The sequence below is a fragment of the Collinsella sp. MSK.8.10 genome (assembly GCF_019041915.1).
Classification (GTDB): domain Bacteria; phylum Actinomycetota; class Coriobacteriia; order Coriobacteriales; family Coriobacteriaceae; genus Collinsella.
Genome location: NZ_JAHPYF010000003.1, coordinates 1 through 115,343, shown reverse-complemented (window position 1 = coordinate 115,343; position 115,343 = coordinate 1). Strand labels below are relative to the sequence as shown.

Annotated in this window: 103 protein-coding genes, 2 tRNA genes and 1 riboswitch (1 of these 106 running past the window's edge); of the genes, 35 read left to right on the top strand and 70 right to left on the bottom strand. The window is 59.3% G+C overall.

Going from position 1 to position 115,343, the window contains the following annotated elements; all coding sequences use genetic code 11:
- The 13 genes from mraY to arcA form a co-directional block, all read right to left on the bottom strand.
- A protein-coding gene (mraY, locus tag KTF55_RS04870; RefSeq protein ID WP_006234262.1) for a phospho-N-acetylmuramoyl-pentapeptide-transferase crosses the window boundary here: on the bottom strand, positions 1–827 show its 5' portion. Its footprint begins 193 nt before the window's first position; only the first 827 of its 1,020 coding nucleotides appear in the window; the start codon lies at positions 825–827; its stop codon lies off the left edge, out of view.
- A 3-nt stretch (positions 828–830) separates the two neighbouring features.
- Positions 831–2,255: a UDP-N-acetylmuramoyl-tripeptide--D-alanyl-D-alanine ligase gene (gene murF, locus KTF55_RS04865; protein ID WP_117786676.1), complete on the bottom strand. Its 1,425-nt coding sequence runs from the start codon at positions 2,253–2,255 to the stop codon at positions 831–833.
- A gap of 127 nt (positions 2,256–2,382) precedes the next feature.
- Positions 2,383–4,083: a peptidoglycan D,D-transpeptidase FtsI family protein gene (locus tag KTF55_RS04860; protein ID WP_367303216.1), complete on the bottom strand. Its 1,701-nt coding sequence runs from the start codon at positions 4,081–4,083 to the stop codon at positions 2,383–2,385.
- A 182-nt stretch (positions 4,084–4,265) separates the two neighbouring features.
- Positions 4,266–4,736: a hypothetical protein gene (locus KTF55_RS04855; protein WP_217107760.1), complete on the bottom strand. Its 471-nt coding sequence runs from the start codon at positions 4,734–4,736 to the stop codon at positions 4,266–4,268.
- Between the two features lie 90 nt (positions 4,737–4,826).
- Positions 4,827–5,792 carry a 16S rRNA (cytosine(1402)-N(4))-methyltransferase RsmH gene (rsmH, locus tag KTF55_RS04850; protein WP_217107759.1) on the bottom strand — a complete coding sequence of 322 codons (966 nt, stop codon included), beginning with the start codon at positions 5,790–5,792 and terminating at the stop codon, positions 4,827–4,829.
- A 20-nt stretch (positions 5,793–5,812) separates the two neighbouring features.
- Positions 5,813–6,247, bottom strand: coding sequence for a division/cell wall cluster transcriptional repressor MraZ (locus KTF55_RS04845; RefSeq protein ID WP_006234269.1), 435 nt, complete (start codon positions 6,245–6,247; stop codon positions 5,813–5,815).
- A 462-nt stretch (positions 6,248–6,709) separates the two neighbouring features.
- On the bottom strand, positions 6,710–7,651 hold the full coding sequence (gene xerD, locus KTF55_RS04840; protein ID WP_217107758.1) for a site-specific tyrosine recombinase XerD: 942 nt from the start codon (positions 7,649–7,651) through the stop codon (positions 6,710–6,712).
- Between the two features lie 2 nt (positions 7,652–7,653).
- Positions 7,654–9,315: a CTP synthase gene (locus tag KTF55_RS04835; RefSeq protein WP_006234274.1), complete on the bottom strand. Its 1,662-nt coding sequence runs from the start codon at positions 9,313–9,315 to the stop codon at positions 7,654–7,656.
- A gap of 178 nt (positions 9,316–9,493) precedes the next feature.
- Complete coding sequence (locus KTF55_RS04830; RefSeq protein WP_217107757.1) at positions 9,494–9,832, bottom strand: hypothetical protein; 339 nt, start codon at positions 9,830–9,832, stop codon at positions 9,494–9,496.
- 256 nt (positions 9,833–10,088) lie between these two features.
- On the bottom strand, positions 10,089–11,570 hold the full coding sequence (locus tag KTF55_RS04825) for a DUF1846 domain-containing protein (protein WP_006234276.1): 1,482 nt from the start codon (positions 11,568–11,570) through the stop codon (positions 10,089–10,091).
- A 530-nt stretch (positions 11,571–12,100) separates the two neighbouring features.
- Positions 12,101–13,588: a YfcC family protein gene (locus tag KTF55_RS04820; RefSeq protein ID WP_371734663.1), complete on the bottom strand. Its 1,488-nt coding sequence runs from the start codon at positions 13,586–13,588 to the stop codon at positions 12,101–12,103.
- Positions 13,589–13,726: 138 nt separating this feature from the next.
- Complete coding sequence (gene argF / locus KTF55_RS04815) at positions 13,727–14,722, bottom strand: ornithine carbamoyltransferase (protein WP_006234279.1); 996 nt, start codon at positions 14,720–14,722, stop codon at positions 13,727–13,729.
- 105 nt (positions 14,723–14,827) lie between these two features.
- Positions 14,828–16,069 (bottom strand): arginine deiminase, encoded by a 1,242-nt coding sequence (arcA, locus tag KTF55_RS04810; RefSeq protein ID WP_217107755.1) that lies wholly within the window; start codon positions 16,067–16,069, stop codon positions 14,828–14,830.
- 556 nt (positions 16,070–16,625) lie between these two features.
- On the opposite strand from arcA, the gene ppk1 reads away from it, so the two are divergent.
- The 5 genes from ppk1 to KTF55_RS04785 all read left to right on the top strand — a co-directional run bounded on the left by ppk1 (position 16,626) and on the right by KTF55_RS04785 (position 22,785).
- Positions 16,626–19,028 (top strand): polyphosphate kinase 1, encoded by a 2,403-nt coding sequence (gene ppk1 / locus KTF55_RS04805; protein ID WP_226790565.1) that lies wholly within the window; start codon positions 16,626–16,628, stop codon positions 19,026–19,028.
- 98 nt (positions 19,029–19,126) lie between these two features.
- The gene (gene rlmD, locus KTF55_RS04800) at positions 19,127–20,455 is read left to right on the top strand and encodes a 23S rRNA (uracil(1939)-C(5))-methyltransferase RlmD (protein WP_217107753.1); all 1,329 of its coding nucleotides are present in this window, start codon (positions 19,127–19,129) and stop codon (positions 20,453–20,455) included.
- Positions 20,456–20,562: 107 nt separating this feature from the next.
- Positions 20,563–21,105, top strand: coding sequence for a DJ-1 family glyoxalase III (locus KTF55_RS04795; RefSeq protein ID WP_217107752.1), 543 nt, complete (start codon positions 20,563–20,565; stop codon positions 21,103–21,105).
- Positions 21,102–21,683 (top strand): nucleoside triphosphate pyrophosphatase, encoded by a 582-nt coding sequence (locus KTF55_RS04790; RefSeq protein ID WP_217107751.1) that lies wholly within the window; start codon positions 21,102–21,104, stop codon positions 21,681–21,683. Before KTF55_RS04795 ends, KTF55_RS04790 begins: the two co-directional genes overlap by 4 nt.
- 100 nt (positions 21,684–21,783) lie before the next feature.
- Complete coding sequence (locus KTF55_RS04785) at positions 21,784–22,785, top strand: P1 family peptidase (RefSeq protein WP_217107750.1); 1,002 nt, start codon at positions 21,784–21,786, stop codon at positions 22,783–22,785.
- Between the two features lie 255 nt (positions 22,786–23,040).
- On the opposite strand, the gene KTF55_RS04780 is transcribed toward KTF55_RS04785, so the two are convergent.
- Entirely contained in the window at positions 23,041–24,072 is a 1,032-nt protein-coding gene (locus KTF55_RS04780) for a glycosyltransferase family 2 protein (protein WP_217107749.1), read from the bottom strand.
- Positions 24,065–25,267, bottom strand: coding sequence for a UDP-galactopyranose mutase (glf, locus tag KTF55_RS04775; protein ID WP_217107748.1), 1,203 nt, complete (start codon positions 25,265–25,267; stop codon positions 24,065–24,067). Before glf ends, KTF55_RS04780 begins: the two co-directional genes overlap by 8 nt.
- 231 nt (positions 25,268–25,498) lie before the next feature.
- Here glf and pta point away from each other — a divergent pair, with 231 nt between their 5' ends.
- Positions 25,499–26,479, top strand: a complete 981-nt coding sequence (gene pta, locus KTF55_RS04770; protein WP_006234296.1) for a phosphate acetyltransferase — start codon at positions 25,499–25,501, stop codon at positions 26,477–26,479.
- A 550-nt stretch (positions 26,480–27,029) separates the two neighbouring features.
- Here the strand turns inward: pta and KTF55_RS04765 are convergent.
- The 9 genes from KTF55_RS04765 to rnd form a co-directional block, all read right to left on the bottom strand.
- Positions 27,030–28,208, bottom strand: a complete 1,179-nt coding sequence (locus tag KTF55_RS04765) for an acetate/propionate family kinase (RefSeq protein ID WP_217107747.1) — start codon at positions 28,206–28,208, stop codon at positions 27,030–27,032.
- A gap of 164 nt (positions 28,209–28,372) precedes the next feature.
- Positions 28,373–29,551, bottom strand: coding sequence for an acetate/propionate family kinase (locus KTF55_RS04760; protein WP_117770119.1), 1,179 nt, complete (start codon positions 29,549–29,551; stop codon positions 28,373–28,375).
- Between the two features lie 120 nt (positions 29,552–29,671).
- Positions 29,672–30,832 carry an MFS transporter gene (locus KTF55_RS04755; RefSeq protein ID WP_217107746.1) on the bottom strand — a complete coding sequence of 387 codons (1,161 nt, stop codon included), beginning with the start codon at positions 30,830–30,832 and terminating at the stop codon, positions 29,672–29,674.
- A 119-nt stretch (positions 30,833–30,951) separates the two neighbouring features.
- Positions 30,952–31,842 (bottom strand): LysR family transcriptional regulator, encoded by an 891-nt coding sequence (locus tag KTF55_RS04750; RefSeq protein ID WP_117759020.1) that lies wholly within the window; start codon positions 31,840–31,842, stop codon positions 30,952–30,954.
- 41 nt (positions 31,843–31,883) lie between these two features.
- Positions 31,884–32,219 carry a histidine triad nucleotide-binding protein gene (locus tag KTF55_RS04745; protein ID WP_035137921.1) on the bottom strand — a complete coding sequence of 112 codons (336 nt, stop codon included), beginning with the start codon at positions 32,217–32,219 and terminating at the stop codon, positions 31,884–31,886.
- A gap of 49 nt (positions 32,220–32,268) precedes the next feature.
- Positions 32,269–32,535, bottom strand: a complete 267-nt coding sequence (gene xseB, locus KTF55_RS04740) for an exodeoxyribonuclease VII small subunit (protein WP_006234311.1) — start codon at positions 32,533–32,535, stop codon at positions 32,269–32,271.
- Positions 32,536–32,577: 42 nt separating this feature from the next.
- Positions 32,578–34,029: an exodeoxyribonuclease VII large subunit gene (gene xseA, locus KTF55_RS04735; RefSeq protein WP_369831645.1), complete on the bottom strand. Its 1,452-nt coding sequence runs from the start codon at positions 34,027–34,029 to the stop codon at positions 32,578–32,580.
- Between the two features lie 115 nt (positions 34,030–34,144).
- Positions 34,145–34,849 (bottom strand): zinc metallopeptidase, encoded by a 705-nt coding sequence (locus KTF55_RS04730; RefSeq protein WP_117759022.1) that lies wholly within the window; start codon positions 34,847–34,849, stop codon positions 34,145–34,147.
- A 124-nt stretch (positions 34,850–34,973) separates the two neighbouring features.
- Positions 34,974–36,107, bottom strand: a complete 1,134-nt coding sequence (rnd, locus tag KTF55_RS04725; RefSeq protein WP_006234315.1) for a ribonuclease D — start codon at positions 36,105–36,107, stop codon at positions 34,974–34,976.
- Between the two features lie 98 nt (positions 36,108–36,205).
- Here rnd and KTF55_RS04720 point away from each other — a divergent pair, with 98 nt between their 5' ends.
- From KTF55_RS04720 to KTF55_RS04700, 5 genes are all read left to right on the top strand, one after another.
- A complete protein-coding gene (locus tag KTF55_RS04720; RefSeq protein ID WP_117759024.1) occupies positions 36,206–37,123 on the top strand; it encodes a diacylglycerol kinase family protein in 918 nt (305 codons plus the stop codon).
- 408 nt (positions 37,124–37,531) lie between these two features.
- Entirely contained in the window at positions 37,532–39,526 is a 1,995-nt protein-coding gene (locus KTF55_RS04715) for a C69 family dipeptidase (protein ID WP_217107745.1), read from the top strand.
- 400 nt (positions 39,527–39,926) lie between these two features.
- The gene (locus KTF55_RS04710; RefSeq protein ID WP_117759028.1) at positions 39,927–40,499 is read left to right on the top strand and encodes a hypothetical protein; all 573 of its coding nucleotides are present in this window, start codon (positions 39,927–39,929) and stop codon (positions 40,497–40,499) included.
- A gap of 106 nt (positions 40,500–40,605) precedes the next feature.
- Positions 40,606–42,357 carry an ABC transporter ATP-binding protein gene (locus KTF55_RS04705; protein WP_117759030.1) on the top strand — a complete coding sequence of 584 codons (1,752 nt, stop codon included), beginning with the start codon at positions 40,606–40,608 and terminating at the stop codon, positions 42,355–42,357.
- On the top strand, positions 42,350–43,096 hold the full coding sequence (locus KTF55_RS04700; protein WP_022094111.1) for an energy-coupling factor transporter transmembrane protein EcfT: 747 nt from the start codon (positions 42,350–42,352) through the stop codon (positions 43,094–43,096). Before KTF55_RS04705 ends, KTF55_RS04700 begins: the two co-directional genes overlap by 8 nt.
- Before the next feature lie 125 nt (positions 43,097–43,221).
- Here the strand turns inward: KTF55_RS04700 and KTF55_RS04695 are convergent, their stop codons facing one another.
- Both KTF55_RS04695 and KTF55_RS04690 read right to left on the bottom strand, forming a co-directional pair.
- The gene (locus KTF55_RS04695) at positions 43,222–43,968 is read right to left on the bottom strand and encodes an aspartate/glutamate racemase family protein (protein WP_040358337.1); all 747 of its coding nucleotides are present in this window, start codon (positions 43,966–43,968) and stop codon (positions 43,222–43,224) included.
- Between the two features lie 84 nt (positions 43,969–44,052).
- Entirely contained in the window at positions 44,053–45,309 is a 1,257-nt protein-coding gene (locus KTF55_RS04690) for an ATP-grasp domain-containing protein (protein ID WP_217107744.1), read from the bottom strand.
- A 220-nt stretch (positions 45,310–45,529) separates the two neighbouring features.
- Here KTF55_RS04690 and KTF55_RS04685 point away from each other — a divergent pair, with 220 nt between their 5' ends.
- The gene (locus KTF55_RS04685; protein WP_217107743.1) at positions 45,530–46,162 is read left to right on the top strand and encodes an MOSC domain-containing protein; all 633 of its coding nucleotides are present in this window, start codon (positions 45,530–45,532) and stop codon (positions 46,160–46,162) included.
- 234 nt (positions 46,163–46,396) lie between these two features.
- Positions 46,397–47,530: a glucosaminidase domain-containing protein gene (locus tag KTF55_RS04680; protein WP_217107742.1), complete on the top strand. Its 1,134-nt coding sequence runs from the start codon at positions 46,397–46,399 to the stop codon at positions 47,528–47,530.
- A 37-nt stretch (positions 47,531–47,567) separates the two neighbouring features.
- On the opposite strand, the gene KTF55_RS04675 is transcribed toward KTF55_RS04680, so the two are convergent.
- The 5 genes from KTF55_RS04675 to KTF55_RS04655 form a co-directional block, all read right to left on the bottom strand.
- Positions 47,568–48,947, bottom strand: coding sequence for a protein kinase (locus tag KTF55_RS04675; RefSeq protein WP_217107741.1), 1,380 nt, complete (start codon positions 48,945–48,947; stop codon positions 47,568–47,570).
- A gap of 98 nt (positions 48,948–49,045) precedes the next feature.
- A complete protein-coding gene (locus KTF55_RS04670; RefSeq protein ID WP_217107740.1) occupies positions 49,046–49,468 on the bottom strand; it encodes an XRE family transcriptional regulator in 423 nt (140 codons plus the stop codon).
- 32 nt (positions 49,469–49,500) lie between these two features.
- The gene (locus tag KTF55_RS04665; protein ID WP_217107739.1) at positions 49,501–49,944 is read right to left on the bottom strand and encodes an FxLYD domain-containing protein; all 444 of its coding nucleotides are present in this window, start codon (positions 49,942–49,944) and stop codon (positions 49,501–49,503) included.
- A gap of 163 nt (positions 49,945–50,107) precedes the next feature.
- Positions 50,108–50,428, bottom strand: a complete 321-nt coding sequence (locus tag KTF55_RS04660) for a hypothetical protein (protein WP_217107738.1) — start codon at positions 50,426–50,428, stop codon at positions 50,108–50,110.
- A gap of 2 nt (positions 50,429–50,430) precedes the next feature.
- Complete coding sequence (locus tag KTF55_RS04655; protein WP_226790569.1) at positions 50,431–51,618, bottom strand: N-acetyldiaminopimelate deacetylase; 1,188 nt, start codon at positions 51,616–51,618, stop codon at positions 50,431–50,433.
- Positions 51,619–51,762: 144 nt separating this feature from the next.
- Positions 51,763–51,931: riboswitch (Lysine riboswitch) on the top strand.
- Positions 51,932–51,996: 65 nt separating this feature from the next.
- Between KTF55_RS04655 and dapA the strand changes: the two genes are divergently transcribed.
- From dapA to dapD, 3 genes are read left to right on the top strand one after another with little or no spacing between them, the layout of a single operon-like run.
- Positions 51,997–54,306, top strand: coding sequence for a 4-hydroxy-tetrahydrodipicolinate synthase (gene dapA, locus KTF55_RS09960; protein WP_226790571.1), 2,310 nt, complete (start codon positions 51,997–51,999; stop codon positions 54,304–54,306).
- Positions 54,299–55,039 (top strand): 4-hydroxy-tetrahydrodipicolinate reductase, encoded by a 741-nt coding sequence (gene dapB, locus KTF55_RS04640; RefSeq protein ID WP_172544914.1) that lies wholly within the window; start codon positions 54,299–54,301, stop codon positions 55,037–55,039. The genes dapA and dapB overlap by 8 nt, the downstream gene beginning before the upstream one ends.
- A gap of 39 nt (positions 55,040–55,078) precedes the next feature.
- Positions 55,079–55,798 (top strand): 2,3,4,5-tetrahydropyridine-2,6-dicarboxylate N-acetyltransferase, encoded by a 720-nt coding sequence (gene dapD, locus KTF55_RS04635; RefSeq protein ID WP_217107736.1) that lies wholly within the window; start codon positions 55,079–55,081, stop codon positions 55,796–55,798.
- Positions 55,799–55,895: 97 nt separating this feature from the next.
- Here the strand turns inward: dapD and KTF55_RS04630 are convergent, their stop codons facing one another.
- From KTF55_RS04630 to KTF55_RS04610, 5 genes are all read right to left on the bottom strand, one after another.
- Positions 55,896–56,900 carry a nucleoid-associated protein gene (locus tag KTF55_RS04630; protein WP_022094136.1) on the bottom strand — a complete coding sequence of 335 codons (1,005 nt, stop codon included), beginning with the start codon at positions 56,898–56,900 and terminating at the stop codon, positions 55,896–55,898.
- A gap of 111 nt (positions 56,901–57,011) precedes the next feature.
- Entirely contained in the window at positions 57,012–58,172 is a 1,161-nt protein-coding gene (locus tag KTF55_RS04625) for a DUF2974 domain-containing protein (RefSeq protein ID WP_006234342.1), read from the bottom strand.
- A gap of 127 nt (positions 58,173–58,299) precedes the next feature.
- Positions 58,300–59,250 (bottom strand): L-lactate dehydrogenase, encoded by a 951-nt coding sequence (locus KTF55_RS04620; RefSeq protein WP_022094138.1) that lies wholly within the window; start codon positions 59,248–59,250, stop codon positions 58,300–58,302.
- Positions 59,251–59,451: 201 nt separating this feature from the next.
- Complete coding sequence (locus KTF55_RS04615) at positions 59,452–60,615, bottom strand: pyridoxal phosphate-dependent aminotransferase (protein ID WP_006234344.1); 1,164 nt, start codon at positions 60,613–60,615, stop codon at positions 59,452–59,454.
- A 118-nt stretch (positions 60,616–60,733) separates the two neighbouring features.
- The gene (locus KTF55_RS04610) at positions 60,734–62,713 is read right to left on the bottom strand and encodes an NAD(+) synthase (protein ID WP_217107735.1); all 1,980 of its coding nucleotides are present in this window, start codon (positions 62,711–62,713) and stop codon (positions 60,734–60,736) included.
- A gap of 203 nt (positions 62,714–62,916) precedes the next feature.
- On the opposite strand from KTF55_RS04610, the gene KTF55_RS04605 reads away from it, so the two are divergent.
- Positions 62,917–63,870: a hypothetical protein gene (locus KTF55_RS04605; protein ID WP_217107734.1), complete on the top strand. Its 954-nt coding sequence runs from the start codon at positions 62,917–62,919 to the stop codon at positions 63,868–63,870.
- 140 nt (positions 63,871–64,010) lie between these two features.
- On the top strand, positions 64,011–65,318 hold the full coding sequence (locus KTF55_RS04600) for a hypothetical protein (protein ID WP_217107733.1): 1,308 nt from the start codon (positions 64,011–64,013) through the stop codon (positions 65,316–65,318).
- A 221-nt stretch (positions 65,319–65,539) separates the two neighbouring features.
- Here the strand turns inward: KTF55_RS04600 and ettA are convergent, their stop codons facing one another.
- From ettA to KTF55_RS04585, 3 genes are all read right to left on the bottom strand, one after another.
- The gene (gene ettA / locus KTF55_RS04595) at positions 65,540–67,219 is read right to left on the bottom strand and encodes an energy-dependent translational throttle protein EttA (protein WP_217107732.1); all 1,680 of its coding nucleotides are present in this window, start codon (positions 67,217–67,219) and stop codon (positions 65,540–65,542) included.
- A 184-nt stretch (positions 67,220–67,403) separates the two neighbouring features.
- Positions 67,404–68,108, bottom strand: a complete 705-nt coding sequence (locus tag KTF55_RS04590) for an SdpI family protein (RefSeq protein ID WP_138339799.1) — start codon at positions 68,106–68,108, stop codon at positions 67,404–67,406.
- On the bottom strand, positions 68,101–68,379 hold the full coding sequence (locus KTF55_RS04585; RefSeq protein WP_022094448.1) for an autorepressor SdpR family transcription factor: 279 nt from the start codon (positions 68,377–68,379) through the stop codon (positions 68,101–68,103). The genes KTF55_RS04590 and KTF55_RS04585 overlap by 8 nt, the downstream gene beginning before the upstream one ends.
- A gap of 179 nt (positions 68,380–68,558) precedes the next feature.
- Between KTF55_RS04585 and KTF55_RS04580 the strand changes: the two genes are divergently transcribed.
- Entirely contained in the window at positions 68,559–69,356 is a 798-nt protein-coding gene (locus KTF55_RS04580) for a ThiF family adenylyltransferase (protein ID WP_138339800.1), read from the top strand.
- A gap of 14 nt (positions 69,357–69,370) precedes the next feature.
- The gene (locus tag KTF55_RS04575) at positions 69,371–70,153 is read left to right on the top strand and encodes a TatD family hydrolase (protein WP_138339801.1); all 783 of its coding nucleotides are present in this window, start codon (positions 69,371–69,373) and stop codon (positions 70,151–70,153) included.
- Between the two features lie 279 nt (positions 70,154–70,432).
- Here KTF55_RS04575 and KTF55_RS04570 read toward each other — a convergent pair whose 3' ends face one another.
- The 8 genes from KTF55_RS04570 to KTF55_RS04535 all read right to left on the bottom strand — a co-directional run bounded on the left by KTF55_RS04570 (position 70,433) and on the right by KTF55_RS04535 (position 78,929).
- The gene (locus tag KTF55_RS04570) at positions 70,433–71,296 is read right to left on the bottom strand and encodes a PfkB family carbohydrate kinase (protein WP_148332760.1); all 864 of its coding nucleotides are present in this window, start codon (positions 71,294–71,296) and stop codon (positions 70,433–70,435) included.
- Between the two features lie 14 nt (positions 71,297–71,310).
- Positions 71,311–72,279 carry an SIS domain-containing protein gene (locus tag KTF55_RS04565; protein WP_217107731.1) on the bottom strand — a complete coding sequence of 323 codons (969 nt, stop codon included), beginning with the start codon at positions 72,277–72,279 and terminating at the stop codon, positions 71,311–71,313.
- Positions 72,280–72,341: 62 nt separating this feature from the next.
- A complete protein-coding gene (locus KTF55_RS04560) occupies positions 72,342–73,193 on the bottom strand; it encodes a sugar phosphate isomerase/epimerase (protein ID WP_196032668.1) in 852 nt (283 codons plus the stop codon).
- 1 nt (position 73,194) lies between these two features.
- A complete protein-coding gene (locus KTF55_RS04555; RefSeq protein WP_196032665.1) occupies positions 73,195–74,778 on the bottom strand; it encodes an amidohydrolase in 1,584 nt (527 codons plus the stop codon).
- A gap of 9 nt (positions 74,779–74,787) precedes the next feature.
- Positions 74,788–76,251 carry a YfcC family protein gene (locus KTF55_RS04550; RefSeq protein WP_217107730.1) on the bottom strand — a complete coding sequence of 488 codons (1,464 nt, stop codon included), beginning with the start codon at positions 76,249–76,251 and terminating at the stop codon, positions 74,788–74,790.
- Between the two features lie 218 nt (positions 76,252–76,469).
- A complete protein-coding gene (locus KTF55_RS04545; RefSeq protein WP_035138851.1) occupies positions 76,470–77,213 on the bottom strand; it encodes a GntR family transcriptional regulator in 744 nt (247 codons plus the stop codon).
- Between the two features lie 150 nt (positions 77,214–77,363).
- Entirely contained in the window at positions 77,364–78,023 is a 660-nt protein-coding gene (locus KTF55_RS04540; protein ID WP_328291069.1) for an HAD family phosphatase, read from the bottom strand.
- 63 nt (positions 78,024–78,086) lie between these two features.
- Complete coding sequence (locus KTF55_RS04535; RefSeq protein ID WP_196032656.1) at positions 78,087–78,929, bottom strand: Cof-type HAD-IIB family hydrolase; 843 nt, start codon at positions 78,927–78,929, stop codon at positions 78,087–78,089.
- 333 nt (positions 78,930–79,262) lie between these two features.
- On the opposite strand from KTF55_RS04535, the gene KTF55_RS04530 reads away from it, so the two are divergent.
- From KTF55_RS04530 to KTF55_RS04520, 3 genes are all read left to right on the top strand, one after another.
- Positions 79,263–80,309: a hypothetical protein gene (locus tag KTF55_RS04530; RefSeq protein WP_217108532.1), complete on the top strand. Its 1,047-nt coding sequence runs from the start codon at positions 79,263–79,265 to the stop codon at positions 80,307–80,309.
- Between the two features lie 63 nt (positions 80,310–80,372).
- On the top strand, positions 80,373–80,990 hold the full coding sequence (locus KTF55_RS04525; protein WP_022094432.1) for an ATP-dependent Clp protease proteolytic subunit: 618 nt from the start codon (positions 80,373–80,375) through the stop codon (positions 80,988–80,990).
- The gene (locus KTF55_RS04520; protein WP_196032650.1) at positions 80,983–82,287 is read left to right on the top strand and encodes a VirD4-like conjugal transfer protein, CD1115 family; all 1,305 of its coding nucleotides are present in this window, start codon (positions 80,983–80,985) and stop codon (positions 82,285–82,287) included. The genes KTF55_RS04525 and KTF55_RS04520 overlap by 8 nt, the downstream gene beginning before the upstream one ends.
- 141 nt (positions 82,288–82,428) lie before the next feature.
- Here the strand turns inward: KTF55_RS04520 and pgi are convergent, their stop codons facing one another.
- The gene (pgi, locus tag KTF55_RS04515; RefSeq protein ID WP_217107728.1) at positions 82,429–84,123 is read right to left on the bottom strand and encodes a glucose-6-phosphate isomerase; all 1,695 of its coding nucleotides are present in this window, start codon (positions 84,121–84,123) and stop codon (positions 82,429–82,431) included.
- Positions 84,124–84,322: 199 nt separating this feature from the next.
- Positions 84,323–84,847 carry an iron-containing alcohol dehydrogenase gene (locus tag KTF55_RS04510; RefSeq protein ID WP_217108531.1) on the bottom strand — a complete coding sequence of 175 codons (525 nt, stop codon included), beginning with the start codon at positions 84,845–84,847 and terminating at the stop codon, positions 84,323–84,325.
- A 170-nt stretch (positions 84,848–85,017) separates the two neighbouring features.
- On the opposite strand from KTF55_RS04510, the gene KTF55_RS04505 reads away from it, so the two are divergent.
- Both KTF55_RS04505 and KTF55_RS04500 read left to right on the top strand, forming a co-directional pair.
- The gene (locus tag KTF55_RS04505) at positions 85,018–86,589 is read left to right on the top strand and encodes a DNA repair protein (protein WP_217107726.1); all 1,572 of its coding nucleotides are present in this window, start codon (positions 85,018–85,020) and stop codon (positions 86,587–86,589) included.
- Entirely contained in the window at positions 86,582–87,007 is a 426-nt protein-coding gene (locus tag KTF55_RS04500; RefSeq protein ID WP_226790579.1) for a hypothetical protein, read from the top strand. Before KTF55_RS04505 ends, KTF55_RS04500 begins: the two co-directional genes overlap by 8 nt.
- A 26-nt stretch (positions 87,008–87,033) precedes the next feature.
- Here the strand turns inward: KTF55_RS04500 and KTF55_RS04495 are convergent, their stop codons facing one another.
- Entirely contained in the window at positions 87,034–87,417 is a 384-nt protein-coding gene (locus KTF55_RS04495) for a heavy-metal-associated domain-containing protein (protein WP_117766094.1), read from the bottom strand.
- A 173-nt stretch (positions 87,418–87,590) separates the two neighbouring features.
- Here KTF55_RS04495 and KTF55_RS04490 point away from each other — a divergent pair, with 173 nt between their 5' ends.
- Both KTF55_RS04490 and KTF55_RS04485 read left to right on the top strand, forming a co-directional pair.
- Positions 87,591–88,295: a DUF3793 family protein gene (locus KTF55_RS04490; protein ID WP_217107725.1), complete on the top strand. Its 705-nt coding sequence runs from the start codon at positions 87,591–87,593 to the stop codon at positions 88,293–88,295.
- 46 nt (positions 88,296–88,341) lie between these two features.
- Positions 88,342–88,761: a flavodoxin gene (locus KTF55_RS04485; protein ID WP_148332746.1), complete on the top strand. Its 420-nt coding sequence runs from the start codon at positions 88,342–88,344 to the stop codon at positions 88,759–88,761.
- 115 nt (positions 88,762–88,876) lie between these two features.
- On the opposite strand, the gene KTF55_RS04480 is transcribed toward KTF55_RS04485, so the two are convergent.
- The 6 genes from KTF55_RS04480 to KTF55_RS04455 all read right to left on the bottom strand — a co-directional run bounded on the left by KTF55_RS04480 (position 88,877) and on the right by KTF55_RS04455 (position 95,462).
- Positions 88,877–89,629: an amino acid ABC transporter ATP-binding protein gene (locus KTF55_RS04480; protein ID WP_117770154.1), complete on the bottom strand. Its 753-nt coding sequence runs from the start codon at positions 89,627–89,629 to the stop codon at positions 88,877–88,879.
- Between the two features lie 12 nt (positions 89,630–89,641).
- The gene (locus KTF55_RS04475) at positions 89,642–91,003 is read right to left on the bottom strand and encodes an ABC transporter permease subunit (protein WP_226790581.1); all 1,362 of its coding nucleotides are present in this window, start codon (positions 91,001–91,003) and stop codon (positions 89,642–89,644) included.
- 117 nt (positions 91,004–91,120) lie between these two features.
- On the bottom strand, positions 91,121–91,981 hold the full coding sequence (locus KTF55_RS04470) for an ABC transporter substrate-binding protein (protein WP_099431468.1): 861 nt from the start codon (positions 91,979–91,981) through the stop codon (positions 91,121–91,123).
- Positions 91,982–92,128: 147 nt separating this feature from the next.
- The gene (locus tag KTF55_RS04465) at positions 92,129–92,995 is read right to left on the bottom strand and encodes a deoxyribonuclease IV (protein ID WP_117848784.1); all 867 of its coding nucleotides are present in this window, start codon (positions 92,993–92,995) and stop codon (positions 92,129–92,131) included.
- A 166-nt stretch (positions 92,996–93,161) separates the two neighbouring features.
- Positions 93,162–94,181: a Gfo/Idh/MocA family protein gene (locus KTF55_RS04460; protein ID WP_226790583.1), complete on the bottom strand. Its 1,020-nt coding sequence runs from the start codon at positions 94,179–94,181 to the stop codon at positions 93,162–93,164.
- Between the two features lie 90 nt (positions 94,182–94,271).
- On the bottom strand, positions 94,272–95,462 hold the full coding sequence (locus tag KTF55_RS04455; RefSeq protein ID WP_117848780.1) for an aldo/keto reductase: 1,191 nt from the start codon (positions 95,460–95,462) through the stop codon (positions 94,272–94,274).
- Positions 95,463–95,942: 480 nt separating this feature from the next.
- On the opposite strand from KTF55_RS04455, the gene KTF55_RS04450 reads away from it, so the two are divergent.
- Complete coding sequence (locus tag KTF55_RS04450; protein ID WP_226790585.1) at positions 95,943–96,857, top strand: ketopantoate reductase family protein; 915 nt, start codon at positions 95,943–95,945, stop codon at positions 96,855–96,857.
- A 109-nt stretch (positions 96,858–96,966) separates the two neighbouring features.
- On the opposite strand, the gene KTF55_RS04445 is transcribed toward KTF55_RS04450, so the two are convergent.
- The 3 genes from KTF55_RS04445 to KTF55_RS04435 form a co-directional block, all read right to left on the bottom strand.
- Positions 96,967–97,173, bottom strand: coding sequence for a hypothetical protein (locus KTF55_RS04445; protein WP_117848774.1), 207 nt, complete (start codon positions 97,171–97,173; stop codon positions 96,967–96,969).
- Between the two features lie 186 nt (positions 97,174–97,359).
- Positions 97,360–98,133, bottom strand: a complete 774-nt coding sequence (locus KTF55_RS04440; protein ID WP_117848772.1) for a hypothetical protein — start codon at positions 98,131–98,133, stop codon at positions 97,360–97,362.
- Positions 98,134–98,445: 312 nt separating this feature from the next.
- Positions 98,446–99,756 carry an O-acetylhomoserine aminocarboxypropyltransferase/cysteine synthase family protein gene (locus KTF55_RS04435; protein ID WP_217107724.1) on the bottom strand — a complete coding sequence of 437 codons (1,311 nt, stop codon included), beginning with the start codon at positions 99,754–99,756 and terminating at the stop codon, positions 98,446–98,448.
- A 273-nt stretch (positions 99,757–100,029) separates the two neighbouring features.
- On the opposite strand from KTF55_RS04435, the gene KTF55_RS04430 reads away from it, so the two are divergent.
- The 5 genes from KTF55_RS04430 (at position 100,030) to KTF55_RS04410 (ending at position 103,552) form a co-directional block, all read left to right on the top strand.
- The gene (locus KTF55_RS04430; RefSeq protein ID WP_148332745.1) at positions 100,030–100,932 is read left to right on the top strand and encodes a LysR family transcriptional regulator; all 903 of its coding nucleotides are present in this window, start codon (positions 100,030–100,032) and stop codon (positions 100,930–100,932) included.
- A 48-nt stretch (positions 100,933–100,980) separates the two neighbouring features.
- Positions 100,981–101,517, top strand: a complete 537-nt coding sequence (rnhA, locus tag KTF55_RS04425) for a ribonuclease HI (RefSeq protein WP_148332744.1) — start codon at positions 100,981–100,983, stop codon at positions 101,515–101,517.
- A gap of 73 nt (positions 101,518–101,590) precedes the next feature.
- Positions 101,591–102,697 carry a Gfo/Idh/MocA family protein gene (locus KTF55_RS04420; protein ID WP_148332743.1) on the top strand — a complete coding sequence of 369 codons (1,107 nt, stop codon included), beginning with the start codon at positions 101,591–101,593 and terminating at the stop codon, positions 102,695–102,697.
- 2 nt (positions 102,698–102,699) lie between these two features.
- Positions 102,700–103,110 (top strand): acylphosphatase, encoded by a 411-nt coding sequence (locus KTF55_RS04415; protein ID WP_217107722.1) that lies wholly within the window; start codon positions 102,700–102,702, stop codon positions 103,108–103,110.
- A 61-nt stretch (positions 103,111–103,171) separates the two neighbouring features.
- Positions 103,172–103,552, top strand: a complete 381-nt coding sequence (locus tag KTF55_RS04410; protein ID WP_217107721.1) for a Fur family transcriptional regulator — start codon at positions 103,172–103,174, stop codon at positions 103,550–103,552.
- 77 nt (positions 103,553–103,629) lie between these two features.
- On the opposite strand, the gene KTF55_RS04405 is transcribed toward KTF55_RS04410, so the two are convergent.
- From KTF55_RS04405 to KTF55_RS04395, 3 genes are all read right to left on the bottom strand, one after another.
- Positions 103,630–104,427, bottom strand: coding sequence for an HAD-IIB family hydrolase (locus tag KTF55_RS04405; RefSeq protein WP_217107720.1), 798 nt, complete (start codon positions 104,425–104,427; stop codon positions 103,630–103,632).
- Positions 104,428–104,508: 81 nt separating this feature from the next.
- Positions 104,509–105,087: an urease accessory protein UreE gene (locus KTF55_RS04400; protein WP_022094405.1), complete on the bottom strand. Its 579-nt coding sequence runs from the start codon at positions 105,085–105,087 to the stop codon at positions 104,509–104,511.
- Between the two features lie 3 nt (positions 105,088–105,090).
- Positions 105,091–105,519 carry a peptidylprolyl isomerase gene (locus KTF55_RS04395; protein ID WP_055286916.1) on the bottom strand — a complete coding sequence of 143 codons (429 nt, stop codon included), beginning with the start codon at positions 105,517–105,519 and terminating at the stop codon, positions 105,091–105,093.
- Positions 105,520–105,639: 120 nt separating this feature from the next.
- Between KTF55_RS04395 and KTF55_RS04390 the strand changes: the two genes are divergently transcribed.
- Both KTF55_RS04390 and KTF55_RS04385 read left to right on the top strand, forming a co-directional pair.
- Positions 105,640–106,653 carry a dipeptidase gene (locus KTF55_RS04390; RefSeq protein WP_117640822.1) on the top strand — a complete coding sequence of 338 codons (1,014 nt, stop codon included), beginning with the start codon at positions 105,640–105,642 and terminating at the stop codon, positions 106,651–106,653.
- A gap of 74 nt (positions 106,654–106,727) precedes the next feature.
- Complete coding sequence (locus KTF55_RS04385) at positions 106,728–107,504, top strand: M48 family metallopeptidase (protein ID WP_217107719.1); 777 nt, start codon at positions 106,728–106,730, stop codon at positions 107,502–107,504.
- Between the two features lie 6 nt (positions 107,505–107,510).
- Here KTF55_RS04385 and folB read toward each other — a convergent pair whose 3' ends face one another.
- From folB to KTF55_RS04345, 8 genes are all read right to left on the bottom strand, one after another.
- Complete coding sequence (gene folB, locus KTF55_RS04380) at positions 107,511–107,996, bottom strand: dihydroneopterin aldolase (protein WP_138112053.1); 486 nt, start codon at positions 107,994–107,996, stop codon at positions 107,511–107,513.
- A gap of 43 nt (positions 107,997–108,039) precedes the next feature.
- Entirely contained in the window at positions 108,040–108,621 is a 582-nt protein-coding gene (locus KTF55_RS04375; protein WP_022094400.1) for an HD domain-containing protein, read from the bottom strand.
- 2 nt (positions 108,622–108,623) lie between these two features.
- The gene (gene folE / locus KTF55_RS04370) at positions 108,624–109,181 is read right to left on the bottom strand and encodes a GTP cyclohydrolase I FolE (protein WP_148332740.1); all 558 of its coding nucleotides are present in this window, start codon (positions 109,179–109,181) and stop codon (positions 108,624–108,626) included.
- A gap of 66 nt (positions 109,182–109,247) precedes the next feature.
- Positions 109,248–109,829: an anaerobic ribonucleoside-triphosphate reductase activating protein gene (gene nrdG, locus KTF55_RS04365; RefSeq protein WP_022094398.1), complete on the bottom strand. Its 582-nt coding sequence runs from the start codon at positions 109,827–109,829 to the stop codon at positions 109,248–109,250.
- Positions 109,830–110,256: 427 nt separating this feature from the next.
- The gene (nrdD, locus tag KTF55_RS04360; RefSeq protein ID WP_055309732.1) at positions 110,257–112,479 is read right to left on the bottom strand and encodes an anaerobic ribonucleoside-triphosphate reductase; all 2,223 of its coding nucleotides are present in this window, start codon (positions 112,477–112,479) and stop codon (positions 110,257–110,259) included.
- 611 nt (positions 112,480–113,090) lie between these two features.
- Positions 113,091–113,165: transfer RNA gene (locus KTF55_RS04355), tRNA-Val, on the bottom strand.
- Positions 113,166–113,168: 3 nt separating this feature from the next.
- Positions 113,169–113,244: transfer RNA gene (locus KTF55_RS04350), tRNA-Gly, on the bottom strand.
- Between the two features lie 132 nt (positions 113,245–113,376).
- Positions 113,377–115,110, bottom strand: coding sequence for a glycoside hydrolase family 13 protein (locus KTF55_RS04345; protein WP_138112044.1), 1,734 nt, complete (start codon positions 115,108–115,110; stop codon positions 113,377–113,379).
- Positions 115,111–115,343: the final 233 nt, after the last annotated feature.

Here is a 115,343-nt window from a genome sequence, read left to right as displayed (position 1 = left end):
ATAAACAGGCCGCCGATGATGAGGGAGACGACCTCGGTGTTGGTCATGATGGACGTGCAGGCAAACGCGGCGCCCAGGGCAAGCGAGCCGGTATCGCCCATAAAGATGCTCGCCGGATAGCAGTTGAACCACAGAAAGCCCAAGCAGGCACCGGCACACGCGGTGCAGAAGATGGACAGGTTCACGTCTCCGTGCAAAAACGCCATGGCGGCCATGGCGAGCATGGCAATCATGGAGGTGCCGCCAGCAAGACCGTCAAGGCCATCGGTCAGGTTCACGGCATTAGAAAGACCGGCGATCATCAGCCAGCAAAAGACAATGTAGAGCCACGGGAACGAAAGGCCGCAGATGGTGGTCGAAAGAACACCGAGGTCAATCGTCAGGCCGCCGGGAAAACGAATCTCGGGGGCGACGCCGCACCAGTTGACGGCAAGTACCGTAAAGGTGACGCAGATAATGGTTAGGCCGATCATCTTGGCATGAGGCGTCAGACCGAGCGAGCGCCCATGCGTAACGGAGGTCAGGTCGTCGATCAGGCCCAGCACGCCGGTCGCCAGCGTGGCGAGGAGCACGAGCACGAGCTCGGTGGTGAGCTTGCCCATCAGCAGGCAGGTCAGCGAGATCGCGACGAGGATGACAACACCACCCATGGTGGGCGTTCCCTGCTTAACCAAATGACGCTTGGGGCCATCGGCACGAACCTGCTGGCCGATACCCTCGACCTTGAGCAGCTTGATCCACCACGGCATGAGCAGCAGCGCAATGGCGGCGGCGATGCCAAGCCCCAAAAAAGCCTGATACGTTGGATACGAGGGATTGCCGAACATGGGCTAGCACACACCTTCCACAAAGCGGTCGAGCTCAACAAAGCGGGAACCCTTGACCAGTACAACATCATGTTTTTCAAGCGCGCCGCCCATGCGGTCGAGCACCTGCTGATAATCGGAGAACACCTGGATGCGGTCCTCGTCCATGCCCATCATGCGCGCGGCATCGGCCATAAGCTGGGCCAGCTCACCACCCACGCACGCCAGCATGTCGAGCTTCTTGGCGGCGGCATAGGCGCCCACGAGCTCATGCATGCGAGGAGCCTCATCGCCCATCTCGCCCATCTCGCCCAGGATCGCCATGCGAGACCCCGTGCACGAAAGCGAGCACAGCAGATCGAGGCCAGCAGCCATGGATTCGGCACTGGCGTTATAGGAATCGTCGATGACGCGGGCACCGCTCTTGGCGCGCTTGATCTCCTGGCGGTGACCGGTGATCGTGAGGCCCCTAAAGGCAGCATCGATCTGCTCGGGCGTCACGCCCAGGCGATAGGCAACCGCGGCGGCCTTAACGGCATTAGGAACGGACTGCACGCCGGGGATGGCAAGCATGGTATCGATTGTCTCGCCCTGACCAAAATCGAGCGTAAAGACCGGACGGCCCTCGTCATCAACACGAATGTCGCGGGCACGGACCTCATCATCGTCCGAGACGCCGGCCAGCATCACGTCGATACCAGCAGGCTGGGCGAACGTATCGCGAATGAACGGCGTAAAGTCGTCCTCGCCGCCCAAAACCAGCAGCGGCAAGAAGTCGCCAGCGGCGCACATACCCTGGACAATCTCGGCCTTAGCGCGGGCGATGTTCTCGCGGCTACCCAAAATGCCGATATGAGAGGTACCAATCTTGCTCACGATGGCAAGGTTGGGATTGGCGGACTGGGACAGGCGCTCGATCTCGTGGAAATGGTTCATGCCCATCTCGAGCACCAGGACCTCGGTATCGGCCGGAGCGGAAAGCACCGTGAGCGGCATGCCGATCAGGTTATTGAAATTGCCCTTGGTGGCCCAGACACGATAGCGCTTGGCGAGCACGGCGGCGAGCACGTCCTTGGTCGTCGTCTTGCCGATGGAACCGGTAATACCAACGACCAGGCAGCCAAGCTCCAGACGGTACGTGTGCGCCAAACGCAGCAGAAACTCCTCGGGATCATCGGTCAGCAAGATGGCACAGCCCTTGTCCTGCGCCAGCGAGACCAACTCGGCCTCGGGCTCACGCGTCATCACGACGGCGCCGGCACCCGACTGGACGGCACGGGAAGCAAAATCATTGCCGTCGACGTTTTCACCGGGAAAGGCAACGAAAATCGTCCCTTCCTCGACCTGGCGCGAGTCGATAACACACCCGCGGCATACCCGATCGGCTTCTCCCGTCACGGTTCGGGCCCCTGTTGCGGCCGCGAGGTTGTTGACGGCGATCTCTATCATTGCAGCTCCCCTGTAAACCTAATAATGCTATCGGCGTATTGTATCCCAGCGCCGCGCATGCGTGGTGCAGGGCATGTGAACACCCCTCATATGGGACAACAAACCACGCCCCAAAGATTGTAACCCCCTACTTCGTGTGCGGGATACCCAGCACGTCGAGCGCGTTGGCCATAATGGACTGGAACGGCACCGCAGCGGCATCTGAGCCGCTCGGCGTTCCGTCGAGCGTGATATAGCACAGCACCTTGGGCGATTGTGCCGGTGCAAAGCCCATAAAGGACGACATGTAGTTCTCCTTGAGGTAGCCGCCGTTCTCGTCGGCTCGTTCGGCCGTACCGGTCTTACCCGCCACGTCATAGCCGTCAACCGCGCCGCCAACGCCCGTTCCCTCGGACACGACCGTCTGCATGCACGATGTCACCTGGGATGCGGCGTCCTCCGAAATCGCGCGCTCGCCTTCGCCCCAGTCCTTCTCGTCGCCTTTGCTGGACTTATAGAAGTGCGGGGTCATCATCACGCCGCCGTTGGCGATGCCGCCCACGGCACGTGCGACCTCAATCGGCGAGACAGACAGCGCCTGTCCAAAGCTCATCGATCCCAGCGTGGCGCCGTCATACTGGTCACGCTCCTTGACGATGCCCAGGCTCTCACCCGGAAAATCGACACCGGAGCTGTGACCAATGCCCCACTTGTCCACATAGGCGGCAAAGTCATCCGCACCGATCTTGCGCCCCACCAGGACAAAGCCCACGTTGGAGGAACGGCGCATCATCTCGCGCACATCCATGGTCATGGCATAGTCGCGCTTGTCGGCATCGGTGACGGTATCGTCACCCACCTTGATGCTCGCCGGCACCTCAAACGACGTACTCGATCGCACGACGCCCAAGTCGAAGCCGGCGCCCGCCACGAGCGTCTTAAAGACCGAGCCGGGCTCGTAGGCGTCGGTGACCAGGCGCAAGTTCATATCCTCGGTCTTGGCGTTTTCCAGATCGGTCTGGTCGTAAGTCGGATACGAGCAGGCTGCCAAGATCTCGCCTGTCGTAGGATCGGTGACCAGCGCCGAGCCGTTCTTGGCCTTAGTCTTCTCAACTGCCTCTGCCAGGGCATCCTCGGCCGCACGCTGGATATTGACGTCGAGCGTCGTCACGATATCAACGCCGTCGACCGCAGCCACCTTTTTATAGGCACCGCCCGCGATATAGCTGCCGTCCCTCGCGCGCTCTCGTACGAGAGAACCGTTCGTGCCGGTCAGAAGCTTGTTGTATTGCTTTTCGAGACCCGTCAAGCCGTCGTTGTCCACATTCACTACACCCAGCACCTGCGATGCCAGATTGCCGTATGGATATACGCGCTTCATGGCCTGCTCAAAAAGCACGCCGGGCAGGTTCTTCTTCTCCAGCGCCGCAGCATCGTCTTCGTCCACCTGGCGCTTGATATACACCCAGGTTCCATCGGACTCAACGAGCTTACGGCAGGTCTTTTTATCGATTCCAGTTGCCTTGACCAGCGCCGACACCGTCTTGTCAACATCCTCGACAAGCTGCGGGTTCACGGCGATGTTGCGACATTCGACCGACGACGCCAGCACGTTACCGTTGCGGTCGTAGATGGTGCCACGTTTGGCATAGAGGGTCTGCGCAAGCAGGCGGCGCGCATCGGCACGCTCGCGCAGTTTATCGGCTTCGACAATTTGATAGTCGGCAAGGCGAAAGACGCCCAAGCCCAAGCCAAGCCCAATGAAGCCCATGACGGCTTTGCGGCGAGGCAGAGGCGTGCCTGTGAGCCATTCGGTCGACGAACTCTTGCGCGACCTGGTGTTATGCACTTGAGGGCCGCCCGAGCCGCGAAGTCGCGACGCCGGGTCGTTGCCACGGGACTGCCCGGCGTTGTAAGATTGCCGACCCGTTCCTTGATAACCAGAACGTCCCCGCGACGAGGGACGTCCAGAACCGCGGCCCCCATCGGAACCGCGGCGATAGTCATTTGTCATATTCAGCTACCGTCTTGCTACTGAGCGGTCGCGGTCGCGTTGGCGCCCGCGGCTGCATCCTGCGAAAAGTCAAGTGTAACGCTCTCGCTGGGCTCCACCATGCCATAAGCGCCCGCAAGATCGCGAATGCGCGTGTCGGCGCCATAGACCGAATGCATGACCTCCAGGTCGGAGCTCTCATCGGTCGCCTTTTCGAGCGTGTTGGTAAGCTCGGCGTTGCTGTTGAGCACCTGGGCCGTAACGCCGGCGAGCGCCACGCGGGCGACGCCGATCGTCATGAAGATAGCCGCAATGATGCAAAACGTTTTAAGAACGCCCATGAAAACCGGGCTTACCGCCTGGTTTGCCTGACGGCCCGCGCCCGTGTAGACATCAAAGCGCGGCGTGCGCTGCTCACGGGGAGCAACGGGGGCCTGCGGCGTCTCACGATAGGCGGGCATGGCGTTCATATCATAGGCGAGTGCTGCGCTTGAAGTGTTGTAGCCCATGATATGCCGCCTCCCATCCCGAGTACGTTGGTAGTGTGTTTAAGCTTCGTTTATGGTGCGAGCGGGAGGTCCAATATCGCGCGCGTAACGCTACAAGCGCTCCGCCACGCGGATTTTGGCTGATCTCGCCCGAGGGTTGCGCTCAACCTCATCAGGCTGGGCAACCAAGGGTTTGCGGGTGATGACCTTGAGTATCGGCACGTTGCCGCACACGCACACCGGAATCTCCGGCGGGCACGTGCACCCCTGGCTCATCTCCTTAAAGTGGTTCTTTACGATACGGTCCTCGAGCGAGTGATACGAGATGACGCAGATACGTCCGCCCGGGTTGAGCCACCTGGTGGCGGCATCAAGCCCTCGTTCGAGCACATCGAGCTCGTGATTGACCTCGATGCGAATGGCCTGGAAACTTTTCTTGGCCGGGTGTCCGCCATGCCGACGAGCGGCAGCCGGGATACCCGCCTTGATGATCTCGACAAATTGGCCGGTGGTTTCGATCGGTTCTTGCTCGCGGCGGCGCACGATCTCGCGCGCAATCTGCGAGGCGAACTTCTCTTCTCCGTAGACGCGTAGAATCCGGGCGAGGTCGTGTTCGTTATAGGTGTTGATGACCTCAGCTGCGTTTAAGGTGTTATTACCCGGATCCATCCGCATGTCCAATGGGGCGTCCTCGTTATACGAAAAGCCCCTACCAGGGATATCGAGTTGCGGTGACGAAACGCCCAAATCGAACAGGAAGCCATCGACCCCGGGCACCTCGGCCGAGCAAAGCAGCTCGTCCAAGTCGCCGAAGTTGCCCTTCAGCAGCTGGTGCGGAACGCCGGGAACCTCGCGGTCCAGACGGGCGCCAGCGGCCTCGAGGGCCATGTCGTCCTGATCGACGCCGAGCAAAAGGCCCGTCTCCCCCACCTGCGCGGCCATCTTTACCGAATGGCCGGCACCGCCAAGGGTGCAATCGCAGACAACGGAGCCGCTCTTTAGCCGCAGCGACTCAAGCACTTCGCCGAGCATGACAGGTTCATGCCGATATTCTTGTGTCAAGATCCCACGCTCCATCCGTTACCCGTGCCTTGCCCTTACGAGAAGAAGAGGTCCAGCAGGGCCTCATCGTCATCGTCCTCATCGGCCGCGGCGCGATCCCAAACCTCAAGGTGGTCGTAGTTGCCCACAACCGTGACCTCGCGGTCGAGGTTCGCCTGCTTGCGGAGAGACTCGGAAAGACCGATACGACCGGCACTGTCCACATCCATCGACGTGGTGCGCTTGTTGATCGCCCTCATGAGCTTCTGGTCATTAATGTCACGCGGGTTAAAACCCTCGTGGCCCTCACGACCCGCGAAGAGTCCTTCGACCCACTTATCGAAGGCCTCGGCAGAGAACACGTACAGAGCATCGACATCCAGGGCTTTGAACACGCGAACGTGCTCTCCAAGCTCCTCGCGAAGAGGTGCAGGCAGGGACAGACGACCTTTTGCATCGAGATTGCGCTCGTATGCACCAGTCATTCCCATGTGCGCCCTCCCCTCGGTTACTCAGATGGCACGTACGCGGGGAACCACCCCGCCTGTCGACGTCATTAATAATATGGGGAACCGCCCCATTTTTCAACACCTTTCCCCACCCCTTCCCCCACCCCGCCCCACTACTCCACCCACCATATATTGCAAAACACCCCCAAGCATATGTTCGAAAACACAATATGTTGTGTTTACAGCAACAGCGGGATGCCACCTGTAGAACCACGCCCGCGAACCTCAACCTTCAAGTTGACCTTGAGGCGATTTTTACGTCCCTTTACACGCCGTTCACATCGCCCCCAAACTCCCCCGCCCACGGTACACACGGCCCACCACCGCGTCGGTGTCTGGCGAAAAATGGGACGGGCCCCAGATTGCCCATGCGCGCAAAAGTGCGTCTCGGCAATCTGGGGCCCGTCCCATTTAATATTTATAAATATGCAGGTCAGCGAGGTGCTAGCGATGTGCTAGCGGATGCGCCGCCAGATAGACCTCGGTCAGTTGCGTTCGGTCGACATGCGTGTAGACCTGCGTGGTCGATATATCGGCATGTCCCAAGATCTCCTGTAGCACACGGAGGTCTGCGCCGCCCGCAAGCATATGGGTGGCAAAGGAGTGACGCAGCGTGTGGGGATGGAGTCCCACCAGCCCCACCTGACGCCCATACCGCTCGCATATCGCATGCACGGCCTGGCGCGACAGGCGACGTCCGTTCTTATTTAAAAAGACCGCCGAGGTCTCGGTTCCGCGGGCATGGGCCGCCAAGCGAGAACGCCCCTCAGTTACATAGAGCGTCAGAGCTCGCGCCGCGCTTCCCACCAGCGGGGACAGGCGTTCCTTTGAGCCCTTACCGCGAACGAGTACAAAGCCATCGTCGATATGGATATCGCCCATATCGAGCCCAACCAGCTCACTCACACGCAAACCGCATCCGTAGAGCACTTCCAAGATGGCATGGTCGCGCAGTCCCATCTCGCCCTCGGGGAAGTCTTGATCGAGCAGCGCCGAGACATCCTCCACCGATAGATACTCCGGCAAACGCTCAGCCTTTTTAGGCAGGCGCAACGCCGCCGTCGGGTTTTGGGCCACGGCCCCATCGCGCACCAAAAAGGCATGCAGGCCCTTCACGGCAGCAAGCGCGCGCTCCACCGAGGCGTCGGAATAGCCTCCGTCGCGGCGATCGGCGACAAAGCCCTCCACGACCTGACGGGTCACCTCTTCAAAAGACACAATACCCGCCCGCTCCAGATAGGCGCAGTACGTCGTCAGGTCACGACGATAGGCCACAATCGTGTTGCGCGCCAAGCCCCGCTCGACCGCGAGATAATCGAGATACTCCCCCGCCGCCACGGCGAGCGACGAGGGAGTAGCTTCGGTATGTTCCTTATTCGCCGGCACCCTTAGTCCGTAGCGAGGTTCATGGGCGTCACCTGCAGACGGTCGACGCCCTCGTGCTGGCCGATCGAGGCGCGCACGAACTCGCGGAACAGCGGCTGCGGGTTGGTCGGGCGGCTCTTGAACTCGGGATGAGCCTGGGTTGCCACATACCACGGATGCACGTCGCGCGGCAGCTCGACCATCTCGACCAAGCGCTCGTCAGGCGACAGACCCGAGATAACCAAACCGGCGTCCTCGAGCTGGTCACGGAAGGCGTTGTTGAACTCAAAGCGGTGACGGTGACGCTCGTAGACGAGTTCCTCGCCATATGCCTCGCGAGCAAGAGTATCGGCGGCGAGCTTGCACGGATAGGCGCCCAGGCGCATGGTGCCGCCCTTCTCGGTCACGTCCTCCTGCGAGCTCATCAGATCGATGACACTATACGGGCCATCCGGATCGAACTCAGAGGAGCTGGCGCCGGCAAGGCCAACGACATTGCGGGCGAACTCGCACACGGCGACCTGCATACCCAGGCAAATGCCCAGATACGGAATCTTGTGCTCACGGGCAAACTCGGCCGCGAGGATCTTACCCTCCAGGGCGCGCTTGCCAAAGCCGCCGGGGACCAGGATGCCCGAGGCGTCGCCCAGAACCTCGGAGACATTCTGCTCGTCAAGACTCTCGCCGTCGACCAGCTGGACGTCCACATGGCGATCGTAGAAGACGCCCGCATGGTGCAGGGCCTCGATAACCGACAGGTACGCATCGGGCAGCTGCGTATACTTACCCACGACGGCGATCTTCACCTTGTCGGCGTGATGGTTGGCGTGATTCTGTTTGCGCAGGAACTCGTTCCACTCGCTCATGTCGCGCTCACGCGGATCCAGACCCAGGCGCTCGCAAATGCGCAGGTCAAAGTCCTGCTCGGCAAGCAGCTGCGGAACATCGTAAATGCTCGCGCAGTCCTCGTTGGTAAAGACGCAATCGGTGTCGACGTCGCAGAAGCTTGCGATCTTTCCGCGGATAGCGTCATCGATATGGTGGTCGGAGCGCAGCACGATGATATCGGGCTGGATGCCAAAGCTGCGGAGCTCCTTGACGGAATGCTGCGTGGGCTTGGTCTTAACCTCGTGGGCGGCGGCGATATAGGGAACGAGCGACACGTGGATGTAGCAGACGTTCTCGGGGCCGGCCTCCTTACGGTACTGGCGGATGGCCTCGACAAACGGCTGCGACTCGATGTCGCCGATCGTGCCGCCCAGCTCGGTGATGACTACATCGGAGCCGGTCTGCTCCTCGATGCGGCGGAACTTGTCCTTAATGGCATTGGTGACGTGAGGAATCACCTGCACGGTACCGCCCAAAAAGTCGCCGCGACGCTCGCGGGCGATTAGGCTTTTGTAGATGGCACCGGTCGTAAAGTTGGAATCGCGGGTCAGGTTCTCATCAATAAAGCGCTCGTAATGACCCAGGTCCAGGTCGGACTCGTAACCGTCCTCGGTAACGAAGACCTCACCATGCTGGAAGGGGCTCATGGTACCGGGGTCGACGTTCAGATACGGGTCGGCCTTCTGCATCGTTACTTTGTAGCCACGCGACTTGAGCAGACGGCCCAGCGAGGCCGCGGTGATACCCTTGCCCAGGGACGAAACCACGCCACCGGTTACGAACACATGCTTGGTCATATTGAGTTACCTGCGCTTCCCGTAGAAGTTGTTTATCCACATCTTACGGGTCTTCATTGTAATACTCGCACCGCGAACCGTTCGCAATTTTTCTCGCGTGCGATTGCATTTCTCAATCTTGAAACAAAACGCCGCCCGGTTTCCCAGGCGGCGTCGCTATGGCAAGGATTACATGATGCTATCGATCAGCAACCTCGTCTTCGAGCATTTCTTGAACGAGCATGCCGGTACGGACGCCCTCAAGATACCACTTGCCACGTTCGGTGAGGCAAATGCCATTTGCAAGCTGACCGCCGTCGTCGCTATAACGCGAGACGACATCAATCATGCCTTCGGAATCCAAGCGATCGATTGCGGCGCGGGCACGATACGGCGAAACCCCCACGCGCTCGGCAAGCGTTTTGCGCGAGAAACCATACGGCCCGCCATTGTCTTCGGTTTGCTGGTCGATCTCCATCAACACCAGCACCTCGACACGCTTCATATCGTTGACACTCGCACGGCCCTTGCCCGCCATAGCAGCCTCCTCAAACCGAGCACGAGCATCTAACGCGCCGTGCGCGACCGACACACCTCACGATGGCAGGTAATATCCATCATGCGGCATCCCGCTAAGGATGAAACAGTTACGGTTATTGTATACCGCTCAAATTGTTTCTAGGCAGGTAAACGGCTATTTTTCGCCGAAATAGGCGCTTTATTGATCAAAAAGCCGTACCGGGCGCTAACCCGATACGGCCAAAATGCAATGCAATTACCGCGGTGCTTCAAACTTAGCGATGGAAGAAACCGCGGCGCTCGAACTTGGGCTCGCAGCACACGTTGATACCCAGTTTGCGCAGTACCGTCTCGTCCGTCGGCGAGATGATCACGCTAAAGAAGGCATCGCAACCGCGCAGCTGCTCCAGGCCCGAAAGGACGCGAGCGGCCGTCTCACTCGTGGCCGAGGTGATCGACAACGCCATAAGCGTCTCGTCGGTGTGGAGGCGCGGGTTTTTGCTGCCCAGGAAATGCGTCTTGAGCTTGCTGATGGGCTCGATCGCCTCATCGCTAATGACCTCGAGCTCAAGGTCGACGCCCGAGACATGCTTGAGGGCGTTCATAATGAGCGAACTTGCGGCGCCCAGGCGCGTAGAGGTCTTACCGGTCACCACGGAACCATCGGGCATGACCATGGCACCCACGGGACCGCCCGTGAGCTGCTCCCTGGTGAGGGCCGCCGAGCGCGCCGGCGAGTAGTTCTTATCGATGCCGGCTTTCTTCATAATAATCTTGAGACGGTCGACTTGCTCATCGCCCACGCCGGTACGGCGCACATTTTCGACCGCGGTAAAGTAGCGGCGGACGATCTCCATCTTGGAAGCGTCGCGGCAGGCATCGTCATCGGTGATGGCAAAGCCGACCATATTGACGCCCATGTCCGTAGGGCTCTGGTAGGGGCTCTTGCCCAGGATCTTTTCCATCAGGGCACGGACTACCGGGAAGGCCTCGACGTCGCGGTTGTAGTTGACCGTGGTCTTGTTGTAGGCCTCAAGGTGGAACGAGTCGATGATGTTGGCATCGTCGAGGTCTGCCGTGGCGGCCTCGTAGGCAATGTTGACCGGATGCGTAAGGGGCAGATTCCAAACCGGGAAGGTCTCAAACTTGGCATAGCCGGCGGCGGTACCGTGCTTATGCTCGTGATACAGCTGCGAGAGGCAAGTGGCGAGCTTGCCCGAACCGGGGCCGGGTGCCGTCACGACGACGAGCGGACGGGTGGTCTCGACAAACTCGTTCTTGCCATAGCCGTCGTCGGACACGATCAGATCGACATCGTGCGGATACCCCTCGATGGGATAGTGCAGCTTGGCGGGAATACCGAGCGCGTTCAGGCGGTTGCGGAACACATCGGCAGCGGGCTGGCCGGCGTACTGGGTGATGACCACGGCCGCGACGGCAAAGCCGTTGCCGCGGAACAGGTCAACCAGGCGCAGCACATCCTCGTCATAGGTAATGCCAAGGTCACCGCGAGCCTTGTTTTTCTCGATGTGGTTCGCGTTGATCGCGATGATAACCTCGACATCGTCGGCGATGCTCTTGAGCATGCGGAACTTGCTGTCCGGTTCAAAACCCGGCAGCACGCGGCTCGCATGATAGTCATCAAACAGCTTGCCGCCAAACTCCAAATAGAGCTTGCCACCAAACTGCGAGATGCGCTCCTTAATATGAGCAGCCTGCAGCTCGATATACTTCGCGTTGTCGAAACCCTGGCGCATATATGGCTCCCGTCCCGTTTCCAATTAATGTTCTAGGCGATTATAACGGAGCAGACCCTCCCCAACGCCCAAGCAATCAACTGGCACCAACCAAACACGCCATCGATAAGTTGCGGTGAAATAGTTCCCGTTTAACCCCTCAAGACGGCCAAACGGGAACTATTCCACCGCAACTTCCCCTTCTTGGTTCAAACAAACCTGGCCTTTGTATCAATAATGGAAACGTCGCAGGTGGAGCATAAGCCAGCGAAAGCCCGCCAGAGCGAGCAAGGTGACGTGAAAGAGGAGGGCATAGGCCTTTTGGCCATGCCCGACGATTGAACGTCAGATTGCCGCTCTGGCGGGCTTGCAGCGTCAAGTGGTTCCGGCGTTTGGTAAAACGCCGGAACACAAGAGCGCCCCCTCCCGCGCACGGAACGGAAGGGGGCTAAAGGTAGGAGTCTACCGGTGGGTTCACCCCACCGGACAGACGATGACCAGGTGATCCTCTACAGGATCGTCAAGGTTTCCGTGGGGTACCCGTTGGGTACTTAGAGCAGCACGCAGGCGACGGTCAGGATGACGGCGCAGACGACGGAGAGAGCGACGATGAGCTTAAGGGCAAACTTGAGCCAGGTCGTCCACTCGATCTTGGCCAGGGCGAGACCGCCCATGATGGCGCCGGAGGTCGGGGTGAACAGGTTCACGACACCGATGGCGGCGGAGAAGATCATGACCATGACCTCGGGCGAGAAGCCGAGCTTAACAGCCAGCGGTCCCATGATGGGCATGGAAACGGTAGCCATACCGGAGGTCGAGGGGATCAGGAAGGACAGGCCGAAGTAGACCAGGAAGCTCATGGGAGCGAAGATCACGCCGGACAGGCCAGCCAGAGCATTGGCAGCAGCGTCGAGGACGTAGACGTCGAGGCCGGTGTTAGCCATGAGGACGGAGATACCACGAGCAAGGGCGATGACGAGAACAACGGACATCATGTCGGCAGCGCCGGTGATGAAGGTGTTGACGATCTGCTTCTCGGACAGGCCACCGATGATACCGATCAGGACGGCCATGAGGAAGAACCAGGTGGAAGCCTCGTCGAAGTACCACTGGCCAATGGGCAGGCCGGTGATCAGGGCAGACCAGCCCTGAACGACGGCGTTACCGTCGGCATCGTAGACAGCGCCAGCGTCAAAGAAGTTGGCGACGCCCTCGTTGAGGTCGGCCAGCGGGATGAAGCCGACGATCATGACGACGAAGGTGAAGGCGAAGGCGATCAGAACACCCTTCTGACGACCGGTGAGCTTGACCTCCTTGTGGACCTCGGAAGCAGCCTTGCCGTGAGCCTCTTCGGCGTCCTTGAGCTCCTGCATCGAGAGGATGGTGGAACCCTTGTCAGCCTTGACCTTCTTGGCATAGTTCATCACGAAGACGATGGACATGACGGTGGTAACAAGCCACAGGACGGCACCGAGGCCGATGATGATGGACTGGTTCACGGCAATGTCAACGCCGGTCAGGGCGTCGACGGCAGCGCCGACGGCGAACGGGTTAACCGTGGAGCCCAGGCAGCCGCAGCCAGCGCCGAGCAGGACGGTAGCGGCGCCGACCATCGGGTCGAAGCCGGCAGCCATCATGGTAGCGGCGAGCAGGGCGTAGAAGGGAACGGTCTCCTCGCACATACCATAGGTGGTACCACCGAGGGAGAAGATGAGCATCAGCACGGGAATGAGCATGATCTCGTTGCCCTTAAGCTTCTGCACCAGGACGGCGATGCCGTTGTCCAGAGCGCCGGTCTCGGTCATCATACCGAGGAAGCCGCCCAGGATCATAACGAAGAGGCAGACGGGCAGAGCGTCAGCGAAGCCCTTAATCGGGGCGGTGCAGAAATCGCTCAGACGGGCGGCAGTAACCGCGCCGCCGGACGTGCCGGAGACGATAACGGTAACAACTGCAACAATTGCCAGCAGAGCAAGAAGAATGGTGAACGATGAAGGCATACCGCGCTTTTTCTTAGCGGTCTCAGTCATAGTTCTCATCCCCCCTTCATAAATCATTTACTGATCTCGCCCGAAGCGGCTCTTCCGTGCCGTGCCTGCCGCTCGATGCGAGATTTTTACCAGATAAAGCCGCTCGGGGTGTTCAACAATACACCCCGAGCGAGATGCTAGATGCTCTTACTTGAGCGTAGCGTACATGACAGCCTTGATGGTGTGCATGCGGTTCTCGGCCTCGTCGAAGACCTTGGAAGCGGGGCTCTCGAAGACCTCGTCGGTGACCTCCTGCTCGGTGATGCCGAACTGCTCGCACTTCTCGGCGCCAATGGTGGTGTTGGTGTCGTGGAAGCTGGGCAGGCAGTGCAGGAAGATGGCACCCGGGTTGGCCATAGCCATGACCTCGGAGGTGACACGATACGGGGTGAGCTGAGCGATGCGCTCGGCCCAGACCTCGTCGGGCTCGCCCATGGAGACCCACACGTCGGTGTAGATAACGTCGGCACCGGTGACGCCGTCCTTGACGTCGGTGGTCAGCTTGATGGTGCAGCCGTTGGCCTCGGCGATGGGCTTGCAGGCCTCGATGACGTCGTCGGCGGGCATGCACTCCTCGGGGCCACAGGCCACGAAGTTCATACCGAGCTTGGAGCAGACGACCATGAGGGAGCGAGCAACATTGTTCTTGCAGTCGCCCATGAAGACGAGAGTCTTGCCCTTGATGTCGTAGTTGAAGTTCTCCTGGACGGTCAGGATGTCGGCGAGCATCTGGGTGGGGTGCCACTCGGTGGTCAGGCCGTTCCACACGGGCACGCCGGACTTAGCAGCGAGCTCCTCGACGTCGTCCTGGGCAAAGCCACGGAACTCGATGCCGTCATACATGCGGCCGAGAACGCGGGCGGTGTCCTCGATGGACTCCTTCTTGCCCATCTGCGACGAACCCGGATCGAGGTAGGTGACGCCCATGCCCAGATCCATGCCGCCGACCTCAAAGGCGCAGCGGGTACGAGTGGAGGTCTTCTGGAAGAGCAGAACGATGTTCTTGCCCTCGAGATAGCGGTGCGGAACGCCAGCGCGCTTCATGTCCTTGAAGTTCTTGGAGAGCTTGAGCAGGTACTCGATCTCCTCGGTGGTGAGGTCGAGGAGCTTGAGGAAGCTACGGCCGGAGAGGTTAACACCCATGGTTCGAATCCTTTCGAAGAAATGAATTACATAAGTATCAGTGTTGCCCGTTTGACGGGCGAAACCGGTGCGGTTGTAGGGAGACCGCACCGGAAACGGAAAGACTTAGAGGTCCTCGCGCCAGAAGGGCATGCTCATGCAGCGCGGGCCGCCGCGGCCGCGGGAGAGCTCGGCGGAGGGCACGACGAGAAGGTCCAGGCCCTCCTTGTACAGCACGTCGTTGGTGACGGTGTTGCGGGCGTAGACGCAGATCTTGCCGGGCTCGACGCACAGGGTGTTGGAGCCGTCGTTCCACTGCTCGCGGGAGGCCGCGATCGGGTCGCCGCCGCCGCAGGGGATCAGCTTGACCTGGTCGACGCCGGTGGCGTCCTCCAGGACGTGCTCGAGGGTGTCCTCGATCAGGCGGATGTTCACGTCGCCCGGGTTCTTGCCGGCGGTCAGCTCGTAGACGCGCAGGGTGCCCATGATGGCGGGGTGGATCGTGAACTTATCGACGTCGATCTGGGTGAAGACCGTGTCGAGGTGCATGAAGGCGCGCGAGACCGGGATGTCGAAGGCCAGGATGCGCTCGACCTTGGAGTCGGAGTTCCAGAAGATGTTCTGGGCCATGATGTCGATCGCGGCGGCCTGGGTGCGCTGGGAGATGCCGACGGCGAGGGTCTTCTCGTTGATGTTCAGCACGTCGCCGCCCTCGGTGTGGAACTGGCAGTCGCGGCGGAAGTACAGCGAGACGTCCTTGTAGTCGGGGTGGTACTTGAAGACGTACTTGCCGTACAGGGTCTCGCGGTTGCGGGTGACCGAGTACATGCGGTTGAGGTTGACGCCCTCGCCGACGACCGCGAACGGGTCGCGGGTGAAGTAGAGGTTGGGCATCGGGTCGATGATCAGGTCGGACTCGGACTCGGAGTTGACCAGGGAGTCGAGGGTCGTGGACGCCGTGAGGGGCATGTCGATCTCGGCCTTGGTCATGCCGGCCATGGTCTTCTTGACGAACTCGAGGTTGTCCTCGATGGAGTCCAGCTTCTCGCGGACGATCTGCGGCATGTGCTGGCCGCGGATGCCTGCCTCGGCGATGTACTGGTCGGTGAACTCGGCGCGGGCGCCGGGGACCTGGTCGAACACCTCGGCGACGAGGTTCTCGAGATAGAGGACCTCCACGCCCTGGTCCCTCAGGATCTGGGCGAAGGTGTCGTGCTCCTGCTGCGCGACCTCCAGGAACGGGACGTCGTCGAACAGGAGTCGCTCGAGCTCGTCGGGCGGCAGGTTGAGGAGCTCGTCGCCGGGACGGTGCAGGCAGACCTTCCTGAGCTTGCCGATCTCGGAACGCACGTGCAGACCTTTCGTCATGGCCTCCTACCTTTCTTTCGGGCCTTTCGGCCGAATCTCTCAGCGCCCTTCCATAGCGGACGCTGCTTGCTGACAGCACTAGTTATATCCAAATTCCACCCGCAATTCCACCTCGCCCCCGAACGGTCAACAAAGTGCGATGAACGGTATATCGCATATGATTCCCCCATAATGCACTTCAGCGTTCTAAAGTAGCTTTTCAAAGGTAAATGCTCTTTTTTCTTAAAAACCATTTGCGATTGCGTCTCTAAACTTTTGATTCAGAATTGCATAGCTAAATCGGTTTTATGTATATAAATGACGCTAGTTTACGTTTCTGCCTGTATTCGATGATATTCAGCTATCTATCATTCTTATTCATACTTACGCATCAGTTGAGTGAGGATATAGACCGCTTGCAGACGAGCGGGGCGTCAGTCCTATGACTTGTCAGCGTAAGAAGTAGGTAAAGATACCGTTCACGCGATACGTCCGTGCCAGCGGTCGACTAAATTGAGACAATAGTGATTTAGAGTTAGGCTACCGTCCTCTACGGGGACTGAACGGACAGATGCATATGTCGAGCAAAATCGAAAAGAAGCAAGCCGCTGCAAAGCTGCGCAAGCCGCCGCGCGACTTCTCGTACACGCAAAACCGAGAGCTTAGCTGGCTGCGCTTTAACAACCGCGTGCTTGACGAAGCCTTCGATGAGACCGTTCCGCTGTTCGAACGTCTAAAGTTCGTGTCGATTTTCGAGTCTAACCTCGACGAGTTTCTCATGGTGCGCGTGGGCGGCCTGTCCGATCTGGCAGAGCTCAAAAAACAGCCTGTCGACAACAAGAGCAATATGACCGCCTCCGAACAGGTCGATGCTGTCATGGCCGAGCTGCCCGGGCTCCTTACCCGCTGGGAGTCCATCTTTAAGAGCATCGAGGGCAAGCTCGACACTCTGGGCGTTCACCGCGCCCGCATCGATTCGCTTACGCCCGAGGAGCGCACCTTTGTAACCCGCTACTTCCAGGCCTACGTGTCGCCGGTTATCTCACCATTGGTCATTGACCCGCGCCACCCCTTCCCCAACCTGCGCAACGGCGCGCTCTATCTGGCTTGCGGCCTAGACGGCGTCACTGACGAGGAGAGCCTGCTGGGCCTTATCGAGATTCCTGCCTCGATGAACCGCGTGGTCGAGATCCCCTCGCCCACCGGCACCTACTCCTACATCTTGCTCGAGGACGTCATCCTCGCCTGCCTGGACAGTTGCTTTGGCTCCTACAAGCCACTCGACCGCGCGCTCATCCGAGTCACCCGCAACGCCGATATCGACCCGGACGGCGAGGGCGTCGAAGAGGAAGAGGACTACCGCCAGCACATGAAGCGCATCCTCAAGAAGCGTCTGCGCCTGCAGCCGGTGGTGCTCGCCGTATCGGGCTCACTCGAGAAGCCAACGCTCAAGACCATCCGCAAAGCGCTCGAGCTCTCGCGTCGCTCGGTGTTTACATGCGATATCCCCCTTGACCTGGGCTACGTCTTTGGCATTGAGGGCAAGATTCCCGAACACCTACGCAACGAGCTGCTCTTTACGCCGTTTAAGCCGCAGCCCAACCCCACCATCGATATGGCCCGCTCCATCCGCGAGCAGGTGTTGCAGCACGACAAGCTGCTCTTTTACCCTTACGAGGCCATGAACCCGTTCTTGGACCTGGTGCACGAAGCAGCCTACGACCCCGAGTGCATCTCGCTGCGCATCACGCTCTACCGCGTGGCCAAACAGAGCCGCCTGTGCGAGTCGCTCATCGATGCTGCCGAAAACGGCAAAGAGGTCACGGTACTCATGGAGCTCCGCGCCCGCTTTGACGAGCAGAACAACATCGAGTGGGCCGAGCGTCTGGAAGAGGCCGGCTGCACCGTTATCTACGGCTCCGAGGGCTTTAAGTGCCACTCCAAGATCTGCCAGCTCACCTATCGCGAGGGCATGGCGCTTACCCGTCTGACGCTTTTGGGCACCGGCAACTTTAACGAGAAGACGGCCAAGCTCTACAGTGACTTTATGCTCATGACCGCCCATCCCGGTATCGGCGAGGACGCCAACCTGTTCTTCCGCAACCTGTCGCTGGGCAACCTGCGCGGCGACTACCGATTCCTGGGCGTGGCGCCCGTGGGCCTCAAGCCGCTCATCATGCGCGGTCTGGACCGCGAGATTCAACGCGCCCTTGTCGGCGAGCCCGCCCGCGTGTTCTTTAAGCTCAACTCGCTTACCGACCGCGAGGTCATCGACAAGATTGCCGAGGCATCGTGTGCCGGCGTGCGCGTGGACATGATCATCCGCGGCATCTCGTGCCTCAAGCCGGGTGTTGCCGGCAAGACCGAGAACGTGCACGTTCGCTCCATCGTCGGACGCTTTCTGGAGCATGCGCGCGTCTATGCCTTTGGCGTGGACTCGGACATGATCTACCTGAGCTCGGCAGACATGATGACGCGCAACACCGAACACCGCGTGGAGATCGCCTTCCCCGTGCTCGACCCCACCTGCCGTGCCCTGGTGCACGAGTACATGGGCATGCAGCTGCGCGACAACGTGAAGGCCCGCAGCCTCACGAGCGACGGCACCTGGGTCCCCGTAGAGCGTGCAGAGGGTGAGAAACCCTTCAACTCGCAGGAAGCTCTACTGGAGCGTGCCTATCGCAACGCCGAGGCCGCGCCCGAGCCCGTCATTGAGGCGGAACCTGCCCCCGAGGCCGAGCCGCAGCCAGTAGCACCCAAGGTCCAAGAGGTCCAGGCGACCGTCATTGAGCCCGAGCCTGCACCTGCACCTCGGCCCGAGACGCAGGTCACCAAGCCCGCACCCGAGACGAGCGCCCGTCGCGATAAGCCCGCTGGCAAGACCAAGGCCATCGAGCGCCATCGCCCCGGTCGCGTGCGCATGGGCCTGGGCCTGATCGGCCTGGGTCTTAAGACGCTCATTACCGGCAAGACGAAATAGTCGTTTGTAGAAGCAGTTTGTAGAAGCGCCCCGCATTTGAGGAAAGCCTCAGATGCGGGGCGCTTTTCCCTGCTACCATGGTGCGGACAACAACGCGAATGACAGGCAGGGATATGAAGCTCACCATAGAATCGATGACGTACGGCGCCGACGGGCTGGCGCATGCCGACAACGGCAAGGCCGTATTTGTGCAGGGCGCCGTGGCGGGCGACACCGTCGAGGCCGAGATCGTGCAGGACGGTAAGTCGTTCATGCGCGCCCGCACCACCGAGGTTCTAGAGCCAAGCCCCGATCGCATTCAGCCTCCTTGCCCCTTCGTTGGCATTTGCGGCGGCTGCTCGTGGGGCAACCTCTCGCGCACGGCACAGCTTGCCGCCAAGGAACAAAACCTGCGCTCCACGCTCGAGCGCATCGGCAAGTTCGCTCCTGAGCAGGTCGATGAGTTGGTGCAGCCCATCTGCCACACCAAGGACGACTGGGGCTACCGCAATAAAATCGAGCTCGAACCGACCGTCGTCAACGGTCGCATGCGCCTTGGCATGCACGGTGTCGACCCCAGTAAAATCGTGACCGTCGATACGTGCCCGCTGTTCGATAAGCGCTTCCCGAAGGCGCTCAAATCGGTCGTCGGCGCACTCAACTATCTAAGCGGCAGCCATGACTTGGGGCTCGAACGCGTGGGCATTCGCGCATCGCGCCGCACCAAGGCACTCGAGGTCGCGCTCTGGACGCCCACAGGCTCTTTTCCGCGCTCGCAGGTCTCCCGCGTGCTGGCGGACGCCGCTCACCCCACGAGCATCGTGCGCGTGATGAGCAAGGGCGAAAAGAAGGCCCGCCGTGTCTCCAAGGTCGAAATGCTCGCCGGAGAGGGCTCATGGACCGAGAATATCGCCGAGGGTCAGATGCGCTTGTCTGCCCCGTCTTTTTTCCAGGTCAACACCAAGGGTGCCGAGATTTTGATCGATCTTGTCATGGAAGCGCTCGACCCGCAGGAAGACGAGCTTGCCGTGGACCTGTACTGCGGTGCCGGCACCTTTACCCTGCCGCTCGCCCGCCGCTGCGACTTTGTTGCCGCCGTCGAGGCCTACGGTCCGGCCGTGCGCGACCTGCGCCGTAACCTCGAGATCAACAAACTCGACAACGTCGACGTCATCGGTGGCGATGCCGTGCGCGAGTTCCCCGACCAGGATGCCGACGTCTTGGTGGTCGACCCGCCGCGCGCAGGCCTCGCCCCCGAGGCGATCGACCTTATCGCCAGCACGAGTGCTCGCGATGTCGCCTACGTGAGCTGCGACCCGGCCACCCTGGCGCGCGATCTCAAACGCTTTGTCGAAGAAGACACCTTCTCCCCCGTAAAGATCACGCCAGTCGACCTATTCCCGCAAACCTTCCACTGCGAGACCGTCGTCCACCTTAGGCGCAACTAGCCACTTAATCATTGCTCAGAAAAATCATTAGGAAATCGAGCGTGGCAAGCGGAGGTCTTCGGGGTATAAGACGGCTAATTGTATGCCGCCTTACGAAAGGAACTCTCATGCCCAGCGTTGCCGTTCTCGCCGCCGATGGCTTTGAAACGATTGAATGCCTGACCATGGTCGACGTCATGCGTCGCGGCGGCGTGCGCGCCACGCTCGTCTCGATCATGCCCACGCGTGAGGTCGTAAGCTCGCTGCAGATTCCCGTGACCTGCGATGCGCTCTTTGACGAGATCGACTTTGACGAGTACGACTGCGTCGTGCTGCCCGGCGGCCTGCCCGGTGCCACCAACCTGCGCGCCGACCAGCGCGTCTGCGACGTAGTCTGCGATTTCGCCGCGACCAAGCACGTTGCCGCCATCTGCGCCGCCCCGTTTATCCTGGGCGAGCTTGGTCTACTCGAGGGACGCCGCGCCACGTGCTTCCCCGGCTTTGAGAAGAGCTTCCCCGAGGGCACCTATACCGGCGAGAAAGTCACGCAAGACGGCAATATCATCACTGCCAGTGGCATGGCACAGTCACTCCCCTTTGCCTTGGAGCTGTTGCGCACGCTCGCCGGCGAAAAGGCCGTCGAGAAGGTCGCCGAGGGCATCCAACTATGATCTTGGCTTCGCAATCGCCGCGCCGCATAGAGCTGATGCGCGAGGCGGGCTATAACATTCGCGTAATTCCCGCAGACATCGATGAAACGCCTTTTGATGGCGAAGCTCCGCTTACGCTCGTCGAGCGCTTGGCGCGTGCTAAAGCTGCTGCCGTCGCCGCCGAGCATGCCGAGCCCAATGAGCTGACCGTCGCGGCCGATACCATCGTCACCTTCGATGGCAAGATTTTGGGTAAGCCGGCAAACGGGGACGAGGCGCGCGCCATGCTCCACGAGCTTTCGGGCCGCACGCACCAGGTGGCAACTGGCGTCTGCATCGTTAAAGCCGGCGACGCTGCAGCTCCGCATGCCGCCGAGAGTCTGTCGTTTGTCGATGTGACCGACGTGACGTTCTATGAGCTTACCGAAGAGCAGATCGAGCACTATGTCGCCTCCGGCGAACCCATGGACAAGGCCGGGGCCTACGGCATCCAGGGCACAGGCGGCCGCATGCTCGTGCACGATATTTCCGGTGACTTCTACAACGTGGTGGGCTTGCCCATCGCCCGCGTCGCACGCGCGATTCAAAAACTCTCGTAATCGCATCTGGCGCCGGGTATCCCCCAGCGCCTACAATTTTGCCGTACCGTACGGATCCCGACCGGGCATAAGGCCCGGCGGAAAACCGATAGGAGAAAATATGGACACACCGCTCGAAGCCATCGATGTTTGCAATGTCGATGGCTTTTGCTTTGGCAACTATACGGACGAGGAGGCTGGCACCGGCTGCACCGTAATCGTGGCGCCCGAGGGTGCCACCGGCGGTGTTGACGTACGCGGCGGCGCTCCCGCTTCGCGCGAGACCGACCTGCTGCGTCCCGAAAACACTGTCGATAAGGTCCACGCTGTCTGCCTTTCGGGCGGATCGGCCTTTGGCCTCGAAGCCGCAAGCGGCGTGGCCCGCGAACTCGAGAGCCGCGGCATCGGCCTTCCCGTCGGCCCCACACAGGTGCCCATCGTGTGCTCGAGCTGCATCTTCGACCTTGCCTTTGGCGACCCCACCGTGCGTCCCGACATTGAGGCCGGTATCGCTGCCGTGCGCGAGGCGCTCGACCACACCCCTGCCACGCTCGAGCAGGGCAACGTGGGCGCCGGCACCGGCGCCACTGTAGGCAAGCTCATGGGACCTGCTACCTGCATGAAGGCCGGCCTTGGAGCTGCCGCCGTGGCACTCGGCCCCGTCAAGGTGGGCGCCGTGGTCTCCGTCAACGCCTGCGGCAACGTCGTCGACCCGGCCACTGGCGAGTGGGTGGCCGGCATGCGCGCCGCAGCCGATAGCGACCAGATCGTCGACATGGAGCTCGCCGCCCTTGCCGCCGCCGGCTCCATGCAGATGCCGCTCGACCGCACCAACACCACCATCAGCTGCATCGTCACCAACGTGGAGCTCACTAAGGCCCAGGCCACCAAGGTCTCTCAGATGGCCGCGGACGCCTACGCGCACGCCATCCGCCCCACACACACCACCAACGACGGCGACACCATCTACACCCTCGCCAGCGCCAAACTGGGCGCCCAGGCAAGCGCCGCCGTTCCCCTAGACCAGCTGGGCATGCTCGCCATAAGAGCCCTGGAAACCGCCATCGTAAACGGAGCCAAAACCGCCAAAACCTCCCACGGCATCCCCGGCGCCGCGAAGTAACCAAGACCCACCGGACAACCTACTCAACAAGATCCCTTTCAGCCCAGGCCCCTGTGTACCGCGCGTCTAAGATCTTCAAATTCAGCTGCCTGACAATCAATTCTTATGGCAGAGGCCCCTTGGCCTTTAGTTTGATACAAGTTCCGCACGAGCCGGAAAGCACTTAATGTGCTTTCCGTGCGAGCAGGACTGTTCGCAGTAGCAAACTAAAGGCCAAGGGGCCCAGTCAACCTATCATCAGCGATTACTCAGCAGCTAGTTGAATTTGAAGATCTTTGAGGCAAGACGGTATAGGCCGAGTGTGGTTTTGTCTCCGGCACGACCGCGCAGGTTGGTGAAGAAGCCGACCACACCGTAGCGTGCACGACGATACATACGCTCGTCATAGGCTTTCAGATCACTCCACAACGTCTTCAGGCGCTCGTCGGCACAATCCTCGTCGGAAAGCTTAGTAAGCACCGAGCAGATTGCCATCATCATGGTGAAATAGCCCATCATGTACGAGCGCAGACGCGATGACTCGACATCGCCGTACAGATGGAACGACTCCATCATGATGCGCGTCACGCGGAACTGCTGGTCCAGACGCTTGACCATCGTGGCCTCGTTGACGCTTTGACCCTCACGGCCGATAAAGTAGCGATAGAGGTCGATATCGGCGTAGTACATGGTCTTACAACGCGGCAGCGGCACGTAGGCGTAGATGTTGTCTACATAGAACGTGTGCGGCGGCATAGGCAGATTGGACGCGCGCAGCACATCCGTGCGATAGCACAGGCTGTGCATAAGCAGATTCTGGTCCAGACGGAAATGACCAATCTGGTCCCAGGTAAAGATCTTTTTTCGCGGCAGGGCAAACTTGTAGCCAATAGCGGTGTGCGTACCCTCGTAAACCTTCTCGTACACATAGTTCGAGATAAAGAGGTCGACGCGCTGGTCGCGCTCCTCAAAACCGCGCAGGATCGAAAGCATAGTCGACAGGGCTGCGCCATCGAGCCAGTCGTCCGAGTCGACGACCTTGTAGTAGGTACCCTGCGCCTCGCGCAAGCCCGAGAGGACGGCAATGCCGTGGCCGCCGTTCTCCTGATGCACCGCGCGGATGATGCCGGGATAACGTGTCTCCCACTCGTCGGCCTTGGCTGCCGTCTCGTCCTTGGAACCGTCATCGACGATGATGATCTCGATATCGGTGGCGTAATTGCTCCCCTCCAGAATGGAGGTGATGCAATGGTCCATGTCCTTGGCGGCGTTATACGAGGGAATACCGAATGATATGACTTTATGCATGGCAGGCGATAATCTCATCCGAAAGATCGAGGGCAGAGTTGGTCACGGCATCCATATCGTAGTAACGATACTCGGCCAGACGACCCACCGGGTGGAAGTTCGTCAGGTTCTGGACGCGCTCAAGATAGCGCTCATAGAGCTCGCGGTTCTCGGGCTCCAGAATGGCGTAATAGGGCGTCTCGCCCGAGCCGGGCGTATAGGCCTTGGAATACTCCTTCATGATGGTGGTCTTGCCGGGCAGGACCTGACCAGTCATGTTCTTGAACTCGGTGATGCGCGTGTAATCCTCGCTCGTGGTGTAGTTGACGGTGCCCACGGGCTGGAACTGGTCCATATCGAGCGTCTCGAACTTCATGTCGAGCGTACGGTACGGCAGAGCGCCCAGGTCGAGGTTGAACAGCTCGTCAAGCGGACCGGTGTAGACGATCTCGCCGCCATAGACCTTACCGTCGATCTTGACGGTGGTCTCGTCGATCTCGAAGAGGTCGCGGGCGTCCACGTCGCAGAACACATCAATCAGATCGTGGTCGAGCATGCGCTCGAACAGCGCGGTATAGCCGTCCTGCGGCATGCCCTGGAAGGGAGCCTGCGGGAAGTAGCGGTCATCGTCGCCCACAAAGACGGGAACGCGGCCGGTGATCGAGGGATCGATCTGGTCGGGCGTCTGACCCCACTGCTTCATGGTGTAATGCAAAAAGACGTTCTCGTAGACGTAATCGGCGACCTCGGCAAGATCCGGGTCGTTCTTCTTGCGCAGCTCCATGATGGGCACCTTGACGTCCTTGCCAAAGGTCTCCACGAGCTTCTGATACAGCTCCTCGCCGCGCTCATCGCCAAAGGCAAGCTTGAGGCTCGCGTGGTTAAAGGGCACAGGCATAAGGGTGCCGTTGATGTTGGCGAGCACCTTGTGCTGGTAGTCCGTCCACTTGGTAAAGCGCGACAGGAAATTGTGGACGCGCTCATTAAAGGTATGGTAGATGTGCGGACCATACTCGTGGACCAGGATTCCGGCCTCATCAGCGCAGTCGTAGGCGTTACCCGCAATGTGGCTACGGCGTTCCAGAACGGCAACGCGATAGCCGATAGTCTCGGCGAGACGACGGGCACAAACGGCACCGGCATATCCAGCACCGACGACAATCATGTCGTATACGCCGGCGTTAAAGCCTTCAGGCAGGCCTGAGGTAATCTGCATCGATACTCCTTGTCAAAAGCCACGGGCTCGTTAGCTGGGCTTTTCTCGAACATTCTTCGAGACATATTTATCAGAGCGATTATAGCGCTAATGCGTCCTATAATGAGCTTGCCACACAAGGAAAGCTCAAGCACCGCGGCGTACATAATTGAAAGGTAAACCCGCTAGCAGCGGGTTTATTCGTGAACAGCCGGGCGCCTGGAGCTTAGCGAAACGCTTGTAAGGAGTAACATGAGCGATTTCCTAAACCGTATGAAGTCTGCCGCCAAGGCCGACCTTAAGACAATCGTCCTGCCCGAGGGCGAGGATCCGCGCACCATCGTCGCGGCCACCAAGATCATCGAGGAGGGCCTGGCAAAGATCGTCATCCTGGGCAACCCCGACGAGATCAACGTTCCCGGCGCTACCGTCATCGACCCGCGTAATGCCGAGAAGCACGAGGAGTACGCGCAGAAGTTTGCCGAGCTCCGCGCCAAGAAGGGCGTTACCATCGAGCAGGCTCGCGCCCAGGTGATGGATGCCACCTACTTTGGCACCATGATGGTCAAGATGGGCGACGCCGACGGCCTGGTCTCCGGCGCCTGCCACTCCACCGCCGACACCCTGCGCCCTGCGCTTCAGATCCTCAAGACCGCCCCGGGCACCAAGCTGGTCTCGGCCTTCTTCGTGATGTGCACCGACACCCCGCAGTTCGGCACCGACGGCACGCTGATCTTCGCCGACTGCGGCCTCAACATCAACCCGTCCTCCGACGAGCTCTCTGAGATCGCCATCGCCTCCGCTCACTCCTGGTCCACCTTCATGGGCAACGTTGAGCCGCACGTGGCCATGCTCTCCTACTCCACCATGGGCTCCGCCGGCGGCGAGGTCGCCAAGAAGGTCCAAGAGGCCGTGAAGTTCTGCAAGGAGAAGGCTCCCGAGCTCGCCATCGATGGCGACCTGCAGCTCGACGCCGCCATCGTTCCCACCGTCGCCCAGCTCAAGGCTCCTGGTTCCTCCGTTGCCGGTAAGGCCAACGTGCTCGTGTTCCCCGACCTCGAGGCCGGCAACATCGGCTACAAGCTGGTCCAGCGCTTCGCCGGCGCCGACGCCTACGGCCCCATCCTGCAGGGCATCGCCAAGCCGGTTAACGACCTTTCGCGCGGCTGCTCTGCCGACGACATCGTGGGTGTCGTGGCCATCACCGCCGTCCAGGCCCAGATGGCTGAGTAGCGGACATATCCCCTCGGGACCCTACAGGGTAAAGCTCTGAAAACGTCCTCGGACATGCATGAAACCCCCGCTGCGCACTTCGTGCGGCGGGGGTTTCATGCGTCCTGCGGAATATTTTCAGAGCTTTACCCTGTAGGGTCCCTGCCGCCACGTAGCAATCAGAGAATCCGGGGTGGACGGCGGCTTGGCTACGAGCTGGAGCTGAAAATCTGAATGGATGGGTGCCGTTGCTGGGAGCGCAGGCGTTGCTGATGATGATCACTTTGGAGATTGAAAGGCCGGTGGGCTTCGGCGGTTGTTGTGCCGGAAACTACATCCCAGTTTGGAGGCGGATTGTGGGATGTGGCTTCCGCTTGGGGCCTGTTTGGGAAACTTTGGGACGGAATTTTGCTTTATTGTGGGTCGCACTTTCCGCAACGTGCCTCAACCGGAAAGCGTGTCCCAGTATTTGCGCTCGAAATGGGATGGGGTTTCCGCCGTCCACCTGCTAGTAAAAAGGCCTCCGGAGCTGTTGCTCTGGAGGCCTTTCGTTTACTTGCAAATGCGCGCGTTAGTTGTTCTTGGTCAGGCGCTCGACGTCGTGGGCGATCATGTATTCCTCGTCAGTGGGGATGACCATGACCGTGACGGCGGAACCGGCGGCGCTGATGACCTGCGGGCCGTTGCCCACAGCCTCGCGGTTCTTGTTGTTGTCGATGCGTACGCCCAGCCACTCAAAGCAGTCGCAGAAGGCCTTGCGGATCGACCAATCGTTCTCGCCGATGCCGGCGGTAAAGGTGATGGTGTCCACGCCCGCCATGGAAGCGATCATGGAACCGGCCTGCTGCATGGCCTTGTATGCGAACATATCGAAGGCAAGCAGGCAGCGCTCATCGCCCTCGGAGGCGCGCGTGCGGATGTCGCGGGCGTCGTTGGAGATACCCGAAATGGCAAGCAGGCCGGACTGCTTGTTCATCATGTCGTCGACTTCCCGGTAGCTGTAACCGCCCTCGCGCTGCAGGTAGCATACGGTAGCCGGGTCAATGGAACCGCAGCGGGTACCCATCATCAGACCGTCAAGCGGCGTGAGGCCCATCGTGGTGTCGCGGCACACGCCGTCCTCGATAGCAGCAAGCGAAGCACCGTTACCCAAATGGCACGAAAGCAGACGGTGGCAGCGCGAACCCAGGATCTCCTTGGCCATCATCCACTCATAGCGGTGGCTCGTGCCGTGGGCGCCGTACTTGCGCACGTGGTACTTGTCGCACACGTCCTTGGGCAGCGCGTAGGTATAGGCGACCTCGGGCATGGTCATGTGGAACGAGGTGTCGAAGACCGCCACGTTGGGCAGCTCCGGATACTTCTCACGGCAATACTCAATCGCCGCGGCCTCGCCGTAGTTGTGCAGCGGAGCAAGCGGTGCCACCTCGAGAATCTTGGCCATGACCTCGTCGTCGACGACCGCGGAATCATCGAAGTGCCAGCCGCCCTGAACGATGCGATGCCCAATGCCATCAATCGTAAAGTCGGTCTTCTCGAGCTCCTCGAGCACACGAGCGATAGCAGAGCGATGATCGGGGAAAGGGACCTCCTCGGTCTGCTTGGCGCCACCGTTCTCGGAGTGGCCAAAGATGCCCATGTCCGAACCGATACGTTCGCAGTTGCCCTTGGCGAAAACCTCGCGGGTAACGGTATCCAAAAGCTGATATTTAAGGCTTGAGCTGCCGGCGTTGACAACAAGTACGTTCATGAGACTCCTTTGCAGTGCAATACGGTCGACGCAGACCCCTTAAGGCGGCCGCATTTTAATAAGAAGTTATCACAACTTGATAAATAGCTATCAAGCATATCGCCCAACGAGCACAAAAGAGGGGCCGAACGGCGCTCGGTCGTCCAGCCCCTCCCCTCTTGCAATTACTTGCCGTTGACGATGCGCTCGACGTCAGAAGCGATCATGAACTCCTCGTCCGTGGGAATGACGAAGATCTTGACCTTGGAATCCTTGGCAGACAGGCACCAAGCGCCGTCGCCACGCAGGGCGTTACGGGCATGGTCCATCTTGACGCCCATAAAGGCCAGACGGTCGGCAACGCCGGCGCGAACGGCCGGAGCGTGCTCACCGATGCCGGCGGTGAAGACCAGCGTGTCCATGCCGCACATGGAAGTGGCCATCTCGGCAGCCTTGGCGGCAATCTTGTAGACGAACATATCGAAGGCGAGCTGAGCCTCAGGGTCACCAGCAGCGGCGAGCTCCTCGACATTGCGGCAGTCGTTGGTCTTGCCGCCGGTCACAGCCAAAAGGCCGGACTTCTTGTTCATCATCTCGTCGACCTCGTCGAAGGTGTAGCCGCCCTCGCGCTGCAGGTAGCACACGGTAGCCGGGTCGATGGAGCCGCAGCGGGTGCCCATCATGACGCCGTCGAGCGGGGTGAGGCCCATGGTGGTGTCCATGCACTTGCCGTCCTCGATGGCGCACAGGGAGGCACCGGAGCCGATGTGGCACACGACGACCTTGCGGGCCTCGCCGTTGGTCATCTCGGCGACCTTCTTGGAGATGTAGCGGTAGCTGGTGCCGTGGGCGCCGTACTTACGGATGTGCAGCTTGTCGCAAACATCCTTGGGAAGGGCGTAAGTCTTGGCGACCTCGGGCATGTTGAAGTGGAAAGCGGTGTCGTAGACCGTAACGTTGGGCAGGTCGGGATACTGCTCCAGGCAGTACTCGATAACGTTGGCCTCGGGGTTGTTGTGCAGCGGCGCTAGCGGGGCGACCTCGCGAATCTTGGCGAGAACGTCCTCGTCGACGAGGGAGGAATCGCCAAAGTACCAACCGCCCTGAACGATGCGGTGACCGATGCCCTCGATCTTGACGCCGTTGGCCTCGAGGTCCTTCAGGACAGCCTCGATGGCGACCTTGTGGTCGGGGAACTCGATGTTCTCGGTCACCTTCTTGGAGCCGTTGGCAGCATGGGTGAAGGTACCGCCGGTAAAGCAGACGCGCTCGCAGGAGCCCTTTGCGGACACCTTGTGGGACTTGGTATCGATGACCTGATACTTAAGGGTCGAAGATCCTGCGTTGACGACCAGAACGTTCATGTGTCTCCCTACTAACAGGCGGTGTGGCGCCGCCAGGTTACATACGCTTCAATAATAAACCCAAACGCCCTCGCGCTCGGGTTTATTGCGTTGATATATAAGTTATCGGTGCCTAAATACTCATGGCCTTTGACTTGTAAGACGAAATAGCGCGGGGATATACACCAGGGAAGAAATCCCGAGCGCAACAAGCAATACGACTCGAATGCCCGCAACGCTACTCAGCACAGAGTTGAGCAGATAGAAAAGAACGGCACCCACCGCCACCATCTGGCTTTGAACCGAAATCAGTGAACAGCGCATCGATGAGTCGGCAGCATTTTGGAAAACTGAGTATTTGATTGGGGCAAACAACGAGTACGCAACTGTCTGCAGCACATAGAACACGGGCAGCAAATTAGCCGGAGTAAGGGGGATCAAAAACAAAGCTGTCAATACTAAGCGAATGATGCCGCAAATACGCGCAAAACGGCCCCTGTCGACATGAGCAATCACACTGGGCACAATAAGCCCCATGGAGGCCGAGGCAAGGAGCTGGACCGCAATGGTCACACCCGAAGCGACGGAATTCATTCCGCGGCCCGCAAGCAGCAGTGAGAAAAAGTCTTCCAGGGCGACAAAAGCAAATGCCTGAGAACAGTCCATGATGAACGCTGAACGAAGAATGCCATTACACGCAATAGCGGCACCGATCATCTTCGGGCTAATTCCACGCTCAGGTGCCCCCGCAGTGCCCCCTCTTCGCATCTCAGGAATGCAGACAACGACAACCAACGTCAACACCATTGCGATGATATCTGCCGAAAGACCAATGAGATATGCACCGACAGACGAAATGAAACCGCCCACGCAAGCGGAGATGGCATAAGAGGCATAGAAAACAAATCGCTCAACGACATTAAGTCTTACGAGCTGGTCCTGAGAGACGCTGTCAATGTAAATCGCTTCTATGGATCCGCTCAGACATGCAACGGCAAAACCTTTGAGAGCGAACGCACCGATTAAAAGCAGAGGGGAACGGACGAGAAGCAGGGCGGCGTAGTATCCAAGCATCCCCACGACGCCAACGAGACCGCTTGCCTTTCGTCCAAACCTATCAGCAATATAGCCAGTGGGAACTTCGAGGATGAACTTGCTCACTTGATATGCAATCATCATGCTAGAAATCGCCACTATCGAGAATCCGACGAATTCAAGGTAAACCGTCAGAAAATACAAAATAGTGCTGAAGTTCGACAGAAAAACGAACGTCATATAAAGCAAAACCGTACGGTTTTTCATGCTCCGCCCTCCAAGAGTCAGCAATCTAAATCGAAATCTTGGAAAAGCATGAGGGCAAAGCTGTCAGCTATGTGTTGCAGGGCGTCAACATTCACTTGACGACACGAGGCCAAATGGCCTCACGAAGCGAGATGACGCAATAGGTGAAGAAATACCGTCTGGTGTCGATCGGTCCAGGCATTTTGTCGATAGCAAAAGTAGATGGGCAAGGCTACGTCATGTGAGGCTTCAATGGAGCACTCGCTCACTTCCGATCCATCCGATGCGAGAGAAGAGCCAGAAAAACTCAATATCAATCCCCCGGCTTGAAGAAACTCAGCCTGCGCCCTGTTTCCGTATTCGACATCGCGAAAGCGGAAATTAACCAGCTGAGCTTCGGGACATTGATTGATTGCATTGAGACAGGGTGACAAATTAATGGGAACAGCGAGCCTGCCGCCCAGTAACTCACGAACGGTCATAGCACCCACAGATTGATGACCAGCTGGGCATGAAAGAACCCTGAGCTCCTTTTCACCCATATATTTTGAAGAAAGGACGCTGTCCCGTGGTTCCTCAAACGAGATAGCCGCGTCCGAAATGCCAAGTATAAGTGATTCAAAGCATGTAGCCGTTGGCTGATGCCACACATCGAGGTGAATCTGAGGGTGCGAGCTTTCAAACGAGTCATACCAGTTTTCGGCAAAAAGGCGCCCCCGCCCATGAAGGCAGGGGGCGTAAAGACGAAAGTGGCCGTCGGGCGAGACGCCGTCGTCCCTCGATTGAGCGTACTTTTTGAGATCGTCGACTTGTGCCAGGATCACGCGTGCACGACGCGCAAATTCTCTGCCCGCCGGAGACAAAACAGCCTCCCCCGCCGATCGGTTGAGCAAAACGATCTGATACTCAGATTCCAACTTTTTGATTGCCGACGAAACGGCCTGCGGACTCACATGAACGGCGCGAGCTGCTTTGCGCACGCCGCCATAGTTCGCTACCGCTTGAAGGTATTCGAGTTGAGAAAGCTGCATAGATTACTCCAAAGGCAGCCAAGTCGACGGCCTACGCGCCCTCAGATGAGGTTCTCACCCAAGTTCTTGCCGCCGAGGACGTGCATATGGAAATGCATGACGGTCTGACCGGCGTTGACGCCCTTGTTGGAGATGACGCGGAAACCGTCCTCCAAGCCCTTGGCCTTAGCGACCTCCTGGATGGCGTGAGCCATGGCGCCCATGGTCTCGGCAGGCACATTATCGGCGATATCGCTGTAGTGCTTCTTGGGAATCACGAGAGTGTGGACCGGCGCCTGGGGGTTGAGGTCGTCGAAGGCGATGACTTGATCGTCCTCGTAAACGACGGTCGAGGGGATCTCGTGGTTGGCAATTTTGCAGAAGATGCAATCACACATGGTTGGTTCCTTTCTCGCAGACCAAGGTAATTATATTTGGTCGGGGTGGTTAGAACGAGAGGTTGTCGTCCGTGTTGGCGGCCTCGCCGTCGGCGAGCACGTCGTTGCCGTCGACGTCCTTAAGGAGCACCGAGACCTTCTGCTCGGCATCGGACAAGCGAGTACGCAGGCTCTTGAGGAGCTCTACGCCGCGGGTATAGCTCTCGAGCGACTCCTCGAGCTCCATATCGCCCGACTCCAGGCTGCGGATGATGAGCTCCAACTCCTGCGAAGCCTGCTTGTACGTAAGCTGCTCGACCGGGGTTTTCTCTGCCATATCTGTTTCCTTTCCTAAAGGTTTATCGCTATGAAACGCAGCCTACTCGACCGTATCGACCGTTGCTGCCACGTTGCCGTCTGCCATGCGTACGCGAATGGCGTCGCCCGGCTTAAAGGTCTTGGCGCTCATAGCCACGCCGTCAACGCTGTACGCGATGGAATAGCCGCGGGCAAGCACCTTGAGCGGCGACAGGGCATCGAGCGAGGCTGCCGTACGGCCCAGGTCGGACGCTGGCTTGTTGAGCATCGTGCGCCCCTGATGCTCCAGGCGAGAGCTCGCGAGCGTGAGCGCATGGCGCTTGCCATCGAGCCCCGAGGTGCTTGCAACCAGACGCTCGGGCAAGCGCTCAAAGTTGGAGCGAAATGTCCCGACCGAGCGTACTATGGCGCCCGACAGGCGATCGGCGGTCAGCGCAAGCTCCGATTCGCGACGCTCGACCATAAATGTGGGGTCGTTGAGGCACGGGCGGCACGCAGCCGCATCGAGCGCATCGCCCAGGCGAGCCGTATAGGTATCCCAGGCACGGCGACCGCGCTGATCGAGCATCTCCAGGTCGACCTGGGCCGACCCAATCATCGATGCCATCGCGGCACCCAGACGCTGATGGCGCGCCTCGAGCACATCGGCCAACTCCGTCATAGCCGGCGCCACCGATTCTGCCGCCGCCGTGGGCGTGGAGGCGCGGCGGTCGCTCACCATGTCGCAAATCGAGGTATCGGGCTCATGGCCGATACCGGTCACCACGGGCACGGGACAGGCAGCCACTGCACGGGCAAGCTCCTCGTCGTTGAAGGTCATGAGGTCCTCGAAGGAGCCGCCGCCGCGCACCAGCAAGATGCAGTCGGGCGCCGGCGTGATGGCGGCGGCACGGCGCAGGCCCTCGATAAGCTCGGCCGGCGCACCCTCGCCTTGAACCTTGGCGCCCACGCAGACAAGCTCGACGAGCGGATTGCGCCGACGCAATGTACGCTTGACGTCGTCGATTACCGCACCGGAAAGCGAGGTGACGACCGCCACGCGGGAGCAGAACACCGGGATGCGGCGCTTGCGCGCTTCGTCCATCAGGCCCTCGCGGCGTAGCTTTTCGGCCAGTTGCGCCACTTGTTGACGCAGCAGACCCTCCCCCGCCAGCGAAAACGAGCGAGCGACAAAGCTCATGCGGCCTGTGGCCTTATAGAGGTTGAAGCTGCCCTTAAAGCTCACCTGCATGCCGTCACGCAGATCGAAGGTACGCTTGAGATAGGCGCCCTTCCAGATGATGCAGTCGACGGCGGCCGAGTCGTCTTTAATCTGGAAGTAGCAGTGGCCGCTTCGGGCATTGGGACCACGAAAACCCGTGACCTCACCCAAAACGCTCAGCTGCGGAATGGCGTCGAGCGCGCCGGCGGCGATCTCCACCGCTTGGCTCACGCTGAGCTCCTTGCGCTCCTGATCGTCCGAACCGTCGAACTCGGCGGAAACGGTATTGCCGGTCAGATTCCAGCCTGCCACGCAGCCTCCTTTCGTCATCGTGCACAAGGGCTTCGGCCCTGCGCAAATTCAAGTCCAACACATAGTACAGCGCCGCGGGGACACGAATCCCCGCGGCGCCCAGCGACCCAATTTGTTATCGGTTGGAGTTTCTGTTGTAGCGAGCCATAAGATAGAGCAGCTGAATAATCGAGGTGAGCGCCGCAGCCACATAGGTAAGCGCGGCGGCCGTCAGCACCTTCTTGGCACCGTTGACCTGCTTGGAGCTCATACCCGACTGCTCAATATACGCCACGGCGCGCCGACTAGCATCAATCTCGACCGGCAGCGTAACCAGTTGGAACAGCACGCTAAACGAGAAGAAGATCAGCGCGAGGGCCGTGAGCCCGGCAATGTTCATAAATAGGCCCAAGAGCAACACGATGGTCCAGGTGTTCTGGGTAAAGTTGACGACCGGCACGAGGGCGGTGCGAACCTTCATCATGGCATAACCGCTTTGACGCTGGGCGGCATGGCCCGCCTCGTGGCAGGCAACGGCAACGCTTGCGACCGACCCGCCCGAACGGTTGGCATCCGAGAGATACAGGTTGTTGTCCTGCGGGTTGTAATGATCGGTGAGCTCACCAGCGACGCCCTTGATACCCACGGCGTTGCAGCCGTTGGCGTCGAGCATGCGGCGAGCGACCGTGGCGCCCGTGTCGCCGTCCGAGCGAACCTTGGACCAGGTTTTGTACGTCGAGTTGATATAGTTCTGTGCGGCAAGACCGATCACCGTGCAGACAAGAACAACCAGCAGGTACAGCGGGTCGATGCCAAAGCCGTATCCATAGTAATAAGGCATGCGAATTCCTCCGAATCGAGTTACACGTTGGAGGCATTTTACCCACTCGCCCAGCCAACGAGACACCATCGATGTTTTGGCATTGCAGCTCTAAAACGTTTGCAGCGCTTGGCAAACCGCGTAACTACAAAAGCTCGATTTTGCCGTCCTTCACAGTGAGTCCCATGTTGCCCGAGAGCAGATCGTCCAGGCGCGAGCCCACAAGCTCAAAGCGCCAGCCTTCGCGCAAGGGGCTCTGCTCGGGATGCTCAATATAGTCGGCCAGGTCATCGCGCGAGGCAATGACCGAGGTCGCCACTCCCGAGCGTTCGGCAACCAGGCGGATAAGCGCGTACATGAGATCCGTCACGCTCTCCAGCTCCGGAGAGATCTGGCGATGCCCGCGCACCATGAGCGGCAGGCGATCGTGCGGGCAGCTTGCGCCGCGCTTGATGGCCATGAGCGCACCGTCCACGTCGCGCTCCCCCAACTGATCGGTACCGCGAATGCTACGGAACTCCTCAACGCGCACGGGATTGCGCTTGACGAGCGCAAGCAGCGTGTCGTCGGACATGACCCACTTGCGCGGGATGTTACGGCGCTCGGCGCGGTCCTCGCGCCAGGCGGCGAGCTCGCGCGCGATGCCCAGCTGGTGGCGGCTGCACGAGTTGATGCGCTTGACCTTGCGGAATGCCTCGTGACGGTCGGCGCGATAGTGCGACTCGTCAGCCAGCGGGCGTAGCTCGTCGAGCACCCAGTCCACACGGCCCAGCTCGCGCAGGCGACTCATCATCTCGGTATAGGCGACGATCAGGTACTTGACGTCATCAATCGCGTACTCAATCTGCTTATCGGTCAGCGGGCGACGCGACCAGTCGGTCAGCGACTCGGTCTTGGGCAGCGAGACGCCGCAAAACGTCTGAACAAGCGCGCCATACGAAATCTGCTGGCGCTCGCCCAAAAAGGCAGCGGCGACCTGCGTATCGAAAATCGGTCGTGGCAGCACGCCCACGGTATGGAGCATAACCTCCATATCCTGCGAGCAGGCGTGGAAGACCTTAGTCACGCTCTCGTCTGCCATAAGCTCGGCCAGCGGCGATAGGTCGTCGATCACCAGGGGATCGACCGCGACGCTCTCGGCAGGGGTGGCAATCTGAACCAAGCACAGGCGCGGATGGAACGTGCGCTCGCGCAAAAACTCGGTATCGACGGCAATCGCGTCGAACTCACGGGCGCGCTGGCAAAAGTCGAGTAGAGCCTGATGTGTGGAAATGTACATATCAACCCATCGAATAAGGTTAGGCCCGAAAAACACGGGTAGGATATCGGCATTGCCTTACAACTATACTCGGTTAGTCACAGAACGGGAACGTAAGTATGCGCTGCCTTATCATCCACAACCCGGCATCGGGCCCCAGCTCAGATGAAATCTTCGCATTCACGCACGCCCTTGCACAGGGCGGCGACGAGGTCGTGATGCGCTTTATCGGCGATGGCATGGAACCCGAGGACGCCGTGGCAGACGTGCGCGAGTTTGATCGCGTGGTCGTTTCGGGCGGTGATGGCACTGTCTCCAACGTGCTCGACCAGATGCGCGGATGCGGTGTCCCCACGCTCGTCTTCCCCTCCGGTACGGCCTGCCTGTTCTTCAACAACATCGGCAATGCCCCCGAGGCGGCGGCGCTTGCCAAGGCTTGCCGCGCCGGTCGCACGGTCAAAGTAGACATGGGCGAGCTCTTTTGGCTCGACGAAGACGGCAACGAGAAGCGCCACGGCTTTATCATCATCGCCGGCTCGGGCTTCGACGCCGAGATCATGATGAAGGCCGCCCCCACCAAAAACGACATCGGCGAGATCGCCTACTTCCTCTCTGCGCTCGCCACGCCCAACCCTACGGTAGCGCACTTTACGATTGAGCATGACGGCATTGTCGAGGAGCTCGATGGCATCTGCTGCATGGCCGGCAACACCTCGGTCATTCAAAACGACATCAACCTGTTCCCCGATTGCCGCATGAACGACGGCATGGTCGACATCGCGGTCATCGAGCCCGTAAAAACCGTCCAGCTGCTCCCGACCGTGATCACCGCCGCGCTCGACCCCGCCGGCAAGTTGCTCGGCCGTCCGCAGTTCAAGATCATCCAGACCAAGGAAGCCAAGATCACCTGCACGCCGTCGCTGGGCATGCAGTTCGATGGCGAGATCATCTCCAGCAACTCGGGCGTCTTTGGTGCCCGCGCGCTTCCGCAATGCCTCGACCTCATCGTCGACGAATTCTCACCGCTCGGAAAATAGGAGGACCCCATGAACGACAATCCCCTGATCGGCTTTATTGTCATCGTCTTGGCCATGCTCGTCGGTTACGCCATCAACGTGATTCACCGCCGAAAGAAGTAAATCTACATTGGTATGATATTCATCCAATTATCGTCTCCCCTGCCGTTTATGCATTTGCCAAACAGCAGGGGATTTTCATTTCGGGCATTCCCAGCTACTTTATTCGACTACAGTAATTACAGGGCGTCTTTATTAAAGTAAAGCTATAAACTGAGTACAATTAACCGCTCATCGCATATTTCATTACGCTTATCGAGTAAGTTTCTTTCATAGATGAATATTGTTTCCAGTTCGTTACGCTAATGGGGTGTCTTTATTGGCTGAAGCCCTCTGGCAACGGAGGGCTTTCGCACGCTGGGAGGGAAAATGAGGAAAACTCACCCCGTCAACGCGCTCAAAAAGCTTGGCATAGGCCTCGCCTTTGGAGCTGCAACCATCATGTCCATGCCGACATCTGCGCTCGCCTGCACGCAGATGTACATGGGCAAGAACCTTACGGCCGACGGTAACACGTACTATGGCCGCACCGAGGACATTGGCACTCGTTACCTCAAACACTATGGCATCGAGCCCTCTTATGGCCCTGGTCATACCTACAGCTCGAACGAGTCCGGATTCTCCTACACCTCGACCAAGACTACGTATCGTTACAGCTACGTGCGCGACCATCCTGCTGAGTGGGACGGACGCTGGGATGCCTACTCCGAGGCCGGCATCAATGAGAAGGGCGTCTCCTGCTCCGCAACACTGAGCACCTCCTACAACGACGATGCCAAGGCAGCGGATCCCACGACCGAGCATGCCCACAAAGCAAATCCCGAGGTCAAAAATACCGGCATCGGCGAGTACAGCTACGCGGGCGTCATCTTGGGCGAGAGCGCAACGGCCCGCGAGGGCGTCGAGCTTATCGGCAGTCTAATTGACGAGCAGGGCGTCTGCTCCAACGACCAGATTGTCATCGCCGACAACACCGAAACTTGGCTGTTCGCCGCGCTTTCCGGCCACCAGTGGATCGCTATGAAGCTGACCGACGACGTCGCTTCGGTCAACCCCAACATTAGTAACCTCAATTTCCAGGTCAATCTTGACGATCCTGAGAACTGCCTCCACTCTGAGGGGATCAAGACTATGCCCGAAGAGAAGGGCTTCGCCAAGTACTTTGAAGACGGACAGTTCGATGTTGCCCAGACCTACGGTGTATCTATCAACAATACGGGCATGGGCTCTTGGGCGCGTTATATCCAGGGCCGTGACTACTTTATGGCTCCGCTGACCGAGGGCACCGACTACGAGATCGTCAAGGACAAGGACAAGAATGACGTCACGCTCGGTGCCATGGTTCATGAGATGCAGCCGCTGTTCTTCCAGCCCAGCAAGTCCGACTGGAACACGTTTGAGCTGATTCGCGCCTTCGGCAACCGCGGTGAAAAAGTCCCCGGCCTTAATGCCAATACTGACGGTGTCAGCAGCATCGGTTCCGACCGCACCGCCGAGGCCAACCTCTTCCAGATTCGAAAGGGCTATGACCCCGAGGTTGCAACCATCCAGTGGGAGATGCTCTCCTGCGCCGAGTTCTCCGTCGCTATCCCGCTATACTCCGCTCTGATGACCGAAGTCAGCCCCTACTTCAGCGACCAGACCGTTGATTATGGTCACTGCAGCGAGACGGACATCGTGAACAACGAGGAGCCCGAGAACTCCATTAACTACGTCCTGATGGACATCAACTCGCTTTGCTTCGCGAACCGCGCACAATTCGCCACCAGCGTCCGCACCTACCTCGATGCGCTCCAGAACGAGCTCATCGAGCAGAACAAGGAAGTCGACACCGCCATGCTGGCCGAGACGACCACCGAGGGCCGCACTGCCCTGGCCAACAAGGCCGGCAAGGCTGCTACCGAGAACACCTACAAGAAGTGCAAGGCACTGCTCCAGGAGATGCGCGCCTATCAGAAGGCCGAAAACTTCGACCAGCCCTTCACCCCAAGCGACCTGAACACCGAGGCCAACGGCCTCAAGGTGTCCATCACCTACGCCAAGGATGCTCTTGCCACCGATCCGGTCACCCCGGATCAGCCCGGCACTCCCGAGCAGCCTGGTACTCCTGAGCAGCCCGGTACCCCCGAGCAGCCCGCTAAGCCCGAGCAGCCCGCTAAGCCCGAGCAGCCAGCCGCCAAGCCTGAGAAGCCTAGCAAGTCCGACACCACGACCACGGTAACCACTAACAAGACGAACACCAAGGGCGGCCTGCCCACCACTGGCGATCGTTTTGATGGCCGCATGGTGGCCGCATTCGCCATCGCTGGCGTTGCCGTCATCTCCGCGGGCGGTTACTTCCTCTACCGTCGCAATAAGGAGTAACGTCTTAGCTGGGCGGGCAAGGCAGCAATGGCAGCCTCGCCCGCCCAGCCCGCTCTTTTGACCGGCGGGAAACCCGCCTGAAATCTTTTCAAAAAAGATTTCCCCGCACGCACTTCGCTGTGCTATAGTGCAGCGCAACAGCAACTAGGTGCGACCGTGCCACGGTATCACGAAAGGAGCCACCAACATGAAGAACACGATGAAGTCTCTCAACAACTGGTGGTGGCGTGATGCGAATACGATCGGTCGACAGTGAGTCCCTCACGCCTGTTTTTGCGCTCTAGGTGATTGGAAGGCCTCCGGTTTCGACCGGGGGCCTTTTTCTATCTCGAGCCCGATCGCATTCGCATCACGCGCCTCCGCTTTTCTCTTGCACCCCCATTCCGAAAGGATTTTCACCATGTCTCAGAACACCACCGCCGCCCAGCCCCGCACCGTCCAGACCGCCGACCGCGGCAAACTCGACGTCCGTGCTCTCGTCCTGCTCGCCATCCTGCTCGCTGCCGGCTTCATCCTCAACTTCACCGTCGGCAAGGCCATCTCGGGCATCTCGGGCGGCATGATCAGCCCCGAGTTCATCATCTCGGCCTTCTGCCTCACCATCCTGGTCGTTCGCCCCAACATCGGCCAGGCGCTCGTCATTGGCCTCATCTCGGCTGCCGTAATCCAGATCACCACCGCTTCGCCGTTCGTCGATTTTGCCGCTGAGGGCATCGCCGCCATGCTCATGGCCGGCATCGTCAACGCCGCCGGCAAGAACGGTCAGGTCAAGCCCGCGATCGCCATTGTCGCAACCTTCCTGACCACCTTTGTCTCCGGCGTCATCTTCATGGTCATCAAGATGGCCATGCTCGGCGTGGTCGGCGAGCTCGCCGCCGCCATGTTGCCCGTCGTCGCCATGACCGCCGTCTTTAACGCCATTCTGGTCGGCGCCCTCTACTTGCCCATCCAGAAGGCCCTTAGGCTCAACTAACCCACAGTGCCCCATCGGTAAAGACTGTCCCAAACAACGAGCTCTTGGGGACGTTCTTAAACGACTGGTCATTTAAGAACGTCCCCAATGACTATGAAAGGTATCCATGGAAACGATCATCAACGTCGACGATGTCTCGTTCTCCTATGGCACGCAGACCGAGCAGGCGCTCAGCCACATCTCGCTCAGCGTGAACAAGGGAGATTTCATCGGCATCATCGGGCCCTCGGGCGCCGGCAAGTCCACGCTTGCCGCCTGCCTGTCGGGTGCCGTGCCCCACCACTACACCGGCACGTTCTTTGGGTCCGTCATGGTTGACGGCCACGACACCTGCGAGGTCTCGCTGACCGACGTGTCGCAAATCGTCGGCAGTGTGCTGCAGGATATCGACACGCAGATGGTCGCCTCGGTCGTCGAGGACGAGATGCTCTTTGGCCTCGAGAACTTTGGCGTTCCCCACGACCAGATCGAGCGGCGCGTGAGCGAAACGCTCGAGACCGTCGGCATCAGCGACCTGCGCGACCGCGAGATCGCCACCCTCTCGGGCGGACAGAAGCAAAAGGTAGCCATCGCCGCCATCCTCGCCATGCGTCCGCGCGTCTTGGTTCTCGACGAGCCCACCGCGGCACTCGACCCCGCTAGCTCCACGTTGGTCTTCGAGACGCTGCGTGAGGCAAACCGCGCACTTGGAATCACCATCGTCGTCGTTGAGCAAAAGGTCGCCCTGCTCTCGGAGTACTGCAACCGCGTGCTCGTGCTCAACCATGGCGAAATCGCGCTGCAGGGCGAGCCACACGAGGTCTTCGCGCATACCGACGAGCTCCGTGCCATCGGCGTCGACTGCCCTCGCGTCACGCGTATCTTCAATAGCCTCGAGGCCGATGGCCTGGTAAGCGGCACCCCCTGCTTGGATGTCGATGAGGCCGAGCGCCTGATTTCGGGCATCGTCGACCCCGCACACGCGGCTATCGAAGCCCAGGCGCCCGCCGGTTCCCCGCATGCACCGTCGTTGCGTCCTCATGCCAAGGACGCCGAACCCGTACTCACCTTCGACCATGTTGAGTTTGCCTATCCCAATGGCGGAGCCGCCGTACGCGACCTTAGCCTGACGCTCTATCCTGGCGAGCTCGTGGGCATCGTCGGCCAAAACGGCGCCGGCAAGACCACGCTCACCAAACTGCTCATAGGCCTGCTTAAGCCCGCCTCGGGCAGCGTGCGCGTCACGGGACTGGATACCGCAGCCGTTCCCACGAGCCGCATCGCTCGCGAGGTCGCGACCCTCTTCCAAAACCCCGACCGCCAGATCTGCAAGGACACCGTGCTCGACGAGGTCGCCTTTGGCCTGGAGCTTGGCGGCATGGACCGTGCCGAGGCTCTGCGTCGTGCCCAACTCGTCATCGACCGCTTTGGCCTGCCTGCCGATGAGGCGCCGTTCTCGCTTTCGCGTGGCCAGCGACAAATGGTGGCGCTTGCCTCCGTCGTAGTGGTTGAGCCCAAGATCGTCGTACTCGATGAGCCCACGAGCGGCCTTGATTACCGCGAGTGCATGACCGTCATGGAAACGGTGCGCACCATGGCCGAGCGCGGTTGCGCCGTTATCATGGTCTGCCACGATATGGAAGTCGTCTCGGATTTTGCCGAGCGCATTGTGGTGATGGCCGACGGTCGCATCCTCGACCGCGGCCGCACGCACGAGCTATTCTCGAACATCGAACTCATGCAGCATGCCTACGTGGAGCCTCCCCAGGTTATTGAACTCTCGCGCCGTCTGGCATCTTCCGTCTCGCCCGCTTTTGCGCAGGTGAGCGAGGTCACCGATGTCGTTCGAATTACCAAGGAGATGGTCCACCGTGGTTAACGTCATCGACTACATGCCGGGCGATACGCTGCTGCATCGCCTGAACCCCGTCGTCAAACTGGGCCTCGCCGCTGCCATCATCGTCGGCATCTTCTTGTCCGACACCTACGTAGCGCTGCTGGGCTTTTTGGCACTCACCCTTGCACTGGGTGCCTATGCCGGCGTCGTCGACCGTCTGTTCTCGCTGCTCAAGTTGCTGATTCCGCTCGCGCTTATCATGCTGGTGCTCCAGCTGGCCTTTATGCGCGATGGCAACGTGGTGTGGGGTTTTATCACCGACACGGGCCTCATCACAGGATCGAAGGCCTGCCTGCGCCTGCTGGGTGTGGCGTTACCACTCATCCTCATGCTCATGGTGACCAAGCTCAACGACCTTGCCAACGCCTGCGTCGAGGTGCTGCACGTGCCGTATCGCTATGCCTTCACCTTTACCACGGCGCTGCGCTTTGTGCCGGTGTTTGGTCAGGAGATGAATGCCATCATGGAGGCGCAGACCGCACGCGGCGTCGAGTACGACACCAAGAACCCCATCAAGAAGCTTAAGCTCATGTTGCCACTGTGCGTGCCGCTGCTCATCTCAAGCGTGGGCAAGACCGATGCCACAGCCTTGGCGGCAGAACAGCGCGGCTTCTATCTGCGTACGCGCGCCAGCTCGTACAAGCGCTACCCCATCAAGGGCCTGGACATCGCCGTGCTCATCGTCAGCATCGCCCTCATCGCCATCGGCTTCCTGTTCTAGTTCACCACCGACAGCAACCGCCCAACGCAAAAGGCCTCGGCTCGCACCAAACGAGCCGAGGCCTTTACTGTTTCACCAGATAAAACCTACCAAAATTAACCTGTCCCTTTTTGGCGGGTCGGAAGCTAGAGGCGGTAGGGGGCGCCGCTGCGGATGATGGATTCGCGCACCAGGACATCCATGGCGTCGAGGGTGATCTCGGGCATCTCTCGGTACTTTTGCAGCACCGAGAGCTCGGTGCAGGCCAGAATGACGCGGTCGCAGCCGCTACGGGCGAACTCCCACATCACGCGGTCGAACTTATCCATATCGGGCTCACGTCCGGCCTTCACATCATCGTAGATAAGCGACATCACATCGTTCTGACGTTTCTCGCTGGGATAGACGACCTCAACACCCGCAGCCTTACATTCGCGGCCGTAGACGCCCGCGCCCACGGTTCCGTCGGTGCCCATGATGCCAATCTTGTGCACCGGCTCGGCCGGCATACTCAGGTTGGGGTCGAACTCGCACTCCCCCATCACCGCACCGGCCAGAGCATAGCGCACCGACTCACGCGGCATGTGGATAATCGGCACCTTCGTAAACGACTGGATCTGATCGTAGAAGTAGTGTGACGTGTTGCAGGGAATGGCAATGTGCGCGCAGCCCAGCGACTCGAGTGCCTGGGCACACTCTTTCATGGTCGCCAGCAGCTTGGCATGCTCGCCGGTCTTAATGGCCAACGTGCGGTCGGGCATGGTCGACTTGGAGAGCACCACCATGTCGATATGTTCCTGATCGCAGGCAGCAGCCGTGTGGCGCACCACCTGGTCGTAGTAATACGACGTGGCCTCGGCGCCCATGCCGCCGATAACTCCCAGCTTTTCCATCGCCGCCTCCTTGGTGACGCTTGCGCAATTGCGCGTATCATACCCGCGCCCGCCCGATGCAAACCGGACGGGCGCCGCGCTCATCTACTTGTAATACGTCTTGAACAGCTTGAAGTGGCGCAGCTTGGTGTGCCACATGCGCAGCCAGCGGTTAAAGACAAAGTCGCCCTTCATAAACGAAGGGTCGGCGCCCTTGCCTTCCTTGTCCAGGCGATGCACCTTAGCGCGCAGCTCGGGATCCTTGACGTACTGGTCGACGACGCCCATGGGGACGACCATCCACAGGGCCTCGTCCTGAGCCGTCACAAACTCCGGCTCAAACGGGCGGTTGAACACATACTCGTCCACCACATACTTGGCAACGTTAAAGCCACTGTTAGTGACATAGTAGTTGCTGCGGCCCTGGCGCGTGTTGAAATCGAAGAACTTAAACGAGCCGTCGCGCTCGTCGTACTTAACGTCAAAGTTGGAATAGCCCACAAAGTGAAGGTCCTCGAGCAACTTGCGCACGCCGCCCATGAGCTCGTCGTTGGGCTCGGTGATGATACAGGCATGGTTGCCGACACCGTGGGGCTGATGCTCCTCGAGCAGCACATGGCCCAGGCACATCATGCGCACCTTGCCGTTGCGGTCGGAATAGCTGGTGAGCACGCGCATGTACTCATCGTTGCCGGGCACGCGGTCCTGCAAGATCAGATCGTCGGTGTAGCCGCTGGCATACGAATCGCGAATGACCTGTTCCAGCTCGGCGCGGTCGGCAATCTCATAGGCCTTCTTCTGGCCCTCGAACTCGTGCTGCCACCACATGATGCCGTCAGAAGGCTTCAGAATCATCGGGTAAGGAAAATCGATCTGGTCGAGCACTTCGGCAGGCGCCTCACCCTGGGCATTGAGCATCGCCTTGGTAAAGGTAAACGTGTGCGGATAGGGCACGCCATGCTTCTCGCACAGCTCGTAGAAGATCTCCTTCTTCTGGCACTGCTCGAGCATGCTGTAGGGCGCGTAGGGAGCGACGATGTTATCCGCCAACTCATGAGCATCCTTGGCCTGAGCCACGAGAGCGACATAGTTGTCGCCACAGCCCACAAGGACAATCGTCTTGTCGGCATGCGCTTGGGCAATGCCGTTGACGGTTTTGAGCATCACGGGCATGGTGTCGATATCCACGTTGGGCGTGTAGTCGATAATCTGGCTGCGGTACGCGGGACCCGTCTGATACTTGCCAAAGACCAGACTCTTGACCTGGTACTCCTCGTAGAAGGCGCGCGCCACCGAATAGGCGTTGATGTCGCCACCGAGCAGCACGGGAATGAACTCACGCTCTGTAAATTGCAATGCCATGGAAACTTCCTATCATGAACTGCCCACACAACGGGCGGTCTTTGCGCAACTGATTTATTCTAGCGTGCCAAGCCGCCGGCACCCAAAGCTCCACCGTATCTATGGCAATCGACGTAATCGTCCAGCACGAAGACGGCGCTCACCGTTGTATGACAATGGGCAATGAACCTACCATTATTGTAGGATTCAACATGTTGCCCGCCCCGTCGAAAGGTGCACCGTGCCCCAGGCTCATCCGATCAACAACCCCATCATTGACGCCACCAAGCGCGAACTTGCGGATCGTGCCCAGACGGCAGCTCCCCTACGCACTGCAAACGCTGCTTACAACGGGCCTGCCCGTATCGTCTCAATCAACACGTCGGAGCACAAAGGCACTCGCAAGTCGCCCGTCGCCGACGGGCACGACACCGTTATAGAGCAATTTGGCCTCGCTACCGATGCGCACGCCGGGCATTGGCACCGCCAGGTTTCCTTTTTAGCTGCAGAGTCTATCCAGACGGCGCAGGCGCGCGGGCTCGATGTGCACGAGGGCGACTTTGGCGAGAACTTCACAACCCAGGGCATCAACCTGCTCTCGCTCCCCCTGGGAACGCAGCTCAAGATTGGCAACGATGTCCTGGTCGAAATCAGTCAGATCGGCAAGGTCTGCCACACCCGCTGTGCCATCTACTATCTCGCTGGCGACTGCATCTTTCCCCACGAGGGCGTTTTTGGCGTGGTACCAAAGGGCGGAGAGGTCCATATCGGCGACGACATCCAGGTGGTCAAGCTCGGCGACGGCACTTGCTCGTTCACCCCTGCCGAGGCCCTCGAAGAGATTGAGCAGGCTCGTCAGAAAGGCACGCTGTAGTTGTAAAACCCCACGTTGAGATAGCTTTTACAGCCCAGAACTCCTCTCAAACAGGGCGCCGTAACGTTAAAGTTGAACTCTATGGTTTCTCAACAATTCATCATAACTGCAGGTCAAAGCCAAAGTCTCAAGTTCAACTTGACCCTTTGGAACCTTTAAGGTTCAAGTTGAGGTCGAAAGCAGTAGTAGAATACCGTTCGAACCATAACCTACGATTGATTGCAGAGGGACTGGATGCAGCATTCGAATCATCGCACCGCAGCGCTCATTGCGTCGAAGCCGGCTCGTATCATCACGAGCGCCGCGCTCGCCGTTGCGCTGACGGCCACGCCGATGCTCTCCCCCGTTGCGGCGTATGCCGCCTCGCAGGCAACGCAGGACCAGCTTTCCGCAGCCCAGCAGAAGATCGAAGCCGCCACGAGCGTCTACAACGACGCCCGCACCAAACTCGATGACCTGCAAAAGCAGATTGACTCCAATGAGGCGAGCATCGAGGAAATCGAGGCTAAGCTTCCCGAGCAGCAGGCCAAGGCAAGCTCTGCCATGCGCGATCTGTACAAGTATCAGAAGGGCACCAATCCCATCGTGAGCTTCCTGGTCAATGCGCAGAGCCTGGGTGAGTTCATCACGACCTGCAAATACACCAACCAGATCACGAGCTCGAGCGTCGACGAGATCGAACAGCTCAATAACATGCAAACCGAACTCGAGCAGAACAAGGCCGAGCTCCAGCAGGCCAAGTCTCAGCTTGAGGCGGAGCAGAAAAACGCCGAGGATGCGCTGGCGCAGGCCCAGCAGCTTCGCAGCGAGGCACAGGCAAAAGCCGAGCAGGAAAATGCCGCCGAGCTTGCCAAGCTTGAGGCCGATAAGGCCGCTGCCGCCGAGAAGCTCTCGGGCGAGGGCGTAAGCGGCAGCAATTCCAGCAGCCAGGCCACCAACACCAACACCACCATCGACACCACGGTGAACAACTCCAATACCGGTAGCTCCGATTACGATTCGTTCATTAATGAGTGGACGAGCCGTATCGACAATTATCTCGCCGGCTCCCCCATGGCAGGCCAGGGCTATAACTTTGCCGTCGCCGCTTGGAATACCGGTGTCGACCCCCGTTGGTCCCCCGCCATCGCCTGCATCGAGAGCACCAAGGGTGCTTATTGCGCCAATTCTTACAACGCCTGGGGCTGGAGTGCACGTGGCGGCGGTTGGCGCAGCTTTGGCAGCTGGAGCGAGGGCATCTCCGCTCACGTTGCCTATCTGGGCGCCAACTACGGCTCCACCCTTACCCCGGCAGCTGCCAAAAAGTACTGCCCGCCCACGTGGCAGGACTGGTACAACAAAGTCGCCGCTCAGATGAACCGCATCTAAGTGCAACTGCAAAGGGCCCCAATGGGGCCCTTTTCTTTTAGGTAGCGGAGGTATCGACAACGCCGGTCGCATTGGCAACCGCGACTATGACGATCATGCATAGGAGCAGCACACCCAATGCCTTGAGCCAGAGTTTCGCGAGTTTCTTGCCGCGATAGCTGTCGAGCAGTGCGAATCGCCGACGAAGACGGCGCTTATCGAGCAGCGCAAAATGCATAAGCACCATAAGGCCATCGACAAAGAAAAAATACTCGATTATGAGAAGCCACGTCGGGTAGCTTTGGTTTGCTCCGGTGGGGTGAAAGACGGCAAAGTGACTTCCGGCAAAGAACACAAGCAGCGAGAAGCAGACGAGCGTATTCCAAATGCGCCCCAGAGACTCCGGAACACGAGAGAGCAGACCGCATGCAGCGGAGGTGGCAGGCCTAGGAAGCTCTGCGGGGTTTCGGAGCCCTTGGGGCGTCAACCCCGTCTCCAAGGCCGGAGTATGGACAAGCGCAGGCGCAGGAGGCCGCACGGGGTGAATCAGGTCGTATGCCGCGCGCGTCGCCCGTCCCAACGCTTCCGCACTCGCAAAACGCTTGGCCGGGTCGAGCGCCATCGACATGCAGATGACATCGGCCAGTGGAGTGGGAATGCCACGCGCCTCGCATTGCTCGCGCATGTCAAGCCCTGGTTTAGGGTCGACTCCCGTCAAGCAGAAGAACAACAGGGCGCCGAGTGCGTAGACGTCGCTTCGCACACTCGTCTGCCCAAACCCATACTGCTCGGGCGGCGCATAGGGCCGTGTCCCAAACTTGACGGTATCGGTATCGGCGCCATCGCGCCATACGCGCGCGATCCCCAAGTCGATAATCACCAGCGATGAAAACGTCAGGCCGTCATCAGGCGTATAGTTGGCACCTGTCACGATGATATTCGACGGCTTGAGGTCGCGATGGATCACCGGCGCCGACGTCTCCCCCGCCATTGCAAAACCGGCGTGGAGCCCGCCCACGGCATCGCATAGGGCAGGATACAATTCACGCGCATAATCGGGGGTGGCTCCCAGACGGTACACCAGCGCCCTGAGCGTCTCCCCTTCGATGTATTCCATAACCACGTTGAGCTCGTCGCCCACACGACGACAATCGACGATTCTGGGCAGGTGCTCAAAACGCCTGCCTGCCCGCTGAGCGGCAAACAAACGCCCGTATGCCCCGCCGATTTGAGCCGAAGCATCGATGCGTTTACGGACAAAGGGGCCGAGCGAACCACCGCCGGTTCCTTCAAAGTACACAAGCTCGGTTGTTTCAACGGGCGAGCGCTTAAGTACACGCTCCACGCGATAGCTATCGTCACGATCGAGCGACGCCAGGTGCTCGGCAAGCGCTGCGGTCAACTCATCATCGGAATATGTTGGGGTCTGAGTATCCATAGCCTCCATCATAGCGCAGGGCGCAGACACCCCATGGCATCCGCGCCCCGTTCGTTTGCATCGCTGTTCGACAGCTCCGCCGGCTCAGATATCAGCCGCTAACTCACCGTCTCCTCGCCAAAGCGATACAGCTCCTCGTTGACCTTTTGGAGGCTGCACCCGCGATCGATGCAAAAGATGATAATCGCATCGCGGCGGTCCTTGCAGTTAAGAACGCTTACCCCGGCAGCCGTCAGCGCACGGTTGGTCTCTTTGAGCGTCAGCGCCATCGCAAAGGCAATCTGCAGCACCTTATTGCGACTCGGATGACGCGCACCGGTAAAGATCTGATAGCCAAAGGTCTCATTGAGATCGGCCATACGAACCACGCGCGAGCGCTCCAAGCCCTTTTCCTGCAGCAGCTGCTTCAGGTAGTCCGAAAGCGACGGGGCGGCAAAGTCGTGTTCTTTGATATAGCCATCGATGTTTGGCGCGTCGAGAAGCTCATTGAGCAACTCGTCAGTCAGCTTTTTATCGGGCATACGACCTCACCTCCCCCTGTGCATGCAACATGCTAGAAACCGCTCACATCCGAGCGCTCCCAACTGACGACCTGATCGGGAGACACCGTACCCAGCGCCTCGAACTTCCAGGAGCCGCCCGCCTTCAGATGATTGGTGTTTGCAAGAGCCGTTCCAACCTGGTTGCCATCGGCATCGTACAGAACATATTCAATCTGAATGTAGCTCTTTTCCTTGTCCGTGTTATTGGTCAGCGTGCCCGTGATCTTATAGGTAAACTGATTGGAAGTGTCTTCAGCCTCGTCAGCAATGGTATACGGTTCTTGCGGTTCTTTTCGCTCCTCAGCCTGCTGTGTCGTCTCGGCAGGTTTTGCCGAATCGCTCGCAGACGAATCGGTTAAGTTGTCGCCCATAGAGCCCACGGCACCGACAATAACCAGCACCACGATGATGCCTAGGACAATCTTGCCGATCGGCTTCTTTCCCTCTTTTGCCATTATTCATCCTTCCTACGATCCGGCTACCGTGCCGGCACACAGCACATCGTAGGAAGGATTGAACTTGAATTCATTAGCTGAGAGCTAAGGTTGCGGTAAACGACCAATGCAGTTATCCAAACGCCGAGCAAACGCACTTTGCGCGACCGTCTGCCAGCAGTGATCAACCCACCGTGACGGATTCCCCGGTAAAAGCACTGATCATCAACAGGACAAAGAAAACAAGGTAGCTGACACTCAGCAGGTACGCAATGATCAGAAAGACGACCCAGCCGACATTGGTTTTACCGTCGGCACGGCGTTGCTCGCGATTGCGGCAGAGCCAAATCGTCACGCCGATGGCAGTGATAAACAGCACGAGCGCCGCCGCGGCAAGCCCAGCAAGCGCAAACATCACGCCAATGCTCACAGCAATAACCGGAAGCAGCAGCAGGCCGCACCCGCACCCACCAGGACTATACACGGCAGTCTGTCGGCGCCTCATCATCACTCCAAGTCAAGCAATCGTTTGTAGACATCGAGGCCTTTGAGCAGGATTTCCTCGTCGAAGAGCATGCTATCGGTATGCAGAGCGCTTGTGGCATAGGCGGGGCAGCCATCCGAATCACTCGGGTTGTCTTGGTCCTCTGGCATACCCGTGCCCAGCAGGAAAAACACGCCCGGCAGATGGCGCTGATAGAACGCGAAATCCTCGGCGATCAGCAGCGGCTCGTCCACAAGTTGCAGCTCGGGCAAGGCAGGCGCAATGTGGGCAAACAACTCGGGGTCGTTATCGACTGGCGGATAGCCCTCGGCAAAGTCGAGATCGTACGTACAGCCCGTTGCGGTGCACGCCTCGTCGAGCGCACGGCGTACGCCCTCGCGCGCACGGTCGAACATGGCGTCCGTAAACACACGCAAGCTACCGGCAACATGGGCCTCCCCCGCCACCGCATTGCAGACGGTGCCTGCCTGCAGCAGGCCGAACTTGCCAATGCAGGGCTCATCGGCACCCAACTCGTCCATGAGCTCGCGCTCGGAAACTAAGAACTTGGCCGCTGCCAGCGCGGCATCGCGCGATTCCTCGACTGGAACGCCGTAGGTCTTGGCGATATGGATACTCGTTCCATGGATATGAATGTGCGTCTCGCTTGAGCGCGCCAGCAGCGGACCGGGGCAGCTCGCCAACGTGCCGGCGGGCAGATCGGGCCACACATGAAAGCCAAAAATGCGGTCGGCCCCATAGCGCTCGAACACACCACTCTCGCATACCGTCTTGGCACCACCGGTCGTTTCCTCGGCCGGCTGGAACACAAAGAGAACGTTGCGCCTAATGGCGCCCGGCTGTTCGCGAATCGTACGGTCAACATACGTCGCGGCGGCAAGCGCCATGGCCATGTGTCCGTCATGTCCGCAAGCGTGCATCTTGCCGGGATGGGTTGAGGCAAAGGCCGCTCCCGTCGCCTCCGCGATGGGCAGCGCATCCATATCGGCGCGAATCGCCGTGGCATGCGCGGCATCAACACCGGCGTCGAAGAAAGCACAGACGCAGCTGGGGCACGGATGGGTCACCTCGCAAGCGAGCGGTGCCAGCACGCCCTCGATATAGGCAATGGTTTGCGGAAGATCGAAATCGAGCTCCGGAATGCGATGGAGATCGCGGCGATAGCGACGGAGTTCTTGGAGCTCGGTCATAGAGGATCCCTTCGTGAGGCACATCTGTTGCAACTTATTGTGATACAGGATTGTGGCGCACATGTTTCCAGCATATCCCTGCATTTTTTAAACGTTATATACGAATACTCTTGTTTGGTAAAGTGCAACGTGATAGGGTCTTTACCACTTGATAGAGGCGCGGGCACGAAGAGCCGCGGGCGAGCCGGCAGGCTTTGACCCCGTGGGGAGGCGAAACCCGCCGAACTGGGTTTTTCGGGCACGAACAACCTGGTGGGCCTGTGGGAAACACCCACAGGACTGTCTGCAGCAATGCGGGAGCGCTATCCGGACATTGGGTCCACGCTATGCGGATTCGATGCGCAGATGGCGCCGTCTGGATAGCGAGGTTTACGGGACATGGTATTGACCCCCAACGAGGCATATGCGGCCAAGCAGCCGTTTGTGGACAAGGAGACACTCGAGCATATCGTCGAGCAGTTCCCCACGCCGTTTCATCTATACGACGAGGCGGGCATCCGCCGCAACATGCAAGAAGTGCGCGACGCCTTTGCATGGAACCCGGGCTTTAAGGAATACTTTGCCGTCAAGGCCAACCCCAACCCGGCGCTCATCTCCATTCTCAACGAATACGGCTGCGGCTGCGACTGCTCGAGCTATACCGAGCTCATGATCGCCCGCTCGCTGGGTATCACGGGACACGACATCATGTTCTCGTCCAACGATACGCCGGCTGCCGACTTTGAGCTCGCCGACAAGCTGGGTGCCATCGTCAACTTTGACGACATCAGCCACATCGAGTTCTTTGAGCGTGTTGCGGGACCCATCCCCAAAACGGTCGGCTGCCGCTTTAATCCAGGCGGCCTGTTCCAGCTCTCCAACGGCATCATGGACAACCCAGGCGACTCCAAATATGGCATGACCACCGAGCAGCTCTTCGAGGCCTTCCGCATGCTCAAAGCCAAGGGCGCCGAGGACTTTGGCATCCACGCATTCCTTGCCAGCAACACCGTCACCAACGACTACTACCCCGAGCTCGCGCATATCCTCTTTGAGCTTGCCGTACGCCTGGAGCGCGAGACCGGCGCACACGTCGCCTTCATCAATCTGTCCGGCGGCGTCGGCATCCCCTACCTGCCCGAGCAGCAGGCCAACGACATTCGCGCCATCGGCGAGGGAGTACACGCGGCATACGACGAGATCCTGGTTCCCGCCGGCATGGGCGATGTGGCCATCTGCACTGAGATGGGCCGCTTTATGATGGGCCCCTACGGCTGTCTGGTCACCAAGGCTATCCACGAGAAGCAGATCTACAAGGACTATATCGGTGTCGATGCAAGCGCCGTCGATTTGATTCGCCCTGCCATGTATGGCGCCTACCACCACATTACGGTGATGGGTCAGCCGGGCGGCGCCGACAAGGCCACGGCGCCCGTCACGAACACCTATGACATCACGGGCAATCTGTGCGAGAACAACGATAAGTTCGCCATCGACCGCGAGCTGCCGCATATCGACATGGGTGACCTGCTTGTAATCCACGATACCGGTGCGCATGGCTACTCCATGGGCTACAACTACAACGGACGTCTGCGCTCCGCCGAGGTCCTGCTGCGCCCCGATGGCGCGGCCGACCTCATCCGCCGCGCCGAGCGCCCGGGCGATTACTTTTCCACGCTCGACGTGCTGCCGTGCGGCCGAGAGCTGCTGGCCAAGTCGCGCGCCGAAAGCGCCCGCCGTCGCGCCCAAGACGAGCGCCTGGCAGTCGCAGCTCAATGGAACAAACGCATCCAGATCGCGGAGGCGAAGGAGAAGAACATGGACATCCGCAATCTCGAGGGCTCAATCGTCGCCCTGGTTACGCCGTTTAAAAAGGACGGCAGTGTCGACTTTGACGCGCTCGAGCGCCTTATCGATTTCCACTTGCAAAATGGCACCGACGCCATTCTCACCCTGGGCACCACCGGCGAGAGCGCCACGATGACCGATGACGAGGACAACTCCGTCGTCGCCGCCGTGGTCAAGCATGTTGCAGGACGCGTCCCCGTCATCGCCGGCTCAGGCTCCAACTCCACGCAGACCATGCTCACCAAGTCGCTTACTTACCAGGGCTTGGGAGCCGACGGCCTGCTGCTCATTACCCCCTACTACAACAAGTCCAACGAAGAGGGTATCTATCAGCACTTTAAGACCGTCGCCGATGCCGTTGACATCCCCTGCATCCTGTACAACATCCCCGGCCGCTGCGGCTGCGGTATCAGCGAGCGCAACGTAGAGCGCCTAGCCGCGCACCCCAACATCATGGGCATCAAGGAGGCCTCGGGCAACGTCGCCTACGCGGCCAGGATCGCCCACCTGCTGTCCGACGATTTCCGCATGTACTCGGGCGAGGATGCACTCACAGTGCCGCTCATGAGCCTGGGCGCTTCGGGCACCATCAGCGTGTGGGCCGACGTGCAGCCGCAGCTTGTACACGACATGTGCCGCGCTTATCTGGACGGCGACGTAGCGCGCGCCCGCGATATCCAGATTGCCGGCCAGCCGCTCATCAACGCCCTCTTTAGCGAGGTCAACCCCATCCCCGTCAAGGAAGCGCTCGCCCAGATGGGCATGATCGAGGCAAACTACCGTATGCCGCTGTGCCCCATGGCAGACGACACGCGAGCCGCACTTACCGATGCTCTGAAGGGAGCTGGTCTACTTGATTAAGACCGTCATTATGGGAACGGGCCGCATGGGCTCGCTCATCCGCACTACCGCCGAAGGCATTGTCGACGCCGCCGGGCAGCCCGTTTTTGATATCGTGGCCCAGATTGGCTTCGATTTGAGCGAGCTCGAGAACGCACCGGCTGCCGACGTCATCATCGACTTCTCGAACGTCGCGACCTTCGACGCCGTCGTCGCCTATGTCGAGCGCACGGGCGCGGCGTTGGTCTCAGGCACCACAGGCTACACCCCCGAGCAGATGGACCGCCTGCGTGAACTGGGCCAGAACACCCGCGTTATGCACTCGGGCAATTACTCCATCGGTATCGCAGCCCTGCGCCATCTGGTAGCGCAGGCTACACGCGAGCTGCCCGGCTTTGACTGCGAAATCGTCGAGACGCACCACAACCAAAAGGTCGACGCCCCCAGCGGCACTGCCAAGCTACTGCTCGACGCCGTCGTCGAAGCCGAGCCCGAGGCAGGCTACCACCCCGTCTATGGCCGCGAGGGCATGTGCGGAGCACGCGATCCCAAGGAAATCGGTATGCACTCGCTGCGCGGCGGCACCGTCGCCGGCGTGCACGAGGTGAGCTTCTTTGGCCAGGACGAGGAGGTCACGCTCACCCACCGCGCCACGAGCCGTCAGATCTTTGTCAACGGCGCCTTGGCAGCCGCGCAGAAGCTCGTCACCCGCGAACCCGGCTTCTATACGTTCGACAAGGTCATGTTTGCCTAACCAGGTATCAACCGAATCCACCCAAAGGAGAGATAGCAAATGAGCAACGCAGCCGAGATGGATGCACAGGAGATTATCAACTACATCGCCACCGCGCCCAAAAAGACGCCCGTCAAGCTGTACGTGCGCGAGAAGCCGGGCATGAAGGTTGCCTGGGGCGACGCACATGTCTACGGCGGCCGTCGCGGCAAGACCGTCTTTGGCGACTGGGACGAGCTCAAGACCATCCTGGACGCCAATGCCGATTCCATCGATTACTACGACGTTGAAAACGATTGCCGCAACTCCGCCGTGCCCATGCTCGACCTTAAGGGCATCAACGCCCGCATCGAGCCGGGCGCGATCATCCGCGACCGCGTCGAGATTGGCGACCGTGCCGTCATCATGATGGGCGCCATCATCAACATCGGCTCCGTTATCGGCGAGGGTTCCATGATCGATATGGGCGCCGTGCTGGGCGGTCGCGCCACCGTGGGCAAGAACTGCCACATCGGCGCCGGCACCGTGCTGGCAGGCGTTGTGGAGCCCGCCAGCGCCACGCCCGTCATCATCGAGGACGATGTCATGATCGGCGCAAACGCCGTGGTCCTGGAAGGCGTGCACGTGGGCAAGGGTGCTGTAGTTGCCGCCGGCGCCGTGTGCGTCGAGGACGTCCCCGCCGGCGCCGTCGTGGCCGGTGTCCCCGCCCGCGCCATCAAGATGCGCGACGAGAAGACCGACAGCAAGACCGGTCTCGAGGAAGGCTTACGCCGGCTCTAGAGGCGTGTCAACCTGCAAGGAAATGCAGTTCTAAGCAAAAAGGCCGAAGCTCCATTGGGGCTTCGGCCTTTGTTTTTCTGCAGCGTCCAAGCGCAGTTTATCGATTCTCAATTGACCCGATGTTCTTGAGCTCGATGGAGATGAGGCCGTTGGGCTCGTTGACAAACTCGATGTACTCAGAGTTCGAACCCATCTCGGCCGGGAAGCTGATCTCGATGCCCGTGTCGGTACGGATCTTGTGGTTGCGCACCGCCGCGCGTTCGACCTGCTTGCGCTCCACGGGCACACGCTCAGGCACCTTCTCCTCAGTCAGTGCCGCGCGCACGCTCTCCTTGATAACCGGCTCGTCCTCAAAGACCTCATCGACGATATCCCAAGGGGGCAGTTCCTCGTCATCCTCAACTTTCTCGGCAACAGCAGCCTTAACCTTGGCGAGTGCTACAGCCGTGTTGGCACCGTGCTCCTCGGCGACTTCCTCGACCACACGCGTCACGGTGTCGATGACCTCCTTGCCCGATACCCCCGTGTCGCACTGCAGCAGGCCATCGGGAATGAGCATGCGATCCTCGCCGGCAATCTTGCGCTTCTTATCCACATAGCCGATCTCCATGGTGCTTGCACGCACGATTGCATAGCTCGGCACCTTTTGCGAGGGATTCGGCAGAATGGCGTAGTGGCGCGCAATGTCGTTGCGCACCTCGCCCTCTTCGCGACCCACCTCGTGCATAAAAGCCTGCTTGGAGCCCAGCAGCATCACGGCAAACCAGCGGGCATCCTCATCGTCATCAAAGTCCGCCACAAGCACGTCAGTGGACTCGGCTTTCTCGGCCTTGGTAAGTTCGGAAGAGATGAACTCCGCAATCTGCTGAGACAGATCCACGAACTCACGCTCACCAAAGAAATAGCCCTTGAGCTCGCCGCCGAATGCGGAGTTCTCGGCAAACGTGGCACGCTTGTTATCAGCCGAGGTACGAGCGCGCCGCAGGTGCGTGGTTACGAAATTACGCACGGTACGACTTTCGATATCGAGCTCGCGCTGGCTCATGACGTTGACGGCAGAGTCAAAGTCCAGGATATGCAGAATCGCGTGATTGATTTTCATATACGGCATTCCGTTCTAGATCGATCTCGGCACGAACCAGTATAGCGGTCGATCCCGCCCCAGGCGCATCGAAGATTGGTGCATCGGGGACAGGTTGCTTTGCACCAATGGTTAGCGCAGGAGCTCGGACTGCCAAGCCTCGAGCTGTTCTGCCAAGCTCTTGCCGGCAGCGGGCATGTCGATCTGGGGACGTTTGGGCAGAAGCGCACACTTAAGAATCGCAACGATAGTCTGCGAGACAAAGCGTCGCGTATCCTTGTCAAAGCCTTGCGCAGCCTGGAGCATCACGGGCAGGCTCTCGCGCAGATTCCCAGCGATATCCGCAAACCGCTCAGCACCCGTAGCCTCAAGCACGGAGAACAACGCATCTACAAAACGCTCGCGCTCGTTAGGCGACACCGCAAGCAGCATCTCGCGAATGGAGCCATCAACGTATCGAGCACCGGCGGACAGGCGCTCACAGTACACGAAGTCGCGACCATCAACCACCCAGCTAAAGGGATTATGCTGAAGCAGGCTGAACTCGGTGCTCTCAACGATGGCATAGTCCTCCTGTGTCTCGAACATCATGCCAAAGATCGACGACCGAGGTAGCGTCTTGTCGATTCGACCGGATAGATCGGCGAAGGCGTTGCCGCTCAGAAACTCCTCGACGAAGCCCGGACCATCATGGGAATACGCCCGTTCGATTCGCTCACGGGCGACATCGGGGCACATCGCCGCACCGTACACCGCAAGGTTTCCACCCTTGGAATGACCTCCGCACAAAAGCGGCCCGTCAATCGCATCCGCCGCCTCGTCTACATAACGCGCCGCGGATTCCTGGGCCGGCACAGGACACCGGAACGCCATGTTAAAGTCCTCTTTCCAGCCCACAATCGTGCTGTCGGTCCCCCGGAAGGCAAGATAGCTAAACCCCGCCGGAAATCGGAACGTCATGGCCGCAAACTGCTCCGTTGTCTCGGCATCACTCACGCTACGATAGCCGCAAACACGAACGCCACGGTAGCGAGGGCTTGCTGCCACAGCCTCCAACAGGGCACGACTCCCCTCCGGATCCCACAGGTCGCCAATCATGTCTTGGTAGCACTCGGCGCGCAGCAGCTCGCGTACGTCTAGGCCCTGCCAGTTCGTCAGCTCCGCCATATCACCCGGCAAACGCAAATAGGACAACCACGCAAAGACCAGGCTGTCCACCGCGCAGAACGGCCGCTCCTCAAACGGATCAAACGCCGTCTGAGCATAGGTCAAAAAATTAGGCGAATCCGACATGGCCCTCCCATCAACTATGGTGCATTGGGATGGTGCATTGGGGTCAGGTTACTTTGCACCAAAAAGGCGCCCGGACCGTGTGGGCCCGGACGCCTTCATTGTAGCTTTTCGCTCTAGCGAGCTTGATTTAGCAGGAGAAATCGACGCTGTCGATGATGTCCTTGAGGGCCTTGGCGGAGACGGTGAGCTCATGCTGCTCGTCGTCGTTCAGCGGCACGGGGACGCGGCAGACAACGCCGTCGCGGCCAACGACGGTCGGCATGGAGATGGCAAGATCGGACAGGCCATACTCGCCCACCATGAGCGAAGAGACGGGCAGAACGGTCTGCTCATCGCGCATGACGGCGGTGCAGATGCGCTTGACGGCCATAGCGACGCCATAGTAGGTGGCGTGCTTCTTCTCGATGATGGTGTAGGCGGAGTTCTTGACGTCCTCGGCGATGCGCTTCTCGGCAGCCTCATGCTCCAAGTGGCCGTGAAGCTCACAGAAAGTGTTCAGCGGAACGCCGGCAACCTGAGCGCTGGACCAAGCGACAAACTCGGAGTCGCCGTGCTCGCCCATGACATAGGCCTGGACATCGCGCGGGTCAACCTCGACGTGGGCACCAAGCATCTGCTGCAGGCGGCCGGTGTCGAGCACGGTACCGGAACCGATGACGTGGCCCTCGGGCAGGCCGGACATCTTGATGGCGGCGTAGGTCAGAACATCGACCGGGTTGGAGACGATTAACAGAATGCCGTCGAAGCCGGACTTCTTAATCTCGGGAATAATGGACTTGAAGATGCTGACGTTCTTGTTGACCAGGTCCAGGCGGGTCTCACCGGGCTTCTGGGCAGCGCCAGCAGTGACGACGATCATGGCGGCGTCGGCGACATCGGAATAATCGCCGGCGTAGATCTTCATCGGCTCGGCAAACGTCATGCCGTGCGCGATATCCAGGGCCTCACCCTCGGCACGGTTCTTGTCCACGTCGATGAGGACCATCTCGGAGAACAGACCACTCTGCATCAGTGCGAACGCCGAAGACGAACCGACGAAACCGCAGCCGACAATAGCGACCTTCTTCTCGTTAACCATTAGAAACTCCCATCTCTCTCCACAAACAAGCCGCCCGGGAACGACCCGAGCGGCTTGTCGTAATCCCAATACATCCAATCGGGACTTTGATTATGCCCCTATTCGCAGCCAAAAATCGACCGTTTACCGAAATTGTTTGCAGAATTCGTAAAATAACTGCACGAAATCGGTTTCGAGCTATTGACGGGTCGAAATAGGTTTCTAATACAGGCCAGCCTCGCGAATGGCCTCGACAGCCAAAGCGATCTGATCGGGCGGCAAGACCAGTGCCATACGCACGTGCCCCTCGCCCGAAGGGCCAAAGCTCGCGCCCGGCGTCACCACAACGCCGGCCTTCTCCATAAGCTCCTCGCAAAACGCCATGGAATCGGTGCGACCACCGGGAAGCTTGGCCCACACAAACATAGAGCCATGCGCGTTGGGACGCTCCCAGCCCAGGCCCTCAAGACCGTCGCACAGGGCATCGCGGCGTTCCTGGTACTTCAGACGCTGCGCCTCGACCTCATCGCGCGGACCGTTCAGGCAGGCGATAGCAGCCTTCTGGATCGGGAAGAACATACCAAAGTCGATCTGGCCGCGCAGCTTGGCAAAGGCAGAGACCACGTCCTCGCGGCCGACCAAAAAGCCGATACGCGCACCGGTGACGTTAAACGACTTGGAGAGCGAGAAGAACTCCACGCCCACCTCGAGCGCGCCGGGATACTGCAAGAAGCTGCCACCCGGCTCACCGTCAAACACGATGTCGGAGTATGCGTTGTCATGGACGATGAGAAGGTCGTGCTCGCGGGCGAAAGCGATGATCTCCTCATAGACCTCGGGCGTGCCCACCGAGCCCACCGGGTTAGCGGGCAGCGACACGATCATATACTTGGCGCGATCGGCCACCTCGGGATCGATGCCCGCCACATAGGGCAGGTAATTATGCTCGGCGACCAGCGGATAGTACTCGAGCTTGGCATCGGCGATCTTGGCACCCGCCTCAAAGACCGGGTAGCACGGATCGGGAACCAGAATGGTGTCGCCCGGATCGAGCAGGGCCAGGCCCAAATGACCCACGCCCTCCTGCGTGCCGTTGCACGACTGCACCATGGACGGCGTAATGCCCGAAACGCCAAAGCGGCGCTCATAGTAATCGCACACGGCTTGCTTGAGTTCGGGCAGGTCGCGCAGGGCATACTTCCACATCTCGGGATCTTGGGCTGCCTGCGTGAGCGCCTCGACCACATGGTCGTACGGCTTAAAGTCGGGCGTGCCCACGCTCATGTTGTAAATGGTCTTGCCCTGAGCCTTCAGCGCGAGAAGCTTGTTGTTGAGCGAGGCGAAGACCTCCGCGCCAAAGCGGTCGAGACGCTGCGATGCCTGCATGGTGCCACCTTTCGATATAAAAAACGCGGCGCTCCGACAAGAGCGCCGCGCGATACGGGCCATCAGATTTCAAAAGTGTAACGCTTACAACCCCCGTATTGGTTCAATTTAGCCAACCTTAGTCAATTGGATTGAGGGCGTCGATCTGCGCGAGCCACAGACGTGAGCTTGCGTCACTCGGCATACGCCAATCGCCGCGCGGGCTGAGCGTCACCGAACCCACCTTGGGACCATCGGGCAGGCAGCTGCGCTTAAACTGCTGGGCAAAGAAGCGACGGTAGAACGTACGTAGCCATGTGTGGACGGTCTTGGCGTCGTAGACGCCCTCGAAGCTCTTGAGCGCCATGCGGTAGATCTTGCCCGGCTCAAAGCCAAAACGCAGCAGGTAGTAGAGGAAGTAGTCGTGCAACTCGTATGGGCCCACCAAATCCTCGGTCTTCTGCGCAATCTCGCCGTCGCCCGTGGGCGGCAGAAGCTCGGGGGACACCGGCGTATCGAGGATATCGAGCAAGACCTCGGCAATACGCCCGCCAAAGACATCGGCGGCATAGCGTACCAGATGGCGCACAAGCGTCTTGGGCACGCTCGCGTTGACGGCGTACATGCTCATGTGGTCGCCGTTATAGGTAGCCCAGCCGAGCGCCAGCTCCGACAGGTCGCCCGTGCCAATGACAAAACCGCCAGCCTGGTTGGCCAGATCCATCAGAATCTGCGTACGCTCGCGCGCCTGGCTGTTCTCGTAGGTCACGTCCTGCACGGCCGGATCATGCTCAATGTCCTTGAAGTGCTGCTCCACAGCCGCGTGGATCGAAACCTCGCGGAAGCTCACACCCAGGTCGCGAGCGAGCGACTCGGCATTCGACTTGGTACGATGCGTCGTGCCGAAGCCGGGCATGGACACGGCTGTGATACCAGTGCGCGGCAGCCCCAGTGCATCGAAGGCACGCACGGTCACAAGCAGCGCTAGCGTGGAGTCCAAGCCGCCCGAAAGGCCGATAACCGCAGCCTTGGTACCCGTGTGGGCAAGGCGGGTCTTGAGGCCCGCAGTCTGCAGATCGAGGATCGTCTCGCAGCGCTCGGCCAAGTCGCCGTGGTCGGCCGGCACAAAGGGCGCGCGCGGGAAAACGCGGTCGATATCGCAGGCATCGCGCAGGACAGGTTCTTCGGCCAGCACGCCCTCAAACGAAAACTCAACGGTCGTGGCCTCCGGCGCATCGTCCGCGCGCGTCCACGTCGTCGAGCGACGGCGCTCGGCAACCAGGCGGTCAAGGTCAACGTCGGCGATGGCCATATCGCAGGTAAGCAGTTTGGTCGCGGCGAGCTTGGAGCCGTTTTCGTAGACGAGGTTCTCGCCCGCAAAGACCATATCGGTCGTGGACTCGCCCTCGCTCGCGTCCGCATAGGCATAGGCGCAGTACAGGCGCGCGCTCTGGTTGGAAATGAGGCTGCGGCGGTAATCCGCCTTACCGATAATCTCGTCCGAAGCCGACGGATTGAGGATCACCGTCGCACCGGCAAGCGCCATCTCGGTCGAAGGGGGCGCCGGCACCCACAGGTCCTCGCAGACCTCAACGCCCAGCACCATATCCTCGGCACCTTCATCACAGCAGCGGTAGACAAGCCCCGAACCCAGCGGAACCGGACCCTGACCGGCAAACTCGACCCACACAGAATCTGCGGGCGCCGGAGCAAACCAGCGGCGCTCATAAAACTCACCGTAATTGGGCAGATACTTTTTGGCCGTGAGGCCCAAAAGCTCGCCCGCGCAGCACACGGCGGCGCAGTTGTAGATACTCTCGGCAACTGCAACGGGAAGACCGATGGTAAAGACAATCGGCAGCCCGCGGGTTTCATCGAGAATATGTGCCAGTGCGGTCTCGCAGGCATGCAGTAATGTGCGGTTATGGAACAGATCGGCCGCGGTATAGCCAGTCAGATTAAGCTCGGGCAGTACCAGCGCGCGAACGCCGCGCTCGGCAGCCTCGCGAACAGCCGCCAGCGCAACCTCGGCATTGCCCTCGACATCGGCCACGCGAATCTGCGGCGACGCCGCCGCCACACGCAAAAAGCCATCAGACTGAGAAAGGTGAAGATTCATAAGAATGCTCCCGTGCGTAGACGCTATTCAACACAATTAGCAAGCCCTATTGTAGTTCAACCACCGGGTGGAACCACATCCCACCAACTTGGTGAGCTATTGATGAGTTGATGGTATCTGTTAAATGTCACGTACGATTCACATCTGGTGGGTACCCTGATGGCTACACGAAACGAAGCAGATTTACACCGGGAGGACCCCGTATGACAACCAAGTACACCGACGCGCCGCGCACGCGCGTCATGACGCCGGCATCGCTCAACAACGGCGTGCACGAGAACCATTCCATCGGCCAGACCATGGCCATCGCGCCCAAAAAGGGCCTGTTCGACGACATTTCCATTCCCCAGATCATCGCCGGCGCCGCAGCTGCCGCCACGAGCGTGGCGCTTGCTTCAAAGATCGGCATTGCCGGCTCGGTGATTGGTGCCGCTGTGAGCTCAGTCATCACCGTTGTGTCCTCGCAGGTCTATCGCCACTTTATCTCCGCCAGCGCCGAAGCAATCAAGGGCACGCATGCCGCTGTTGACTACCCTACCGGCGCCTACGAGCCCGTTGAGCCCAATGTCGAGGAGCACCTAGGTGGCGCCGCAACCACGCAGGAGATGCGCCAGGTTGCGGGACGCGCGACCACGGCGCGCGTCGCCCCCAACAGCCTGCGCGCCAAAGCGGCGGCAGAGCGCAGCCAGACACAAAAGAAGGTCATCGTCTTCTCGATCGCCATCGCCATCGTCGCGGTCATCGCCTGCGCCGGCGCCATCCTTATCACCACTGCCGGTGAGGGTCTGGGCGAGCGTCCCGAGCCAATCCTGTCGTCGCGCACGACCGAGAGCGATGCAAATGGCAACACCCAGTCGCAAGATCAGCAGGCACAGACGGACGACACGCAAGACAGTCCTACCTCTGCCAATTCGTCCTCGAACACCCAAAACCAATCGCAGGGCACCGATTCCTCTACGGCCAACAGTGGCACGCCGTCCGGCACGACCGACTCAAGCCAAACGACTGACGGTTCACAGCCGAACACGGGAGGCCAGACGAGCGACACCACGTCGGGAACGGGCACGGCAGACAGTAACAACACCAACAGCTCGAGCGGAACCGCTTCCGGCACGGCATCTGACAACTCGAGCCAAGGCACGGCATCGGGCAACTAAGCACGTTTGCCTCTCATAGATAACCGACCTATACAACGGGCGCGAATCGAAAGCGGTTCGCGCCCGTTTGCCTTGGGCGCCGCCATGGCGAACGCCATGCGATGGTAAGATGCTTTACATGTGTAAAGAGGAGATTTGCCATGAGCAAGACAATAGTTAGGCCCACGCTTTCGCTGGGCAACCACATCTATCTGTATCGCCTGCTGCGCGACGCGATTGGGTGCGGCAAGCAAACGTTTATGACACAGGTCGAGGAGGCGCTCGCCGCTGGCGACATGACCGCTTATGACCTGGGCTTCGAGTCCACGCGCGAGCTGCTCGAGGAGCTCGACGACTGCATTAAGCTGACCGTCTTTAAAGGCGGCCGCCTGTATGCCACGGTCATCGCCAACGAGGCCTGGGATGCCGCGCTTGCCAAGGGCGAGGACAAGCCCAAGACCGCCAAGGGCGCCAAGCAGTCCTACAAAAAGAAAAAGCGCGGTGAGAAGGACCTCAAGGCCGTGCGCCCCAAGCACGTTAAGCGTCCCGAGCCCGAAGCCATGGTTGAAGCCGCGCCGGAACCCGAGCCCGAGACAGAGATCGAAGTCGCTATTGAGGTAACGGCAGAAGCCGAAACCGAAATCGCCGCCACGACCGATTCCGAAGTCATATCCGAGCAGGAAGCCACTGTGGAGCTCAACGAAGCGCCCAAGTCGACAACCGAAGAAGCCGCTGACCAACCCGAGCCGTCTGCGTTCCAAAACAGCGATGTCTTTGGCGACGAGGCCGAGGACAATCAGCCCGACGAGTCCGCTGATCAAGACGCTACCGAGTCGGCGCCGGAGCCCGAGACGCCGCAGCCCGCCATCTCGCTCACGGTCGTCTACGACCCCGAGAACGCCAATGCCGGCATCACCACCATGGCATCCACGCCCATCGAGGCAAAGTCGAGCGTCGAGAATGAGAGCTCGACGCAGGTTGAGGTTGAAACTGAAGCTGCAGACGCGCCCGTCACCGTGAAGCCCGCAGATTCCACAATCAAGCCGAAGACGACGCCAGAGCCCGCACCCGTCATCGAGTCCGTGCCCGCCGCTGCTTGCGACCAAATTCCCGCACCGGCACCGGCTTCGGTACCCGCAGCGGCCCCAACCCCCGCGCCCGCAGCGCCCACCATCCCCGAGGACTTCCCCATCGATTTCGCAACCGAGGTTTTCTGCCCCGGCCCGCTTCTGCACCAGCTGTCGACCTATCTCCCCTACGGCGCCGACACGCTCGGCATCGTCGGCGAGTACTACTGGATCGCCCGCGAGCGCGGTACCATCGAGGCCGCGCGAAACCGCGCAAGCTTCCCCCTGCGCTACACGCAGGCCGGCGAGCGTCGCGAGGTTGCCGTGCGCATCCGCCGCAACACCACTGGCGGCCTCGGTGCCGCCTGGGCCATCGACAAAGTCGAAGAGCCCGAGCAGTAACGACAAGCGGCTCAAATCCAAATCAGGATTTGAGCCGCTTTTATTAGCATTCATCGATGTTTCGTGACCAACAGCGAGCGGGCCGCAAGTGCCCCAGGTTGCCGTGAAAGAGGAGCGACGCGTACTTCGGTACGCGAGCGACGGTTTGAACGGCAAGATGGGGTGCTTGCGGCCCGCGCAGCGTCGAGTAGTTACGCGGTTGGGTAAAACCGCGTAACAAATTAGTCGCGCGTCAGCTTGCGGTGAATACGATGCGGCTGGGCTGCGTCCTCGCCCAGGCGCTCGATACGATTGGCCTGATAGGCCTCAAAGTTGCCCTCAAACCAATACCAGTTGCCCGGGTTCTCGTCGGTGCCTTCCCACGCCAGGATGTGCGTGGCAACGCGGTCCAGGAACATACGGTCGTGGCTAATGACCACCGAACAGCCCGGGAACTCGAGCAGCGCCGCCTCGAGCGAGGACAGCGTCTCGACGTCGAGGTCGTTCGTGGGCTCGTCGAGGAGCAGCAGGTTGCCGCCCTGCTTGAGCGTAAGCGCCAGGTTCAGACGGTTGCGCTCGCCACCGGAAAGTACGCCGGCGCGCTTCTGCTGGTCCTGGCCTTTAAAGCCAAAGCTCGCCACATAAGCACGGCTCGGAACCTCGGTCTCACCGACCATCATGTGGTCCAGGCCATCCGAGACGACCTCCCACAGGTTCTTATCGGGGTCGATGCCGGAACGGTTCTGATCGACATAGGAGATCTTGACGGTCTCGCCCACCTCGAGCTCGCCCGAAGTCAGCGGCTCCAGGCCCACGATGGTCTTGAACAGCGTGGTCTTGCCCACACCGTTGGGGCCGATGACACCCACGATACCGTTGCGCGGCAGGGTGAACGATAGGTCGTCGATGAGCACACGGCCATCGAACTCCTTGTGCAGGTGATGGGCCTCGAGAACCTTGTTGCCCAGACGCGGGCCCACAGGGATGCGGATGTCGGTCCAGTCGAGCTTCTGGCTTGCGCGGGCCTCGGCCTCCATCTCCTCGTAGCGAGCCAGACGAGCCTTGTTCTTGGCCTGGCGAGCCTTGGGCGAGCTGCGTACCCACTCGAGCTCGGCCTCCATGCGCTTGGCGAGCTTGGCGTCGCGGTTGCCCTGCGCCTCGATACGGGCGGCCTTGGTCTCCAGATACGTGGAGTAGTTGCCCTTGTAGGGATAAAGGTGACCGCGGTCGACCTCGCAGATCCACTCGGCAACGTTATCCAGGAAGTAGCGATCGTGTGTGACGGCAAGCACCGCGCCCTGGTAGTTGTGCAGGAAGTGCTCGAGCCACAGGATCGACTCGGCATCCAGGTGGTTCGTGGGCTCGTCGAGCAGCAGCAGGTCGGGAGCCTCGAGCAGCAGCTTGCACAGGGCCACGCGGCGGCGCTCGCCGCCGGAAAGCACGTTGACTGGCATGTCGGAATCGGGCAGCTGCAGTGCGTCCATGGCCTGGCCGAGCTTGGAATCGATATCCCAGCCGTCGGCGGCGTCGATCTCGTCCTGAAGCTTGCCCATCTCGGCCATGAGGGCGTCCATGTCGCAATCCGGGTCGCACATCTCCTCGCCGATCTTATTGAAGCGATCGACCTTGGCGATCATATCGCCAAACGCCATGCGCACGTTCTCGATGACGGTCTTGTCGTCGTCGAGCAGCGGCTCCTGCTGCAGGATGCCCACAGTGTAGCCGGGGGTGAGCCTGGCATCGCCGTTGGAGACCTCCTCGATGCCGGCCATGATCTTGAGCAGGGTCGACTTGCCCATACCGTTGGGGCCCACGACGCCGATCTTGGCACCGGGGTAGAAGCTCAGGGTCACGTCGTCAAGGATCACCTTGTCGCCATGGGCTTTACGAGCCTGATACATCTGGTAGATAAACTCTGCCATTTGCCTGTTTTATCCTTTCTACCTGCTGTTTCCCTATTCTTGTTTCGCTTTAGTGGAAACGAAATGAGAAAACCAGCTCTGAAACTTAACGAAAAAGGGGCATGGTTGCCCACACCCCCTAATACTACCTGGGAAAAGTCCCCCTTAACACACTATGAACTGCGTACGCTAGTTTTCCGCAACCTTAACGAGCGGCTCGCTGCGATTTGCGCCACAACAGATACGAGTAGACGTAGACGGCTCCAACCGAACCAAACGCCAGAACCGCAATCACCGCGGCGACGACTTCACTCGAAAGCACGCTGCCTGCCACGCCCATCACAATCAGGCCAATACCCAGCACCATAAAGCAGGCGCCGCCAAAACGCTGAGTACGGCGCCAGTTCTCGGGATCGGCAAGCGCCCAAGGCGTCTTGATACCGAGCGTATAGTTCTGCTTCACACGCGGCAAGTAGTTGCCTACGCCGATGAATAGCAAACCGACAACACCGGAAATCAGCACGTTAACCGAACCGACCGCCGGCACCACGCCCCAGACCGTAAGCTCTCCCAGCCAGCTTATGGCGCACATGAACAAGGTGAAGGCGATTACGAAGCCCTGGTAGAACTTGCCCGAGGTTCGATATGCCTCACCTTTGGGGTCGATGCGCGGCACCACGCAGAACATTGCGAGAAGCGCCAGAGGCAGCACACCGAGCGCAGAGGCCATCCAGCTAGGACCCCAACCGTCGACGGCGCCGTTCGCGCCCCAATGCGTGGGAATCTGCGCAGGCAAGCTCGGCATCACCATGAGGTGCGCTACGACATTGGCGACGCACAGAGCGATCAGCACAATCCACACACGCCGCGATACCCCCGTGGCGTGAATGCCCTTGTTTTCGTTATTCATCCTTATCACCTTCCGTGTTTGTAAAGCCCATAAACCAACCGATCAAGTCCTGCATGACGGTGGTGTTTAAGCTGTATACGATGTTTTGGCCATGGCGCTCGTCGGTCACCAACCCGGCGTTTTTGAGCGTCGCCAAGTGATGGCTCAGCGACGGCTTACTGATATCGAAATGCTCGGCAAGCTCCCCCGCCGTGCAATTGCCCTCGCGCAGCAACTCCAAAATGCGCCGTCGCGTTGGATCGGCAAGCGCCTTAAAACCCTCTCCCGGCATAAGACCTCCTTTCATCATCTCTCATGACGTGCACACTATACTCAATATTTAGATGTTTGTCTAACTATCTAACCGCATTGCTTCAAACCACATCAAAGCAAACGCCATCGCAACCTATGGGCGATTACCTATAATGGCGATAGCTAAAACACGACCTGCTTCCCCATCGGAGGATATTTATGACCGAAACCGCTGCCGCAGCCGCCATCGAGACACGCGACACCAAGCTCGAGATCATCATGGGCCGCGAGGCACTCGATAAGCTCGCCGATGCTACGGTGCTGGTGCTCGGCTGCGGAGGCGTGGGCTCCAACTGCTGCGAGGCACTCGCCCGCGGCGGCATCGGACATTTCGTCATTCTGGATAAGGACGTCATCGCGCCCAGCAATATCAATCGCCAGGCCATCGCCTTTCACAGCACCATCGGAAAGCGCAAGGTTGACGTGATGGAAGCCATGATCCACGACATCAATCCCGCCGCTGCCGTCATCAAGCGAACTGAATACTTGCTGAGCGACAACATCGATGATTTCTTCGCGAGCGTTTTGGAGCAGACGGACGGCAAGCTCGACTACGTCGTCGACGCCATCGACACCATCTCGGCCAAGCTCACCATTGCCAAATATGCTCAGGACCACGACATTCGTTTGGTTAGCTCCATGGGCGGGGCCAACAAGCTCCATCCCGAGTGCCTCCGCTTTGCCGACATCTTCGATACAGTGCGTGACCCCATGAGCCGCATTATGCGCAAAGAATGCAAGAAACGCGGAATCAAGAGCCTGCATGTACTGTTTAGCTGTGAGGAATCGGTTAAGACACAGCCCCGCGACCCTTCCAATATCCACGAGCGTACCGAGCTGGGAACCGCCAGCTTTATGCCGCCCATCATGGGTCAGATGATTGCCGGCGAGGTTATCCGCCAGATCAGTGGGCGCGGCACCGAGCGCGTGCGCGCCGATGGCCAGCGCCTGGACTAGCAGGATGCCCTGCGATGGAACCGCGATTCTTTGACACGCATTGTCACCTTGATTTGATGCTCAGCCCCGATGCTACGGCCAATGAGTCGGCGGCATTGGGTCTGGGGCTCTTTGACTGTGGCATCGACCCATGCGACTTCGAGGCAGCAAAAAAGCGGGCCAGCCGTTACCCAAACATTATCGCGGGCGTCGGCCTCCATCCCTGGTGGCTCGCCGACGGCCGCTGCGGTCCTGCCGAAGTCAATCTGCTTTGCGAAGTTGCTGCCCAAGGGCGCTACATCGGCGAGGTGGGACTCGACTTTTCCACTCGTTTTGCTGGAAGCGAGCCGCTGCAAATACAGGCACTTGACCGGCTCTGCGATACGCTCGTGCAGCATCCTCTTACCGGACGCGTGATATCAATTCATGCCGTTCGTTCGGCAGGAGCCGTACTGGACGTCCTCGAATCGCATGGACTACTCATCCCAAACCCCGACTCCCCCGTTATCATCTTCCACTGGTTTAGCGGTACTTCGGACGAACTCGTCCGCGCGCGCGATGCAGGCTGCTATTTTTCCGTCAACGAACGCATGCTCGCGACCAAGCGCGGTCGCGAATACGCACGACAGATCCCACTCGACCGCCTACTGCTCGAGACCGATTCACCAGCCGAACCAAACACAGAAACAAGCGCACAGTCGCTCATCAGATCGCTCGCATGGACCTCAGAACGTATCGCCTCACTCAAAAACTGTGGCGCAAAGCACATCGAGTCGGCAGTTTTGGCAAATTCACGCTCTGTTTTTAGCCTTCGCTGACCCCTGTGGTCAAAAAATGTCAAATATGAGTACTGTTACCGAAATGGATACATTACTTTGAGCTTTCCGACCACCAGAATGATCTACGATTGTCCATTAACTAACACTTTTACAGTCATTCCTCCTACATTTTCGCAAGTTTAAACCCCTCCAAACGCTTAAATCACGTCTGAAGGGGTCAATTATGCTGCGACTAAATTAGTCACAGTACTCATATTTGGCATTTTTTGACCACCGAGTCACAGGGAGGCACTAATGCAGCTCCCTGAGCCCGCTCGGCTATTCGGAAATCGGCGCCCCGTGGCCCCAAGAGCCTTCCATGCCGCATACGGTCGAGGCAAACCTGGCCGCGAAGTCAAGCGCCCGCTCAATAGCCTCAGAACCATCCTCACCGCGCTTGGCGGAATCGAGATAGCACATCAAAAACGAGGTGAGGAACGAGTCGCCCGCCCCCATGGTGTCCTTCATGTCCGTTACCGGTTTAGCCAGCTGGCGGTAATAACGCTCGCCGTCGTAAGCAATGCAGCCCTCGGCGCCCGCCGTAGCCGACACAAAACGCGGACCCAGGCCCTTCACCCATGCCAGACGCTCGCGAATCTCGTCCTCACTCGCGGCATCCGCCGCACTAAAGAAAGCGAAATCGACGTAGGGCGCAATCTGCTCGTAGTACTCGTCGGTGGAGTCGTCCGAAAAGTCAAAAGAGACCGTGACGCCCGCAGCCTTCAGCTTGGGCAGCTCGCGCTCGGTAAAGCAATAGTTGCCCGAATGAACCACATCGAACTGCTTCATGTACGAAAGGTCAAAGCGATCGAGGACATAACGCGCATCGCCACGGATACCGCCCTCGTTGGAGCCGAGGAAGACACGGTCACCGTCAACGACGGTCACGCGAGCCGCTCCGTTCTCGCCAATCATCTGCTCGCACTTGTCAAGCTCGATACCCTCATCCTCGAGGCTTGCAATGACATGCTCGGCAGCGGCATCATTGCCAAAAATGCCCATGTATGCGGAGCGTGCGGCACCGCATTTCTTGGCATAAACGGCGAAGTTCACCGCATTGCCGCCGGGATACATGGTGTGGATATGCTCGTAGCGATCGACGACGTTGTCGCCAAATCCGAGCGCGTTAACGTTAAATGCCATGGCCTTTGCTCCTTCTAGTACTCGACAACACCCATATAGCGACGGAAATCGGGATCGTGATCAAACACCTTGCCGCGTGCGGCACGCAGCTCGCAGTTCATGGCGTAGAACAGCACCGAGTCCAGATAGGCACGGACGCTCGCCGGCACGGCTTCCATACCGTACTCCTTGGCATCGAGCACCATCAGCGTATCGGTATGCGTCTTAAGGAACGCCAGGGCGCGCTCGTCCATAGCACGGCACTCGCTGGAGCCCATCTGCAGGAAGTAAAAAACGCCATCCTGAGTAGCCTCGAAGGGGCCGTGGAAGTACTCGGCAGAGTGGATGTAGCTGCAGTGCTGCCACTGCATCTCCATAAGAGAGCAGATAGCGAAACCGTAGGTCTGGCTAAAGTTGGGACCGCTGCCCAGAATATAGAAGAACTCGTGCTCCTGGCAAAGCTTGGCAAAGCGATCGCCCAGCTCGGCATTTACCTTCTCGCGTGCCGGGGGAAGAATCTTATCCATCTCGGCGATACCGGCATACATATCGGCAAGATCGGCGTAGCCCTCCTGCTGATCGAGCAGCTCGGCCGCAAGCGACAGCGAAATGCCAGCGGGGACCTCAGCCTGCGGCACGCCCTCGCCCCACGGGTAGACCCACGTGGTCCACTTGCCGGAGTCGATCTTGGATCCAGCGTTGTCGGTCTGGGCGATCACCGTAGCGCCGGCAGCAAGGGCAATCTCGCAGCCCTCGACGACCTCAGGGGTGTTGCCACTGTGGCTACAAGCGATGACCAGGGACTTCTCGCCCAGACGACGCGGACGCATGATATCGAACTCGCGAGCCGTATAGATATACGAAGTGAAGGTGGTTGCCTCGCGCTGCAGAAGCTCATGGGCCGGGATCAAATCGATCATGGAGCCACCGCAAGCAATCCAGTAGACGCTGTCGAACTTGCCCTTCTCGGCAATTGCCTCTTTGATCAGATCGTGTGCGTTCATATCCAGTTCCTTTCTTATTTGGCCCGCAATCAATGACGTTGGTTGCGTGGCCGATGGTTGTTTTAGTCAATCAGATATTTCTCGAATGCGGCCATGTTCTTGGCATCTGCCGCCGCCGGGTCATCGTAGTAACGACCGTCCGTGATTTCCTGGCCCAGCATGCCGTCGAAACCATGGGCGTTGAGTGTGGCGACGAAGGCGTCCATATCGTGCTTGCCATCGCCCCACACCAGATGACCATACGGATCACCGTCGATAAAGTGCATCTCGTGAATTGCCCCATCACCAAAGGCGACAAACCAGTCCTCGAGCGTCTCGCCTGCAACGCCCATCGCGGTTGTATCAACCATGGGCTGTAAGTACGGGCTCGCGACCTCGTCAATCATGCGCTTCGCATCGGAAACCGTCGTCACAAGGTTGCTCTCCTCGGGACGCAGGCTTTCCATCGTAAGCACCAAACCGTGCTCGCCGGCATACTCCGCCAGAATGGACAAGTGCTCGCGGCTGCGCTTCCAAGCTTCCTCGCGGTCCTCGTCCCAGTCGCCCCAGCCCGAGTTGACGGACATACGGTCGCACCCAAGTACCTCGGCAAGCTCAATGCCGTGCTTAAAGTACGCCAGGCTGCGCTGCTCATGCAGCGGTTTGCGTGCGCAATACTGCCAAGGATAGACAACATTCTCGGGGCACAGAGTACGATACCTAAGCCCACGGTCTGCAGCCTTTTTCGCCAGGACCTCAGCCTCAAAGTAGCCCGTGTGGTCGAGCGTCACATGCGGCTCTGCACACCACAGCTCAATGGACTCAAAGCCCAAGCGCTGCTGCACATCAAGGAAGTAATCGAGCGACCACATGATGTAGTGGATATTCATGCCCGCAATCTGCTCGCGGTGCAGCGTCGGTTTGGATTCAGACATCTTATGCCTCCTTATTTCGATCGAACACGATTTGTCCATCCGACATCGTCATATCAACCGCAAGATCGCGTGCGTCGCGATAATCGAGGTCAAACACATCCCGATCGAGCACGCAGATATCGGCAAGCTTGCCAACCTCAAGCGTACCCAGCTCGTCTTCGCGCATCAGATCGTACGCGCCCCCGGCAGTCCAAGCCCGCAAGAGCTCGACAAGCGTCAGCGTGTTGACCTCATTCACGGGCAGTCCGTCGGCGAAGAATCCGCCGCACGCGCTGTAGATTGACTCGCCCAGGCTCGGAATCAGCAGCGGCAAATCCGTTCCACAGCACACTGTGCATCCGGAATCTTCCATGCCGCGGCGATTCCAGCTGTGTAAAAGTCGCGTCTCGCCAATTTGTCGACGCATCATCGACAGGCAATCCTCGCGCCGGTCCAGCGTCAGAATCTGCGGATAGACCTCGCAAATTCCACCTAACTTGCCAAACTCGACAAGATCGGTCGGGTCAGAGTTCTCGAGATCGGTAATCGCATGGCGGCGAAGCATCCGTCCATGCTCGTCTCGAGGCAGCGAGGCATAGAGCGCCACGGTGCGACGAACGGCGCCATCGCCCTGGCAATGCAAGGAATATCGGAAGCCGTCAGCATCAATTGCACGCAGCTCGCTCTCAATCAGATCCCACTCTGGCTCCTCGACGACCGTCTTGCCGGCAGCGCCCGCATCGGCCGAGTCCTCATAGGGGTCTATCATCTCTGCAAGCCCCGCCCATACGCCGCGATCGGTCATACGGTTGAAGCCAGAAAAACGAACGAACGGTCCCCGGAAGCGCTCTCGTGCCTCGCGGGCATATGCCAGATTTGCACCGGCGCCCACCGGCTGCGACATCATAGAGACGCGAACCGTCAGCTCACCAGATTCCTCACGGCGAGCCATTTCGTCGGCAAAGCCATAGTAGTCATCAAACGCCATTTCCTTGATGGCGGTAACGCCACGCTCGTTAAGCATGCTCATGTAGTCCGAATACCCGGCACGCACCTCGGTCAGCGCAAGGAAATCACTCATCATGCGCCAGATCTTCTCGGCATAGCACGCCTGGGGTGTAAAGCCGTATCGCGCACTGGCGGCAGCATTGAGAACGCAGGTCTCCGCACCCGGTGTAAAGCAGACGACAGGGATATCGCCAAAACAATCGTCAAACACAGCTGCCGTATTTGCGTTCTCGGCATCCGATGCCAACGTTTCGGGTAGGTTGTGGCCAAAAGCCGCCGCGCAATCCGGATGATCTTCTTTCCATGCACGCAAGAGCGACACAGCCTCTTTGGCATCAGCGATGCCGGACAGATCAGACCCCAACGTCCGCAGCGCCCAACCTGTATAGAAGGTATGCACATCGATCAGGCCAGGCATGACAGTGCGGTCGCCCAGGTCAACTACATCGTCCGCCTGGGTCAAATACGAAGTTACCTCACACTTGGTGCCAACAGCCTCAATTCGATTGCCACGGACCGCTACGAAACCTTCAAACGGCAGGTCCCCCGTACCGGTAAAGACGCTCTTAGACGTCAGGACCGTCAAACGATCAGACATCACAACCACCTACACCGGAAGCATGCCAGAGATTGCCGTTACGATCAGGCCAAAGACGACCATGAAAATGAAGAACTTCCAAATGGTCTTCCACCATTGGCCAAACGAAATCCTAGCCACGGCAAGACCGGCGACCGTCATGCCCGCCACGGGGCTGATGGTGTTGATGGTCTGGTTGGCAAACTGGAGCGCGGTGACGGCCGCCTCGGGATTGAGGCCCATGAGCTCGGTCAGGGGGCCCATAACGGGCATGGTGAGAGCCGCCAGGCCAGAACTCGAGGGAACCAGCAAAGAGAGCAGACCAAGGACGACATACATAAACGTGGTGTAGACGGCGGCGGGTGCACCGGCGAGCGCGGTAGCGAGCGCCTGGAGGATGGTGTCGATGATCATGCCGCCCTCGGCGATGACCAGAATACCGCGAGCGATACCGATAACGACGGCAGCGTACGCAAAGTCGGCGAGACCCTTAACGAACTCCTCTGCGATCGTCTGCTGGTCAAGGCCGCCCAGGATACCGGCAAGCAAGCCCATGCCAAGGAACACGGCGGAAATCTGATTCATGTACCAGCCCTGGGTAACAAGACCCCAGACGATAATGCCCATACCGCAAGCAAAATCGATAAGCACGAGCTTCTGACGGATAGTGAACTCTTCCTCGATGGAGGCATCGGTCACGGAAAATTCAATACGCTTGAGCTTATCGTCCTCGTACACAATGGACGACTCGGGGTTTTTCTTGACGCGCATGGCGTAGCGCATGGCCCATGCGATACCGACGGCAGTGAAGATGACCCAAGAAACGGCACGCAGCCACAGTTGCGGATTACCCTCGATGCCAATGATGCCTTGGGCGATCAAAACATTAAACGGGTCGATGGTCGAAGCACAATATCCCAGGTTAGGACCAAGGAAGCAGATGATGAATGCCGTCATCGAGTCATAACCGATACCCATCATGATGGGAATGAAGATGGCATAGAACGGCAGGGCTTCCTCAGACATACCAAACGTAGTGCCACAAATGGACAGCAACGTCATCGTGATGGGAATGATGAGGATGTCCTTGTTCTTGAGCTTTTTAATCACACGGCTCATGCCGGCATTCAAAGCGTTGGTCTTGGTGATGATCGCGAACGATCCGCCAATCAATAAGACGAACGCAACGACGTCGGCAGCCTCTTGGATACCCTTGGTGGGCGCTTGCAGAACCGCGAAGATATCCTGACCCAGATTGATGGTCTCGCCGGTCTCGGAATCGGCGTAGTTCTTATCGACCTGCTCATAGGTTCCAGCAACGGCGACTTCACGCTCGCCCGCCGCTGTCGAAATCGTCTTGCGCTGATACTGACCAGAGGGAACGATCCAAGTCAGGACCGCAAAGACAACTATCAGCAAGAACATGATCGTATAGACATGCGGTAATTTGAACTTAAAACGTCTGTTTGTCTTCTTCGCCTTCGTATCTGACATAGATACCTCCAAAGAACTCGAGACTGCATCGCATCTCGCTTCAACGTTTGCACAATGCAAACGTTCTATGACGTCCCATAGATTACCAGCAGCTTTTTCCTTCATCAAGATAATTTCAAACTGATTGCCGCAACGCGGTTGAACGGTTGCGTTTGCGCCGTGAACGGTATGGAAACGCCCGGTGAGATGATCCACCGGGCGCTTCCATTCGCAATGTCCTAAATGTCAAAAACGTAGCGAGACCCAACGATCCGCTGACGACCGATGATAAACGGCCGCCGCTGCTCATCGAAAAAGAAGGCTTCCATATAAAACAAGGGTTCGCCAACGGGAACTGCCAACAGCCGAGCGACCTCGGGCGACGCGCACGCGATCTCGAGCGTGCACGGGTCGGTAAACGCGGGCGTGCGGCCCGTTCGGTTGCGCACGAACTCAAAAATGGATTGGTTAGATAGAGGTGCCGTTGATAGATAGGCGTTGTCCTCGTAAACGTATATGTTGTTCTCGAGCATGACGGGGACTCCATCGGCAGTACGTACACGCTCAACGCAAATCAAATCAGTTCCAACGGGAACACCAAAGAACTGCGCTTCGGTAGAATCTGCCGGCAGTATCTTTCTCGAAATGACGCACGCCCCCGGCTCCATTCCGTTAACGCGGCATGCGTCCGAAAAACTCTGGACGTCATCCTTCTGGCGAATCTTGCGCTTAAGCTTGGGGGCATTGACAAACGTGCCTTTCCCCTGCCGCTTCGTTAGATAGCCCTGCTGGACGAGCTCCTCAATAGCGCGTCGCACGGTAACGCGGCCAACTTTATAGCTCTCAGCCAATTCGAATTCGTTGGGTATCCGCGCGCCCGCCTTGTAGGCACCGGAGTTGATTTCGTTTTTAATGATATCAATAACCTGTTGGTACAGCGGTATCGCTGCTTTACCATCAGTTAGCCCTTCAGTCGGTGGCATATACCCTCTCCCAGCACAATTAAGTCTAAAACGGGCTTAAGGGCATTCAGCAAGTCCTTAAGCCCGCATTAGCATAAAGTATGCTTGCTGCCGCACCAAAATGTCGGGTATTTACTCATCAGACCCGAAAAACGCGCAACTACCGCGCTCCTAAGAAAGCGTGAGCAGCTCCGGCAGCTGGTCGATAATCTTGTCCGCGGCATCCTGGCTAAAGCCAAAGCGTTCCTCGCGCTTGGCAATGACTGTCAGGCCGGCTCGCTTGCCAGCGGTGATGCCGGGCACCGAATCCTCAACGCAGCAGCAGCGATTCGCGGGCAGCCCCAGCAGATCCAGCGCATGCAGGTAGATGTCGGGCTCGGGCTTGCTCTCCTTAAACTGCTCGCCGCTCACCACATACTCAAAGGCATCCGACAGCCCGCATGCGTTGAGCACTTCCTCGATGCTATCCATGGGAGACGAGCTGGCAAGCGCAACGCGAACGCCGCGGCGCGGCAGCTCTCGAATCGTATCCACGGCGCCCGGGTTGATCAAAGCCTGATAGTCGCGCGGACGCTTATGCGCCCACTCGTCCCAACGGGCCAACGCTTCCTCGCCAGTGAAATGCCCCTTACCGGCACGCTCAAACCAATCGACCAGCATATGCAGGAAGAACTGATGCGAGGTGCCGACCTGGCCGTTCAACTCCTCTTGAGTCAGATTAAGCCCAAGCTCCTTGGCAAACGCGGCAGTCTCGCCCAGGTAGTAATACTCGGTGTCGACAATGACGCCGTCCATGTCAAAGATAACGGCGTCGAACGGAAATGCGGACACGGCACCCTCCCTAACAAAAGGGCGCCCGCAAGCGGACGCCCGAACCATGCACTATCGGCGATTCTAACCCAGTAGCTGGTCAAGTGCCACCGCGATACCGTCTTCGTTGTTGTTGGCGGTCACCATCTGGGCCACGGCCTTGACTTCATCGACAGCGTTACCCATGGCGACGCCGGTACCAGCCCACTCGATCATGGACTTGTCGTTCTGGCCGTCGCCAAACGATACGACCTCGCTGGCATCGATGCCGAGCTTGGGCAGGGCACCCTCGAGCGCGCGGGCCTTGTCAATACCGGGCGCCGTGTACTCAAAGTACCAGTCGGCCGTAAACATGCCCGAAAGCGTCTGCTTAAAGGGCGCATACATCTCCTCGTAATGTGCCTGCAGGTAGGCCGGATCGCCCGCCGTCAGCAGCTTGTCCACGGGATAAGCATCCGCCACCTCATGAAGGCTCTCGACTTCGCGAATCTTAAGGTCGCAGGCATCGCGCTCGTATTTGACGATATTCTTCTGCGAGCCGTCCGGCAGTGTAATCATGCAGCGATACGAGTCCTCTACATGCAGGTCGCGCCCGAGCGAGATCATGGGGATCACATCATAGTTTTGCAGGTGATCAATCAGACGGTGCAGCTCGTCAGCCGGCATGGCCTGGTCAAAAAGGACCTCATCGGTCTGAGCGTCGACCACATGCGCGCCATTAAAGGCAACCAGCAGACCGTCATGGTTTTGAAGGTCGAGCTCCTGCGCCAGAGCATGTAGTCCCCATGCGGGACGGCCCGAAGCCAAAATGAGCTTAATGCCCGACTCCTGCGCCGCGAGCAGCTTTTCGCGCGTGCGCGGGCTAATCACTTTCTGGTCGTTGGTGAGCGTACCGTCAATATCCATCGCGATGGCTTTAATTGCCATATGTGCCTCCTTGCATCGTTTTTATCGCGCACTATCTTATCCGAGCCGGGGCACGTTCGCACAGCGCGCGTATGACGGTTGCAAAACCACCCCATTTGAAACAAAGGCAAAAAAGTACTTGCAAAGACGCGTTCCGACATATAAGTTGATAAAAGACCGCCGTTGCGGTTTTAAGTAGATCGAGCATATGAAGTTTGAGTTTTAGCGTGTAAGAGAAGGAAGATCGGCAAAGTACAACCCCAAACGCAATGACAACTTAATGAGGTAACTGCCACATGTGAGGCACCCAGGGCATTGCTGTCTCGATTTTGAGCACGATGCCTTCCGCCTTGCATGGGCCGTTCCATCCCGCCCCTGCAGCAACTGCCTCACGGGCTCATTGAAAACCGCATAGCACCCCAACGTCAGCACATCACCCACGGCAAGCGCATCACTCACGACAACCAGCACATCAACAAACAGCACGAACATCAACCGATTGGAGAAGCTATGACAAACCACCACGCTGAAGACGGCGATAAGAAAAGCATTCTGGATGCCCGCATTGAGCGAGCATATGCAAACGAATATGACGCCGCCTTTGCCGCCGCGACCATCAAGAACTACGCGTCGCTACCGCTCGCGACGATCTTGGCCGACCACCCTCAACTGCTGAAGCGCTGCACAAAGATCATGGGCGACCCCGACATTCGCAAGCTGACAGACCCCTATGCCCCAAAACGCGACAACGATTCGTACGTTCTTACCGTAGGCTGCCTAGCCCATATGCTTACGGCGCTCGACACGAAACTCAAGCTCGAATGGAAACCCGACGAGCGTCATGAACTCGAAAGCAAGCGGAACACCCTGCGCACCGCACTGTTCCTTCCGTTGGACGGCCTCAAGCGCTGCAACGTCGAGCTCAATACACAGGCGCGGCAAAAGCCCGGGACCACGGGGCAGAAAACTCCAAGACCCCATGTGGCCATCGTCGACCGTAACCGATATAACCGCATGACCGCGCACTTTTCCGCCGAGGGAGCAGCCATAAGGACGCTGATCGACCTGCTGTGCCTCCTGAGCATCAACGAGCTATTTGAGGGCTATCTCGCTCTTGTTCCCGCGACGGCACCCAAGTCGGTAGCAAAGATCATCGAGACCTGCAGACGCCAGTTTGAGCGTCATCGCAATGGCAGCGAGATGAACGCCAGCATCGCGCAGTACTACGCGGCTCATTACAAAAATGACGGATGTGCCCCTGTCGAGCATCAGCTGCGGCTCGCCTACACCACGCCCACCGCAACGCTCCATCGCTTTGGAGCCCTTGGCGCTTGCGAGCCGCACGAACAGGCAGCCTGCCCCACAACCGAGCTCGATCTCAGGCTCGGACGAACCCTGTAGCCCGCCAGCCCCTCCACGGGCAACAATCCTATTCCACAACACAACCAACAGAAAGGAGTCCTCATGGACACCAATCATTCCCCCATCATCAGCCCCCTCACCATGCGTGAATCCGCCCGAGGTATCACGCTCACCAGCATTTACGATGAGATGCTCGCCCGTCGCGAGCTCTCCGTCATGGGAAACATCGAAACCCCGATGGCCCACGACCTATGTCAGCAGATCCGCCTGCTCGATGCCACCGACCCCAGCCGCCCCATCACCATATTTGTCGCCAGCGCCGGCGGAAGCGTGCGATCGGGTCTTGCGATCTATGACGCCATGCGCCTCGCATCGTGCCCCATCCGCACCGTCTGCCTGGAATTCGCCGCGTCCATGGGCGCCGTGATCTTTATGGGCGGCGACGATCGCCGTATGGCGCCCCATGCAGAGCTCATGATTCACGACCCGCTGATCCCCCAGGGGGCAGGCGGCTCGGCACTTGCGCTGCAGGAAACCAGCCGGCGTCTCATGCAGACCCGCAAGACCCTCACGCAAATCCTCTCGGACCGCAGCGGCCTCACGCCCAAGCGCATCCAGTCCCTCACTGCAAAAGACACCTACCTTTCGGCCGAGCGCGCCGTCGAGCTCGGCTTTGCCCACGAAATCCTCTCGACCACCAAGGAGGTCGCCCATGTCTAACCTCGCCAGCCGCCTCGCCGCATCTGAGTCCGCATCGTCCACCATCCTCGCCAAGGATCGAACGCTTTCCTGCGACACCCGCCAAACGGGACTCAACAACAACGCACTTGTGATCGGCCCCTCGGGAGCCGGCAAGACCCGAAACGTCCTCAAGCCCAACCTGCTGCAAATGAACGCAAGCTACATCGTGCTCGACACCAAAGGCACGCTCTGTCGCGAAGTGGGACCCGTGCTGGCAGCCCACGGTTACCGCGTGCAATGTCTCAACTTCGCCGACCTCAACACCGTCCCGGCCCTTGCGCCCGGCATCGAGCGCTGCGGCTACAACCCCCTGAGGCACATTCGCCGCAAGGTGGACGGCAGGCCCAACCAGCAGGACATCCTCTCGGTAGCAAAGGCCATCTGCCCCATCGAGGACAACAACCAGCCTTTTTGGGATCATGCAGCGGCAAACCTGCTGTCGTGTCTTATCGCCTACGTCACCGAACAGCTACCCGCCGACGAGCAGACGATCAGCTCGGTCATCAAGCTGATCGAGCACCTGCAGGACGGTGCCACGAGTCGATTGTTTGACGACCTGATCACGATCGACCCCCAAAGCTATGCCCTCTCGCTATGGCGGCGCTACGCCATTACGCAAAATGCCGAGCGCATGCACGCGAGCATCGTCGGCATCCTTGCCGAAAAGGTCATGTGTCTGGGATTCGACGGTGCGGCACAGCTCTATCGTGAGTGCCATCAGGTGGACTTCGCTTCCATGGGACACACCCCCTGCGCCCTGTTTGTAACCGTGAGCGATATTGACCGCAATCTCGATCCGCTGACCGGCCTCTTTATTTCGCAGGCGTTTATGGGCCTCATTCGTGAGGCCGATAGGCAGCCCGACGGCAGCCTGCCCATGCCCGTGCGCTTTATGCTCGATGACTTCGCAAATCTGCAGATCCCCCAGATCGACAACGTGCTCTCGATTATCCGAAGCCGCAACATCTGGGCAACGCTGCTGCTGCAGTCGACCAACCAGCTCGATGCGCTCTATGGCGAGGCACGCGCACGCTCCATCATGGGCAACTGCGACACGCATCTGGTGCTGGCGTTCCAGGATCCCGAGAGTGCCCGGGTGTTTTCCGACCGCGCCGACGCGCTGCCCAGCACACTCATGGCGACGCCGATTGATTGCTCGTGGCTCTTTGTACGCGGTCGCACTCCCGAACAGGTCGAGCGCTTTAGGCTCGAAGACCATCCGCTCTACGGGGAGCTGCCCGAGGCGCAGCGAGGCCATGCGGAGGCCAAGATCTAAGCGCAGGGTTCTCGCAGCGCGCGGCGCCCCGGCGATGTTCCACAAAGGCCGTGCGCCCCGGGACCACGGCAAAGCAAAGGGGCCCGCATCCGATAGGATACGGGCCCCTGACTATAAGGCACGATGCGTTAACAGCAGCGACTACTTACGGTGAGCGCGGTAGAACTCGATGAGCGCCTGAGTCGAAGCGTCCTGCTCGGCCTTGGCGGCGTCGTCGTGGAAGGCAGGGGTAATCTGCTTGGCAAGCTGCTTGCCCAGCTCGACGCCCCACTGGTCGTAGGAGTCGATGCCCCAGACCGTGCCCTCGACAAATACGATGTGCTCGTACAGGGCGATGAGCTCGCCGAGCGCAAACGGGGTCAGCGTGTCGCCAAAGATCGAGGTCGTCGGACGGTTACCCTCAAAGCAGCGGGCCGGGACGATCTGCTCGGGCGTGCCCTCGGCACGAACCTCGTCGGCCGTCTTACCAAAGGCGAGCGCCTTGGTCTGGGCCAGGAAGTTGCCCAGGAACAGCTCGTGGACATCCTGGCCGCTGTCGGTCGCAGGGTTGGCAGTGTTGGCGAAAGCGATAAAGTCGGCCGGGACCACCACAGTGCCCTGGTGCAGCAGCTGATAGAAGGCATGCTGGCCGTTGGTGCCGGGCTCGCCCCAGAAGATCTCACCGGTATCGGAGGTCACAGCGCTGCCGTCCCAGCGGACGTGCTTGCCGTTGGACTCCATGGTGAGCTGCTGCAGGTAGGCCGGGAAGCGGTGCAGATACTGGCAGTACGGAAGCACGGCGTGGCTCTTGGAACCGAAGAAGTTGACGTACCAGACATTGAGCAGGCCCATCAGCGCGACGGCGTTGTTCTCGAGCGGGGTGTTGCAGAAGTACTCGTCGATGGCGTGGAAGCCTTCGAGGAACTGCCGGAAGCGCTCGGGGCCGAGCACGACGATCAGCGACAGGCCCACGGCGGAGTCAACGGAATAGCGGCCGCCAACCCAGTTCCAGAAACCGAAGGCGTTGGCGGGGTCGATACCGAAGGCCTCGACCTTCTCGAGTGCGGTGGAAACGGCGACGAAGTGCTTTGCCACGGCCTCGGCGTTCTGCTCATCGGAGCCGTCGATGGCGCCCTGAGCCTTGAGCTGCTCGAGCATCCAGGTCTTGACCTCGCGGGCGTTGGTGAGGGTCTCGAGCGTGGTGAAGGTCTTGGAGACGATGATTACGAGCGTGGTCTCGGGATCCAGGCCCTTGAGCTTCTCGGCCTGGTCGTTGGGGTCGATGTTGGAGATGTAGCGGCAGTCGATACCGGCGTCGGCATAGGGGCGCAGAGCCTCGTAGGCCATGACCGGGCCCAGGTCGGAGCCGCCGATGCCGATGGACACCAGATGCTCGATCTTCTTGCCGGTAACGCCCTTCCACCCACCGGAGCGCACGCGCTCGGCGAAGGCATACATGCGGTCGAGGACCTCGTGCACGTCGGCGACGACGTCCTGGCCGTCGACGATGAGCTGGCCCTTCTCGCTTGCCGGGCGGCGCAGCGCGGTGTGCAGGACAGCGCGGTCCTCGGTAGTGTTGATGTGCTCGCCAGAGAACATGGCGTCGCGGCGCTCCTCGAGCTTCACCTCGCGGGCAAGATCGCACAGCAGCTTGACGGTCTCATCGGTCACCAGGTTCTTCGACAGATCGAAGTGCAGGTCACCGGCGTCAAAGCTCAGCTTGTTCACGCGGTCGGCGTCAGCAGCGAACCAGGCCTTGAGGTCGATACCTTCGGCCTCGAGCTTCTCCTGATGAGCCTCGAGCGCCTTCCAAGCGGCAGTCGACGTAGCATCGATAGGTGCGGCAACAGTTGCCATAGAGTCCTCCTCAGCATACGGGCGCACGCCTCCATGCGCCCGGACATTCAGATGCCACTATTCTAGCGCAGGTCAAGACTACAATCAGCGAGCGTTGCCAATCGGCCCCCAAACGGCAACCGATTAAAAAGGGACAGGCTTATTTTGGCAGGTCAAACGCTTTACCAACCAAAAACAACCCGTCCTTTTATGGCAAATATTAGGCCGCGGCGCAGATGCTACCGAGCAACTCACGCAGAGGAGACCCGATGCCCTCCAGCAGTTCGGGCGCGATAATGGCAAAAACGGGAACCTCACCGATGCCCACGACAGCAGGCGCCTTGCCCTCCGAGACAATGCATCCATAAGGGACAAAACCGTCTTCGCCGGCATCGAGCGCCGCCATGCGACGCGCGAGCTCGCGCGCAAAGCCAGCAGTATCGGCATCGCCAATCGCCAGGACAAAGTCCACGCCTTCGTCGGTCGCCAGGGCCACGGCTTCGTCGATCAGCTCGTCTCCCCCGTCGCCCTCAAACGAGCCGCAGCGAAAAAGCACGCGCTCGAGCAGGGCTCGATCAAGCGAGCCAAGTGCCGCCGAGACAAGCTCATCGCGCGTATGCTTGTCACCGCCCAACACGACCAGCGCCTTGGTGCCACCGTAGTGAGCGACCAATCGTCCGCACCAGCGAGCCACGTCTCCATCCGCAACAAGGCGCGTCGGCATACCAAACCCATAATTGACCATCTTTCCCACAACCCTTCCGTGCGCATAGGCGGTATCAATCGTTAGGCTCATGCTACGAAGCGAGGTTTTCCGAGCTGTTTCGCACTCTTTAGAGCTGCGTTAAAAACCCAATCCAACCGCACGACCATACCTACCAAAACAAACCAGTCCCTTTTTGACAGGTTTTGACGATGTCCGGACGAGCGGGTATTATCGAACAGATATTCGATAAGAACATGTGTTTGATGGGAGGACGCGTGGGGCACGAGCGTCACACCTATATCTGCATCGACCTCAAGACGTTTTACGCTAGCGTCGAGTGCGTCGACCGCGGACTCAACCCGCTCACCACCAACCTGGTCGTTGCCGACGAATCGCGCGGGCGCACGACCATCTGCCTCGCCATCACACAGGCCATGAAGGACTTAGGGATTCACAATCGCTGCCGTCTGTTTGAGATTCCCGACGGCATCGACTACATCAAAGCCGCACCGCGCATGCAGCACTACATGGAAGTGTCGGCGCAAATCTACGGCATCTATCTGGAATACGTGAGCCCGCAAGACATTCACGTCTATTCAATCGACGAATGCTTTATCGACGTGACGCCCTATCTAGACCTCTACCATACCAATGCCAAAGGCTTTGCCTGCATGTTGCGCGATGAGGTCCTCGCGCGCACCGGCATCACGGCGACGGTCGGCATCGGCCCCAACCTATTCCAGGCCAAGGTAGCGCTCGATATCACCGCCAAGCACGTACTCAGCCGCATCGGCATACTCGACGACGAGACCTTTCGCAAAGAGATCTGGCCCCATCGTCCCATCACCGATATCTGGGGCATCGGCCCCGGCGTGGCAGCACGACTCGAAAAGTATGGCGTCTACGACCTGATGGGTGTCGCCGCACTCGACGAGAACCTGCTCTACGACGAGCTCGGCGTCAATGCCGAATATCTCATCGACCATGCCTTCGGGCGCGAGCCGACAACCATCGCCGATATCCAAGCCTATCGCCCGCAAGCAACTTCGACCACCACAGGACAGGTGCTCTCGAAGGGTTATGCCTACGAACAGGCCTATACCGTCTTGCGCGAGATGGTCGACAACGCCGTTTTAGACTTGGTCGATAAGCACGTGGTCTGCGACAGCATCTCGCTCTTTGTGGGCTACGCGAGCGAACGCGCCGACATACGCCGCCTCGACGCCAGCGGTACAGCGCAGTATGTGGACGGATGCGGGCACCTGCGCTCGAGCACATCGAGTATCGAACCCACCGCAACCGCCGACCCCGAGCTCGCGCCCCGTGCGCCCAAGCCCGTCCAGCGCGATGACGAACGGCGTCGCCTGGTGCGCGAAGCGCAGGCAATCGATGGCATCTTTGTGGGAGAGCATGGCGGCAAACCGCGCGGTGGCTATGCCGCACTCTTTGCGCACTCTAACGCCTCGCGAAAGCTGAGCGAGCGTACCAATTCGTTTAAGAAGATCATGGGCTATTTCGATGAGCTCTGGGCGCATACTGTCGATCCCAAACGACCGGTCAAGCGCATCAACCTGGGATTTGGCAACCTCATGCCCGAGGAATTTGCCACCATCGATCTATTCAGCGATATCGAGGCCGATGAGCGCGAGCGCGACCTGGCGCGCACCGTCCTGGCCGTGAAAGGCAAGTACGGCAAGAACGCGCTCGTCAAGGGATTAAGCTTTACCGCCGGCGCCACCGCGCGCGAACGCAACGAACAAGTTGGAGGACACCGTGCCTAAACCCAAACAACAGCCCGTGCGCCCGCCGACCGCCTTCGAGCGCTTGGCGGACCCCGAGGGCAGACGCCGCGCCGCCGACCCCAACCTCACTGCCAACGGTGCCGTGCGCGCCAACCGCGCCGCACAGTTTATGCCCTTTGCCGCCCTCACGGGATACTACGAACTCGTGCGCAAGCAGGAAATCACCGTCGAGCCAAAACGTGAGCTCGCGGAAGAAAAAGCCCTCGTACTTTCTAAAAAGCTCGAGGGTCTCAAACGTGGCGACTTGGTTCGTGTCACCTATTACGATACGTACGGCCATCGCTCCCGCACCGGCATCCTCGACGAGGCGCTCCCCGCCTTCAAGCTCCTCAAGCTCAAAGACATCGCCATCGACTTCGACGACATCCAAGACATCGAACTGCGCGGACGAGCCTAGCCAAGGAAGCGCATCCAGGGCGGCGCTTACAGCGTCATGACGTAGTAGCCCGCGTCTTTCACGGCCGTCTCGAGAACACCACGATCAACCGGCTGTTTAGAGCGCACACGTGCCGTGTGATCCGCATACGTCACCGTTGCCCACACGCCGTCCAGCGCATTGAGGGCATTGGCCACGTTCTGAGCGCAGCCGTCACAGCTCATGCCGCCGATGAGCAGCTCATCGCTATAGGGATAGTGCGATGCATCGGTATCCACCACAACAACCTTTTTGGCCTTCTTGCCGCTCGCACCATCGCTGCAGCAACTCTTCCCGTGTGTCGAAGCGGCAATGCGACGCAGTCCAAAAAACATGCCGACGGCAATGACGGCCAGCACGATGAGATTCGCAGGGTTGAGCAAGTCGCTCATGCGTTCCCCTTTCAAGTAGCACTATCTAGATACCCCCATGGGGTGTCCCCATCTTAACCCAAAATCATGTCCGTTCGGTCAATTAGTTTCCCTCTTCAAACTTTTTTGTTGACCAAGGCTTACTTTCGTGTATAAGTTTTCCTAGGCTAACAGTTAGATCCGTAAGGAGCGCCGTGACTCGAACCATAGACATCCCAACGTTTCAGGCGGCAGTCGTGCGCAACTGCTCTCCCACGCTCGCGGGCATCAAGCCGGCATCGCTCTTTACCTATCCAGGCACCTACGCCCACGGGGACGGCTCGGTCGCAACCGAAACCATCGCAGAGCGCCGAGCACGCCTGCTCAACGTTATCGCCCAGTGCAATCGCGAGCTTGACCCGTTCGGTATCCACCTGAGTGTTTTGGTCTGGCGGCCCTGCGGAGCGCTCGTGTATATGTACCGAGCCAAAAGCCTCACCACCTATTTCGCAGACCCTCGCGCCCAAACGGCGCTCGCCTCGGAAGGCTACGACACGAGAGACCTTTCGACATGCCTTGTGCATTTGGCATCACGCATCACGCTCGCGAGCAATAACGTCGCGGAATGCGCCTGTAGCCAGACTCGATGCGCACTACCCCAGCAAGCTAGCTGCAGCAACGACTGCACCTGCGAGTTTCCGCACGAAATAGGCTACTTCCTCGGATATCCCTACGACGATGTGCGCGAGTTTATCGTCCAGCGCGGCGAGAACTACAAGGTCTTTGGAGCTTGGAAGGTCTACACGAATGTCGAGCAAGCGCTTGCGATGTTTGACGCCTACCGCGCTTGCACTCAATACCTCACCTTTGTCTATCAGCAGGGCAGCAGCTTGGCGCAACTTGCCCAGGCAACCCGATAGAACATAGAAGCCGCGGCAACCTGCCGCACAACTGAAAGGACTCAACATGAGCAAGATCGCCGTCGTCTATTGGAGCGGCACGGGCAATACCGAGGCCATGGCAAATCTCGTCGCCGAAGGCGCCACGTCCGCGGGTGCCGAGGCAGAGGTCATCTCCTGCGCCGACTTCTCCGCAGACAAGGCCGAAGGCTATGACGCCATCGCCTTCGGCTGCCCCGCCATGGGCTCCGAGGAACTCGAGTACGATGAGTTCCAGCCGATGTGGGACGAGGTCAAGGAGACTCTCGGCGACAAGAGGGTCGTCCTCTTTGGCTCCTATTCGTGGGCCGAGGGCGAGTGGATGGACAACTGGAAGGCCGACGCCGACGAGGCCGGCGTCAACGTCGTGGACTCCACCATCTGCTACGACGCGCCCGACGACGAGGGCGAGACCGCTTGCAAGGCCCTCGGAGCCGAGCTCGCGTAACGAACCCAGGGCCTCCAAGAGAGCCTGCATCAAAGCGCATCCCCATCCCTACAAAAGAGCGGGGCTGGATTCAAGTCCAGCCCCGCTCTTTTGTAACGGCAGTTACATCAACCGGCTACGAGATATTGCCCAAGAACGCCTTGGTGCGCTCGCTCTTAGGATGGTCGAAGACCTCGCTCGGCGTACCCTCTTCCACAATGACGCCTCCGTCCATAAAGACGACGCGGTCGGCGACATCGCGGGCAAAGCCCATCTCGTGCGTCACGACGATCATGGTCATACCGTCGTGCGCCAGGTCACGCATGACGCCCAGGACGTCGCGCACGAGCTCAGGGTCGAGCGCCGAGGTGGCCTCGTCAAAGAGCATGACGTGCGGGTTCATCGACAGGGCGCGGGCGATGGCAACGCGCTGCTGCTGGCCGCCCGAAAGCTGACTCGGCATAAAATCGATGCGCTCGGCAAGACCGACCTTGGTCAGCTCCTCGACGGCGATCTTTTCGGCCTCTTCCTTGCTGCGCTTGAGCACCTTTTGTTGCGCAAGCATGACGTTCTTTTTGACCGACAGGTGCGGGAACAAATTGAACTGCTGGAACACCATACCCAGATGCGTACGCACCTTGTTGAGGTCGACACCCTTGGCGCACACATCCACGCCCTCAACGATAATCGAGCCACTCGTGGGATGCTCCAGACGATTGATGCAGCGAAGCATCGTCGACTTGCCCGAGCCCGAGGGGCCCAAGACCACAACGACCTCACCCTTGTGAACATCCAGATCGATATCGCGCAGGACCACGTTGTCGCCAAAGGCCTTCTGGAGGTTCTTGATACTGACGACGACCTCGTTCGAGTTATTGGTTTCGCTCATGATAGGACCTCCTTACAGACCGGCGATGTGATCGGCAGGCGTCGCGACAACCTGTCCGGCGCTCTTGGCGGGACGCTTCTTCTTGGTCTCGGCCGTGCCCAAAAGCCTCGCCTCAAGACCGCTCACCAAGCGAGCGAGCGGCAGGGTGATGACCAGATAGAACAGGGCGGCAACCACATACGGCGTGATGGAGCCCGTCGTGGCCACGATGGTACGGGCGTTCATGACGATCTCGACCACACCCACGGCCGCAAGCAGCGACGTATCCTTGTAAAGCAAGATAAACTCGCTGGTCAGCGTAGGCAAAACATTGCGGAACGTCTGCGGAATCATAACGTAGAGCAGTGTCTGGAAGGCATTCATGCCCAGAGAGCGAGCAGCCTCGTTTTGACCCTTGGGGATCGATTGAATACCGGCACGGAAGATCTCACACAGATAGGCAGACGAATTCATGGCCATGACGATGACGCCGAGCACATAGTCATCAACCTTGACGCCGGCCAACGGCAGACCGAAGAACGCGATATAGATCTGCAGGAACGCCGGCGTACCGCGAATGATATTCACGTAGATACCGGCAAGGCAGCGCAGGATGCGCGACTTGGAAATGCGCATGAGCGATAGGGCGAAACCGAAGGGAATTGCCAGCGGAAACGCCACAAGCACGATCGAGAGCGACATGAGGAAGCCCTTGAAGACGATCGGCAGGCTCTGGACCAAAATGACCGGGTTCAAGAACAGGCGCAGGAACATATTGGAGTTCCAGGCCTCGACCCACGGCTGCTCCTTAAGATCGGCCAGGAAGTTATCGAAGGCCGTCACGCCCTTGATCTCCACCGACGGAATCTTGGAGATCTTCTTGGTCAACCCGTCAGCGAGCGTATAGGTGCCGCTAAAGACCTCATCGCCGCCCTCGACGGGAAACGTCACACCATAAACCTCGACACGGAAAAAGCCGCCGGCAGGCGCCGTCTCGCCAAAGTCGATCTTGAGCGTCTGACCATCAGCCGTGCACGTGGGTTTCATGGGCGTACGATCCATGAGGTCCTCGCCCGAGAGCATCGTCAATCGCGTGTCATCGGTACCAAATGTCGTGCCGTCGACAAACGTCAAAGAAAGACCGCTCAGCTCCTCGTCGGCATCGGCCTGAACTTCCCAGGTAATGCGCGTCTCGGTGCCGCCGACCACATCGCTGCCCGAACCGGTGTTGGGTCGGGCGGTAATCTTTGCGGTCTCAAGCGCCTGGGCGGTCGTGGGCGCATATGCCCCCGCGCACACCAGCGCGAGCGCCACGGCCATGACGCAGACTAGCTTTTGGAGCAAGGCGGGCAGTGGAAAACGCTGCTCCGCGGCCCCTTTGTTCAGTCGAGACAAGGTGGCTCCTATCGTAGAAGTTGCCGGCAAAACGAGACGGAAACGCTCTCCGTCAAGAGAAGCGCAAAGGCCCTCTCCGCAAAACGGAAAGGGCCCGCGCGCAATCAAGTAGTTATTTTACTTGATGTTGTACTTAGCCATGAGGGCGTCGACGGTACCGTCGTCGGTCAGGTCCTTGATGGCCTGGTTGATGTCATCCTTGAGCTTGGTGTTGCCCTGGTTGATGGCAATGGCGTACTCCTCGCCGGTGCTAATCTGCTTGATGGTCTGGCAGGTGTTGAACTGCTCGGCGGTCAGCTGGCTGGCAACGGAGCGGTTGGTGACTACAGCGTCGCCCTTATCGGACTGCAGAGCGCTAAAGCACTCGGTAGCGTCCTTGTAGGGGACAATCTTGGCCTTGGGGAAGTTCTCCTGGGCAAAGGCCTCGGCGGTCGAGCCAGACTGGACGATGATGGTAGCGTCAGCGTTGTTGAGCTTCTCGCTGTAGTTGTCGGCCGTGATGTCGGTGTTATCGACCTTGGTCACAATAGCCTGATCGTCCATGTAGTAGGAATCAGAGAAAGTGACTTCCTTCTCACGCTCGGGCGTGTCGGTGATAGCCGCAATGGAAACGTCATACTTGGCGCCCGAAGCGACACCCGGAACCAGCGTGTCAAAGTCATTGTTGACATACTCGACATCCAGGCCCAGCTTGTCGCCGATGGCCTTGATGAGCTCAAGGTCAAAGCCCTGATAATCGCCGTTGTCATCCTTGTACTCAAACGGAGCGTACTCGGCAGAGGTGCCGACGGTCAGCGTACCATCCTTGACGAGCGCGTACTCCTTGGAGCCGTCGACCTTCTCGACCTTAGCGTCGTCAGAGCTGCTGGAACCGGCATCAGAACCAGAGGTGGCGTTGGACGAGCCGCAGCCCGTCAGTGCGAGGGCGAGCGCCATGGCACCCGTGGCGGCAAATGCGCCAAGCTTCTTGAGCTTCATAATCAGTCTCCTTCCGGTGACCTCGTTTGATTCAGAGGCCTGCAAAAACTGTTGGCTATTATGCACCTGGAATTACGAATCTGCAATGAGAAAACTGATTGAAACAAACCCATAACGTGAATGGAATACTCTACTTTGTGACAGTCATTACTGCTGCAATGACCTTAATAATCTAATTTCAGCTGCATAACCTGCAAGTTCGTTCGGAGTCTCCAAAATAAACGGCAGCGAACACAAACGGCCATTCGATACAATATTCTGCATAACCTGCATACCGCCACCAAATTCCTCGCTGCCAAGGTATCCCTTGCCGATGCACTCGTGACGATCTTTATGGGCGCCACAAGGGTTCTTCGAATCGTTGATGTGTACGGCATGCAAGCGATCGATACCCACCACGCGGTCAAACTCGTCGAGTACGCCGTCCAGATCATGGATGATGTCGTAGCCGGCATCGCTCACATGGCAGGTGTCCAAACAAACGCCCAGCTTATCGGACAGCTCTGGGCACTTGGCGGCAACGCCCTCGATAATGCACGCCAGTTCTTCAAAGCTACGGCCCACCTCGGTGCCCTTGCCTGCCATGGTCTCAAGCAATACCGTCGTCTGCTGTCCCTCAAACATCACCTGGCACAGCGTGTCGACAATCATCTGAATGCCGACGTCTGCCCCCTGTCCCACATGCGCACCGGGATGAAAATTGTAGTAGTTGCCGGGCAGCGCTTCCATGCGCTGCAGATCCTCGGCCATGGCCTCCAGGGCAAACTCGCGCGCCCGCTCCTTAGCGGAGCAGGGGTTATAGGTATACGGGGCATGAGCCACGAGCGGGCCAAAGTCGTTTTGCTCCATAAGCTCGCGCAGGGCCGCCACGTCATCCATGTCAAGGTCTTTTGCCTTGCCACCGCGCGGGTTGCGCGTAAAGAACGCAAAGGTATTGGCGCCAATGGACAACGCCGTCTCCCCCATCGCCCGATAGCCCTTCGTCGTCGAAAGATGGCACCCGATCGTCAGCATCTCCAACTCCCCCTCATCAGTTGCGGTGAAATACGGTCTATTGGTGCCTTATTTTGGCGCAAACAGACCGTATTCCACCGCAAGTTATAAAAGGGGCATCAGAGATGTGGGCCGCCAGGCACCACGGGCGCCGGCGTCATGATCCCCTACGCGTCAGCGCCAAGTCCTAGAGGGCTAGACGGATTGCATCGATGATGTGCGCGCAGCGCTGCGTGGCGGCTAGGGACATGATGGGGCTTTCGAGTTTCCCCGCCTGAATGAGCTGCGTCGCATGCTGGATTTCGCCGTAGAAATCATCGACCTCAAACGGGGCATTTATTTCGAGCGTTCGCCCGTCGGAGTACTTCACATGGGCGAGCTCGGGGCGATGGAGACGCTCGATTTCCAACGAACCCCGCTCACAGGCAATCGTTAAGCGGCTTTCATATGTTGCTTTGCCGTCGCACACCATATGAATGGGTATACCGCCGACGCTCATATGGATCTCGTCGGCCCAATCGACGCGACCGCCCGATACGTCACGCCAGCGAACTTCACGGGACGAAACCTCGCACGCGCCCGCGAGCAAATCCTCAAACCAACCAACCGCATAGCAGCCCATGTCATATAGACAGCCGCCCTGCAACGGATCAAGCAGATAGCCCGAAGGAGACTCGCCGTAATCGAGCTTTTGCACGCTTTCAATCGAGACAATACGGCCAAGCTCACCCGACGCAAGCAAGTCCTTCACGCGAGTGCGCATCGGGCAAAACCGATTCTTCATCGCCTCCATAAACAGCACGCCGCGCTCGCGAGAGATGGAGGCAATCGAGAGAGCCTCTTCCTCACTCAAAACGGCCGGCTTTTCGCACAGCACGGCCTTTCCGGCGCGCAGCGCGCGACAGGCCCAACGCGTATGCATGCCATGCGGAAGAGCCAAGTAGATTGCGTCGACATCGGGGTCGGCAATCAGCGCGCCATAAGCCGCGTCGCCGTTATTGTCGACCGAGGCATGGCCATGCGCAGCATCGATCGAAAACGCTCGGCAAAATTCCTCGACATGTGCAGGAGTGCGGCCGGCCGCAGCCACAAGCCGTGCCCCGTCCACCTCCTTGAGCGACGATGCAAATCGATGCGAAATGTGCCCGGCGCCCAAAACGCCCCAACGAACCTCACGCAAATCATCACATGAATCTCGATGACCCACGACAGCCCCCTTCAGTTGCGGTGAAATAGTTCCTGTTTGGCCCCTATTCTGCCGCAAACAGGAACTATTCCACCGCAAGTTATAAAAGGGTCATGAGGAGCGCGTTTTGCCGAAGGCCTTAAGCACCGCCGTCACGGGACCAGGCTGGAAACGTCGGCGCACATCGTCGAGACGCTCGGGAATATCGATGTGCTGCGGGCAGTGCCGCGCGCATTTGCCGCATTTGACGCAATTGCTCACCAACTTGGGCTCGCTTGTGCGCACCGCGCTCGCCGTAAAGTATTGAGACAGCCCCGTAAACCAGCTGTGCGCATAGCTTGCGTTGTAGGCGGCAAAACATCCAGGGATATTGATGCCTTTAGGGCACGGCATGCAATAGCCGCATCCCGTGCAGGGCACACGGTTCGATTTCTCAAACTCCATCAACACGCGCGCAATCGTGTCGAGCTGGTTGGCCGTCATCGAATTCGGCAACGCGAGGTCTGCCAGTGACGAATTCTCGTCCACCTGCGCGGTATCGGTCATACCCGAAAGCAACATGGTCACCTGGGGATGATTCCACACCCACGAGAGCCCCCAAGCGGCAGGCATATGCAAATGCCGATCGCATGCACCATCGAGAACAGCGCGCGCCCGCGGAGGCAATTTGCCTGCCAAGCGTCCGCCCAAAAGCGGCTCCATCACAAACACCGCGAGACCTCGCTCGGCGGCGGCCATGAGCCCCGCCGTTCCCGCCTGATATCGTTCTCCAGCGTAGTTGTACTGGATCTGGCAAAAGTCCCACTCATACGCATCGAGCATCGTAAGGAAGTCCGCCGCGCTGCCGTGGTACGAAAAGCCTATCTGACGAATACGCCCTGCAGCCTTTTGCTGCGCGATCCAGTCCTCGATGCCCAACGCCACCACACGTTCCCACTGGGCGGGCGAGGTAATGTTGTGCATGAGGTAATAGTCGATATGGTCAGTCCGTAGGCGGCGCAGTTGCTCGTCGAAGAACCGGTCGAAATCCTCCGCGCATTTGCACGAAGCATGCGGCAGCTTGGTTGCGAGCAAAACCTGGTCGCGCAAGCCCAGGCGCTCAAGCGACGCACCCACGCACGCCTCGTTGCCGGGATAGAGATAGGCCGTGTCCAGGTAGTTAATCCCCTGCTCCACCGCACGGGAAATGATGGCATCGGCTGTCTTCGCATCCGGACGTCCCGGCGCACCGGGAAACCTCATGCAGCCCAGACCCAGAGCGGATATTCGGTTACCACTTTTAGGGTCAACGCGGTATTGCACGGCCCCTCCCCTCCCATCGAAGCCCTGACAAGGCGAAACAAACCCGTCACGTCATCGAAACACATCGGAATCGCAATTGAGAACGTATCGTAACGCAGCAGAAATCGAGCCGTCACGGCACCGCTTTAACATCAGCAAAAAGCCCGATGAAAGGAGCCGGGCATCACCACGTGCGAGGACGCCTACCCCTACCCCGGCGAGCAATACATCCTCTCGGTCGACCGCCATCAGATCGAAGTCATGGACCATCTGGACGAGCTTCCCGCCACAGGCGCCGTCATCTTCTGCACCTTCCCCAAGGTCCGCGATGGCGTCGGATACCCCGCCCGCGTCTTTGCGGTCTGCCCCGCGGCATAAGCGCACAGCGCAATAGTTTCTTTTTCATAACAGCCGCCCCGCGCACCCACCAATCACCCTGGCAGCATACAATCCATCAGGCGCCCCTTACGCGGGCGCCTTTTACATGGGGAGATGATTCACATGCAGATCAACAAGGTCGCCTTTATCGGCAAGGGCGGCGTCGGCCTGCTCTACGGCAGCATGATTGCCAAGGCCCTCGGCAATGACGCCGTCGAATACGTTATGGATGACACCCGTTTTGAGCGTCACGCGAACGACGCGCTCACCGTCAACGGCAAGCCCTGCGATCTCACGTCCGTCCGTGCCAGCGAGGCGACGCCCGCCGATCTGGTCATCCTGACAGTCAAGACCACCGGTCTCGACCAAGCACTCAAGACTATGGAGCGCGTCGTGGGACCCAACACGCTCATCGCCTCGCTGTGCAACGGCATTACGAGCGAGCAAAAGATTGCCGAACGCTTTGGCTGGGAGCATACCGTTCTTGGTATCTGCCAGGGCATGGACGCCGTGTTTCTCAACGGCGCGCTCACCTTTACCAATGCGGGCGAAATCCGCTTTGGCGCGGCGGCCGGCACGAACCCCGCAACCATCACCGCAATCGACGAGCTCTATACGCGCTGCGGCATCGCCCATACCGTCGAGGACGACATCGCCCACCGCATGTGGGCCAAACTCATGCTCAACGACGGCATCAACCAGACCTGCATGGCCTACGGCGGGACCTACGGAAGCGCCACGGAGCCGGGCTCCGAGCAGCGTCGCTGCTTTGTTTCCGCCATGCGCGAAACGCTTGCGGTCGCCAACGCCGAGGGCGTTGAACTGACCGAGGCAGACCTGACGCAAATGGTGCACCTCATCGAGGGAATCGACCCCGCCGGTATGCCCTCGATGGCTCAAGACCGCATCGCAAGGCGCAAAACCGAGGTTGATGAGTTCGCGGGCACCATCTGCCGCCTCGCAGCCAAACACGATATCCAGGCACCGCAAAACGAGTGGCTCTATCGGCGCATCCGCGATATCGAGAAAAGCTGGTAGCGCCGACGCGCCGCATTCAACAGCCTTAACAGCAAAACCGCCGCAAGGGAACCTTTCCCCTGCGGCGGCCTTCATCTTCGTCTATGACCGGCGGCCGATCTCACAACAGTTAGCGTTGCGACCCCGGCACCTCGTCCTCATCGTCGCGGCAAAGAACCACGCCTGCGCTTCCCAGCAGCGTGGCCGCGATCAGCGCGCCGACCACGATAGGAGCAGCCCCGCATGTCCCCTGCATGTCCGCGACGAGCGCGGCCGTGGGACCAAGGCAGCCAAGCATCAACGCGACGGCGGCAACGGCAATATCTCGAGCATTCACAAGACCACTTCCTCCAAGAGAAAGACCTTATTTCTCAAGAACCAGTGTGCCCCGCATCCATACGCCCAGCGTACCGCCACGGTAAGGGCTCTGTTAACTCAAACGCATACATAGAACGGACGTCCTTACGTTGCCCTAAAGCTCGGTAAAGACGCCCGTCCGCCAAATATCCGTGATGCAGAAAAATTACCAACCGGTGTAGTAATCGGTGGTTCCGGCAGCGCAGCCGGAGTCATAGACCTTGCAATCACCCTTGGAGCCCGTAAAGGTCGAGCCCTGGGCCATATCGCCCGCGGCAACAACGTAATAGCCGTCGGAATCGCGCCAGAAGCCCTCAGAATCCTGAGTCCATTCGCCCGTGCGATAGTGATAAAGCACATTGCTGCTGTAATAGGTCTCGCGGCGCCCGTTGTAGTTATTGACACCCGCAGAGCGCGTCAGGCCCGATCCGTTCGCGTAGGACGCGGCAGACGCGTAAGACGGAGTGTAACCGGCGTTGTAGTACGAAGCCTGGGCGGCCTCGGCAGCCTCCGCCTCGGCGGCAGCCTCGAGCGCTTCGCGCTTGGCATCCTCAAGCGCAGCGCGCAGCTCATCGAGCTCGGTCGACTTGGCGTCGACCTCCCCCATCGTCAACAGGCTACCCGCACCGTCGATGCAACCCTGCAGCACAGCACGCTCGTCATCGGTAGCATAGTCGCCATACATATTCATAATGATCTGAGCGCGCATCTCAAGGGAATCGCGCTTGGCCTCCATCGAGGCGTTCCACTCCTGCATGGAACCATAACCATCGCCGCGATAGTCAACGGGCTGCACCAGCGTCGCCTCGGACGGCGTAGGTCCAACCGTATCGGATAGTGTTGCCGCGTGGGCATCGGTTGCACCGGCGCCCGCCAAAAGTGCCACGGTCAGAGCGGCGGAAAGGGCGGCGGCTTTCGGTTTTCGTGAATCGATCCTCATGTAGCTAGAAACCTCCGTAGTGCGTTTTTGCTGCGTTTGAGCTGCGTGTGATTCGATCGCGCTGCATAGTACCCCGAGCAAATCGCGACCTGCGGTTTTACTCAAAAGGCGCACGTCAATTGCGTAAAACTCACATCCTCTTAACAGGAGTTTTCCACATCTCGATTGCATAAAGCATGCCAAAAACCCTGTTTTTGCACCCGCTCTATGCAAAAAAGGCGCCTGTGCAACCATTGTTCGCACAGGCGCCTTGAGCAGGCATTTTATGCAGTTATACCTATCGAGTCGCAAGGGGTCCTTGCACAAGTCGCCTTACTCGTCCAGCGCGGCGAAGGCCTGCTTCAGATCCCAAATGATATCCTCGGCGTTCTCGGTACCGATGGAAAGACGGATCGTGGAGGGCGTGATGTTCTGCTCGGCGAGCTCCTCGGCAGAGAGCTGGGAGTGCGTAGTGGTAGCCGGGTGCACGACGAGCGACTTGACGTCGGCCACGTTGGCGAGCAGCGAGAAGACCTGCAGATGGTCGATGAACTTCCAAGCTGCCTCCTGGCCACCCTTAATCTCAAAGGTAAAGATCGAGGCACCGCCGTTGGGGAAGTACTTCTGATAGAGCTCGTGATCGGGGTGCTCAGACAGGCTCGGGTGGTTCACCTTGGCGACATGGCTATCACCAGCCAGGAACTCAACGACCTTCTTGGTGTTCTCGACATGACGGTCAACGCGCAGCGACAGAGTCTCGGTGCCCTGGAGCAGGATCCAAGCGTTGAACGGGCTGATGCAGGCGCCCTCGTCACGCAGCAGGATGGCGCGGACATAGGTTGCGAAGGCGGCGGGACCGGCAGCCTCGGCAAACGAGACGCCATGGTAGGAGGGGTTGGACTCGGCGATCTGCTCATACTTGCCGCTCGCCTTCCAATCGAAGTTACCGCCGTCGACGATCACACCGCCCAGCGAGGTGCCGTGGCCGCCGATGAACTTGGTTGCGGAGTGGACGACGATGTTGGCACCATGCTCCAGCGGACGGAACAGATACGGGGTGCCGAAGGTGTTGTCGACGACAACCGGTAAACCGTGCTTCTTGGCGATCTCGGAGATGGCGTCGATATTGGGGATGTCAGAATTGGGGTTGCCGAGCGTCTCGAGGTAGATGACCGTGGTGTTGTCCTTGATGGCGCCCTCGACCTCGTCCAGGTTGTGGGCATCGACGAAGGTGGTCTCGACGCCAAACTGGGAGAGCGTATGCTCCAGCAGGTTGTAGGAGCCACCGTAGATGGTCTTCTGAGCCACCACGTGGTCACCGGCCTGGGCAAGAGCCTGCAGGGTATAGGTGATGGCAGCAGCACCGGAGGCGACGGCAAGACCTGCCACACCACCCTCGAGTGCGGCGATACGGTCCTCGAAGACGCCCTGGGTGGAGTTGGTCAGACGGCCGTAGATGTTACCGGCGTCGGCAAGACCAAAGCGATCGGCGGCGTGCTGGGAGTTGCGGAACACATAGCTCGTGGTCTGGTAGATAGGCACGGCGCGGGAGTCGGATGCGGGATCGGCGCTCTCCTGGCCAACGTGAAGCTGCAGGGTATCGAAACCAAAGGTGTGCTCGGGGTTGTTGATGAACTGGCTCATGATGATCTCCTTGATCGAACAAAAGTTAATAAATTAGAGAGAAGTAAGTCGCTGTCTCCTGATCACGCCGACGGGCGCAAACAGGAGCCCGGCATTCGTCTTGGTAAGCAATTCATATGCGGGCCTCCTTTCACATCCCGGTTCCGTGTTTGGCTTAATTACCTACCGCCTTTGTGTGTTTTGAATAGTACGAGCATTGTTTCCCTCGGTCAATCACTTAAAAGCGCTAACCTGTTATCGGTTATATAGATAACACTCGAAAGGATGGCGCCGATGACCCTCCAGCAGCTTCGTTTCCTGATCGCCGTAGCAGAGTCCGGCTCAATCAATGCCGCAGCTCAGCGCCTCTATACCGCTCAGTCCAGCATCTCAAACGCCGTCAAAAGCCTGGAACAGGAGCTCCACCTGGAGATCTTTACGCGCTCCAGCCGCGGCGTCACGCTCACCAACGACGGCACCGAGCTTTTGGGCTATGCGCGCCAGGTCGTAGAGCAGGCCGATATGCTCGAGGCGCGCTACGAGGACGGCGGCACCCCGCAAGCCCGCCTCGCCATTTCCGCCCAGCACTACGCCTTTTCGGTCGAGGCCTTTGTCAACGTGGTCGAGCGCTGCCGCGACAGCAAGTTCGAGTTCATCATGCGCGAGACTACCACATCGCAGATCATCGATGACGTCCGCGCGTTTCGCAGCGACATCGGCATCCTGTATCTGGACGACTTTAACGCCCGTGTTCTGCAGAAGGCTTTTGCCGATGCGCGCGCGAGCTTCCATCCCCTATTCGACGCGACGGTCCACGTCTTCGTTAGCGAGCGCCACCCGCTTGCCCGCCGCCCGCAGCTGTCCCTTGCCGACCTCACACCCTATACGCGCTACAGCTTTGAGCAGGGAACCTCAAACTCCTTCTATTACGCCGAGGAACCTTTTAGCTATATCCCTTGCGACCGCAACATACGAATCTCGGACCGCGGAACACTTACTAACTTACTTATCACGTCGAACGGTTACACCCTGTCGACCGGTGTCCTCTCCAATGAAATGCAATGGGGTATGGCATCGATCCCGTTAGCAGACGCCCCAACGATGCACGTAGGCTATATCATGCACGACGAGCGCAAGCCCTCTCCCCTCTTGCAGCAATACCTCGACGAGCTCAACCGCATCATCCATGCCAACTAACTGTCGGAAGACGGGATAGAAATCGTAGATTGCTAGCCCCCGGCGGGCATGGCGCTACAATGGTCACTCACACGAAACGTACCCAACGAAAGGAAGCCCGTGAAGGTCATCATCTATACCGACGGCTCGGCCCGATCAAATCCGGGACGCGGCGGCTACGGCGCCGTGCTCAAATACACCAACCCCGCCGGCAAGACCTTCACCTCCGAGCTTTCGCGCGGTTACGCCAAGACCACCAACAACCGCATGGAGCTCATGGCGGTCATCGTGGCGCTCGAGGCACTTAACCGCCCCTGCGAGGTCGAGGTCCATTCCGATTCGCAGTACGTCGTTAACGCCTTCAACAAACACTGGATTGACGGCTGGAAAAAACGAGGCTGGAGGACCGCCAACAAGCAGCCTGTCAAGAACCGCGATCTGTGGGAGCGCCTGCTCACCGCAAAGAGCAAACACAAAGTGGAGTTCATCTGGGTTAAGGGCCACGCCGGCCATGAGCTCAATGAGCGCTGCGACGAGCTTGCCACCACGGCGGCCGACGGCAGCAACCTCGATATCGACGCCGGCTTTAACGAGAGCGACCTGTAACGGCGTTTTCGCACGCTTTTGTGTCCTCCCGCGCTACACTCGTCCTGTAAGCCAAACAACGCAAGGGGGACACATGTTGCGTATCGCAACCATCGGCACATCCATGATTACCGACGACTTTATCCAGGTCGTCAACGCCAACGACCAAGCCGCGTTTGTGGGCACGCTTTCACGCGACGCCAATCGCGGTACTGCCTTTACCGCCGAGCGCGGTGGTGAGCGAAACTTTACGTCACTCGATGAGCTTGCGGTAGCCGCCGACGTCGACGCCGTCTATATCGGCAGCCCTAACGCACTTCACTACGAGCAGGCCCTTGCCTGCATCGCCGGTGGCAAGCACGTCATCGTCGAGAAACCCTTCTGCGCCACCGAAGCGCAGGCGCTGGAAGTCTTCCGCGCTGCCGAGGCAGCAGGTGTCGTGGCCCTCGAAGCCATGCGTCCCCTCCACGATCCCGCCTTCCACGCCATCGAGGACGCCCTGGGCGAGATCGCCCCCATCCGCCGCGCCTCATTGCGCTTTGGCAAGTATTCCTCGCGCTACAACGAGATTCTCGCGGGACGCGCCACCAATATCTTCGACTGCAATATGGCATCGGGTTCCCTCATGGACATTGGCGTCTACGCCGTCGAGCCCATGGTCGAGATTTTCGGCATGCCCTCCGGCCTTACGAGCATGACTACTCTGCTCGACCCCACCACGCGACAGCTCACGCACGGCCCCATCGACGGCTGCGGTTCCATCCTCGCCAGCTATGGCGGAGGCCGCATCTCCGTCGAGCTCGCGCACTCCAAAATTACGAATGACCTACTGCCCTCGCAGATCGAAGGCGAGCGTGGCACTATCCAGATTGACCATCTGTCAACGCCCCGCAACGTCCGCATCGACTATCGCGGCGACGTCGTACGCGGCTCGGCGACCGAGGCGCCGCGCGAACAGGGCGACAACGGCCGCGTGCTCGACCTGCCCAAATCGAGCAACACCATGGAATACGAACTCACAGACTTTATCACCGCCATCGGCGGCATCGATAACGTCAAGGAAGAGATTTGGGAGACCCCGGCGGGACGCCACGAGCTTGGCCACTACCGCGATGTCACGCTCGTCTCACTACGCATCATGGATGCCGTGCGTCAGCAGGCCGGCATAACCTTCCCGGCCGACGCAGGCAAGCAGGCATAGCGATGGGCCTCTTCGATACGTTCTTCTCCAGCGTCACCGGCGGCAGTCGAGAGCCTCAAAAACCGTCAAACGTCGAGCTCGAGCTGCGCCGCAGGCTTACCGTGCTTGCAAGCGACGAGGCCACTCAAGACACTTCCCTGCGTTATTTCCTGCGCTGGGCGGGGCAAGTCCAAGGCGTTGGTTTTCGCTTTACCAACACCAACCTCGCGCAGGCACGCGCACTCACCGGCTGGGTGCGTAACATGGAAGACGGCTCAGTCGAGATGGAGATACAGGGAGCTCCGGCAGACATCCTATCTCATCTCGAGGCACTTCATGCCTCCTACGAGCGCATGGGAACGCGTTTTCGCCTTGTAGATGCCCAGGCCCGAGCCCCACTTGCCAATGAAGACGGTTTCAGTCCTCATTATTAGTATTGTGTGCTAAATACGGTATCATTTACCTACGACCGTTGATAGAAAAGAGGCGAGGCGCATGGCGGTGCAAAGAAGGAATACCAAGCAGCGAAAGCTGGTTCTTGACGCCGTGCGCCAAAGCTACAACCATCCCACCGCCGACGAAATCTACAACGTCGTGCGCGCGCAGGATGACAAAATCAGCCGCGGTACGGTCTACCGCAACCTCAATCTCTTGGCCGACGCCGGCGAGATCCTCTCCATCAAGACGCCGGGCGGCAGCCGCTTCGATCGCACGATCGAGCCGCACGCACATATCATCTGCACCTCATGCAGCCGCGTCATCGACGTACCGCTCCCCTTCGATGCCCAGCTCGACGCCAAAGCGTCCGAGCAAATCGGCTGGCACGTCACGTCGCACTACACCATCTTCAAGGGTCTCTGCCCCGACTGCCGGTAGATGTTTGGAACATGCCTTAAAATCCACCTTTCCGCACTTTGCAGCAAAAAGTAGATTCCTAGACATGTCCCAAATGTCTACTCAGCAAGTAGACGACGCAGCTCTTCTTCGACCGTGCGCACGTAGCGGACGCGGTCGTTAATGCCACGCATAGAGGGGTTGCAGCTCTCCATCAGATAGGGATGGCCCACGACGTTGAGCATGTCGCGATCGTTCTCATTGTCGCCAAACGCCATCATCTCATCGGGCGAAATACCCAGGGCACGACCGTAATCGGCAAGCGCGGAGCCCTTGCCCGAACCGAAACCGATAAAGTCCGTCCATTCGGTTCCCGACGTCATCACGTCAACACGGTCGCTAAAGAGGCGCTCAAAATACTCCAGGGCCGCCGGCTGATCCACCTCGGGCGTCTGGAAGGCAATCTTAATGACGTCCTCGTCGATGTCCTCGGGGCGGGCGACCACCGCCACATCGCAGTGGACCTCATAGCGCAAATGATCGACGAACGCATCGTTGCCGCTCATGGTGTAGAGGTGTCCCTCACACGAAAGGGTCACGTCGGCATGGGGATACGCAACCACGGCATTCGCGATATCCATAGCAAGGCTACGCTCCATGGAACGCTTGACAACGGCACGTCCCTCGCTCATCACCAGGGCTCCGTTTTCACATACATAGGCGAGCTCATCGGCCACCGGGGCAAACAGATAGCGCAAGCTCGCATATTGACGGCCGCTCGCCGGCATAAACACGATACCGCGACGATGCAGCTCATCGATGAGCTCAAAGGCCTCGGAACGCGGCTCGCGCTCCCCCGGATGCAGCAACGTGCCGTCCAAATCGCATGCAATCAGCTTGATTCCTTCAAGACCCATATGCTCCCCCACAGCATCTCATCAACAGAAAGGCGGACTTTGAATAGTTGTCTCTCAAAGTCCGCCTTACTTATACGCACGTTAACCGCGCGCCTTCTTTACGATCGTAAAGTCTGGTGCCATACTCACAACGGCATCCGCCGCACTCGACGCAAAGCGCCGGTCCGAATCGAGTTCACGGGTAACCGTCGAGAGCCGAACGCCCTCGACGCCCCGGAGCATGCGGCCCAAAACAGGCTGCACCGGCGTATACATGCGCACGGTATACTCGTCCGAATCGCCTCGAAAAAGCGGCGCATGCATATTGCCGATCTCCCAGCACGCATGCGCGAGCGCAATCGGGTCCATGCGGTCAACTTCGACCAAATAAACCTCGGCGCTGCGCAGGCGCACGACAACCGCCACGGGCACCACGCCCGAACGGTCGACGGCGAGCACGTCGCCGTCGACAAAACGACCGCCGTCGGCAGTATCCAGCCGAACATCGACCGTGCGCCCCAGCTCCGTCACGCCCACAAACGCGCATACATCAGCCTGGTCCCAATCGAGCAGTAGCTCGTCAACTTCAAAGACGCCGCCCAGCTTCCGGCGAAGCAGAAGTTCATAGGACGGATCGTTGAGATTTCCCAAGCATGTCGTCGAAACCAAGCGCTCAGGCATGCTCTAACCCTCGACCTCGACGAGCTCGATATCAAAGTTGAGGTCCTTGCCGGCAAGCTCGTGGTTGGCATCGAGCGTCACAGCCTCGGGCGTTACGTCGATGACGACGGCGGGGACAGGCATGCCGCTCGGCGTGGACAGGAAGAGCTTCATGCCCTTCTCGATCTGCTCGATGTTGGGAACCTGCTCGGCCGGGAAGGTAATAACCATCTCGGGATTGTGCTCGCCGTAGGCATCGGCAGCAGGAATGTGCACGGTCTTCTTCTCGCCCACCTGCATGTCGACAACAGCGGCGTCGAAGCCCTTGATCATCTGACCGGCGCCGCAGGTGAACTCCAGCGGCTCGCCGCGATCGTAGGAGCTATCGAACTGCGTGCCGTCGTCGAGCGTGCCGCGATAATGAGTCTTGACCTTCTTGCCCTGGTTGGACATGGTAACCTCCGTGATAAGGGCGGCGCACAACGCGGGCCGCCGTGAACATATGGCGCTAACTATACCCTAGTCATACAATTCAATGACAGTTTGCAAAGAAACGCTGCAACCGGAGGAACCATGGCATATCCCGTATTTGACCTACACTGCGACACCGCCGACCGCATCGGCTGGGCCACGCTCGATCTCGACCTGCGCTTTACCGCCGGCACCGACGGTTATTTCCCCGGCGACGAAACGCATCCGCAAGATTTCGACCTCATCGAGGGCAACGCCTGCGCCATCTCGCTCGCAAAGATCGGCAACACGCCATGGGCACAGTGCTTCGCCACGTTTGTCCCCGATGAGATTCCCACCGCCCACGCCGCGCGCTTCCAGGCGCAGATCATGGCGCATATGAGCGGCCAGGCAATGCTCAACCACGACCGCATGGTCAACGTACGCAGCGCGGCAGACATTCGCCCCGCGCTCAAAGACGGCAAGGTCGCCTGCATCCACACCATCGAAAACGCCACGTTCTTTGCCGAGGACCCCGCGCTGATCGAGGTGCTCAAGAGCTTGGGCGTACTCATGTCATCGCTCAGCTGGAATGCGCAGGGACCGCTCGCGAGCGGACACGATACCCACGCCGGCCTCACCGCCGCCGGCATCGAGGCACTTACGCAGATGGAGCACGCCGGCATGGTGCTTGACGTCTCCCACCTCAACGATGAGTGCTTTGACGAGGTTGTCGCCCACGCCACACGTCCCTTCGTCGCCAGCCACTCCAACTCTCGTGCAGTTTGCGGCGTTAAGCGCAACCTCACCGACGACCAGTTCCGCACCATTCGCGACATGGGTGGCATCGTCGGCCTCAACTACTGCAGCGAGTTCCTTTCCAACGACGCAACCGACAAGACAGCCGCAGACGTCACCTTCGACCAGCTGGCGGCACATATCGAGCACTGGCTCGACCTGGGCGGCGAGGACGTCATCGCGCTCGGCGGCGACTGGGACGGTGCCACGGTGCCCGCCTTCCTCTCCGATGCCAGCAAGATGCCCGAGTTCCAGAACATGCTCTCCAAGCACTTTGGCAAGACCGTGATGCAGAAGCTCTGCAGCGATAATGCCCTTGCCTTCTTTGAGCGTTATTAATTTCACATCCCCTGAGCGGGCCGGCATGCCGAACGGTCGACATGCCGGCCCGTCCCCAATCTGAAGGACCACTTTTGACGCAGCAATTTACGCTTTTCCTACCCCAACCGGATGGGACTCCCATCCCCGTCGTCGTTACCAAAAAGCGCGTCAAAAACTTCAACCTGCGCGTCACATCGAGCGGTGAGGTCCACGCCAGCGCACCGCTCGGCGCCAGCCGCGAGCGTATCGAAGCGTTTGTGAAGCGCAACAGCGCCTGGATTATCAGCCGGCTTGCCCAGCGCGAGCAACGTCAGGCGACGGCGCAAGAGCCGCTCAGCCCCTCGTCCATCATTGCACTTTGGGGCAAGCCCATCACGGTACAAGATGCGCTCGATCACAACTTTAAGTCACCCGCACCGCGGCCCAAACAAGCCACGTTCGCAAGCTTTATGGGTACCGACGAGCCAGACGAACGTCCGCAGGCCAAGTGGAACGCGCCCCTCGACGGCTTAACGCCCAGTGAGATCCAAGCCCATATTGACCAGCTCTATACGTCCGAAGTCACATCGGCGCTGCGGGATATGGTGCACGCATACGAAATCGCAATGGGTGTCGCCGTTTCCCGCGTTTCCGTGCGCAGCATGAAAACGCGCTGGGGATCATGCACGCCCAAAACCGGCGCCATTCGCATCGCACGAGAACTTGCCGCCTACCCCGTCGAGTGCCTTGACATGGTTGTCGCCCACGAGCTCGTCCACTTGCTCGAGCCAAGCCACAATCAGCGGTTTCACGCCCTGCTCGACACGTACTGCCCCAACAATAGAGCACTGTCCCAGCGGCTCAAGCAGCCACCCATAGAGACATATTAGAACCGGTTAGCGCACGCGCTCGATCTCGACACCGCAGCTTGCCAGGGGAAGACCGACGGGCGCCCAAGGCTTATCGAGCTTAACGCGCACGCCAAGCAGCAAGGGGTAACGACGCAGCAGCATCGAGGCCACACCCTCAGCTGCAGCCTCGATGAGCTTAAACGTATGCTCGCGCAGATAGCCATCGACATCGTGGCACACCGAGCCATAGTCAATCGAGGCGTCCAGGTTATCGTGCTCCCCCGCTGCACGCAGGTCGGCATAGAGTACCAAGGACACGATGAACTTCTGGCCCAGCGCGTTCTCTTCGGGATACACGCCATGGTTAGCAAAAACCTCAAGACCTTCAACGGTGATGCGGTCGGCATGGCGAAGGTCGTCATAGCTCACGTGGGGCACCGCCGTTGCGGTGGATATTTCGCCCCTTCCACGGCGGGCGAGCTCGGCGCCTTCAGTCTTGGTTGCATTCTCGGGCAGTTTCTTGTTGCTCATCGCGATCGTCTCCTTCGTTTAGAACCCCGACCGCGCAAACTAACTACACGCGAATCGACAGGTTCTTTTTATCATCGCTCCAGTTGCAAGCATTGCGCGCGGGGCATGCAAAGCAGGCGCGCGACGCTTTGTCGGCTGCATAGAGCAGACGCTCAAGCGGTTGGCTGTTCACGCGCAGCTTTCGATGGCCCAGAATGGCCGTCTTAATGGCTGCGGCATCGGCCGGCTCAAACGCCACGTCATCGGGCATGCCGCCGAGAATCGCATCAGCGACGCGTTCGCTTGCAACATCATGGGATATACCCGATTCATACTGTTCATCTTTGCCGATATCGTGAAGAAGTGCCGTGGCGTAGATGACCTCGCGGTCAAATTCGAGCTGCTCCTCGAGATTCTTGATCCACATAATGCGAGAGACATCGAGCAGATGGTCAATACCGTGGCGGCAGAAGATGCGCCCCGATTCCAACTGCGCAATGTTGCCCAGATGCCGCCGGAACAGCCCGTTGGCACAAATGTAATCAATGCGAGGCATGGCACCAAAGGGAGCCAAGCCCGAAGCCATAAAGCCGCGACGTGACGTCCCCTCATCGGTCTTCGATGCAAAGTCGTTGACGACTCTCATAGTTAGCGTCCCAGCATCCTAAAGAAACGCTCCTCGAGCGCGGGATCGGTCTCAAAGACGCCGCGGCGAGCGAGCGTCACGGTCTTGGTGCCAGGCTTTTGCACGCCGCGCATGGTCATACACATATGCTCGGCTTCCATGAGCACAATCGCTCCCCGGGGAGCGAGATAATCCATGAGAGCGTCGGCAACCTGCGCACACAGCTGCTCCTGCAGCTGTAGACGGCGGGCATAAACCTCAACCGTGCGGGCGAGCTTGGAAAGCCCTGCGACACGGCCGTTGGGGATATAGCCAATGGCAGCCTTGCCGTAAAACGGCAGCAGATGATGCTCGCACAGCGAGTAAAACGTGATGTCGCGCTCGATAACCAAATCGTTCGAAGCGACGGCAAAGGTTTTGGACAGGTGCTCCTCGGCACTCTGGTCCATACCACCGGCGATCTCACCATACATACGGGCAACGCGCGCCGGGGTCTCCAGCAGGCCCTCACGAGTTGGGTCCTCGCCTATGCCCTCAAGCAACAGCTTAATGGCGGCCTCGACTTTTTCCTGATCGACCATCTGGGCCTCACTTTTCCGATTTTGCGTTCGCGCTATGGTACCACGCCCTTTGGCATCGGCCACAAGCTACATAGTATGGGTCGAATAGACCGGATCGTCCCGCCAAAGCTCCACAGCGTCGCAAAGCGCAACGCCCTCGCGCACAGCACGGGCGCGCGTGGCGTTCATATCAATCACGCGCTGATTGCTCGAGCCCCTAAAACGCAATGAGATATCGTACAGATCCTGAACAAACGGGCCATCCACCAACATATCGAGGCAGGCAAGGATACGGTCCGTCGCCTCGGTATGGTGACGACCACCCGGCATAAGCTCCTCGAGCACGTCGCCGGTAAAGCACCAAATGGTCTTGCCCGACCCCGCGGGATAGGCCGCACGCACGCGTTCGATAAAGTCAACAAGCCCCGCCTGATTCTCGGGCTCCATGGGCTCGCCACCCAGAATCGTCAGGCCATCGATAAAGGGATGATCGAGACTCTCGATAATTTTGTCCTCGACGGCGCGATCGAACGGCTCGCCCGCAGCAAAGTCCCACGCGACGGAGTTAAAGCAATTCTTGCACCCGCGACGGCACCCGCTCACAAACAGAGAAGTACGAACGCCTTCCCCATCAGCAATGTCGAAATACTTAATGTTCGCGTAGTTCATAGGTAACTCTCCCGGGAGGCCGGGACATATCATCCCGTCCTCAAACATTCTCGGCCTTCGGCCTGCGAAACTGCGGGCGGGACGATATGTCCCGGCCTCATGCAAAGGGTAACTCAATGAACGAAGCGAACATCGAGTATAGGGTTCGAGGTCCAATAAAAACTTTGTTGCAGCTCAACCGCTATCGCAAGTAAATCGCAGCTGCAGCTCGAATTATTTCCGCTAAGAACTTCGAGGAGCGAGCAGGCCGCGCGCTGCATCTCAGCTACGTCAACTTGGCTGAACCGAGAGGGCCGCTTGGGCATTTGCTCGATATGAGTTCCGCACGCAAAGAAGGCCACTTAATGTGGCCTTCGTCTTGCGCAGGACTGTCCGAAATAGCGAGCAAATGCCCAAGCGGCCCTCTCGGTTCAGCCCCGGAGCGGTATTAGAGATGCAGCACGCGGTCGCGGATCTCCTCGGTTCGACCCTGGTTCCAGAACTGGGTACCGATGTAACCGCACGTGCGACGGGCGACATTCATCTTCTCCTGGTCACGATTGCCGCAATTGGGGCACTCCCACACCAGCTTGCCGTCATCCTCGACAATCTTGATCTCACCGTCGTAGCCGCACACCTGGCAGTAGTCGCTCTTGGTGTTGAGCTCGGCGTACATGATGTTGTCGTAGATGTACTGCATCACGCGAATGACAGCCTTGAGGTTGTCCTGCATGTTGGGAACCTCGACGTAGGAGATGGCACCGCCCGGCGAAAGCTGCTGGAACATACCCTCGAACTTGAGCTTGTCGAATGCGTCGATCTCCTCGGACACGTGGACGTGGTAGCTGTTGGTGATGTAGCCCTTGTCCGTCACGCCCGGGATGATGCCAAAACGACGCTGCAGGCACTTGGCGAACTTGTAGGTCGTCGACTCAAGCGGGGTACCGTACAGCGAGAAGTCAATATCGCTTTCGGCCTTCCACTCCGCGCACTTGTCGTTCATGCGCTGCATGACGGCCATGGCAAAGGGCGTGCCCTCCTTCTCGGTGTGGCTGTGGCCCGTCATGTACTTAACGCACTCATACAGGCCGGCATAACCCAGACTAATGGTGGAGTAACCGCCCACGAGCAACTTGTCGATCGTCTCGCCCTTCTTCAGGCGGGCGAGGGCACCGTACTGCCAAAGAATCGGTGCGGCATCCGAAAGCGTACCCATCAGACGCTCATGACGGCACAGCAGGGCGCGGTGGCACAGCTCAAGGCGCTCGTCGAAGATCTTCCAGAACTTATCCATGTCCTGATGCGAGCTCAGCGCGACATCGGGCAGGTTGATGGTCACAACGCCCTGGTTAAAGCGACCGTAGTACTTGGGCTTGTTCGGGTCATAGTTCAGCGCGTTGGCCACGTTGTTAAATCCGTTACCGGAGCGGTCGGGCGTCAGGAAGCTGCGGCAACCCATGCAGGTATAGCAGTCGCCGTTGCCCGCGGTCTCGCCCTTCGACAGCTTGAGCTCGCGCATCTTCTTCTCGGAGATGTAGTCGGGCACCATGCGCTTGGCGGTGCACTTCGCAGCCAGCTGAGTCAGGTAGAAGTACGGGGAATCCTCGTGAACGTTATCGTCCTCGAGCACGTAGATGAGCTTGGGGAACGCCGGGGTGATCCACACGCCGGCTTCGTTCTTAACGCCCTCATAGCGCTGACGAAGCGTCTCCTCCACAATCATGGCAAGGTCATGCTTCTCCTGGGGCGTACGGGCCTCATTGAGATACATAAAGACCGTCACGAACGGCGCCTGGCCATTCGTGGTCATAAGGGTCACGACCTGATACTGAATCGTCTGAACGCCGCGACGGATCTCGTCACGCAGGCGGTCCTCAACAACCTCGCGGACCTTTTCGGGAGATGCGGAAACGCCGAGCTCCTCGAGCTCGCGGGCGACCTCGCCGCGAATCTTTTGACGGCTCACCTCGACGAACGGGGCAAGATGGGTCAGCGAAATCGACTGGCCACCGTACTGGGAGGAAGCAACCTGAGCGATGATCTGCGTCGCGATGTTGCAGGCAGTCGAGAAGCTGTGCGGCTTCTCGATCAGCGTGCCCGAAATAACAGTACCGTTCTGGAGCATATCCTCCAGGTTCACCAGGTCGCAGTTATGCATGTGCTGGGCAAAGTAGTCCGAATCATGGAAGTGAATCAGACCCTCATTGTGAGCATCCACAATCTCCTGGGGCAGCAGCACACGCTGGGTCAGGTCCTTGGAGATCTCGCCGGCCATGTAGTCACGCTGAACGGAATTGACGGTCGGGTTCTTGTTGGAGTTCTCCTGCTTGACCTCTTCGTTGTTGCACTCAATCAGCGACAGAATCTTGTCGTCGGTCGTGTTCTTCTGGCGCTTCAGGCTCTGAACATAGCGATAGATGATGTAATGGCGAGCGACCTCGTAGCAGTCGAGACGCATAATCTCGTCCTCGACCAGATCCTGAATCTCCTCGACCGACACGGTGTGGCCCGCGTTCTCGCATGCCTCGGCGACGTTTTGTGCCGCGTAAACCACCTGGCGGTCGGTAAGACGAGAGCTCTCCTCGACCTCCAAGTTTGCGGCGCGGATGGCATTGACAATCTTATCGATGTCAAAGACAACCTCGGTGCCGCTGCGCTTGATGATCTTCATCCTCTTGCCTCTTTCGCGTCGAAATCGTATTGCGCTTCAGAGCCAAACGATGCCCGGCAGGGCTTGCCCCTGTCTTGCGGCGCCGTCGCGCAATCTGTGTTTTCGAAAACCATAGGCCCTCATGCGGACAATCCTCGCAGCCAATCAAGGGGCTCGAAGATCCATCCAAATGGGGCGAATAAGGTCCTCGTTCTCTGTCCGCCATCTATCATACGACAAAGAGGCATCTATATCCTGTATTCTTTTTTTAGGTCAAACACAACATATAGTGTTTCAGCAGGTCAAAGCAATTAGTCATTTTGCAGACGCATTAATTATGAGGGGTTCTTGGCAAGTCGGTAAAACGTTACCAACACGGCTACCTGCATGGCAGTTATAAAACCCCCTTAGTCAAGCCGCTGACAAATCCTACCAAAACCAAGCCGCTCACGCCAAAAGAATCCAAAAGATTATGCTTGACCAACATGTTGCGGTCACGGTCGGCCAGGACGTATGCAACCTGCCGGCACCTCTACGGGGACCTTGGATCAATATTTGCTGGCATATTTGACGGCGTGCTTGGTAGCAAAACAAAACAGCTCAGAGGACATAGCCTCTGAGCTGCGAACATTTGGTGGGCGTTAGAAGATTTGAACTTCTGACCTCTTCCGTGTCAGGGAAGCGCTCTCCCCCTGAGCTAAACGCCCAAATGGAGCGGACAACGGGACTCGAACCCGCGACCCCAACCTTGGCAAGGTTGTGCTCTACCAACTGAGCCATGTCCGCTTACGAGGATTAATCTTACGTGATGCCCGCATCCTATGCAAGAACTTTTTTTGAAAAGTTTTGCGACGCTCTCGCGAGGGCATCAGTCGTCACGAAAGGCGCGAACAAACGCAGGCTCACAGCGAGATGCCCCTACATCTCACCGAGCATGATCCAGGCAGAGCTGTCCTGCGCGAGCCTGCCGTCTGCAAGCGGTGATGAGGTGAGCAGGACCCTGCCCGCCGGCAGCTCCACGGGTGCTGCACCGAAGTTCGTCACACACGCCCAGCCGTTATCGCGGCGATAGGCGATGACGCCGCCCTCAGCGCCCTCGGCACCATCCGCAAGACCGGTGCGCCCGTCAAGATCGAGCCACGCAAGATCGTTGGCGCACCCGCGCAGCTTGCGCCGCAGCCAGAGGGCGTCACGATAGAGCGCAAGCATCGATGTCGGGTCCACTTCTTCCCTATCGGCAGCATAATCGGAAAACCATGCAGGCTGCGGCAGATGGGGCGCCGCATCGGCGTCTGCCGGCGAAAACCCAAACGATCCGCCATGCGCGGGATCGTCCGCCGCCACCCACGGCAGGGGCACACGACAGCCGTCGCGCCCCTTCTCACGCTTCGGTCCGTGCGTATTGGTCGCAGTAGGGTCTTCGAGTGCAGCCCACGGGATATCAGCCACCTCAAAAAGGCCGAGCTCCTCACCCTGATACACGTATGCCGAGCCCGGAAGCGCCAGCTCAAGCAAAAGGGCCGCCCGCGCGCGGCGCTCGCCGAGTTCACGGTCCTCGTCATAAGACGACCCGTCGCGCAAGAGCCAGTCGAGCGCAATCTGGTGGTAGCGCGTCGCCTTGATTTGCGGCAGGGCATAGCGTGTCGCCACGCGCGGCACGTCGTGGTTGGAGAGTACCCAGGTCGAGGCGGAATCGGATTCGACGGCTGCCTTCAAGCCCTTCTCGATTGCAGTGTGCATGTCATCATAGGTCCAAGTGGCCTTGGCAAACTCAAAGTTGAATGTCTGGCCAAGCTCGCTGGGACGCGCGTAGAGATACTGGCGCTCGGGCAGCACCCACGCCTCGGCAACGGCACTGCGCGGCGGATTATAGCGGTCGAACACGCGGCGCCACTCGCGATAGATCTCGTGGACCTCATTGCGGTCCCACAGCGGATGGGTGCCGTCGTCAACCATGTCATCGCCCTCGGCGAGATGCCACCGGTCGAGGTCATCGCGGTCGAGATCCTTGGCGAGACCCTGCGCCACATCAATGCGAAAGCCGTCGACGCCTCGATCGCTCCAAAACGCCAGGACGTCGCAAAAGAGCGCGTGAACCTCAGGGCATGACCAGTCAAAGTCCGGCTGCTCGGGCGTAAACATGTGCAGATACCACTGACCGTCCGCAACACGCGTCCATGCGGGGCCGCCAAAGTTGGCATTCCAATTGGTGGGAGGCAGCTCGCCATGCTCGCCGCGACCATCGCGGAAGATATAACGGGCGCGTTCGGGCGATCCGGGGCCGGCGGCAAGAGCGGCTTTGAACCAGGGGTGCTGGTTGGATGAATGGTTGGGCACGATGTCGACGATGACCTTGATGCCGCGCGCGTGAGCCGCAGCGATCATGTCATCGAAGTCGTCAAGCGAGCCGAGACGTGGGTCGACATCGCAGTAGTCCGCCACATCATAGCCACCATCGACAAGAGGCGAAGGGTAAAACGGGCTCAGCCAGATGGCCTCGATACCCAGTCGCTCAAGATAGTCCATCTGCTGGGTAATGCCCGCGATATCGCCCAGACCCGAACCAGTCGAATCCTTAAACGAGCGCGGGTAGATCTGATAGATCGCGGCATCGGACATCCATGAGCGCGAAGAAGACTTTTCTGTAGCCATGGGGCGTATCTCCCTTGCAACGAGGTTATGCGAGATGCCCACGATGATACGCCCAAAGCGGACATTCGCGACAAACAACGCCACAGCCACGCCCCAAAACGATCGCTCCCTCGCGGGTTCGAGCCCAGGCGACGGGTACGAAAAAGCCCGGCTACCGTAGTAGCCGGGCTGTTACGTTTGGAGCGGACAACGGGGCTCGAACCCGCGACCCCAACCTTGGCAAGGTTGTGCTC

What these genes read in the sequence shown, in the direction of transcription:
- murF (WP_117786676.1), bottom strand. Translation starts at nt 2,255, where the DNA reads ATGATAGAGATCGCCGTCAACAACCTCGCGGCCGCAACAGGGGCCCGA.
- KTF55_RS04855 (WP_217107760.1), bottom strand. Translation starts at nt 4,736, where the DNA reads ATGGGCTACAACACTTCAAGCGCAGCACTCGCCTATGATATGAACGCC.
- rsmH (WP_217107759.1), bottom strand. Translation starts at nt 5,792, where the DNA reads ATGGAGCGTGGGATCTTGACACAAGAATATCGGCATGAACCTGTCATG.
- KTF55_RS04845 (WP_006234269.1), bottom strand. Translation starts at nt 6,247, where the DNA reads ATGGGAATGACTGGTGCATACGAGCGCAATCTCGATGCAAAAGGTCGT.
- KTF55_RS04835 (WP_006234274.1), bottom strand. Translation starts at nt 9,315, where the DNA reads ATGACCAAGCATGTGTTCGTAACCGGTGGCGTGGTTTCGTCCCTGGGC.
- KTF55_RS04830 (WP_217107757.1), bottom strand. Translation starts at nt 9,832, where the DNA reads ATGGCGGGCAAGGGCCGTGCGAGTGTCAACGATATGAAGCGTGTCGAG.
- KTF55_RS04825 (WP_006234276.1), bottom strand. Translation starts at nt 11,570, where the DNA reads ATGCGCCAGGGTTTCGACAACGCGAAGTATATCGAGCTGCAGGCTGCT.
- KTF55_RS04820 (WP_371734663.1), bottom strand. Translation starts at nt 13,588, where the DNA reads ATGAGAACTATGACTGAGACCGCTAAGAAAAAGCGCGGTATGCCTTCA.
- argF (WP_006234279.1), bottom strand. Translation starts at nt 14,722, where the DNA reads ATGGGTGTTAACCTCTCCGGCCGTAGCTTCCTCAAGCTCCTCGACCTC.
- arcA (WP_217107755.1), bottom strand. Translation starts at nt 16,069, where the DNA reads ATGACGAAAGGTCTGCACGTGCGTTCCGAGATCGGCAAGCTCAGGAAG.
- ppk1 (WP_226790565.1), top strand. Translation starts at nt 16,626, where the DNA reads ATGTCGAGCAAAATCGAAAAGAAGCAAGCCGCTGCAAAGCTGCGCAAG.
- rlmD (WP_217107753.1), top strand. Translation starts at nt 19,127, where the DNA reads ATGACAGGCAGGGATATGAAGCTCACCATAGAATCGATGACGTACGGC.
- KTF55_RS04795 (WP_217107752.1), top strand. Translation starts at nt 20,563, where the DNA reads ATGCCCAGCGTTGCCGTTCTCGCCGCCGATGGCTTTGAAACGATTGAA.
- KTF55_RS04790 (WP_217107751.1), top strand. Translation starts at nt 21,102, where the DNA reads ATGATCTTGGCTTCGCAATCGCCGCGCCGCATAGAGCTGATGCGCGAG.
- KTF55_RS04785 (WP_217107750.1), top strand. Translation starts at nt 21,784, where the DNA reads ATGGACACACCGCTCGAAGCCATCGATGTTTGCAATGTCGATGGCTTT.
- KTF55_RS04780 (WP_217107749.1), bottom strand. Translation starts at nt 24,072, where the DNA reads ATGCATAAAGTCATATCATTCGGTATTCCCTCGTATAACGCCGCCAAG.
- glf (WP_217107748.1), bottom strand. Translation starts at nt 25,267, where the DNA reads ATGCAGATTACCTCAGGCCTGCCTGAAGGCTTTAACGCCGGCGTATAC.
- pta (WP_006234296.1), top strand. Translation starts at nt 25,499, where the DNA reads ATGAGCGATTTCCTAAACCGTATGAAGTCTGCCGCCAAGGCCGACCTT.
- KTF55_RS04765 (WP_217107747.1), bottom strand. Translation starts at nt 28,208, where the DNA reads ATGAACGTACTTGTTGTCAACGCCGGCAGCTCAAGCCTTAAATATCAG.
- KTF55_RS04760 (WP_117770119.1), bottom strand. Translation starts at nt 29,551, where the DNA reads ATGAACGTTCTGGTCGTCAACGCAGGATCTTCGACCCTTAAGTATCAG.
- KTF55_RS04755 (WP_217107746.1), bottom strand. Translation starts at nt 30,832, where the DNA reads ATGAAAAACCGTACGGTTTTGCTTTATATGACGTTCGTTTTTCTGTCG.
- KTF55_RS04750 (WP_117759020.1), bottom strand. Translation starts at nt 31,842, where the DNA reads ATGCAGCTTTCTCAACTCGAATACCTTCAAGCGGTAGCGAACTATGGC.
- KTF55_RS04745 (WP_035137921.1), bottom strand. Translation starts at nt 32,219, where the DNA reads ATGTGTGATTGCATCTTCTGCAAAATTGCCAACCACGAGATCCCCTCG.
- xseB (WP_006234311.1), bottom strand. Translation starts at nt 32,535, where the DNA reads ATGGCAGAGAAAACCCCGGTCGAGCAGCTTACGTACAAGCAGGCTTCG.
- KTF55_RS04730 (WP_117759022.1), bottom strand. Translation starts at nt 34,849, where the DNA reads ATGCCTTATTACTATGGATACGGCTTTGGCATCGACCCGCTGTACCTG.
- rnd (WP_006234315.1), bottom strand. Translation starts at nt 36,107, where the DNA reads ATGTACATTTCCACACATCAGGCTCTACTCGACTTTTGCCAGCGCGCC.
- KTF55_RS04720 (WP_117759024.1), top strand. Translation starts at nt 36,206, where the DNA reads ATGCGCTGCCTTATCATCCACAACCCGGCATCGGGCCCCAGCTCAGAT.
- KTF55_RS04715 (WP_217107745.1), top strand. Translation starts at nt 37,532, where the DNA reads ATGAGGAAAACTCACCCCGTCAACGCGCTCAAAAAGCTTGGCATAGGC.
- KTF55_RS04710 (WP_117759028.1), top strand. Translation starts at nt 39,927, where the DNA reads ATGTCTCAGAACACCACCGCCGCCCAGCCCCGCACCGTCCAGACCGCC.
- KTF55_RS04705 (WP_117759030.1), top strand. Translation starts at nt 40,606, where the DNA reads ATGGAAACGATCATCAACGTCGACGATGTCTCGTTCTCCTATGGCACG.
- KTF55_RS04695 (WP_040358337.1), bottom strand. Translation starts at nt 43,968, where the DNA reads ATGGAAAAGCTGGGAGTTATCGGCGGCATGGGCGCCGAGGCCACGTCG.
- KTF55_RS04690 (WP_217107744.1), bottom strand. Translation starts at nt 45,309, where the DNA reads ATGGCATTGCAATTTACAGAGCGTGAGTTCATTCCCGTGCTGCTCGGT.
- KTF55_RS04680 (WP_217107742.1), top strand. Translation starts at nt 46,397, where the DNA reads ATGCAGCATTCGAATCATCGCACCGCAGCGCTCATTGCGTCGAAGCCG.
- KTF55_RS04675 (WP_217107741.1), bottom strand. Translation starts at nt 48,947, where the DNA reads ATGGATACTCAGACCCCAACATATTCCGATGATGAGTTGACCGCAGCG.
- KTF55_RS04670 (WP_217107740.1), bottom strand. Translation starts at nt 49,468, where the DNA reads ATGCCCGATAAAAAGCTGACTGACGAGTTGCTCAATGAGCTTCTCGAC.
- KTF55_RS04665 (WP_217107739.1), bottom strand. Translation starts at nt 49,944, where the DNA reads ATGGCAAAAGAGGGAAAGAAGCCGATCGGCAAGATTGTCCTAGGCATC.
- KTF55_RS04660 (WP_217107738.1), bottom strand. Translation starts at nt 50,428, where the DNA reads ATGAGGCGCCGACAGACTGCCGTGTATAGTCCTGGTGGGTGCGGGTGC.
- KTF55_RS04655 (WP_226790569.1), bottom strand. Translation starts at nt 51,618, where the DNA reads ATGACCGAGCTCCAAGAACTCCGTCGCTATCGCCGCGATCTCCATCGC.
- dapA (WP_226790571.1), top strand. Translation starts at nt 51,997, where the DNA reads ATGGTATTGACCCCCAACGAGGCATATGCGGCCAAGCAGCCGTTTGTG.
- dapD (WP_217107736.1), top strand. Translation starts at nt 55,079, where the DNA reads ATGAGCAACGCAGCCGAGATGGATGCACAGGAGATTATCAACTACATC.
- KTF55_RS04630 (WP_022094136.1), bottom strand. Translation starts at nt 56,900, where the DNA reads ATGAAAATCAATCACGCGATTCTGCATATCCTGGACTTTGACTCTGCC.
- KTF55_RS04625 (WP_006234342.1), bottom strand. Translation starts at nt 58,172, where the DNA reads ATGTCGGATTCGCCTAATTTTTTGACCTATGCTCAGACGGCGTTTGAT.
- KTF55_RS04620 (WP_022094138.1), bottom strand. Translation starts at nt 59,250, where the DNA reads ATGGTTAACGAGAAGAAGGTCGCTATTGTCGGCTGCGGTTTCGTCGGT.
- KTF55_RS04615 (WP_006234344.1), bottom strand. Translation starts at nt 60,615, where the DNA reads ATGCAGGCATCGCAGCGTCTCGACCGCTTTGGCGCGGAGGTCTTCGCC.
- KTF55_RS04610 (WP_217107735.1), bottom strand. Translation starts at nt 62,713, where the DNA reads ATGAATCTTCACCTTTCTCAGTCTGATGGCTTTTTGCGTGTGGCGGCG.
- KTF55_RS04605 (WP_217107734.1), top strand. Translation starts at nt 62,917, where the DNA reads ATGACAACCAAGTACACCGACGCGCCGCGCACGCGCGTCATGACGCCG.
- KTF55_RS04600 (WP_217107733.1), top strand. Translation starts at nt 64,011, where the DNA reads ATGAGCAAGACAATAGTTAGGCCCACGCTTTCGCTGGGCAACCACATC.
- ettA (WP_217107732.1), bottom strand. Translation starts at nt 67,219, where the DNA reads ATGGCAGAGTTTATCTACCAGATGTATCAGGCTCGTAAAGCCCATGGC.
- KTF55_RS04590 (WP_138339799.1), bottom strand. Translation starts at nt 68,108, where the DNA reads ATGAATAACGAAAACAAGGGCATTCACGCCACGGGGGTATCGCGGCGT.
- KTF55_RS04585 (WP_022094448.1), bottom strand. Translation starts at nt 68,379, where the DNA reads ATGCCGGGAGAGGGTTTTAAGGCGCTTGCCGATCCAACGCGACGGCGC.
- KTF55_RS04580 (WP_138339800.1), top strand. Translation starts at nt 68,559, where the DNA reads ATGACCGAAACCGCTGCCGCAGCCGCCATCGAGACACGCGACACCAAG.
- KTF55_RS04575 (WP_138339801.1), top strand. Translation starts at nt 69,371, where the DNA reads ATGGAACCGCGATTCTTTGACACGCATTGTCACCTTGATTTGATGCTC.
- KTF55_RS04570 (WP_148332760.1), bottom strand. Translation starts at nt 71,296, where the DNA reads ATGGCATTTAACGTTAACGCGCTCGGATTTGGCGACAACGTCGTCGAT.
- KTF55_RS04565 (WP_217107731.1), bottom strand. Translation starts at nt 72,279, where the DNA reads ATGAACGCACACGATCTGATCAAAGAGGCAATTGCCGAGAAGGGCAAG.
- KTF55_RS04560 (WP_196032668.1), bottom strand. Translation starts at nt 73,193, where the DNA reads ATGTCTGAATCCAAACCGACGCTGCACCGCGAGCAGATTGCGGGCATG.
- KTF55_RS04555 (WP_196032665.1), bottom strand. Translation starts at nt 74,778, where the DNA reads ATGTCTGATCGTTTGACGGTCCTGACGTCTAAGAGCGTCTTTACCGGT.
- KTF55_RS04550 (WP_217107730.1), bottom strand. Translation starts at nt 76,251, where the DNA reads ATGTCAGATACGAAGGCGAAGAAGACAAACAGACGTTTTAAGTTCAAA.
- KTF55_RS04545 (WP_035138851.1), bottom strand. Translation starts at nt 77,213, where the DNA reads ATGCCACCGACTGAAGGGCTAACTGATGGTAAAGCAGCGATACCGCTG.
- KTF55_RS04535 (WP_196032656.1), bottom strand. Translation starts at nt 78,929, where the DNA reads ATGGCAATTAAAGCCATCGCGATGGATATTGACGGTACGCTCACCAAC.
- KTF55_RS04530 (WP_217108532.1), top strand. Translation starts at nt 79,263, where the DNA reads ATGGGCCGTTCCATCCCGCCCCTGCAGCAACTGCCTCACGGGCTCATT.
- KTF55_RS04525 (WP_022094432.1), top strand. Translation starts at nt 80,373, where the DNA reads ATGGACACCAATCATTCCCCCATCATCAGCCCCCTCACCATGCGTGAA.
- KTF55_RS04520 (WP_196032650.1), top strand. Translation starts at nt 80,983, where the DNA reads ATGTCTAACCTCGCCAGCCGCCTCGCCGCATCTGAGTCCGCATCGTCC.
- pgi (WP_217107728.1), bottom strand. Translation starts at nt 84,123, where the DNA reads ATGGCAACTGTTGCCGCACCTATCGATGCTACGTCGACTGCCGCTTGG.
- KTF55_RS04510 (WP_217108531.1), bottom strand. Translation starts at nt 84,847, where the DNA reads ATGGTCAATTATGGGTTTGGTATGCCGACGCGCCTTGTTGCGGATGGA.
- KTF55_RS04505 (WP_217107726.1), top strand. Translation starts at nt 85,018, where the DNA reads ATGTCCGGACGAGCGGGTATTATCGAACAGATATTCGATAAGAACATG.
- KTF55_RS04495 (WP_117766094.1), bottom strand. Translation starts at nt 87,417, where the DNA reads ATGAGCGACTTGCTCAACCCTGCGAATCTCATCGTGCTGGCCGTCATT.
- KTF55_RS04485 (WP_148332746.1), top strand. Translation starts at nt 88,342, where the DNA reads ATGAGCAAGATCGCCGTCGTCTATTGGAGCGGCACGGGCAATACCGAG.
- KTF55_RS04480 (WP_117770154.1), bottom strand. Translation starts at nt 89,629, where the DNA reads ATGAGCGAAACCAATAACTCGAACGAGGTCGTCGTCAGTATCAAGAAC.
- KTF55_RS04470 (WP_099431468.1), bottom strand. Translation starts at nt 91,981, where the DNA reads ATGAAGCTCAAGAAGCTTGGCGCATTTGCCGCCACGGGTGCCATGGCG.
- KTF55_RS04465 (WP_117848784.1), bottom strand. Translation starts at nt 92,995, where the DNA reads ATGCTGACGATCGGGTGCCATCTTTCGACGACGAAGGGCTATCGGGCG.
- KTF55_RS04450 (WP_226790585.1), top strand. Translation starts at nt 95,943, where the DNA reads ATGCAGATCAACAAGGTCGCCTTTATCGGCAAGGGCGGCGTCGGCCTG.
- KTF55_RS04440 (WP_117848772.1), bottom strand. Translation starts at nt 98,133, where the DNA reads ATGAGGATCGATTCACGAAAACCGAAAGCCGCCGCCCTTTCCGCCGCT.
- KTF55_RS04435 (WP_217107724.1), bottom strand. Translation starts at nt 99,756, where the DNA reads ATGAGCCAGTTCATCAACAACCCCGAGCACACCTTTGGTTTCGATACC.
- KTF55_RS04430 (WP_148332745.1), top strand. Translation starts at nt 100,030, where the DNA reads ATGACCCTCCAGCAGCTTCGTTTCCTGATCGCCGTAGCAGAGTCCGGC.
- rnhA (WP_148332744.1), top strand. Translation starts at nt 100,981, where the DNA reads ATGGCGCTACAATGGTCACTCACACGAAACGTACCCAACGAAAGGAAG.
- KTF55_RS04420 (WP_148332743.1), top strand. Translation starts at nt 101,591, where the DNA reads ATGTTGCGTATCGCAACCATCGGCACATCCATGATTACCGACGACTTT.
- KTF55_RS04415 (WP_217107722.1), top strand. Translation starts at nt 102,700, where the DNA reads ATGGGCCTCTTCGATACGTTCTTCTCCAGCGTCACCGGCGGCAGTCGA.
- KTF55_RS04410 (WP_217107721.1), top strand. Translation starts at nt 103,172, where the DNA reads ATGGCGGTGCAAAGAAGGAATACCAAGCAGCGAAAGCTGGTTCTTGAC.
- KTF55_RS04405 (WP_217107720.1), bottom strand. Translation starts at nt 104,427, where the DNA reads ATGGGTCTTGAAGGAATCAAGCTGATTGCATGCGATTTGGACGGCACG.
- KTF55_RS04400 (WP_022094405.1), bottom strand. Translation starts at nt 105,087, where the DNA reads ATGCCTGAGCGCTTGGTTTCGACGACATGCTTGGGAAATCTCAACGAT.
- KTF55_RS04395 (WP_055286916.1), bottom strand. Translation starts at nt 105,519, where the DNA reads ATGTCCAACCAGGGCAAGAAGGTCAAGACTCATTATCGCGGCACGCTC.
- KTF55_RS04390 (WP_117640822.1), top strand. Translation starts at nt 105,640, where the DNA reads ATGGCATATCCCGTATTTGACCTACACTGCGACACCGCCGACCGCATC.
- folB (WP_138112053.1), bottom strand. Translation starts at nt 107,996, where the DNA reads ATGAGCAACAAGAAACTGCCCGAGAATGCAACCAAGACTGAAGGCGCC.
- KTF55_RS04375 (WP_022094400.1), bottom strand. Translation starts at nt 108,621, where the DNA reads ATGAGAGTCGTCAACGACTTTGCATCGAAGACCGATGAGGGGACGTCA.
- folE (WP_148332740.1), bottom strand. Translation starts at nt 109,181, where the DNA reads ATGGTCGATCAGGAAAAAGTCGAGGCCGCCATTAAGCTGTTGCTTGAG.
- nrdG (WP_022094398.1), bottom strand. Translation starts at nt 109,829, where the DNA reads ATGAACTACGCGAACATTAAGTATTTCGACATTGCTGATGGGGAAGGC.
- nrdD (WP_055309732.1), bottom strand. Translation starts at nt 112,479, where the DNA reads ATGAAGATCATCAAGCGCAGCGGCACCGAGGTTGTCTTTGACATCGAT.
- KTF55_RS04345 (WP_138112044.1), bottom strand. Translation starts at nt 115,110, where the DNA reads ATGGCTACAGAAAAGTCTTCTTCGCGCTCATGGATGTCCGATGCCGCG.